Here is a 115,343-nt window from a genome sequence, read left to right on the forward strand (position 1 = left end):
GGTGGTCAACAGCAACACGTTTGACCTGTTCGGCTACGCGGCCGGAGACGAACCGACGCTGTACTTCAGCTACTACCTGGAAACCGACGACGGAGCCGCCTCGCCGGCCAATTCCGTTCGCACCACCGACGCGCTCCGCGTCTACGTGGTCACCGCGGACGGGACCGAGCATCTGGTTGCGTCCAACACCGACAAACGGACCGCGGGATCCAACGGGGATGAGTTTGACGATCCGCCAACCGTCGGCGCCTACGACGACGACATCAACGTCGACGTGCAGCAACTGTTTGACAATTCCGGATCCTGGCGTCAGGCCCGTGTGCCGTTGGCGGAGTTCGCAGGTCAGTCCAACCTGTCGCTGAAGGTTGAATTCACGACCTCCGGCACAACGGAAGCCGGCACCGACGCGCTGCGTGCGGTTGCGGCCGATGAATTGATCGATGGCGGAACGCTGCTGATCAACGGGCAAACATTCGTCATCGACTTCGCCCCGACACTGGGATTGCCCGGCGGAGCGCAGCTGGCGTCGTTGTACGCGGACCCGACCGAACGAGCGACCGTGACCGTGGATGGCCAGGTTTACGTCCTGGACGACGGCACCCGAACCATCAATGCCGGCGAGATCGCGGTCGATCTGTTGGCCGGTCAGGGAACGGCCACGACACTGAACGATCTGAACGCGACCGACATCGCGTTGGTTGTTGCCGAAACCGTACGGACGCAGCCGCCGCCGAACGACCTGATCAGCGGTTTCAACTTCTCCGATGCCGAAGACAGCGCCTCGATCTCCTCGGGCCGCAACGACCTGCTGTACGAAGCAACTCAGCTGCCCTACACCGGCGGGAACGTGACGATCTCCGGCACCGGTCGATTGGGAACCGATCCCGCGCAGGGCCCGGTCACCCAATTGGACGATGTCGATCTGTCGCGTTTGGACGTGACCGCTGGCACAACGATTTCGGTGACCGCCGACTATCCGACCGACGCGGCCAACCAGCCGGCGATCCGTATCTTCGACGCCTCCGGCTCGGCCGTGACGGGGATCGTGGCCGATCCGGTTACCGGCACCGTGAGCTACACGGCGACTTACGACGGCGCCGTTTACATCGGCTTGAGTGCTGAAACCAACCAGAACTACGATCCCCGCATCGACGGAACGGCCACATCGGGTATTGCCCGGGCTTATGAAGTCACGGTCGACGTCAACTTGCCCGTTGCGATTGTCCAATCCGGCGGAACGATTGAGTTCGGCGGTTCGACTGACCTGACCGCCAGCCCCAACGGTCTGTTCACGATCTCCGGCGTGGGTAGCGAAGGCGGCGTTCCGATTCGCGTGTCCCGAGGCATGACGGCCGAAGAGGTTGCGCTGCAAATCCAACGCGCCGTGGCGACCCGATTCGCCGACGGCAATCTCAGCCGGGTGCCCGTCAGCGGCCAAACGGTCAACCTGGGAACGTTGACCCTGACCGATCCCGGTCCTTTTGCCGACGCTTCGCAAAGCTACGGCAGCGACTTTGGCACCTCGCCGGTGGAAGGCTCGCGCGACAACGATCATGAAGGCGTCTACCTGGACGATTTCATCATCGGATTTGCTGAGCGTGGTGAACAGGTCACCGGATCACCGGTGGTCGACACGGCCTTTATTGAAGACACCCGCTACGCTTTCCCGGAACCGAATGATCCGGTCAGCGATCTGGTCACCGGTTCCTACCAGGTGGAAATCCGGGACGGGTCGGAGTACATCGCCACCGGCCAAGGCGTGCAGTTCCGAACCTTTGATACCAACACCCGGTTGTCCGAAGCACTGTCGATCGTCGCTAACAGCGCCGACGCGATTCAGGACGGCCAAATGTTCTCGATCACCGATGGTCGGTCGACGGTCGAATTTGAATTCGACCTGATCGAATCCGGTACGGGAGTCACGCCGGGCCGCGTTCGCATCCCTTACACGCTGCAGGCGATCGAGGCGGGCACCGAACAACTGGATCCGATCACCAACGATCCGATCCCGGGAACCGGTGTCGTGCGTCCCCAGACGGCAACCGAAATCGCCTTCGCCATCATTGACGCGATCAACCAGAGCGACGTCCGAGCGGTGATCGACGTGGCCGCGCTGCCCAGCAGTGGTGTCGACGCGGTCACCGATCGGGTGGTCAACCTGATCGGCGATGTGGTCGTGATCAACGACCAAAACGCATTGGCCAACGTGCTCCGCACCAACCTGCGTGGTGACCGCAACCGCGAACGTGACAGCCAGGGCGTGATTTTGATCGAGAACAGCCGATTCCTGTTCAACTCGGAATACGGTGTCGACATCTCGCACGATCTCACGACCATCGTTGACGGCGACGAAACCGCGTCGGTGATCCGTTACCCGCGCAACCTGGTCGAACTGAACACCGAAGACCTTCGCCCGGGCGTGGTCGTGCAAAGCAACGTGTTTGCCTTCAACACCGAGGGTGGGATCCAGGTCCAAGGAATCGATCCGGCCGCGAACGAAACGTTCGGGGACCCGGTTCCTTATGAACGGATCGTCAACAACACGTTCATCGGCGGGACCATCACCCCCGGTGACGAAGCTCCCTCGGGAACCTTCGAAGGCATCCTGTTCGATCAAGGCCTGCTGTCGTTCGCCGATGCCGTGTTCGCCTACGAGCCGGATGCGGGTGGTTCGCCGCCGACGTTGGTCCACCAGACCCCGAACAGTGCCCTGGGAGCACCCGATGGCGACGGCCGCGGCCCCGAACCGGCCGACGGAACGACCAGCGTTTCGTTGGGGTTGGGCGGTTCGATCACTCTGCAGTTCACCGACAACCTGTTGACCGGAAGCGGCGACTCTCGTCCCGACCTGGCAATCTTTGAAGTCGGTGCCATCGAATCGGTGCTGGTGGAAATCAGCCGCGACGGCGTCAACTACTTTGACGTCGGCATCATCGGCGGTTTGACCAACGTGATCGACATCGATGAGTACGGGTTCGGCCCGCAGGAACGGTTCTCCTTCGTGCGGCTGACCGACCTCCGTCAAGGCGATACGGTCGGGGCCTCCCTGGGTGCGGACATCGACGCGATTGGTGCACTCAGCACGGTCCCGGTCGATCAGTACGAACCCGGTGGGACGGGCATCAACATCACCGGCAGTGCCGCACCGACCGTGTTGAACAACGTCATCAGCAACTCCGAGGTGGGTGTCGGCGCGGACCCGACCAACAACGGACCGGTGCTCGGTGGCAACACGTACTATCGCAATACGGAAAACACGACGGCCGGCGTTCCGTTGGGAACGTTCGCCCAAACCATTGCCGACACCGAAGCACTGTTCGTCAGCGCTCCCGATCTGGTGTTCGCCCCGGCGGCAGGTTCCTCAATCATCGACAGTTCGATCGATTCGCTGGAAGACCGCGCCAGTTTGACGACGGTGCGGAACGCGGTCGGCATCCCGCCCAGCCCCGTGTTGGCACCCCGTTTGGACGTCAACGGCCAGTTGCGCGTCGACGACCCCAACGTTGAACCGCCGGGCGGTCTGGGCGAGTCGGTCTTCAAGGATCGTGGTGCGTCCGACCGCGGCGACCTGACGGGTCCCCGCGTGACGCTACTCACCCCGTTGGCTCCGGGCGTCGGTCTGGATGCCGGACGGGCAACCGTCACGGGCGATCCGCTGAAGGCGTTTGAAATTCAGCTGGTCGATGGCATCGCCCCGGCCGACGTCGTTCCCGGCGTCGGGATCGATGACCGTTCGGTCGACAGCGGATCGCTGATCCTGTTCAAAGACGGCGTGCCGTTGGTCGAAGGGATCGATTACCGATTTGGATACAACAACAGCACCAACGTGATCCGGTTGACCCCGATCGCCGGCGTGTGGGAAGCGGATTCCACCTACGTGATCCGCATGGTCGACCGAAGTGACGCGATCATTCGCGCCACCGACGGCGTCGCCTACACCGACGGCGACACGCTGACGGTCATCGACGGTGTGGGATCCCCAACAACCTTCGAATACGAAACCGGAATCGTGATCGAGGTCAGCACCGGTCTGACCCCGGCCAACGCCGACGGCATCACATTTGAAGTGTTCGACGGTGCGGTCACGCAACAATTCGAATTTGACCTCAACGACGCGGTCAGCCCGTTGTCGGTCCCAGTGCCGATTCCGGCCGCCGGCAATGCGATCCTGTTCGCCCAGGCACTTGCCGACGCGATCAACGCCGACACGTCGTTGAGCATGACGGCAATTGTGGAAGGCAACTTCGTGCAACTGCTGGGCGGCACGCCGCTTTCATCGGCGACCAGCCCCAGCAACTTCATCTCGATCGCAGGCCAGATCGGCACGAGAACGGGCTTCGGCATTCTGGTGCCGGCCGACGGCGCCGGAGTGTCCAACGCGATCGCCGACGGGCAAACGTTCGTCGTCCGTCGCGGCGCGCTCAACGAAGTCACCTTCGAACTGGACAACAATGGTTTGCTCACCACGGCCGGCGCGACCGCCGTGGACATTTCTCAAACCAGCACCCTGGACGGGATCGCCGACGCGATCGTCCGAGCAATCGGGGGTGCCGGTCTGGGTTTGAGTCCGACCAACGCCGGTTTCGGACGCATCTACCTGGGCGGTGACAGCAACTACTCGCTGGACCTCAGCAATTCCGGACTGCAACAGCTGGGACTGCCCGGCGAAGCTCCCACCGTGCCGATCGAAATCCCGATCGACCAGGAAGGATTGGAAGTTGTCGAATTGATCCAACAAGCGATCGAGGACCAAAACCTGATCGGCATCAGCAGCTCGATCGTCGACACCCGCGTCTTCTTGGAAGGTACCGGTGGTGTCAGCGGCGTCGGCTCGGTCGAAGCGGTCATCGTCAAGGACGAAGTCGGTAACCTGCTGCAAAGCAACCAGGTGGATGGCCGAACCGAACTGACGATCTTCATCGGCAACGGGTACGATTACGGCGACGCGCCGGCACCGTACACCAGCACGATGTCCGAAGGCGGTCCGCGTCACGCGCTGGATCCGAACCTGAGTCTGGGGCTGGAAGTGACCGCCGATTCGGACGCGGAACTGCCCAACGCCGACCAGGACGACGGCATCACGATGCCGGGCTCGTTCCAGTCGGGATTCTCGGCCACGATCGGGATCTATGTCAAAAACCTGGATGCCGGTTCGGTCAGCGACGCCCCGGTCTATCTGGACGCCTGGTTCGACTGGGACCAGGATGGCCGATTCGAAGCGTCCGAGCTGTACCGCTTCGGCACCGCGGGTACCAACCGCACGTTGATTTTCAATAACACGACGACCAACGTCCTGATCAACGTGCCGGCATCGGCACTCTCCGGTGACACGTACGCACGGTTCCGATTGAGCGAGACGGATGGGCTGCTCCCGACCGGGGACGCCGCCAGCGGCGAAGTGGAAGACTACCGGATCCTGGTGACGAACAACCCGTTCCAAAACCCCAACGGCCGGTTTGATGCCAACGCCAGTGGGGCGGTCACGCCGCTGGACGCTTTGAACATCATCAACGCGTTGGCCCGCAGCGGTGGCAATTCGATCAACCTGGAAGTGGATCCGGTCAGCACTCCGCCCTACCCGGACGTCAATGGGGACGGATTCGTTTCGCCCAGTGACGCCCTCCAGGTGATCAACGAATTGGCTCGCCAAAACTCGTTGGCCAGCGGCGAAGGTGAATTGGCCAGCAGCTTTGTTCCTGCCATGCCGGGCGTCCTGGCCAGCGGAACAACCGCCCTGGGCGATCTGCTGATCAGCGAAACGACGGCCGTCGGCAGCGACTTCCTGGAAGCACAGGAATCGCCCGTTGACTCCGGCGACCAGAATCCTGAGGATTCTGCGTCATCCGTCGGTGAACCGGAAAGCAAAACCAGCGTATTTGATTCACCGGAAACCATGGTCCTGGACGACATCGTCGACGGCCTGGCCAGCGATGCCGCCTCGGCCGGGCAGCGATCTGACGACGGGTCCGCAAACAACCCGCTGGATCAATTTTTCGCTCAGCTGTAGTGAATGCAGCTGAGAACATCGAAGGGAATCACCCGATAATCAGATTGGCCGGCAGCGTCCGAACCATCTGATTGTCGGGTTGAAGCGTCCGATGCGCGTCTTGCAATTTGATGCCGCGTATTCAGACAACGTCCGGGGCAGCGCCTTCCCAGCCGGGCGGGCAGGACACGTCGGAGCGTTGCCGGTGGTCGATCGCCGCCCGCCGGCTTCCGCGTCATCCGTTCCCTTTGATAGAGTCGATGAATCGTTCACGCCCGCAGAGCTTCCGTTGGACCGACCTTGTTCGGACAAAGATCGGTGATGCGGTGGCGCGCGTGCAACGATGTGGATCCGATCCCGCATTCCGCGGCGGGGAATTCCGGTCCTGCCGCCGTTTGCAGGTGGAAGCTCTGGAACGACGCCAACTGATGGCAGCGGATCTGCCGCTGGGTGCGACCCCGCTGGATACCGGAGAGTTTCTGCTGGGCTCCGTCACCGTCACCCCGGTGTTCTTCGAGAGCGACGGTTCGATCGACCCCAACACGCAGGATTGGACGGCGAACGAAATCGACCAGACGCTGGACAAGATCCGCGCCAGCACCGATTGGTGGGTCAATTTGCTGGCAAAAAAGACCAGTGTTCACCAGCTGGCGTTCGAAATCGATGAGACATTCGCGCGAACGCCGGTTTCCACCGGTTACGAACCGATCGACCGCAGCAGCATCACGTTTGAACGCTACGTCGGGGATTGGCTGACCGACCTCGGCTACGGCGATGCGCCCTCGATCGAACGGGCCGTTCAGCTGTTCAACGACACGCAGCGGGAAAAGTTCCAAACCGATTGGGCCTTCACGATCTTCGTGGCGGATTCTTCCGACGATGCCGACGGTTTCTTCGCGGCGGGCGGATTTACCGGAGCGTTCGCCTACCCCGGCGGATTGTTCTACGTCGTTCCCTCGGGTCGTCCCGTCTCCACGTATTCGCATGAAATGGGACACATCTTCTGGGCCCGCGACGAGTACCCCGGGGCGGGCAGCTACAACGATCAGCGCGGCTACTACAACGCCCAGAACTTGAACGCCTACGACGATGCCCCCGCGGGGCACGTGCAGGAAGACAGCATCATGCGCGGCAATTCGGTCGCCGACCGGGCTTACGCCGCCTTGGATTCTCCCGATTCGACGCTGGCCATGATTGGTTGGCGCGACAGCGATGGCGATGGCATTTTTGACGTGCTGGATGTGCCCCTTTCGATGGACGCGATCGGGTACTTCGACCCGCTGACCTCGGTCTACTCAATCCGCGGTGCCGGCTCCGTTGAGACGCTGGCAAACCAGAATTCGTCCGGCCCCCAAAGTGACATCACGCTGTCCCGAATCAAAGCGCTGGAATACCAGTTGGATGGTGGAACGTGGCAGACCGCGGCGGAGTTCGATGCGACGGCGGTCGAGTTCGATTTGGACGTCTCGATCACGGAACCCTTTGATTCGATCGGCTGGCGAGTCACCGACACCCGTACGGGAATCACCAGCGTCCCGCTGGAATCCACGCGTCAAAGCCACTTGTTTTCCGGATTGGGCGGTGGCGTCGCTTTCGTCGATCAAAATGCCAATGGTCTGCTCGATGCGGGTGAACGCTTGCTGGAGGGTTCGCAGGTCACGTTGCAGCACGCCGACGGCAGCGAACTGTTTCGTGCGCAGGCCGTCGCCGCATCGCTGGCCGATGGGGAAACGGGATCCATCGGAACGCTCAGCCTGAGCGGCGTCGGCTTGACGTTGGACGGCCGAGTGGCGGTCGGGTCGTCGACGACACGGCCGGACGTGCGTGTGTTTCAAGTCTACGACGACCAATCCTCCTCCTGGCGCGATCGAATCAGCGGAGAACGCAGGTTGCAAGTCGAATCCAGCCAGAGTACCGGCCGGGTCGCTATCGATTTCCTGGCGTTGGACACAGGCAGCTACGGGCTGGAAGACGGCAGTTACGCCCGCGTGGAAGCCTTCGATTCAGACGGGAACCGGCTTTCGCGAATCACCAGTCCACAGGTGCCCGCCGGCGAAGCTGGCCAATTGATCGTCGAAGACCCGCGTGGCCAGATCGCCAGCGTCGTCATCTACGGACACGCTGAAACCGACATCCTGGTCACCGCGGTCGCCTTCGGAACCGAGTCGACGCAGTCGGTCGACCGTAGCGGGGGTTGGGTGACCGAAGGGATTGCCGACGGGAACTACCAGGTGCGGTTGACCAGCCCGAACCTGATCTATCAGTTCACTGACAGTTTTTATGACCTGGACGTCACCAACGGCTCTGCTTCGCCGGTGCTTGCCGCGGCGAAGCGTGTCGACAGTCCGCGGCACCACGGACAGTCCCCCGGCGACGTGAACGCCGACCAGATCATCAGTCCCCAGGATGCGCTGCTGGTGATCAATGATCTGGCCCGCTTCGGATCACGGCTGCTGAGCCCGGACGAGGCGGTTGGGGATTTCGTGGACGTCAACAACGACGGGTACGTGTCCGCCATCGACGCGCTGCGCGTGATCAACCTGCTGGAACGGAATCAGGAAGGCGAAGGTGAACAGGCGACCGGCCAGAGGGCTGACGATCCGGGTGCCGGACCCGCACTCACCGAATCCCAGCTCAGCACCGGGGCGTCAGCTTCGCCCTCGCCGGACCATTCGCCCACGGATTTCCTGCCCCCTCCGCCGCCGTTTTTAGCAGATTCCCGAGCAAATTCGGTGGATCAGGTGTTTCGGGAACTTGAGCCGGAATGGGTGCGAACCGACAGCTTCACGGACCGCGAGAATCCAAAAATGTTGAACTCTGCGGGCCAGCCCCCGTATGGCGAAAGTCGAGCAGTTGGCCCGGTCGATAGCAGAGAGGAAGCGAAAGTTTTTTCGCAGCCGATCGAAATCCGATCGGCCCTGGCGGATTCGCCTCGATTCGATGAATTCCCGGTCGGAATTCACCGCACTCCACCCCTGGATGAACTGTTTTGATCGGATTCACCGGAACTTTGGTCATGGGTTTTCGTCTAAACCGCCGAGCCTCTCGGCCCAAAATCCGATCCAATCAGAACGTTGATAAAGCGGGCTGGGGAGATAAGATAGGGCCACTAAACAGCCTAGAGAGCCTATGCATCCTGGTTGCTGACCCCTCGGGCGGCGCGCATGCCGGCAGCCCGCTCTTCCAATTCGCCACTCGACACCGATCGTAGTCACGGCAATCCACGTTCTACTTCATCTCTCCGGAATTCCAGATGAAAAGCCTGCGTCAGTTGCTCCGCCGCCCGTCGCGTTCACGAAATGCCGAACGCTCCCCCGGACGACGAGCAGAGAAAAGCCAGTCGGGTGGTGCTTCGCGGAGAAGCACGGCTCGGCGATTGAGCACCCAGGCTCTGGAACAACGTCAGCTGCTGGCGGGTGACTTGGCGGTTGCCCACAACTATTGGAACAGTTTTGACGTCAACCAAGACCACCAGGTTTCCCCCAGTGACGCGCTCCGCGTCATCAATTATCTGGCGGCCAACAGTAGCGAAGGCGAGCTCGGCGACGGCGACGCGTTCGCGGGCAACAAAGTCGACGTCAACGCCGACGGGAAGGTCAGTCCCAGCGACGCTTTGGGCGTGATCAACGCCTTGGGACGCGGGGAGCAGATGACGCCGTTGGTGGAGTACTTCCTGACGGCCCGCGATCACAATGACAACCCCTTGCCCGTCAACAACGGCGTCGTCGAAGTCGGGGTGGGCCAGGAGAACTCGTTCTTCCTGGAGGTCTCTTACAACGACTTGCGGACCTTTGGCAACGACATCGGTGCCTTCACCGTGGTCACCGACCTGGGCGTCAGCCAGGGTGGCGTGCTGCGTCCGGTGCTCCGCGAAACCCAGCGGATCATCATCGGCGAGGAGATCCTGACGGCGTCCTCGGGCACCATCACGATCGGCGCCGAGGGAACGAGCACGACGTACGTGTCCGATTTCAGCAACTTTGCGGCCAGCCCCACGACCGAAATCGCCAACGCATTGGCTGAGTTTGGTTACAGCCCAAGTGATTACGAGCTGACACAATTTGATATCGGCAGCGGCGACGACCTGGGATTCCAGATCCATTACACCGGTGATGACGTTGGCAACGTCGACTTGCCCGATCCGATCGTGACCATCAATTTGGACGTGTCCGTCCCGGTAACGGTGCAGGAGTTCGCCCCCTTCGAAGCGGACGGCGTGACGCCCAACGGGGAAGCGGTGCGATTCAACATCGACACCCGCAGTCGCACGTTCAACAACAACGAAGACTTTTACGACAGTTTGAACCGGGGCGACTTTGATCTGGCATCCGGATTTGATGAACTGGGCGGCGTCGGCGGTGTTCCCGCAAGCGGCGGCGGGATCAAAGGCCTGTCCGACGACGGCACCTTCATCGAACCTTTTGACGCGTTCAGTTTTGAAGTCTTCCTGTCGCAGGAAGTGGCCAGCCTGGTCGTCGACGTCAATCCCGGGGAAAGCATTGACGCCCTGACGTTGTACGGGGAAGACAATGAGGTTCCCGAGGACCTGATCGTCGTTGATGAAGACGCTCGCGTGACGCTGTCCACCGGCGCGGTTCAAAACAACCCTCCCGTCCTGGGCACGTCGCCGCTGACGGCAACGGTCAACGAGGATGATGCCTCCAGTCAGGTCGACTTGTTGCTTGACGCAACGGACGCCGACGGAGATACGCTGTCGATCGCAGACTTCACCGTGACCGGCGGTGACGATTCAGGCATCACCGTCGACGGCAGCACGTTGACGATCGACCCCTCGGCCTACAATTCGCTCGCCCTCGGCGGCACCGAAGTGATCACGGCCACGTACAACGTGACGGACGGCATCGCCAACACGTCTCAGTCGCTGACCATCACCGTCAACGGTGCCAACGACGCGCCCACCGTCGGTGGGCCGGTCACGTTCACGACCAATGAGGATGCCGCACAAGCCAGCGTCGACCTGCTGGACGGGGCCGCGGATGTCGACGGCGACACGCTGTCGATCAGCGACTTCACCGTGACCGGCGGCGACGACTCGGGTATCACGCTCAACGGCACCACGCTGTCGGTCGATCCTTCGGCCTACGACTCGCTGGCCGATGGCGAAAGCGAGGTGATCACGGCCACCTACAACGTGACCGATGGAACGGCCAACACCGCTCAAACCGCCACGATCACGATCACGGGCGTCAACGACCCGCCGACGGTCAGTCAGCCGATCACCACCACCACCGATGAGAACTCCGGCCAGGTCATCGTCGACCTGTTGCAAGTTGCGTCGGATATCGATGGCGATGCCCTGACCGCCACGTCGATTGTCCTGCGAGCCGGCAGCGGCGACGATTCCGGCGTGACGATCGACGCAGCCAACAACCGCCTGCTGATCGACACCAACGCTTACGACGCGTTGAACACCGGCGAAAGCGTCTCACTGATTTACGACTACACGATCGAAGACGGCAACGGCGGTTCGGTATCGCAGGTGGCGACGATCAACATCGACGGCATCACCGACGAGCCCAACGAGAACCCGACCGTCACCGGCCCGATCAGTGCCACCTTCAGCGAAGACGACGCGGACGCCTCGGTGGACCTGCTTGAGGGAGCCTCCGATCCCGACCAGGGAGACACCCTGTCGGTCAATGCCTTGCAGCTTGTCAGCGGCGATGGCTCCGGAATCACCCAGGACGGCAACGAACTGGCGGTTTCGCCGGACGCCTACAACAGCTTGGCCGTCGGGGAATCGGAAGTCGTCGTTTACCAGTACTCCATCATCGACGGCCGCGGTGGAACCGTCAGCCAAATGGCGACGATCACCATCAACGGCGCCAATGATGCACCCAGCGTCGCGGGCCCATTGACGACGACGATCGGTGAAGACGATGGCAGCACCGAAGTCGACCTGCTGGGCAATGCCTCGGATCCGGACGACAGTGATTCGCTGACCGTGGAAAACCTGGCTTTGGTCTCGGGCGACGCCAGCGGATTCACCGTGGATGGAAACACCGTGACGGTCGACCCCTCGGTCTACAACGACCTTGCCGTCAGTGAATCCGAGCAGGTGATCTACAGCTACGACATCAGCGACGGCAACGGCGGAACCGTTTCGCAAACGGCGACCATCACGATCTCGGGCGCCAACGACGCCCCCACGGTCGGCAACGCGATCACGGCAACCGTCAACGAAGACGACGCCACCACGCAAGTCAACTTGCTGACCGGTGCTGCCGATCCAGATGCCAGTGACGTCCTGGCGGTGGACTCTTTGGCATTGGTGTCCGGCGACGGTTCCGGCATCACCTTGTCGGGCAATTCGCTCAGCATCGACCCGTCCCAGTACAACGCTCTGGCGGCCGGCGAGTCGGAAGTCGTGGTCTACAGCTACGACGTCATCGACGGCAACGGCGGATCGGTGTCCCAATCGGCTACCATCACGATCACCGGCAGCAATGACGCGCCCACGGTCAGCGGCGACCTGACATTCACGTACAACGAAGACCAGCCGCAACAGGTCGTCTCCTTGCTGGACGGTGCGACCGATCCGGATGGCGACACCCTGACGATCGAGAACGTCCAAATCAATGGTGACGACCGTGGCATCTCCGTTTCCGGATCGGACCTGACGATCACGCCGGACGCTTACGGCGACCTGCTTGATGCGGGTGAACAATCCGTCATCACGCTGACCTACGACGTCAGCGATGGAAACGGCGGAACCGTGTCGCAAACAGCGACCGTGACGATCGAAGGCCGCGACGAAGGTATCCCGACGGTTAGCGGCCCGATCACGGCAACCTTCAACGAAGACGACGCCGATGCCACGATCGACCTGCTGGAGGGTGCTTCCGACCCGGACAGCGATCCGCTCAGCGTGATCAATGCGACCGTGACCAGCGGCGACGCCCGTGGCGTGACCATCGATGCGGCGAACAATCGGCTGTTGATCAATCCCTCGGCTTACAACGATTTGAACACCGGCGAAACCGTCGTGGTCGTCGTGTCCTACGAGATCACCGACGTTGTCGACGGATCCGTCAGCCAAACGGCGACCATCACGTTCGTCGGTGAAGATGAACCGGCCTTCGTGCCCTCGTCCATCTCCGGCCAACTGTACATCGACGAAGTCGAGAACATTCAGGAAGTTCTCAAAGGTGCCGATCCGATCCGCAACGGTGTCAAGGATTCCGACGAAGACGGTCTGGGCGGCATCGAGGTTCGACTGTTGCAGGTCACTGGTGAAGGCGAGTCCGAGCTCGCGACCACACTGACCGACAACGACGGCAATTACGCCTTCGAGAATCTGGAACCGGGAACCTACGTGGTCGAATACGTGATTCCGGCTTCGATCCAGTACAACGGCAGCACTCGACAACAGTTCGTCATTGGACCGGAAGGCGGCGAGGATCTGTCCGGTCCGAATCTCAGCGCCGTCGGCGTGACGGGCAGCTTGCATCGAATTGATCTGTTGGCCAAAACCTACCTGGCCGCCGGGATCGCCGACACCGGCTCGGGTGATGCCCAAAGCGGTGGAGTTGCCCAGCTGAACGCCGACGGAACCCAAGCGGTCTTCATCGCCGGCGAAGGCTTTGAATCGGTGGAGTATGCGGAAATCGCTCTCAACGACGCTCGCGATGCAGCGTTGCTGACCATCATGGATGACGGCGTCGTGAAGTCGGTTCAATTGGAAGCCGGACAGTTCGTCGTCAACGGTGACGCGACAGCGGTTCGATTCTTTGGAACCGTCGATGACTTTGATTGGGTGGAGTCACCCGACTCGCAAATGACCCAGGAATTCGATGATTATCGCAACGCCATCGATCGCATCCTGGGTGACGAATCTTGATCCGTCTGATTTCGTCGTAGGGCGTGACGTGCACTGCAGCCGCCGGCGGTCTTCCGTCGGCGGTTTTTTTGCGCCGCTTCGCAACCATCCACTGGGCTGTTACGTTTCGACGCATCCCGCCCCACAACGCGTTTGATCGGCCTTCATGCACACGATTCGTCTGCGTCGCCCTTGGACACGCATCGCACATCGGTTTCCGGCCAGCGAACCGGTCATCGATCACAAGGTCGACGTCCCCGATTCCGACGGCGTCCCCCGGGCCAGTGACGTCACCTACCAACGCCGATTCAATCGACCAACCGGCTTGGCCCCTGACGACCGAGTCCTATTACGAATCGAAGCTTGGAAGGCTGCAACCATTCGGGTCATTCTGAACGATGCACCGCTATTCACCCGCGACGTGTCACACACGGCAGACTCGGTGGACGCCGGCGTGACTCTGGACATCTCGAACACCATGCAATCATCCAACAGCTTGGCAATTGAGCTGGGGGGGACAGACGTGGGGCCGCCGGCACTGATCGGCGCGGTATCACTGCAAATCGACTCACCGGCCTCACACAGTTGACCTCCTCCAGCTGACCCCCTTTCAGGTGATGATTCACGTTGGGTTTGGGGGGCGGCGCGAACCGTAACGACTGCCACCAGTCGGCCGCGGTCCGGCCGTTTTCCATGTGCCGGGAAGCGGCTTGATCCAACTTGCGCGCCAGGGCATTTGCCACTTGGGTAGTCGCGGCGGTACGATGAACCGTCGAGCCGCGTCAGGCTCGAAAGTTTGATCGCACCACGGCCGGAGATCACAGATGCGTTCGTCACGGGTTACTCCGAATCGAACCGGCAAGCACCGCGTTGGAATGATGCGCATCAGCCTTCTAATCGCGTGTTCGGTTGCCCTCGCATGCACATTCGCCATCGCGTGCACAAGCGCCTTCGCCGTGGACCGTGCAACCGCGCGGTTCAAGCGAGTATTGCTGGGTCGACACGACGTCGCCCGCGTGGCGGCCATGCGGTCGATCCCGCCGGACTTTCAAAGCCGGCTGTCCGCACTTCCGATTGTCACCGAATGTCTGGAAGACTTGGTCGATGATCCCGTGCTGCGGCGTGCCCAGGAGCGTGGGTTGACGGATCTTCCGGACGGTATCGCAGCGATGATCGACTTCGTCGGCACCATCGATCGGCCAGAGGCGACCGAATCTCTGGTCGCCCTGCTTGACTGCGGTCACCTTTCTTGGGCATTGGCCTCGACCGCCACGCTGGGCAAACATCAGCACCACGCTGCCGTCGAACCGCTGGCGTCGATGACCGATTCGGATTTCTTCCGCGACAACTATGGCTACCGGTACACGTTGGCAAGGTCTCTGAAAGACATGGAGCATCCCGGTGCCTGGGAAGCGTTGGCAAAGCTTTACGATCAGGTCGGCGGTCAATTGGCTCACCGACTTCGCCAGGAATTCAGCGACGTGACCGTCGATCAGTTCCTAGGTGACCAGCAGCGGTTTCAACAGTGGCGAGGTTTGGTGGGCCTGTCGCCGGCGAAAGAGGTTGTGCAGGCGGCAGCCCTGACGAATGCTCCAGATAACAAGGCTGCAGACAACGAGGCTCCCGACCAGGCCAATCCTTCCCGGCTGACGGGCGAAATGAAGTTGCAACCGTCGGTTGACGCCGCTTCCTACCTGAAGGAAGAAAGGCATCTGGGACGATCAAAGTACTACGGCATCGACATTTACGCCCAGCGGATGCTGTTCATCATCGATCGCAGCGGCAGCATGAACACGCAGGTCGGATCGCGTACACGGCTGCAGCGAGCCAAACGCGAATTGATCACCGCGTTGGACGGCCTGGACGAGGCCTGCGAATTTGGAATCCTGGTCTTTGATCGCAATGTGCGCGCCTGGCGGGAAGAACTGGTGCCCGCCACCGAATCAAATAAGCGAGAAGCAATCCAGTTCGTGCAGTACCTCTCCGCGGGCAGCAGCACCAACACGCATGCCGCCCTCTGCCGTGGGCTGAATTTTGACGCGCAGATGGAAGCCATTTTTCTGTTGACCGATGGCAAGCCGACCTACGGACAACTTGTCCAGCCAGCTGCGATCCTGACGGACGTGCTGCGGCGAAATGAATCTCGGCACGTCACGGTGAATACGATCGCCATCGCGGTGGAACCGCTGATGCAAGGTTTTCTGCGAAACCTGGCCGAACCGAGCGGCGGGGAGTTTCGGGTGGTGAACTGATCGCGTCTCTTGCGGTTCACTCAGGCATTCACTTGCTTTTAACTCTCAGCGGAGCACCGATTCGGGTGACGACATCAGGGATCGAACACAAATTGACGATTTTGGCCGATGCGGCCAAGTACGATGCATCTTGCGCCAGCAGCGGATCCCGTCGGGCGAACCGGGAGGGCTTGGGCAGCACCGAAGGGATGGGTATCTGTCACAGCTACACCCCCGACGGACGCTGTGTCTCTTTGTTGAAGCTGCTGCTAACCAACGTCTGCATTTACGATTGCCAGTACTGCGTCAACCGTGTCAGCAGCGACACGCCTCGGGCACGATTCACGGTCGAAGAGGTCGTGAAGCTGACGATGGATTTCTATCGACGGAATTACATCGAAGGGCTGTTTTTGAGCAGCGGAATCGTTCGTGATTCCGACTACACCATGGGGCTGCTCGTCCAGGTCGCCAAGACGCTTCGAACGCGTGAGAACTTTTGCGGTTACATCCACCTGAAAACCATCCCCGGTGCCGGCGACGACTTGATTGACGAAGCGGGTTTGTATGCCGATCGGTTGAGCGTGAACATCGAGCTGCCGACGGTGCAGGACTTGCGCAGCCTGGCACCCGAGAAGAAACGCCCGGAAATCGAAGGCGTGATGGGGTCGATCCGGATCAAACGTGACGAAATCGCCACGGACCGACGCAACGGAATGCGGGTCCCCAAGTTCGCCCCCGCCGGACAAAGCACGCAGATGATCGTCGGCGCCACCGACACCAGTGACCGTGAGATTCTGACCACCAGCTCGCAGCTTTATGGTCAGCACCACTTGCGGCGCGTCTACTACAGCGCCTACAGCCCGATCCCGCATGCCGATTCGCGACTTCCCGGGATCCGCCCGCCCTTGATCCGGGAACATCGACTCTATCAAGCCGATTGGCTGATCCGATTCTACGGTTTTGCCGCCGACGAACTGACCACGGCGGACTCGGCCAATCTGGATTTGGAAATCGACCCCAAACTGGCGTGGGCGATGCAGCACCGCGGCCAGTTCCCCGTGGACATCAATCGGGCTCCGCGCGAGTTGCTGTTGCGGGTACCGGGCATCGGTCAAAAAAGCGTGAACCGCATTCTCCAAACGCGCCGTCATCATGCGATCCGGGATCAGGACTTGAGCCGGATCGGAATCGTTCGCAAACGGGCGAGGTCCTTCATCATCACGGCGGATCGTCATCCGGGACCGTTGTCGCTTGACGCCGAATCCTTGCGTGCCAGGCTGCAACCGAAGCATCGTCAGCTGATGCTGTTCGATGCGTTACACGGCGCCACCAGCGGCGAAGTCTAGCGTCATGTTGCACCATGTCGCCGCGGAACACTTCGATGACTGGCGGTCAACCGCTCGTCACTTGGTGCAATCCGACGTGCCGCCCGATCGGATTCGCTGGGTCGATCAACGTGCGGAGCATTCCAGCGGTCAGGGAGATTTATTCCAGGCCGATCTCTCTGCCGCATTGCCACCGCCGACCAACGCCGGCGAGTTTCGGGTATCGGCGAAATTTCTGTCGGCTGCCGAAACGGTTTCTCATCATCGCGATCCCCAGCGATGGGAACTGCTTTACCAAACGCTGTGGCGAATCGTTCACGGCCAACGGCATCTGATGGAAGTCGCCAGCGATAAAGACGTTTTTCGCATCGTCCAGATGGAAAAGGCTGTCCGTCGCGACGCCCACAAGATGAAAGCGTTTGTCCGATTTCGGAGGATGGAAGACGAAAGCGGCGAGCATTACATCGCCTGGCATCGCCCCGACCACTACCCGCTACGCATCGTCGGCGATTTCTTCGCACGGCGTTTCAACGTCATGCGGTGGACTATCATGACACCGGACGAATCGGCAAGCTGGGATGGTGATTGCTTGACCTATGCAGCCGGCATGCCCCGCGAAGCAGCCCCCTCGTTTGACGAACTTGAATCTCTGTGGAAGACCTATTACGCAAACATTTTCAATCCGGCCCGAATCAAGCTGAATGCGATGCGGGCGGAAATGCCGAAAAAGCACTGGCCCACGCTGCCCGAAACGGAAATGATCACGGAAATGCTCCAACAAGCTCCGGAGCGGACGCGGCAGATGATTCAGACCACCGCTGCCGTCTCAACAGCGCAGCCCTTCGTCCCCAACACCGACGACCTGCGGGAACTGGCCGCCGCATCGCGGCAATGCCGCGGCTGTGACCTTTGCCAACAGGCAACTCAGACCGTGTTCGGTGCCGGTCCCACGGACGCTCAAACGGTGTTCGTCGGAGAGCAACCGGGCGACCAAGAAGATTTGCGTGGGACGCCATTCGTCGGCCCGGCCGGCCAAGTCCTTGATCAGGTGCTGCAGGAACTGGGGATCCGCCGAGACACAATCTACCTGACCAACGCGGTCAAGCATTTCAAGTTCACGCGATCTGCCAAACGCCGGCTGCACCAAAAGCCCTCGGCGCGACAAGTCGCAGCCTGTCGCCCGTGGCTGGAAGCGGAACTGTCGGCGATCGGTCCACAACATTTGATTTGTCTGGGCGCGACGGCCGCGCGGGTGGTGCTGGGACCGAACTTTCGCTTGACCGAGCAACGTGGAGTCGCCGTTGCGACGGAATACGCCCCTTGGACATTGGCCACATTGCACCCGTCCGCAATCTTGCGAGCTCCTGCCAAACAATCACAGGTGCTGATGGAACAGTTCCGCAGCGATCTGGCACTGTGGGCATCGCAGATCGAACCGTCCTCGTGATCACGTTCGAGGGACTTGTCAGGTCACGGGTCTCGCTGGACGGCGTTTCCTTCCAGCGTGGCGGATGGTTGGCCGAGACCCTCACCGCGCAGTTCGGCGGTGTGAAGTTTTTCGCGTTGGTGCAGGTGCCAGAATTTCAGCAACATCCACAGCGTGAAAAAGGTTCCGATAAAGACCATGGCCGCAATGAACAAGGGTCGCACGTAGTTCATTGACACGTGCGCGATCGCTTCACCACCAGCCGAAAGGGTTCGGCCGGCCAATCCAGACTTGCTAACCACGATCGGGTTGCCGTCGGCATCGAAGACCACCTCGTCCCCTCCAAGAATCCGATCGGGTTCGGCCAGGATCACGGTCGTCGTGGCGACGGTGAACAGAGTCTTGCCGGGGTTGTCGGCCGCAAAGCGTCCCATGAATGCCACGACCCGCTCGGTGTCATTCCGCAGCATCGCCAGCACACCATTCCGCTGCGTTGCCGGCAGCGCGGCCAGATCATCGGCGTGTCGGGCGACCATCACGGCTTGATCGGTCGAAAGTGAGCCGGCCAGTTCCGCGCCGTCATCGCCGAGCGCGCGAACCAGGATGCCGCCGATCCCGGGATGCGCCAGTTCGCTGCGCAGGGCTTTGACGCCATGGCGGCCAACGGTTTCGGCCAGCTCCCTGCCCGCCGAACCGGCCGACAATCGCGCCAGGGCGGCGCGGACTTGGGATTCGGGCAATTCGTCCAGGGCGGCCAGGACGGGACCGACGGCGGGCACATTGTCCAAGGCGGCAAGCGCCTCCGGACCATATTTGGCGGCCAATCGAGAAACCTGTTCGGCGGCCTCTTCCCCGCCCTGCTTGACCGCCTGCCGGCTGACGCGTTCGGCAATCTCGCGGCCGCCCCGCTTGGCCAGATACTCGCTCGCCTCCTCACTCCCCTCTTTGCCGAAATACTTGACGATCGCCTTGGCGATTGCGGTGCCAGACAGCAGAGGCGCTGGACCGGCGGAGGCTCGCGTCACCCAAGTCGAAGGGACACCCAGCATTGGCAACAGGATCACGGCGGTGAACAACAAGCTTCGCAAAGCGGTCATCGGGAACGGGTGAATCACGAACTTTCTCCCTGAACGATTTGAATGAAGAACCTGTCCCGGTAGGCTTGCGAAAGTTGATCGCACAACCGCGGCAACGCCACGCTGAGCCCCACACCGGAACCGGCTGCCGGCCTGTCCGCCGCCGGATCCGATTGACCGGCCGATGACGTTCGGGCGTTCCCACCGTCAATCAAGGTCGCGTGCAAGGCATCCAGATAACCGTGCATTTGCTCTCGGAGTTCCGCTTCGAACCTTTCGGTCATCCACCAGTCGATGACCAGTCCGACCGCCAACCCGGCACCGAATCCGACCACCGTGCCCACCGGTCCAGCAAGCGAACCACCGCCGGCACCGGTTGCCGAGGCACCGACCGTTGCGCTGGTTCCGGCCGCCGCACTCAAGGCGACCGTGGGGGCAAACCGCGACAACAACCCCGCAATGACCGAACGAGCTGCAAACGCACCGACCTCTCCCAGCACGAAGGCACCGATCATGTTCTGCACGCTGGTCGTGCCCTGGTCGGCGGCGTACTGGTTGATCTGTTGCGACAGCTTTCGAAAAAACGCTTCTTGCTGGTCCAATCGCACCGCGGGCAGGTCGGCCGTTGTCAGGGCCGCTTGAACGTCGGCAAGCGTTGCCCGTTGGTTCGCATCCACTTCGGATCGGAACTGCATCAAGACCGAAGTGATGTCTCGCACCAAGGACTGCTCGGAAAACAAGTGCGACTCGAACTTTTGTTGCACATAGCTTTCGACGCGGCCGTCCTCTTTCCACCACCCCGCCGGCATTCGTTTGAGAATGCCCAGCCGGGTGGAAATGCTGGTCATGTCCTGAACAAATGGCTCGACGCCGCGATGATACTGGTCAATCAGCCGTTCGGTCCGAATCAGGCAGCGATTGGCAGCGGCACGATTGTCCGCCTCCAACTGCTCGATCAGCGGCAACACCGAGGTTTCGAAAAACCGCGCGCGGACCACCTGCTGATTCAGTTCCAAGTCTGCGGACGAAGGCTCGATCAACGGCTGGTCCAGATCGACCGACGGCGGAGACACCACGGGATCGGGCAACGGTTGAATCAGACCGCCCAGGGTCACCAGGGCAACCACGGTCGCGATCACCAGCGGGACTCGTAAAGAACTCACCAGAATTTCCACCAAGGTTGTTTCTTGGGCGGCGACTTGGTTTGCACACCCAGGATTCCCCAATATTCGTCGTCTCCCAGGTGAATGTCGGCAACTCGCAACATCGACGCCTCTTTCAACTTTTCAATCAGCCGGGTGTTGCAGTCCGATTTGACGACTTCGATGCGTTCCTGAAACTGGGCCATCGCCGACATGATTGCTGATAGCGCCTGGCGCGGAGACGTTTCGCCGCCGAAGTCTTCAATCAAGAAAACCGATTCACCGTGCGGGCGCCCCACGACATCGGCGAATCGCCAATGATCCCCCTCTTCATCCCAGCCGTGATACTCGCCTGACATTGATTTGCCTCGTCTGAATCGACCAATAAAAACCAATGAATTACGGCATTAGCTTACACGATTCGCTGTCCGGCCATCAAAATTGATTCATCCAGGCGACGACGCAGTCGTCCATCCAGGACCGACGTCCGGCCGTGATGAAACCGGCGTGGCCACCCGTCTTGGTCAACAACAGATGCGTCGATCGCGGCCAGTCCGCGTCCCGGAAACAGCTTGCCGGGACGATCGGGTCATCTTCCGCAGCCAGGACCAGCGTCGGGATCGGGTTGCAACGCACCGATCGCCCGGCCCCGCAACGGGCGTAGTAGTCCTGGGCACCATCGAACCCGCTGTGGGGCGCCGTCAGCCGGTCGTCCAGCTGAAAAAGCGTCCTGGGTCGCCCGCTGCCGGCAAGCGATCGAAACAGTTCATGCTCGCGGACCCTGGGCGGGGCACCGTCAAATAGCGAACGGATGAAGTAGTAGTTGTAGGGGCGGCGGGAAAGTCGCTGCATATTCTCGCTGCACCGAACCAGTTCGATCGGGGGGGCGACCGTGACAATCCGTTCCAAGCGGTCGGCCCAATCGGGTTTCGAGTCACTGCCCCAGCGGCTGGCCATGAGCAACAGCTGGTTTCCCCCCAACGAAACGCCGGCGGCACTGATCGACGCCCCCGGGTTGCGTGCGGCAATGAACGCCAGAGCCGCCTGGACGTCACCGCTGCGGCCCGCGTGATTCAGTCCAGCAGCGAGCAACCGGCCGGCTCCAGCGCCGCGCATGTCCGCCCGGTACACCGTCCAACCGTCGGCCAGCAACCGGCCCGCCAGCCGGATCATGTAGGGTGAACGGTGGCATCCGCCCAGTCCATGGATCAACAACGCGCAGCGAGCACTCCGTCCCGGCCGGGCCGCCGCACCATCGACCGGAACGTTCTCATGAAGCACAATGGCGTCCCCGTCGCCAAGCGGCACGGTGTGCTCGGCGCTCGCACGCAAAGCGGTCGCGCCGTCGGCTGCGGCGGACACGCGGGTGATCGTTTGCAAATGGCCACCGGCGATCCACCGGCTGGGGACAAACTTCGGCGGCCGGAATTCTAGTTCGCTCATCAGTTCATCAACGCGGAATTCATGCAAACGATCCGTTCCTTTATCGCCATTCCGATCACCGCGGAGATCAGCGGCCAGGCGGCTCGGATGATCAAACGGCTCAAACCGCTCGATAACGCCTTCAAATGGGTGCCGCTGGACAATCTTCATCTCACGCTGAAGTTCCTGGGGGAAGTCGACAATACCGAAATTCCCGCGGTCTGCAAAACCGTCCGCAAAGTAACCTCGACGATTCCTCCCTTTGAACTCTCGTTCGCCGGCGCCGGCGGATTCCCCAACCTGCAACGGACCCGCGTCCTCTACGCGGGCGTGGAAGACCCCAGCGGCAATCTGGTCCGCCTGGTCGAAGGCTTGGAGCGGCAGCTTGCCGAATTGGGTTTCAAACCGGAACCGCGGGACTACACACCCCATTTAACATTGGGCCGGAGCCGAGGAAGATCGCACCACCCGGAACCGGAACTGGTCGCGGCCGTCGAAGGGATGGGCGATCAGGTCCTCGGCGAGATGGTGGTCGAGGAGGTGTTGTTGATGGCCAGCTTCCTGGACAAAGCGGGCCCCACCTACCAGACGATGGACACCATCGAACTGGCCGATTCGTAGCAGGACGGTTCCGCACCCGAGCGGCGACCTTGGCCAGAAATGGAAATCGGGTTTCCGCCACCGCCGCAGTCGCACGCGCGTCGAGTGTTCTGCTGGCTGACTTTTTTTTGCGCCGGTTAAATAAATCATCGCCCGTCGCGCATCCTCCTCGGTGGAAGCTCTCCTTCCCCGAAAAACATTTCCAACGGTCGTGACCGGTTTCACCGAGAACTTGCTTCAGCACGCGTTGACGTGGGCGAAGCGTGCGGTCGAGCGGGACGGCAATTGAGGCGGATGCTGCATGCCTGAATCTTCGGCAGAACGATTGATATCGCTGAACCGACAAACGATCGCGATGTTGCGGTTGGGCATTCCCCTGGAACTGGGGCTGGGTGATTCGCCGATCGAGAGGTTGCGTGAAATCAACGAGACCCTGGCATTGAATTCCGGCCGTGAACCGGAAGTTGCACCGATCCTGCAAAGCGAAAATGTTTCGCCGCAGTATCAAGCCATCGCCCAGGCATTGCTGGCCGCCCCGGATCCTACGCCCATCTTTGAATCGATCGCGCGGCCGACCGACGACGCCGCCGCGGTGTCCACACCGGTGCGGCTGGCGTTGGTCGAACCGCTGGTTGTGCTTGGCTTGGGATACCTGGGGATGTTGCTGTTGTGTTTCCACGTCGTCCCAAGCATGGAGATGCAATACCTTCAACAGTACGAAACGCCCACGGGTGTGACCCGGTGGTTGATCGCCATTCGCGATTGGATGCCGGTGTGGGCGGTGTTGTTCCCGCTGATCTATCTGGCGTTGATTCTGCTGGGCGGAAAGTGGTTGCGGAAGCTCTACGCACGCTGGGGGCCGGGCACACAATCGCGTCTGCGATGGCGACGTCGGGAAGCGCAAGCGGAGCGTCTGTCGGCCTTGGTCGATAGCGGAATCGACCGCGAAACGGCAATCGACCTGGCCCGTGGAAGTTCGGCCGATTCGGATCCGATCGGTCCGGTTGCCGAAAACATCGTCCGCAACCGATCGCCCGAGCGGGCATCCGGAGCGTTGGATCGACTGGCCAGGTTCTACCGTTTTTTGGCCGAGAACCGTTGGCCATCGCTGGTCCGCAACGTGCCCGCCGCGATCGGCCTGTTTGTCGCCAGCTTGGTGGTCCTCGCGTACGGTCTGGCCCTGTTCGTTCCCTGGATCGAGATCCTGTTCAATCTAAGTGACAGGACGGGGGTTTAAGCAATGAGCAGCGTGCACAAAACAAGCGAGCTCTGCCAACGGATTGACCAGGTTCGTTCTTCCAATCCGGAACTGGGAACGCAATTGCGGCAGATGGCAGCCGAGATGCCGGCGTCGAGGGCCGGTGGTCGCCTGACGCAGCTTGCAGGATCGTTGGAGGACCAGCAGCCGGCTGAGCAAATCGTCCGGTCTTATCCGGAACTGTGCTGGCTGTTGACGATGCCGTCCTCGGGAGCGGCGATGACCGGGCTGACCGGCATGCTGGAACAAACCGCGTTCGACGGCGCGATGCGACAAAAGAAACTCCGCAGCGTCCTGTATCCGGTCATGGTCATGATGCTGGCGATCGGGTTGCTGTTGGTGGGCTGCTACATCATCGTTCCGACCTTCGACGAGATGTTCATGGAATTCGGTTTGCGTCTTCCGCCGCACACGGAACTGGTGCTGAAGCTGTCGCGTCTGGTCGCGGCCCATCCGTGGTTGGTCGCGGCGGCCGTCCTGGCGTTGGGCGTCTGCGTGGCTGCCATCCTGTGGGGATGGGTCAACCGCACCTCACCAAAACGCCGGCGGTTTCGATCCGGGTCATTGATCGAGTCCAGCCGGTACGCGCTGGCGCGAGTCGCGATGCAATTGGCCGAGTTGATCGACGACAACGTTCCCTTGCCACGAGCGCTTCGGATCGCTTCGCAAGGCAGTACCGATCTCAACGTGAGCAACGCCCTGGCCGACCTGGCCGAACGTGCCTTGGAGGGCTCCGGAGCCTTTGATCGCTCCCGCGCGGCGGTGTTTTTACCACCGAACTTCGTGCTGGCGCTCGCCCCCGGCCAACCGACGGCCAGCGCCGGACCCAACACCACTCTGCTGCGACAGTTGGCTGCCAACTACCGAGACCTGTCGGTTCATCGTAAGGATTGGACGTCGTTCATCCTGGGGCAATTTGCGGTCCTGTTCGTGGGGCTGATGGTGCTGTTCATCATCGTCTCCCTGTTTGCACCGATGTTCAGTCTGATCACGGGGTTGTCGTAGGAAAAACCATGTTTGATCGTCTACGCACAAGACTGAATTACATCCTTCCGCGGTGGGTCGTTGGCGACACGTTGCACAGTCAACAACGTTCGTTGCTTCGCATCCTGGCGGTGTCGCACTCGGAGCGGCTGGACCCGAAACGGTTGATTGCCAACCTGGCCGTCGAACACCCCGGTCCCTACGGACGCAAGCTGATGAATCTCCAGCATTGGATTGCTGCGGGGACGCCGATCGGTTCCGCCTTGGCTCACGTCCCGGGCGCTCTGTCGGCCGAGGACACGCTGGCGATCCAATGCGGCATCGAAAACGGAACGCTTGGGGAAACGCTTTCCTTCCTGCTGGACCGGGCGGATCGCCCGGAGGCGGTCGACACCAGTCAGGTCATCCAGAAAACGGTTGCCTACACCTTCACCACTTTTTTGATCGCGCTGATCATCGTCGGCTTCTGCACGCTGTTCATCTTGCCGGTATTCAAGGAGATCTTTGAAGAGTTCGGCATGGAGCTTCCCTGGAGTTTTGCCGCGTTGATCAAGTTCACCGACACGTTTGGACTGGTCCTGGTGGCTTTGTTCGTTGTGGCCTTGCTGCTCGGAATCCTGATTCAATTCGAAGATGTTCGGCGGCTCTTTCATCATTCCCCGCTATCACGGTGGCTGCCAGGCACCGCCTCGCGACGCCGGTCGGGGCTGTTGCAATTGTTGGCGATTCCGACGCAATCCGGTCAACCGCTCGGCCCGACACTGACTGCGGCGGCGCAATTTCATCCGGACCGCAGCGTTCGTCGAGGGATGCTGGAGGTGCGGACGCAAAGCCAATCCGACACGGACATCTGGCAACAGCTGGCGCGTCGCGGCTGGATCAGTTTCAACCAGAGCGAACAGTTCAACGTGATCACCGATCCGAAACTCCGTGCCTGGGCGTTGTGCACCGTTGCCGGGCAAGAGCGTCAAGACGTGGATCAGTCGGAAAGTCTGCTCGCACAAATCTTGCAATACGCGCCCGTGTTGTTGCTGGGACTGTTCGTTGCCTGGATCGCAACCGCAATCTTTCAAGCACTCACCTCGATCATTCTCGCACTCGCCTGAGTTCTCATGTCCCCAGCACACGAATCCATTTCAAGCGAATCGCCGGCGTTCGCGCGCCGGCGCGATGATCGCCGCGGCGTTGCAATCCTGGAGTGCGTCGTAGCCGCCCTGATGGTGATGGCGATGCTTTCGATCACCGCCCCCCTGGTCATCCGCACCGGTCGCCTATGGAAACAAACCCGCAACGTCCAACTGGCCTTGGACGAATTGGGCGCCCAGCTTGATGCATTGATCGCGATGGCGCCCGACCAACGGCAAAGCGAGCTGGATCAATTGGACGTCTCTTCGGCCACCCGCAACGTGCTGGGTGACGCGACGCTCCGCGGATCAATCGTGCACGACGAAGACGGAAAGCGGTTGTCACTTTCCATCGATTGGCCTCGGATCGGCGACCCACCCCCGTTGACGCTGGTGGCATGGATCGACCCGCTGCCGCCCGAGGCGAACTCCAACGATCCCGCCGCTTCGCCGGAGGAGGATTCCGACCAATGATGCGTTTCCCAAATTCACGCCGACGCCGCGGGTTCACGCTCCGCGAACTGTCCGTCGCGATGACGGTCGGCAGCGCGGTGATGATGGTTGCCGTCGGATCACTGCACCGCGCGTTCGATTGGGCTTCGATCGCCCGCGATCGTCGACACGACGACCAAACCGTCTTTCGGCTGACACAACAATTCCGCGAAGACGTCCATCGCGCTAGCGATGCAGAGCTGACCGACCAGACGCTGAAGTTGACTCTGCCATCGGACACGTCGGTGGTCTACGAAGCCGGACCGGAGGGTTTGGTGAGGGAACAGACACGTCAAGACCAGCGGGTGCGACAGGAAGCTTATCGCTGGAAACAAACGCGACGCGTCACCCTCCGCAAGTTGGAAAACGAGAACCAGCTCGAGATGAGTATTCACTCCGTCCTGTCGCTGAAAGATCAACCGGCGCCCCTGTGGCGATTCGTGAGAGCCTCCATCGGCCTTCGCCAACAACACGAACGGGGAGACATCGGCGGATGAATCGTGCCAATCAACGACGCGGCGCGCTGATGTTTTGCGTGCTCGCCTGTTTGCTGATCGTGGGATCCCTGGTCGCTTGGATTCTTCGCGACGCGCTTCGGGCGCGACGGGAAACCAAGATCCGCGTGCAACTCCAACAAACCGAACGTCTGCTGGATGCGGGAATCCTACGAGCCGTCAAACAACAGCAGAAAGACCCAAACTACGAGGGTGAACAATGGAAACCCAAAATCGAATTCGGTGGCCGGCCGGTACCGGCCAACATCGACATCTCCGTCGCCAACGAACAATTGACCGTGGTCGCCAGCCTGGGCGCGCAACCACACCGGACTCGCAAATCTCACTCCTTTTCCTTGAGCCCTACCCCATGAAACGCCGCGCCTTCACCCTTGTCGAACTGTTGGTCGTGATCGCGATCATCGGAATTCTGGTCGGCCTGCTTTTGCCCGCGGTGCAAGCCGCCCGCGAAGCCGCCCGCCGCATGTCATGCTCCAACAATCTGGTGCAGATCGCGTTAGCGACGCACCACTATGAATTCAGCATGGAACAGTTTCCGCCGGGCGTGACCAATCCGAACGGTCCGATCCGAAACGAGATCAATGCCGGCATGCACATCGGTTGGATGACTCGAATCCTGCCTTACATTGAACAGCAACGCGCTTTCGAAATGTTTGATTTCGACAAAAGTGCTTACAGCGATGAAAACGCGCCCGTACGGGCGTTGGAGATCAGCGCGTTCAAATGCCCTTCCAACCCGATGTCCTCCGGCGGCTTTCGCGGACAGAACTCCGGGGATTCGGTCGGCACGTCAACCTATGCGGGATGTCACCACGACGTGGAAGCTCCGATCGACGCCGACAACCATGGCATGCTGTTCCTCAACAGTGCCATCCGATTCTCCGACATCAGCGACGGATCCAGCCATACCATTTTGATCGGTGAACACCTGGGCGACTTCGACCACTTGGGCTGGGTGTCCGGCACGCGGGCGACGCTGCGAAACACCGGTGAATTCATCCACCTGGATTATTCCGAGGCACAAGACCGCGAGCTGGCACCGTTGCAGGTCGGAGGCTTCGACAGCTTCCATCAAGGCGGTGCCAACTTTGCGCTGGCCGATGGGTCGATCCACTTCATCACCCACAGCATCGAACCGGAAATCTTTCAACAACTCGGTCACCGTGCCGATGACAAGCTGCTTTCGGACGATCAATTCTGATTGCTGAGACTCAACGGTTCTCAATCAGGCGCCACCACTCGGCCGGTCGCGGGCGGAAACCAGTTCACGCCAACTGCTGCAAGACGTGGTCCACCTGCCGGCGGCTGTAACCGGTCAATTTGGGATGCGTGTCGCACCAACCGCAAAGGAATCGATGAAAGTCCGCCCAGGCCCATGGATACAAAGCCCGCCACTCGGACTCCACTGCATCAACCAGGTCGCTGTCGACGCCGGCGCCGGCCAGCACCTCTCGGAGTCGTTGAAAGTAAACGTCCAGGCAGGCAGCTTCCTGCTGCTGGCATTCTCGATCGGACAAACAGCTGCCCAAGAAGTACGCGACATCCTTGATCCCGCAGCCTCCGCCGACGTACTGAAAATCGACCGCCGCCACGTGCCGGCCGGACACCGGAAAACAGAAGTTGGCGACTTTGGCATCCCCGTGGACCAACGTCTGGAAACGGCAAGCGGACAGCCGGCGGTCGATCGCCGCGGCGGCCTGCTTCAACGGACCATCGGCCATGGCGTGCCATTCCGCGTCGCGCGTCTGCAGATGCCAGTAGGTGCCCACCGGCCACAATCCCGCCGGGTCGGTTTGGAAAAACGTCCCGTGAAAATCGGCCAGCCATCGCAAACAGGCATCGCGCCGGGAATCATCCAGTCGGCTCATCCGCAGTGGGAATCCGGCCGCATCCAAGTCCTCCAACACCAGCACACGGTCTTCACCATCGGCTTCGACCGCAAAGCATTTGGGAACGCGGCACCCCGATGCGCAGCGTGAACTGACGTCGCGATACCAATGGCTCTCGACTTGGTAGGAGCGGAGCTTTCGCTGGTGGGCTGCCGGTCCCGACCAACCACGCGGGTTGGCACCGCCGCTGACCGGTGGTGCGATGTGCTTGACGATCACCGAGGCAGGTGCGGAACCGCCGGACAACTCCATCCGCAAAATCTGCCCGTAACCGCTCCACAGCGATTGAACCGGCTGCACTTTCCGCACGCTTTCGGCGCCCACGGCCTGGCAAACACGTCGGTGCAGTTCCGCAGCATCGCCCGCGTCGGCACGGCCCTTCGCCTGGCTCATGGGACGAACGTCATGGAAAACGCATTCCGAATCATCAAGTTGTTGCGTGTTTCGCGAAGCACGGGAAATTCGCTTCTTCCGGCATCAATCAACGGTATGCACAACGACGGAGTTGTGAGCCTTTTCCACGACACCGCTGCCGCTGACGAACACGATCCGGTCACCGACTTTCAGGACGCCCGTTTTCTTTCCCCAACGGCAGATCTCGGTGCGGATCTCGGCGGGGTGCCCCATTTTCTTGATCGCGATCGGCTTGATGCCCCAGAACAGATTCATTCGGCGAAGCGTTTCCTCGCAATCACTGGCTCCCAGGGTGGGAATCAGGCTTCGTGACTTGCTCTTCACCCAAGCCGTCCCGCCACTCTTGGTCGCGATCACAATCAGGCTGGCGTCGATCGCTTCGGCGATGTTGGTCGCAGCGAAAGTCACGGCGGTTGTGATCGGATGCACCCGATTGGTCACCGTTCGCTCGGTCATGTCGTGCGTCAACGACTGTTCGGTGCACTGCATGATCCGGCTCATCATCTGAACCGTCTTGACGGGAAAGTCACCGATGGCGGTTTCCCCGCTGAGCATGCACGCGTCCGCGCCGTCCAGGATTGCGTTGGCCACGTCACTGGCTTCCGCACGCGTCGGACGTGGGCTGTGGTGCATCGATTCCAACATCTGCGTCGCCACGATCACAGGCTTCACTTTTTCTTTGCACACACGGATGATCCGCTTCTGTGCCATCGGCGTCTCGGCGACATCGATTTCGACACCCAGATCCCCGCGTGCGACCATGATGCCGTCGGCCGCGTCGACGATCTGTTCCAAATTAGCCAACGCCTCAGGCTTCTCGATCTTGGCGATCACCAAAGCTTCGCAGTCGTGAGCGGTCAGGACGTTTTTCAGCGTCCGCACGTCCTCAGCCGTACGGACGAACGACAGGCTGATGAAATCGATTCCATGGTCGGCCGCCCAAATGGCATTGTCCAAGTCGTTGCGTTGCATCGCGGAGACGGACAGTTTGACACCGGGAAGATTGATTCCCTGGCGGCTTCGCAACTCTCCGGCCGCCGTTACCCGACACACTGCCCGGTCAGCCGACACCGATTCGACCTCCAATGCAACCATTCCGTCGGCCAGCATCACACGGTTCCCGACGGTCAATTCGTCGATCAACTTGCCGTAGGTACTGGTCAGCTCGTGATCGGTCTTCGGCTCGCCCCGACGAATGAACGTCAGCTGCATCCCCACGTCGCACTGCAACGGTTCATTGACCAGCTCGCCCAACCGGATTTTGGGACCCGCCAGGTCCAGCAACACCCCGACGTGAACGCCGGTCATCGCGGACGCTTCACGGATCGCGGCGAGCTTCTGTTCGTGATCGGGGATCTTGCCGTGCGCCGTGTTGATGCGGAACACGTCGGCCCCCGCTTCGATCAGCTCGGCAAGCTTCTCCGGCGTATCGCAGGCCGGACCGACGGTGGCAACGATCTTGGTGCAAGACTGGTCAAGCGACGGACGTGGCATGAAACGATCACGTGGTTGGAAAGTGGAAGCGAACGCCGCACCTGTTCAGCACCAGCGCAAACCGCATCGATCTCAGTTCACCCGACTCGCCGAAAACCGGCCTTGGGGCCAGGTCGGATATTCGACGATTCCAAGGGGGAAGTCTCGAACAGGTCCGCCCCGGACACGAGTGAATGGATGACCGTTGTAACGTGCCGACCGAGATCTGCAAAGAAACGTGGGTTCGTTCACCGATCGTTGGCGGCGGGAATCGATACGAAGTCCCTCGCTGGGAAGATTCTTGCTCCTTAACACCCACCGGATGGCGACCGGCTCACTTCGCGTGAACGGGCAAGTGATCTACAATGTCGCCCCGCTCCCCTGCCCTGCTCTGCCCTTCCCTGTCTGATCACCTCCGCTTCATCTTTTTTCCAGAACACCTTGTCCGCCGACTCTTCTCCCGCCGCCAAACCTCTCGCGATCATTTCCGGGGGATCCGCGGGCCTGGGGCTGGTGATCGCGCAAACGTTTGCAGATGCGGGATACGAATTGATCCTGCTGGGAAGATCCGCCGAACGTCTGGAAGCGGCCCAACGTCAGCTACAAGCCGCCGGGAGCGCCGAGGTGCAGTGGTTCGCCTGTGACGCAACCGACCCGCACCAGCTGCGCGATGTGGCCGCCAACGTGACGGACCGTTTCGGTCATTTAGACGTGCTGGTCAATTGCGTCGGAACCAGTGATCGCGGACGCGTCTGCGACCTGGACGCATCACGCGTCCATCAACTGATCGATCAGAACGTGATTGCCACATTGCACTGCAGCCAAGCGATGCTTCCGCTGCTGGAACGCTGCGGGGGTGTCGTCGTTAACATCGGGTCCTTGTCGGGGAAAGTCGGGGCCCGATTCCTGGGCGGTTACAACCTCGCCAAACATGCCTTGGCGGGCCTGACCCAACAAATGCGGTTGGAGTGGCGGGAAAAGGGGGTTCACGTGGGGCTGGTCAGCCCCGGCCCGATTCGCCGCGACGACGCGGGCCATCGCTACAAAGACCGTGTGGACGATTCGTTGCCAGAGCAAGCCGCGCGACCGGGCGGGGGCACCCGCGTCAAAGGCCTTCCGCCGGAACGCGTCGCGGCCGCCGTCTTGAAATGCGTCCGGCGACGACGTCCCGATTTGATCCTGCCGGGATACCTACGGCTGCTGATCACACTCGGCAATGCATCCCCCCGGGTAGGGGACTGGCTTTTACTGCGATTTACCAGCTGACAGCGCCCCTGACGGGTAACGCCCATCAGTGAGTGCGAGCACTCGGCGACCAGCGCCGGACAGAACCGCGGATGCCACACTCTCACGTCCGCGACAGCCGAAAACCGGCACTTCCGAGCGACGAAACAGCCCACCAGAGGGGACCCATTCATTGACTTGTCGGCATAGTGCACTAAGTTAACGGTGTTGGTTGCCGCCCCGCCGACCGGTCCCAACGGTCCCGCGGGTTCGACTGGCCCAAGCATGTGACGCCGGAAATCCGGAGATCCTGGAAACGGACTCCCGACGGCCGTCTTTTTTGGGATAGACTTTGCGGCACCCTCCTGCCCGCGGACACCTTTCCCCTGTCCGCACGCAGCCCACCCCACCACCCGCCCAGATCGCCGCGCCGCTTTCGCCGCAACTCGCTTGAGAGCGGATGCGCTGCGACGGTCTCCCACCCAGCACGAGCTGCCGCATGAATCTTTCACGGCAAAATCTCCGACACGCCTCCACCCGTCCGCGCGCGTCTGCCTGGTTTGCGACTTGCTTCGTCGCCCTGGCGTTTTGCGTCCTGACCGCGACGCCGACTCGAGCCGACGAAACCGCGGCGTCGGAGGCTTCTGGCGAAACCGCCCCCCAGGCGACTCCCGCGCAGACTTCTACCGAGCCGACGACTGCTGAAAGCAGTGCGAAATCGTCAGCGAATATGGAATCTGCGGTCCCCGATGCCGTTGACGCGAATCCCGCCACCGTCCGCTTCTCCTTTAACGGCGTCCCGTGGCGGGAGGTGATCAATTGGATCGCCGAGGAGGCCTCGCTGGCATTGCATGTCGACGCGGTACCGCCAGGCAGTTTCACTTACACGGATCCGAGCCCCTTCACGTTTGATGAAGCGATCGATCGGATCAACCTGTTCTTGTTGCCGGAAGGCTACTCGCTGGTCCGCAGCGGCAACTTGCTTTCGGTCATCAACCTGAGCGATCCGCGCAGTCTACAGCAACTTGATGCGTTGGCTGAGTTGGTGCGTCCGGAAGAACTGGCGGATCGAAACGCGCAGGACGTTGTCAAATGCCTGTTTCCGCTGGGAGCGTTGAAGGCCCAAGAAGCGGTCGATGAACTGTCCGCCATCAATTTGATGGTGACGCCCGCGGTATTTGAAAAGACCAATCAGTTGATGGTCACGGACACCGTCGCCAAGCTGCGGAACGTCAAAGCGGTCCTGGAGTCATTTGAACCCTCGGCGCTCGACAACGGCACCGTGGTCAAGAGTTTCACACTGGAACACGTCAGCGCCGAAGACGTGCTGGTCGTCGCCCGTCCGCACCTGGGTCTGGCAACCGGCGAGATGATCGGGATCGATGTCAGCCTTTCGTCGGACTTGCAGGGCAAGCACATTTTCGTCACCGGGATCGAAGACAAAGTCAAATTGATCGAACGACTGGTCGAGTCGATCGATGTTCCCGAGCCGTCACTGGCCGACACCCAGGGCGATGCCAAGTTCCAAGCCCACAAGATCGCCGGCGGCAATGTCGAATTGGCTTACGACGTTCTGCAGACGCTGCTAGCCGGCCAGGACGTGCGGCTTTCCAAGAACCAGACCGCCGGAACGGTCGTCGCCCTCGCTCCGCCGAAGGTGCAAGAAGAGATCGCCGCGACGGTTGCTCAGTTGGCGGCCGACGAAGCTCAATTCGAAGTGATTTCGCTGGGGTCGGTCGACCCGTTTGTCGCGATCGGGTTGATCGAAGAGATGCTGGATCTGACGGCGCCGCTGGACGACGACGACGACGACCGCGAAGCGCGACAGGCGCCGAAGATCGATGCCGATCCGGCGAATCGGCGGTTGTTTGTCCGTGGGACCCCCGAACAGGTCGAACAGATTCGCCAAATCGTCGAGGGTTTGGACGACAAGGAGCAGGCGGTTGCCAGCGACGCGAACATTCGTCTGCTGTCGATGCGAGGCAAGCGAGCTTTGGAATCGCTGGCTTTGGCGGCCAGGTTCTGGCGCAAACCCAATCCCTTGGTGCTCTTCAAATCGGACTCGGCGGCACTGAAGCCCAACACCGAACGCGTCGTGCACGAAGGTTCCGATGCGGGCCAGCCCAGCGAGGACGATTTGCTGGACGCTTTCAACGGAAACGTGCCGGACCACTTTGTCTCCTTGCACGGCCGCGGCCAGCTGCTGGAGACGCCTTCTCCGGACCCGAGTGAACCGGCGATCGAATGCCAGTTGACCTCGCGGGGCCTTCTGGTTCAGTGCGACGACCCGCGGGTGCTGGACCAGTTCGAAGACCATCTGGCCATGCTGACCGGCGGCATCGGAAGCCCCGCGGTTTCCGAACCGATCACGTTTTACTTGAAGTACACCGAACCGGCCGAGGCCCTGCGGATGCTGGCCGAACTGCTCGACGGCGGCGACGTGATCAGCGAATCGACCGGCGGCTCGTTGATCAATTCCGTGGTTTCTTCCCCGACAAGTTCCTACCTGGGTCCGATCCTGACCAACCGTGACGGAACCTTAAGCCTGATCGCGGGCACGGCCACGATTGTCGCCGATCCGCGGCTGAATCGGCTGATCGCCCAAGGGACCACCGAAGACATCGATCGCATCGAAGAGTACCTGCGAATCATCGAAAAGGACAACAGCATTACGTCGGTGGAAACCCACGGTCGCTCCCACGTGATTGAATTGGTTCACACGCGTGCTTCTGAGGTCGAAGCCGCGTTGCGAAAGGCGTTTGCCGGCCGCGTGGCCGAAGCAGCTTCATCGACGGCAGGCGGTGGCCCCCGCGGTGGCGGCGACCGAGACCGTGAGCGCGATCGTGACCGAGACGATGACCGGTCCCGAGACAATGACCGCCGCGACGACCGCCAGCCGCCCGCCCGTGGTGGCGCCGCGAAGGGACAGGACGACGAACCGAAGATGACGCTGGCCGTGCACGAACCCAGCAATTCGCTGATCGTGACCGCTCCGGACCAGCTGTTTGAAGAGGTCGAACGGTTGGCCAAGGTGATCGATGGCCGTGGAGAACAGGTCGTCCGCGTGCTGACCCCCAGCAACAGCAACGTGATCGAAGAGGTCTTGCAGCAGGTGATGCTGGGACAATCAGCCAGCCCCAGCCGATCCTCGCGTGACCGTGACCGCGATCGCGATCGACGCTAAATCCGAATGGCTCGCCAAATGATGAACGCTTGCATGCAATTGATCCTGCGATCCAGGGTCCAGCTGTTGGTCTTTGCCTTGGCCGCCGCCGTTCCGCTGACCGCGACCGCCCAATCGGGTTTGCGACAGTCGCTGGAACTACTGGACCGCGACGGGGACGGCTATCTGGAACCCGACGAAATCACGCCGCTGTCGCGTCCCTACCTGGAACGGATCGCCCGCGCCCGCCGGATCTCCTTGGACCGCCGCACCCGCATCGACGAGTGGCAGCAGGCCGCGAGAATTTACTACGCGATGCAAAACGGCACCGATGATGACAACGTTCGCGTCAGCGAGGAACGGTCCGTGGAACCGTTCGGGCTCAGCGATGACGACATCATGGTCCCGGAGTTTGGACTGCCGGACGTCAAGTATCCGTACACCAAAGACGACCTGGAGGATGCGGAGCGGGCCATTGAACGTTACGACCGCAACCGCGACGGATACCTCAGCCGCCGGGAAGCCGACCGGGGACGCTGGCGATACACCGACCCCTTCCTGATGGACTTCAACAAGGACGACCAGTTAAGCCGGCTGGAACTGGCACAGCGGTACGCACGGCGGCGGTTGGTCCGCGATGACGCCGGCGAGCTGATTCAGCGTGCCCGCCGGGTTGGGAACGGCATTCGTCCTTCGGTCGACGAAGATGACGACGACGACCGTCGTCGCCGAAGCCGCTGGTCACGCAGCGGGGGCAGCAAATATTGGTTGACCGCTGGCGTCTTGGATCGATTTGACGCCAACCGCAACGGCCAGCTGGAAAGCGACGAAGTCGTGGACTTAGGCATGCCCGCGGGCCAAATCGACATCGATCGCGACGGCGTCCTCTCCCGCGACGAATTGTTCGCGTACCTGTCTGATCTGCAGGACCAGACCGGCGACCTGACCGAAGGCCTGCCCGGCTGGTACTACGAGCTGGATGGCGATCGCGATGGACAAGTTTCGTTGATGGAATTCGCGGCCGAGCCGACCGACGCGCGTGTGAATGAATTCACTCGCATGGACACGAACCAAGACGGGCTGCTTTCACCGATCGAGGTCTTGTCGACCAAGGGCATGACTGGTGGTCGGTATGCCAATACCAACGCCGAGATCTTGCCTCCGCGGAAGACGATCGTTTCTGAGATCAACGTGGAAGATGATTTCATCATCGCGGACATGGACGTGCAGCTTTCCATCACCCACACCTACACGTCCTACCTGGACGGATACTTGACCGGTCCGGACGGCCAGCGGATTGAGCTGTTCACCGCGGTGGGGTCCAACGACGACCATTTCAACGAAACGGTGTTCGATGACCAGGCCCGCGAGCCGATCAACAAGGCTCGGCCTCCATTCGAAGGTACTTTCATTCCGGAAGGAACGGTGAAGCGTCAGCCCGGCCTGTCCACCTTCAACGGCAAGAGCATCAAGGGAGTGTGGCAACTGACGATCCGATGCTCGCGCAGCGACCGCTTTGGCATGCTGCACGAATGGGCGTTGATCGCACGACCGGATGAAGAAAGCTTGCTTGACGAGCGTCAAGAAGAGGTACCGGACACCGCTGACGAATCTACCGCCGAACTGACCAGTGCCGCCGCGGACTTCTCGTCGGGCGTGCCCGGATGGAACGACCAGATGGAAGCGGGACAGCTGAAGGCCTCGATGCCGGGCGACTGGTCGTCGGAGGTCAAAGCCGAACTCGCCAATCGGTTGCGGCGGCCGACGCCGCAGCAATGGGCGCAAATGAGCGAGACCGAGCGACAGGCAAAACTGGAAGCCAGAAAGCAAGCGATCGACCGGTACAAAAAGATGCTCGGGGGCGAGTAAACTGGGCGGGCTTCCCCGCCTCCGCCCTCTTGCCGATTCGGTCCCATGTCACTTCGAGTTCTTCCGGCATCCGTGTCGCTGCCGCTGATGCTGTTCGCAGCGTGTGCTCTCACGTTCTGCCAACCCGCCGCCGCCGCGGATAAGCCCAACTTCGTCGTCATCTTCTGTGACGACCTCGGCTGGGGCGATCTCACCTGTTACGGCCATCCCACGATCGCGACCCCGAATCTGGACCAGATGGCGGCGCAGGGGATGCGGCTGACGCAATTCTACGTCGCCTCCAGCGTGTGCACCCCCAGTCGATCGGCACTGGTCACCGGCCGTTATCCGGTGCGAACCGGAATGTACGGAAATCGTCGGGTGCTGTTTCCCGATTCGGTCGGCGGCCTGCAAGCCGACGAACTGACCATCGCCGAAGTGTTGAAGGACGCCGGATACGCGACTGGCATGGTCGGCAAATGGCACCTGGGGCACCTGCCGCAATATCTGCCGACCGAGCACGGTTTCGACAGCTACTACGGCATCCCCTACAGCAACGACATGGACAAGGTCGCCTCCCAAGCCAAGACCGGCCGACAGGTTTTCATTGATCCGGACTACCGACATTTCAATGTTCCGCTCCTGGCCGGCAGCGGTTCGGACGTCCGGCAGATCGAGCGGCCGGTCAATCAGAACACCATCACGCGGCGATACACCGAACGTGCGACCGAATACATTCGCAACAATGCCGCCCAACCGTTCTTTCTGTACCTGGCGCATTCCCTGCCGCACGTGCCGCTGTTTCGGGACGAGCCCTTCGTCGATCACTCGCTTGCCGGACTCTACGGCGATGTGATCGAGGAAATTGATTGGAGCGTCGGTCAGGTGCTGGAGACCCTGCGAAACGAGGGCATCGACCGGCAGACGTTGGTGGTCTTCACCAGCGACAACGGTCCCTGGCTGACGTTCGGCGATCAGGGCGGTTCGGCCGGACCGCTCCGCAACGGGAAAGGCACGACGTTCGAAGGGGGCCAGCGGGTGCCCGGCATCTTCTGGATGCCCGGCACGATTCCGGCGGGCAAGACCCAGCGCGGACTGGCCAGCACCTTGGACCTGTTGCCGACCTTCGCATCAATGGCGGGAACCGACATCGATGAAGACGTCGTCCTGGACGGGTTCGACCTGACGGCGATGCTGACCTCTGACGCCCCCTCGCCGCGCGAAACGTTTTTCTATTACCGCGACAGCCGGCTGATGGCCGTCCGACACGGACGCTACAAAGCGCACCTGATCACTCAGGACAGCTACACCCCGGCGGCGCGGACCCCCACCAAACATGATCCGCCGCTGTTGTACGATCTGGAGACCGACATCGGCGAAAAGCGTGATGTCGCCCAGCAGCATCCCGACGTGCTCAAGCAGATCGCGGAAATCATCCGCCAACACGAAAAGAATTTGGTCGTCGCGCCCAGCCAGTGCGACCGTAAACCCTAAACTGGGCATTGAGATTCTTTCTTGACCGTCTTAGGCTCTCCGCCAACTTGGCGGTTTGACCGCTTGTTCCAACCGGCGGCGGCTTCAAACTAGTCGCCCGTGTGATCGTCCCCCACCCTCCCTTGTCTGAGCGACTCCATGACCGCCTTTCCCGACATCCCGACTATTCAGTACGAAGGTCCCCAAAGCGACAACCCCTTGGCGTTCCGGTGGTACAACCCGGAGGAGGTCGTCGAGGGAAAGACGATGAAGGAACATTTTCGTTTCTCGATCGTGTACTGGCATACGTTTCGGGGAACCGGCAGCGATCCGTTCGGGCCCGGGACCGCAATTCGCCCCTGGGACGACGGTTCGGAATCCGTTGAAAACGCGCAGAACCGCGCCCGGGTGGCTTTCGAATTGTTCGAAAAACTCCAGGCACCTTATTACGCGTTCCACGACCGCGATGTCGCTCCCGAAGGAAGTTCGCTGAAGGAAACCAATGCGAACCTGGACGCGGTGGCCGACGTGCTGCTGGAAGAGCAGCAACGCAGCGGAGTCGGCTTGCTGTGGGGCACCGCCAACATGTTTTCCAATCCCCGCTTCATGCACGGCGCCGCGACCAGTTGCAATGCGGACGTGTTCGCCTACGCCGCCGCGCAAGTGAAGAAAGCGATGGAGGTCACGCACCGCCTGGGTGGGGAGAATTATGTGTTCTGGGGCGGACGGGAAGGCTATCAGAACCTGTACAACACCGACATGAAACGGGAATTGGATCACCTGGCGAAGTTCTTTCACATGGCCGTGGACTACGCCAAGGAAATCGGTTTCGACGGCCAGTTCCTGATCGAACCGAAACCGAAAGAGCCCACCAAGCACCAGTACGACAGCGACGCTGCGGCCTGTCTGAATTTCCTGCGGGCCTACGACTTGATGGATCACTTCAAGTTGAACCTGGAAACCAACCACGCCACGTTGGCCGGGCACACCATGATGCACGAACTGGACTACGCCGGTTCACAGGGTGCCCTGGGTAGCATTGACGCCAACACCGGCGACCTGCTGCTGGGCTGGGACACCGACCAGTTTGCCACCGATTATTACCTGACCACTCAGATGATGTACTACATCCTCAAGCACGGTGGACTGGGAACCGGGGGCGTGAACTTCGACGCCAAGCTGCGACGGGAATCGTTCGAGCCGATCGATCTGTTCTACGCGCACATCGGATCCATGGACGCCTACGCCAAGGGGCTGAAGATCGCAGCGGCCCTCCGTGCCGACAATGCCCTGGAGAATTTCATCTCCCAACGCTACAGCACCTGGGACAGCGGAATCGGTGCCAAAATCGAGTCCGGCGGAGTCGGTTTCGCGGATCTGGAAAGCTACATGCTGGAAAAGGGTGAGGTGGACGCCAACCAAAGCGGTCGGCAAGAACTGCTCGAAAGCGTCGTCAACCGCTACATCGATCGCGTGTAGAGCGTTCGTCAGGCACAGTCTGACCTACGGGACGCCGGTGTAGCTACCATCGCCAGACGGTGGCGAGCTGGTATCTTCCACGCTCTGGCGAGCGTGGCTACGCCAAACAACCCGGCCCTGCAGTCGTCAGGCACAGCCTGACCTACGTGACGCCGGTGTAGCTACCGTCGCCAGACGGTGGCGAGCTGTTATCTTCCACGCTCTGGCGAGCGTGGCTACGCCAAACCCAACCCTGCCCGTGCGGTCGTCAGGCACAGCCTGACCTACGGGACGCCGGTGTAGCTACCGTCGCCAGACGGTGGCGAGCTGTTATCTTCCACGCTCTGGCGAGCGTGGCTTCGCCAAACCAACCCTGCCGTGCGGTCGTCAGGCACAGCCTGACCTAAGCGAGCTGACGCCGGTGTAGCTACCGTCGCCAGACGGTGGCGAACTGGTATCTTCCACGCTCTGGCGAGCGTGGCTACGCCAAACCAACCCTGCCGTGCGGTCGTCAGGCACAGCCTGACCTACGTGACGCCGATGTAGCTACCGTCGCCAGACGGTGGCGAGCTGTTATCTTCCACGCTCTGGCGAGCGTGGCTACAGGTTCTTCGAACGGCTCAGTTCTCAACCTGGTGACGCGCCCAAGCCGCAGCTCCTTGGACTCCGGCGTCGTCGCCCAACTTGGCCGCAACGACTTCGAAACAGTCCTTGTAGACGCTCATCACACTTTTCCGAGCCGTCTTTGCGACCGTGCCCACGATCAAATCCTCCATGGCCTCGACCAATCCGCCGCCCAGGACGATCTTATCGGGGCAGAGCAGGTGGATGATGTTGACGACCGCGATCCCGATCGATTCGGCAGCTTCTTCCACCAATCGAATGATCACCTTGTCGCCCGCGGCGACGGAATCGGCCAATGCACCGCTGCGGATGTTGGCCAAATCGGTTCCCCCTTCTTTCAACAGTTGTGGGGCGTCGCCACGAAAGGCGGCTTTGGCGGCTTCGGCCGCAATCGACAGGCGACTGGCTTCCGCTTCCAGGGTTCCGGGCAGGTCGTAGCCGCTGCTACGTGTACTGCTGCTGATCCGCGTGTGCCCGATCTCCATGCAGCTGATGCCTTTCCCCTGCAGGATCGAACCTTCGTAGACGCAAGCCCCGCCGATCCCCGTTCCGGGAAAGATCCCGACGGCACAGCGGGAACCCTTGGCAACGCCAAACTGGTACTCGCCGTACAGGCCGGCGTCGACATCGTTGAGCACGACGGCCGGACAATTGAATTTCTTTTTGAGGAAGTCGCCGATGTCGACGTCGTCCCAGCCCAAATTGGGTGTCGTCAAGATCCGCCCTTTATCCAGATCGATCGGCCCCGGACACCCGATCCCGATCCCCTTGATGTTGTGATCCCCCAGGTCGTTTTCGTCGATCAAACGTTCGATCGTCGATCCAATCCTGGCGATCCCCTGATCGCTACCCTCGCGGCCACGCGTCTTGCGGCGACGACGTCCCAGCAGTTTCCAGTCTTGATCGTAGGCGGCGCTCAACATCTTGGTGCCGCCAAGATCAAAACCGATCCAGATGTCTTTCGTTTTCTCAGCCATTTTCTCTCCAGCGCGCCAACGTCAAGTCGAACGACGGTCCACTGCCGACGGTAGTTCCGCAACCGCGGGCCGAATCACCGTCGTCTTGGGCGTCGATTCGCGGCTCCGCAGAGGATACCCCAAAACGGGCGACATCGGCCTGGCGCCGAGCCGGAAAATGACCGACCGCGAACCGAATGCCCGGGGATTCGTTTATCATCGACATTGTTCGGGCGTCGAACAGCCCGCACCCCCGCCAAGGATCGTTCGGCGGGCCGCAAATGAGTCCCCGGGAGCGGATGGTCTGCCCGGTCACACCGACGATCTGCCTTGTCTCCCCAAAGCCCTCTCCCTTCCGCACAAATCCACTTCGCCGGGTCCCTTTCCGAAGCGGGCCGGCCCGACCACATCGGCCTTGGTCGAATGGTTGCCTGCGAGAATCTTTGCGGAAAAGTTTTTCTGATTCCTGAAATAAATCGGCTGCGGCGCGCAATGTTCTTTGCGACAGCGGATCCATGAGCGAATTTTCGGCCGAGCAAAGTTTTCCGGCGGACGGACCTGAAGGGAACGACGGGTCGACGCCCGATGAAACATCCCCAGTCGTTTCCGATGGCGGTCAGGCCTGGCGGCAATTGTTCCAACGGGTCGAGCCGGCACTGCGTCGCTTTTTGGCTGGCAAATTGCCTCAAACCGCTGACGTGGACGACTGCGTGCAACGGGTGTTTGTGGCCATGCTGCAAAACGAAACTCACGTCCCGGTTGTCGCCCGACGGGCTTGGTTGTTCCGCGTCGCGGCCAACGAAGCGGCGTACTGGTGGCGACAAAAAGCGTCGACCGACCGCGTGACAGAAAAACATGCTGCCTACCTCCAAAGCCGTCCACCGAACCAGAATCCTGATCCCCTCGAGAATCGAGAGACCGTCGAACAGATCCAGCGTTCCCTGCAGAAGTTGCCACAAGCGTCACGAGAAATCGTGCTGATGCGGCTTCGTGACGAAATGACTTTCCAGGCGATCGCTGACCAGTTGAACGTTCCGCTGGGAACCGTGCTGACACGGATGCGCCGCGCGATGCAGCGGCTTCGAGACGAATTGCAGGAAGAGCCGTAACCAAATCCATTCGATGAATTTCAAACCCGATCAACCGCACGACCGTTCCTCCGAGCCCGCGGGCCAGATTCGCCAGCGGTGCCTGGCCTACCTGTTGGGCGAAATGGACGAGCCCCAACGGGCGCAATTCGAGTCGCAGTTGGATGCCCCGGACGTGGCGGAAGTGCTGGTGCAGGAAAGCCAGTTGCTGCTGGACGTCGTCGACGCCTGCGACCAGTTCCCCCGGGGGACCCAATCGGTCGCCGCCTCCGCCCTGCCCTGCTCTGCCCCTGCCAAGCAGCCCGGTTCTGTCACCAAAGCGACAACCTCGGCATCCCGTGAATCCGACTCGCTTGACTCTCGGACTTGGCGACGGGCGATCATGGTCGCGTTTGCCCTGGCGGCCACCGTCTTGTTCGCCGTCGTCACCGCGCCCTTCACACAGCAGTCCGATACGATGTCCAGCGCGGTGCAGTCGCAGGACGAGCGATCCGAACAATTTCAGCTGCGGTTGGCACGCGTCTGGGTCGATCCCGCGGTCGACTGGGAATCAGAATCTGACACGGCGGTCTCGGACTCGCTCACCGCGGTCGAGGAGATACCGGTCCGCGAAACCGAATCACCGACCGATCAGGATGAGTCGCTTGACTGGATGGTCACTGCGGTGCGAGCCGTTTCGTTGGAGGGCCAACCCAATGACGGCTGAATCAAAACTCATTTCGTGGCGACCCTGGTGGGGCGTGATCGGGCTGATCCTGTTTTGCGGTTCGGCCGCGGGATTTGATGTCCAGGGAAACGATGCGGCGGTGCGTCTGACTTCCAACGGCGGCACGGCTGCCTCCGACGAGGCCGGCAAGAACCGACCGCAATTGGATCGCGAGCTGGAGAAGAATGTCCTGCAAATGGTCGACAGCCACCTTCCCGAATTGAAGGTGCTGCTGGATCGCTTGCGAAGCAAAGATCCAGGGCAGTACGAGGCCGCGATCCGCAACCTTGCAAATTCATCTCGTCGGCTGCAGGCGGCAAAGAAGCGTGGCGAGGAAGCATTTGAGCTGGAAGTCGAGGTCGTCAAAGCACGGTCAGCGGTCAACCTGCTCGTTGCGAAATTGAAGCTGCGGGATCGCGCCGCCGATCGCAAAGCCCTTCGCGAAGCCACCGAACACCTGGAACGAGCCGAGCTGGCCCGTTCGCGCTACGAGTATTCCGTGTGGCAACAACGCCTGGAAAAAATGCGTCAACAGGTCAACACGGTCCAGGAGCGACTGCAGACGAAAGAACGGCGCTTCGACGAAAACTTGCAGCAGTCCTACGAAAACTACCTTCGCAAGGCCGGTCGGAAACAGCTCCGTTGACGACCGCCCTGCCCTGCCCTTCCAATTCCCTCCCTCAGCGAATCCGTTTGGTCTCATGAAGAAACTCTCCTTTCTGATTGGCGTCTTGCTGGCCGTCGCGGTCCCGGCCCCGTTGGGATTGGTGACCACAGCCCACGCCGAACCGATCTCGCCAAAACGTTCCAAAGACGCCGCCGCGTCGGAATCGCCGGTGCCTTCCCAATCGATTGCGACCCGGTTCGGTGACCAGGATGTTCAAGAGGTTCCTGACTTTCAAAAACACGTGATGCCGCTGCTGGGTCGTCTGGGTTGCAACGGGCGTTCTTGCCACGGCTCCTTTCAGGGACGCGGCGATTTTCGTCTTTCGCTGTTCGGATACGATTTCTCCGGCGATCACGAGGCTTTGCTCGCTGAAGACACCGGGCGCGTCGACCCCGATGACGTCGATGAAAGTTTGATCCTGGCCAAACCCACCGACGAGGACATGCATGAAGGCGGAAAACGGTTCGATCGGCACGGCTGGGAATATCGTGTGCTCCGAAATTGGATCGCGGCCGGCGCAAAGTTCCAATCCGGATCGGTGCAGACGTTGGAATCGCTGGAGATTCAGCCCGCTGAAATCCGCGTCGACCAACCCGACCAGAACATCGAACTGAAGGCCATTGCCCATTGGGAAGACGGTTCGGCCGAAGACGTGACACCGCTGTGCCGCTTCAGCACCAATGACGAATCGATCGCGGCGATCAACGAACAAGGTGTCGTCACGTCCGGTGAAACCGGGGACACCCACGTCGTCGTCTACTACGACAATGCCGTCGTTCCCGTGCTCGTGATTCGCCCGTTGGAAGAGATTCAAATCGCGGCCGACCAATCGGTCGCCGACCGCCAGGGGGCAACCGCCATCGATCGGCTGATCGAAGCGAAGCTGAACAAATTGGGAATCATCCCGTCAGCTCGTTGCACCGATGCGGAGTTTATCCGCCGCGTTTCGTTGGACATCACCGGGATCCTTCCCTCCGGAGAAGAGGTGCGCGAGTTCCTGGCGGACGAATCACCGACCAAACGCACCGAACTGGTCGATCGTCTGCTCGAATCGCCCGCCTACGCCGCCTGGTGGGCCACGCGCATGAGCGACTGGACCGGCAACAATGCCGAACAGATGAACAACGTTTTGCCCGTCCGCAACGTCAGCACACGGCTTTGGTTTGAATGGCTGCGGACCCGACTGGAGGCCAACGTCCCCTACGACCAGATCATCGAGGGCATTGTCACCGCGGAAACCCGACAGGAAGGCGAAAGCTATCTGGAATACTGCGAAGAGATGACGAAGGCGTGCGCCGGTGAGCCGGAGCGCTTTGCCAAGCGTGATGGCATGCCACTGTTCTGGGCCCGTCGGAATTTTCAAAAGCCCGAGGAACGAGCCATTGGGTTTGCCTACACGTTCCTGGGAGTCCGCATCGAATGCGCACAGTGCCACAAGCACCCCTTCGATCAGTGGTCCAAAAACGACTTCGATGAATTCGCCAAACTCTTCACGCCGATCCGCGCTGGCAATGCCAACCAGATCGCACCGGAGTCGCGCAAAACACGCGACGAGTTGGTGGAGAAATTGACCGGTGGCAAGGAACTCAAGGGCGGCGACCTGCGTCGAGCGGTTGCCAAAGCGGCCCGAGATGGGGAGGTCGTTCCGTTTGGCGAACTGGTCGTCAACGTGCGCGGCATCAGCCCGCAAGAACGCCAACGGCGGGCGAAGGCCAAGAAGGCCGGTCGGACGCTTCCACCGGCACGTGTCCCCGGAGGAAAGATCCTGGGACTGGAAGAGGAAATCGAGCTGTCCGAAGACCCCCGTCCGGCGCTGATGCAATGGCTGCGTGACGAGTCGAATCCTTACTTTGCCAAAGCGATCGTCAATCGGGTCTGGAGCAACTACTTCGGGGTCGGCATCGTCGATCCGACCGACGACATGAACCTGGCCAATCCGCCCAGCAATGCGGCCCTGCTGGATCACCTGGCAAACGAATTCATCCGACACGACTTTGACCTGAAATGGTTGCACCGCGAAATCGTCGCCAGTGACGCCTACCAGCGGAGCGCCCAAACCAACGCCAGCAACTTGGCGGACCGGACCAATTTTTCGCACCACCTGCCACGCCGAATGCCGGCCGAAGTCGTCTTTGACATGGTCGCGTTGGCCACCGGGTCGACGAGCAAGGCGGAAAAGATGCGAGACGACTTGGACAAGATGGCGATCGCCGAAGCCAATCCCCGGTTGCGAAATCAGTCGACCTTTGCCCTGGACGTTTTCGGACAGTCGATTCGCGAAACCAACTGTGATTGCGATCGCAGCGACGCTCCCAGCTTGCTGCAATCGATCTACCTGCGGAACGATGAAGAGATGTATCGACGGATTGCCGATCGCGACGGCTGGGTTGCCGAGATCTGCGCCGAAATGGGCTTGTCAGCGCCCCAGTTTGGTGCGGATCCACGACAGACTCCCCAGCAACGCGCCGCCGACGCCCTCCGACGCCAGGTGATCAGCCGCGTCAAACAGTTCAACCGATTGCCGGAAGACCGTCAGTCCAAAATGCGACCGCAGTTGGAAGCACAGTACAAGAAGCTGGCCCGTCGCATGAAGTCGGATTACCAGGTGCCTCCGTTGAAGAAGCTGATCGCCAACCCGGATTCGTGGAGCGAGTTGAGCCCGGTGGGGCTGCGGACCGGCGAAGGCGACCAGGACGGCGTCGCGACGTCCCTTTCGGACGTTGTCCAGGAAGCTTACCTGCGGACGCTCAGTCGTTTCCCCGACGAAGAAGAATCCGAAGTCGCCGTGCAGTACATCCGGCAGTCGGAAAACCCGACCAGCGGTCTGGAGGGCCTGATGTGGGCCTTGGTCAACACCAAGGAATTCATCATCAGCCACTGAGCCCGGTCCACGGCAAACTCTCCCCGCGTGGCGATCCCGTCGGTCATCGAGACCGAGGGATGCCAACGGGGAACCAGTCGGCTTCCCATCCAACTTTCAGATTTTTCCAACCACCCAATCTTTCCGAACACACAACCGGCGCCTCCCGCCAATTGTTTCACCCCTCAGGATCCCACCGATGAAATTACACCAAACTTGCGACGGCGTTCGAAGACGCGACCTGCTGAAAGTCGGCAGTCTGTCCCTGGGCGGATTGACGTTGGCCGGCTACGAGCGGTTGGCGGCAGCCGGTCAAGTCTCGCCGGGAAACGCGCAGCGTGCCATTTTCATTGAACTTCCCGGTGGTCCGTCGCACATCGACACGTTCGATCCCAAGCCCGATGCTCCGGATACCCATCGCGGGTCCTTCAACCCGATTGCCACCAATGTGCCCGGCATCCAGATTTGCGAGCACCTGCCAAAGCTCGCCTCGTGCATGGACAAATTTGTGATCCTGCGCGGCGTCAGCCACACGCTGGCGGCGCACCGGTTGGGCCAGGAGTACGTCAACACGGGAAGCAAGCCGATCCCGGCGCTGGAATACCCCAGCTACGCGGCCGTGGTTTCCAAGGAGCGACCGGCCGATCAAGACATCCCCGATGCTGTCGCGGTTCCCAAGGCAAATCAAGGCCCCGGATTTTTGGGCATTCGGTACTCACCGCTGGAAACCAACGGACAACCCAGCTTCGGAAAACCCTTCAACGTTCGGGGCATTTCGCTTCCGGGCGGCATCGGCATCGATGAAGTTCAGCGTCGGCAATCCCTGTTGAAGAAACTCGATCGCCGCTTCACCAGCCTGGAACAGAACGACCAACTGCTGGACGGACTGGACCGATTCGGTGACCAGGCCTATTCGATGATCACTTCCTCGCGTGCCCGCAACGCCTTCGACATCAGCCAGGAACCGGAAAGCTTTGCCCGCCAGTTCGGCGAAGACTCCTTCGGCCAGAGCTGTCTGCTGGCGCTGCGCCTGGTGGAGTCAGGCGTGCGGTTTGTGTCGTTGCAGCTTGGCGGCTGGGACACGCACACGGACAACTTCACGAAGCTGAAGACCAACAACCTGCCCAAGCTGGATTTCGGCCTGAGCGGTCTGTTGACCGGTTTGGAGCAACGCGGACTGCTGGAATCAACCGCCGTGTTCGTCACCGGCGAATTCGGACGCACCCCCAAGATCAACTCGCGGTCGGCTGAGGGCGGACGCGACCACTACCCACGATGCATGTTCATGCTGATGGCTGGTGGCAACGTGCGTGGCGGTCAGGTCATCGGGGAAAGCGACGACACGGCTTCGGGGCCGCGCCACGAGGGTATTTCCCCGGACAACGTCGCGGCGAGTTTCTACCACAACCTGGGAATCGACCCGAACACCGAGTACGACAGCTCCACCGGTCGTCCGATCACGTTGGTCCGAGACGGATCCGTGATCGATCAGCTGTTCAGCTGATCCTCGCCCGCCATGGACGCCCCCGGCGCGAATTTTATGCGGCTGCCATCAACCGACGGTGTCTCTACCGTCGCCAGCCGGTGGCTGTGGGGCGTTGCATCGCAATCTGGCCCGCATCGATGACGCTCGCTCTGGCGGGCGTCGATGTTTCCCACGCCAACAAGCGTGTTCGCGGCAATTTCTGTTCGCTGCGATTTCTGGTTGTTGGGCTTTCTGGTTCGCTGGGCATTAAGCGTCGTCGCTGCGAAGCGATCGAATCGCAATGCCCACGACCTTATCTGCCCCGACGCTCTGATTCGTCCGGCCAAACTTCTCCCAGCAGCGCAAAGGAGAAGGGCCATGGTGAAGCCCTCCCTGCCTCACCATGGCCCATCAGTGCTGGAACGATGGCACCGATCGTTCCACCCTCCCAATCCATGGTACAAGAGTTATCGGCAGGCTCCGGTCGCCACCTGTAGCGGTTTCGTCACGTCGCACGATTTTTTTCTTCGGCCGGACTGAAGCGGTTTGCTAGCATCCGCGGCGCAGTTGATCAGCGATCCCGGCGGCGGCGGCGGAGCGCGCACGAAAAACCGGCACCCTGACTCCGCGCGGGCGGATTCAAGGTGCCGGTGAGATCCCCTCGTATCGATCGTTGGGCAAGCTTTGTCTGACAACGAGTAGCGACGCTCGCCAGAGCGTGGCTTTCCCCCGCGATCGCGACGGCAGCCACTCGGTTTGCGAGTTTTCAGACAGTGGCTAAGTGGACAGCGCCACTTTGGGTGAGCCGGGTGGCGCTAGCCGCGGGTTTTCTCGCCTCGACCGGCGGCTAGCGCCTTGCCGCTCATTGCACTGCAAATCACGGTGTTTTTGATTGAAAGTGGCGCTGTCCAGCTAATCGGATCCAGACGAATCGGCCTGGAGGTTTGGCCGGTCCGTGCTCACTTCGTCCGGATCCCCGCAACTGGGCAACGAGGCCTTTGCACCGACGTCAACTCACCGGGTGACGCATCACTGTGCGTCGCACGAATCGCAGCTGCCACCGCCGACCCATTCGACGGGCGCCGGTCCGCAGTTGCCACCGCATTGTCCGCTGCCGCATTGTCCGCTGCCGCAGTGGCCGCTTCCACAGTGACCGTTTCCGCAGTGGCCACCCAGATTCAACTGCGCGTGGCATCGGTTGCGGTATCCGTCCCAGACGTGGGTGTTGCAGGCGTTGGAACGCCAGTACTGGTAGAACGTTGACGTCGGCAGTTGCGGCGTGACGTAGGGAGTGCAAGCGGTCTCGGTCAGCAGGTGACCGCAGTGGCCCCCATGACATCCGTGCCCGCAATGGCCTTCGCACGAATTTCCGCAACCGCAATCACCGACAGCCCCCACGGCCGGATCAACCGTCGTGTAGGGAACGCCCTGATCTTGCAAGGGTTGGGGGATAGCGGGCGCGTCCATCACTTCGCCCTCGGCGACCGGCTCGGGAACCGGCAGCGGCATCGGGGTGTCGGCCGCGGTGAATTGCAGCGAATCCGATGCGGTCGGTTCGACGATCGGAGCCGGCTGTCCGAACTGAACGTCGGCCAACAGAGACTTGAAGTCGTCGGCGGCGTGAGCCGATTGGCCGAATGCCAAGGTGCTTCCGAGGATCGCCAACGCGACGCAGCGATTGAGGAGAGTGCGTTTACGCATGATTAACATCCATGTGCTTGATGGAAGGGAGAGGACCGGCATGCCAGACCCCATCATTCCGACGGGCCTCCATGCCGCAGCAGTTCTATCACTTGAAGCATTCCCGCGCCGCACCGCAGACGCAAACGGATCTCGCAAAAACTTTTGCGATCACGGCATGGATCGACCGCTCGACCGAAAACCACGGCAACCCTTTCTCAATCGTTCTTTAGGCCGCAGCGTGACGACCTTCTCTGACCGGAACAATCGGACGGTTGATTCCGAGCCGTTTGACGATGTGGAAGCCGATCCAGGACGCGTCGGAGCGCGGACCGAGCGATCTCACTCACGACGCCCAATCATCTCTCCGGATCATTTGTCGCCGGAAACCACTTCCAGCAGCGCCTGCCGAACCTGTTCCTGGCGGTCATAATCTTCCAACTTCGCCCCATTCTCCTCGCTGACATAAAAGACATCAGCGACCTGATCCAGGTGGGTGTCGATCTTGGCAAAGTGCAACACGACATGCAGCTGGCTGAATGCCCGTGCGATGTGGTACAGCAATCCCGTCCGGTCATACGCGAATAAGGACAGGATGGTGTAGCGGTCCAACGTTTCGTTGTCGAAGTCGACCTTGGTGGGCAGGATATTGACCTGCGGAGATTCGCGATTTCGCTCCAGCGACCAGGTACTCCGCTGCGGCGGCAGGGGCGCTTCGGGCGTATCCAGCAGGTGCTTGATGCGATCGCACACCTTCTCAATCCGTCGCAGCGGCGGCTCATCGGGATAATCGGGATCGGACACCCAGAATTCATCCCAGACGATGTCCCCCAGGGTGTCGATTTCCGCCCGCAGAATCCCCAAACCACAGGACAGGAAGGCCCCGGTGACGCGGGCGAAGACCCCGATCCGGTTTTCACCTTGATCATGCACCACGGTGTACCGCATGGCCGAGGCGACCGGATCGTATTGACTGATGCACAACGACTTCTCACCGTCGTCAATGGACCGACCGACTTCGATCAACTGCGCCGCCAGATCCTCCGAGTTGACACGGCGCAACATGGAGGCCGGCGCGTTGGCCAACAATTTGCGGCTCATCGCTTGCTCGGGTTCATCGACCAGATAGGTTTTGACTTGCGCCCGGTAGTCGCGAACGACTGAGTCGTCGTAGCTTTCCAAATCGCCCGTTTCGAAATACCGCCGCGTGCGCAGGTACAGGTCTTCGACCAATTTCATCTTCCAGTCGGTCACGACGCCGGGACCGACCGCCGCAAGATCCGCTACCGAGTGCACGATCAACAACTCCAGCCGCCGAATCGAACCGACTTCCTTGGCAAAGGACAGCACGATTTGAGGGTCGCTTAGATCATGCCGGAAGGCGACGGTGTTGACAGCCAGGTGTTTTAGAATCAGCCATTCCAAGATTTCGATGCTGCCCGGATCCAGCTCCAAGAGCTCGCCGGTTTCTCGCGCGATCCGTGCCCCGACGACCGAATGGTCTTCGTCGTATCCCTTCCCGATGTCATGGATCAGCAACGCCAAATGCAACAGCGTCTTGTCTTTCAACCGACGATAACGCCGCCCCATCGCGGATTGCTCATCGGCAAAATCCGTCGCGACTTCGACGGCACGGATACAGTGCGCGTCCACGGTGTACTTGTGATAGGCGTTGAACTGCAACAGCCCCCTGGCGCGCCGGAAAGCCGGAATCAGCTGTTCGATGATCCGCAATTCGTGCAACCGACGCAACAGCGGAGCGAGCCTTCCGCCGCGACTCATCAGCGACAGGAACGCGCCGATCGATTCGGCGTCGGGACGCGTCGGCGGACGCGTCTGCATGGCCTCGCGAATGGTTTGCCAGGTGTGATGGCCGATGCGTCGGCGATGGTGATTGGCCATGCTCATGAACCGCAGCACCTGAGCCAGATCGGTCGCAAAGCTTTCCAGATAGGCGCCCTCGACCCAAATGTGCGAAGGGCCCATTCGCACTCCCTGGGCAATCCGTTTGGAAAGCAGACGTTCAACGGCCTGACTGATGATCGGACGACTTCGGTTGTCGTCGGCAAAGAACGTCGACGCGTAGCGGACTTCCCGCGCCACGTCGAAGTATTCCTGCATGAAAGTTTCCACCGGCAACATCCCGTCGCCGCCTTCGTATCCCCACGCGTCCGCGATGGCCATTTGCGTGGGACGGTCCAGCACATCCTGGGCGCGTCCTTCGCGAAAGTGCAACTCGTTGCGGAGTCGGATCAAGAAGTCATACGCGCGGCGGATCAAACGGTAGTCGTTGTCGGTCAACGCGCCGAATTTCAGCAGGCGTTCCAAATCCACCTCGCCGTAACGGGCGAACCCGATCCAACGGATCATCTGAATGTCACGCAGGCCGCCGCGTGACTTTTTGACGTTGGGACGCAGCAGGTAGTTCGTGTCGCCCCATTTCTCGCGTTCCTGACGACGGGCCTCGATCAAGTCGCGGATCAGGCGGGACCTGCGCCGCCGGGCGCCCCGCCGCAACGATTCGAAGAAGCTTCGGAAAATGTTGAAGCTGCCGGCGACGAAGCGAGATTCGGTCAACGAGGTGAAGATGACCGGATCTCGCCAGGACAGCGAACAGGCTTCGGCGGGCGTCCGCATGGCGAAACCGACATCCAAGCCGATGTCCACCAGATCTCGCGTCAGTGATTTGGCGATGCGTTCGGCATCGGCGGTCGACCGGGCGCGGGTAATCAGCATCATGTCCGCGTCCGAATACGGTGCCAGATCGCGACGGCCAAACCCGCCGTGGGCAACCAGGGCGATCCCGCGTGGCGTTTCTCCGCCGAAGTGATCCAGGCAAGCGTGGTTCCACGCTTCCAGCACCAGATCGTCGTACAGATCGCAGATTCGCGCCGAAACCTGCACGCCGCGAGAACCGGCATCGTGCTGGATGCGACAGCGTTCACGACCTTCCTGCAATCGCTCGCGGCATCTCAGAACGATTTCGGAAAGTGAAGGGGCCGCCATGTCAGAGCGTCCAGCTACAAATCACCTCTGGTGGGAGGCTGGGCAGTTTTGATCCGGCACGCCGTTCGACCGTGGAAGGCGACGGAGCGGGATTTGAAAAGCGCCGGGCGTCGCGGCGCCGCGCCCGCACGCGGAAACTCGTTGGCGGCTTTGGTAGGAAACGTTCGGCGTCGGACCGGGGTCTCCGCCGCAACCCCGACTCGCCCCAGACCCGACCCGCCGCATGCGGGCGGGAGGCACAACCGTCGCGGCGGTCCGTCAAGATTCGAGGACACCGTGACGAACGAGGACCCTCTAAACTAAAGCGCCTCTTCGCCGCGTTCGCCGGTGCGGATCCGAATCGAATCTTCCAAGTTGGTGACGAAAATCTTCCCGTCACCGATCTGCCCGGTTTGAGCGGTTTGCAGAATGGTGTCGATGACCGTCTGCAGATTCTCGTCGGTGCAAATCACCTCAATCTTCACCTTCGGAACGAAATCGATCGCGTACTCGGTTCCTCGATAGATCTCGGTATGGCCTTTCTGGCGTCCGAAGCCGCGAACTTCGCTGACCGTCATCCCATGGATTCCCTGCTCAGTCAGCGCATTTTTGACATCTTCCAATTTGAAGTGCCGAACGATGCCTTCAACTTTTTTCACGTCATTGCCTCGAAGGATGCGACTCGAATTTCAGTCCGTTGATGATGGTGTCAATGCCGCCGGCCCGAATCCGGAAGGCTCGCGGAGGCCGTATTGTACACGGACCTCATTCAAGCGTTCCAGCGGGTGTCCGGACGCGATCGGCGGTTGGCCGCGGGGTCATTCCGGACGCTGCCAGGGGACGTCCGGCAGCCCGGCCTGGGAATTCACTTCACGACTGAGCACGAAAAGGTAGTCGCTGAGCCGATTGAGATACACGATGACGGCGTCGGAGATCTCCACGCCGTCCCGGTCGGCCAGCGTCACCACCCGTCGCTCGGCGCGACGGCAAATCGCCCGTGCCAAATGCAGAATCGACGAGGCGTGCGTCCCGCCGGGCAGGATGAACTGTTTGAGCGGCTCCAGCCCCTGTTCATGATCATCGATCCACTTCTCCAGGCGAGCCACGTGGCGGGTTTGGATGATCCGCAGCTCGTGGGCGTCCGGATCGGGCGTGGCCAGTTCCGCCCCGATCGAAAACAATTCACGCTGAATCTGCTCGATTTGGCCATCCAGTGCTGGATCGACGCCCGCGGCGGCGCCGACCGAGCGGACGCAGCCCAACGCGGCATTCAATTCATCGACGGTCCCGTACGCTTCGATGCGGGCATCATCCTTGGAAACTCGGGGGCCCCCGAAAAGTCCCGTGCTTCCGGCATCCCCGGTCCGGGTGTAAATCTTCATCGTCCGCTACCATGTCAATTGAAGGATGTGACCGACCTCCAAGTGTTTTTAGAACGATTCGCACACGCGACAAGTCCGCCCAATGAATAATTCCCTGCCGCATGACTGGCCCGCCCTGGATGAGGGGCCGACCGCAAAGCGTGCCGCCGGCATTCTGATCATGACGCGTCGCCGGCCCAATCAATTTCTGCTGATGCGCCACGTCGACCGCTGGGACCTGCCCAAAGGTCACAGCGAACCCGGCGAATCGGTGGTCGAAACGGCCCTCCGGGAAACCGAAGAAGAAACCGGTATTTCGGGCCAGGATATCGAGATCGATCCCGACTTCTGTTTTCAGCTGGTTTATCCCGTGCGATACAAGAAACGCGACAATCAGCCGTTTCGAAAACAGGTCGTCTATCTGCTGGGCAAAATCGATGACCCCGTCACGCCGGACCTGACCGAGCATTTGTCGTTTCAATGGTTCGACTGGTCCCCGCCCCACCAGATTCAGGAACAGACGATCGATCCCCTTTTGGACGCGGTCCGGCGGCATCTCGAATCGTCCTGACCCTGGAGCCGGGTCAATGGATGGATGTGTCGCCCACCGGCCGTCAGGTGAATTGGCATTCACCTCAGTCTTGGTAGCGCGCGCCCATTAAACGAATCCGATACTCCGGAAGGCGGCGAAAAACGTCCATCCAACTCGCCTGGACATCGGCATCTCCCTCGCAAATCGTCAGACAGAGACGATCAACCGGGTTCCGCCTTGCCGTCAAGGCATCCAGAACCACCCAGCGACCATCGACGAAGGCAGTGACCCAAGGGCGAAGTTTCATCATCAGCGGGCCGGATCCGGAGGACGGATCTCGCTGGATCGGCAAAGCGACCCCGAAGGCGATGCGAGCAGGCACTTCATTCTTGCGCAGCAGAGACGCCAACACGACGGCATGGTCCAGCTCGCCGCCCCGGCCGGACTGCAGGACCGCCGAAGCGGGGCGTGCCGGCTGCTGCGCTGCGATCGAAAGCGAGTTCTTGACATACTGGGCAATCTCGGCGACTCGAACTTCGCTGGGAAGAGAGCTGAACCGGGCCGCCGCCGATTGCACCTTGGGATGTTCCAGATCGATCAGCGCGGTTGCCGCTCGATCGGCCGGTAACGGTTCGGCCTGATACTCGCTGAACCCTGCCGGTGGGGCGTCGTCGGCAACCAAGATTTGCAGCCCGCCCGGGGCTTCACGCAGCGACTGCAGTGGAGCCGTCGGCAATTGCATCCCGGCCATCGACGCCGATGGGTTCGGTCGCGGTTCTTGTCTGGATTCATCCGATGCTTCCTTTGAATCGTCCGAGGCCGGAAGCAAAAACGCCAGTTGTTTGGGCCGGCGGTTGAATTCCAAATCTCCCGAAACGACCAAATGAACGTCCTGGACGCCGTGATCGCCAAACAGTGCTTCCGCGGTCGCCCGATCGACCTGCAGAGACTCCAGCCGGAGGGCCGGGCGAAGCGTTCGGACCAGGCTTCCTTGGGAATCGACCCAGGCGATCCATTGGTCCACCACGGTTCCCTCCGCATCGATCGTTTGCACATCGAATTCGTCGTGAACTTGAAAGGTTCCGTCCAACATCGGAATCGAAGCCTGGCCCCGCGAGGTCAGAACGACCGATCCAAGCTGTCTCGAAGTCGGCAGCACGACTTGAAACCGCAGACTCTGGTTCTTGGAGAGCTGGTTCCGGCGAAGTGCTTGTTCGACCGCAAATTCGCCACGAGGATTCGCGGACGATTCCAGCGTGGCAGGTTGCGGAGCATCCTCTCCGGTCACTTTCAGCTGCACCGATGATCCGCGCACGGTCCCGGAGACGACGGTCCGCAGCGGTCCTGTCTGGGTTTCGGTCTCGAATCGTTTCAGAGCGCCCGCGGCGGTTTCCACGCTGACCGACCGAACCAGTCGATTGAATTGGACGCGACCGGTCCTCATCAACAGCCGCTGCGTTCTTTCAAAGCGAACCTCTTGCGGGTCGTCCGCGCCATCCCCGCTGAGCTTCGTCACGGGGACCGTCGCGGCTGACACGTGTGAGAGACCAACGACCTGCTCCCCAATGCGGTGCACGTACCAGGCTTCCCAATCGCCTCCGAAAGGCTGGGGACTGGCCGACGGTGCCGATTCGAAATTGGCGTCCAGCCGCGGAGCGTCCTCCGCCGATTCGGCTTGCCGTCGACCGGCAATTGGCGGTCGCGGCGGCAGCAGCCCGTCGCAACCGGCCACCAACAGAACCAACAGCACAGGCCAAGACCGACGCGGGGTCAGAAAGGCAAGCAGGTCGGGCACGTGATCACAAAGGGGATGGGAGGCTGAAGCGAGAAGGCCACAGGAGTATATCGCGACATGTTGCGATTCGGTCATCGCGTTGATTTTGCACAACGTCGCTCACTCACCCGAAGGAGTCCATTTGTAGGGGTTTTGGCGATCGGTGGGGCTGAAGCGAACGTGCTCGAAAGATTTCGATCGGGCCGGATTTCCGGCTTAACGAATCGATGCGCCCTCGCATTCACGTGACCTAGCGTTGGCTGTAGATCGATGCGGTCAACCGCGTCGTTTCTGATCGAGACATTCATGCTAGTTCCCCCGCGATATAGATCGGACCGCCTGACATGGGCTTTTTGAAACGCATCCTTCGCAGCAATACGGCCGAAGAATCCGGATCGACATTCACCCCCGGAAGCTTTGAAGCGTTGACCGAAGAAGAGCTGCAGACCCACATGGGGATTGATTGTTACGGCGCTTTCGAGCTGACCGGAGCGATCCGCCCCTCCTACGACTTGCAGGTGGTCCCACGGCAGGGTTTCCGATTTGACGAATACGTCGACGATTCCTCGCAGACGCGGACCCCGGTGATCATGGCGGCCACCACCCGTCATCGGATCATGGATCTGTTTTTGGATCTGATCGACCGGCTGGGACCGGTCGTCGATGTGGTGCTGGAAACCAGCCATCACTTCTCTGGTCACCACCAGGACCTGTATCGGGAACACATCGATGTGCCGGTACTGAAGAGTATCCTGTTGGACCACGAAGACCTGCTGCTCAACGACGGCTGCACCGGTATCGCGGTGATCAATCCGTCCCGACGCCAGGAAGTCCAATTGGATGAACACAAACTGTTGATCATGTACGGGCGTCCGCTGGAACAGTTTGAACGGACCCTGATCGCCTCGGACGTGTATCCCGACGAAGGGATCCGCTTCATCACCGAAGCCGAACACGTTCACAGCAGTAGCGAAGCCTTCTTCGATCGTTTCAACAAACTCAAGCACCGCTTGGGAATGGACAGCGAAGACCTGAGCGGCTGCTGCTGATCTCCCCGCTGAAACGTCGCTGGCACGACAGCGATGGGCGTCGTGGACGCGCAACGCGATGTCGCATACCATCGCGGGACGGTTCCCGAATCATTCCGCCCGCCGATTGTTCGCCATGATCTTGGTCCTCAGTGCCAGCCTGAATCCCGGCAGCCGAAGTCGTATTCTTGCCAACGCGTGCTTCGAAAAGTTGCAATCGCTGGGACGCGAACCGGAATGGTTCGATCTGGCGCAAACACCGCTGCCGTTCTGCGACGGCGCGCAAGCTTACGGCGACCCCAATGTGATCGAGCTGGGGAATTTGATCCACCAAGCCGAGGCGATCTTCGTGGCTTCGCCCGTGTACAACTACGACGTCAATGCCGCCATCAAGAATGCGGTCGAATTGACCGGCAAAAAGTGGACCGGAAAGGTCGTGGCGTTGATGTTGGCCGCCGGCGGTTCGGGAAGCTACATGAGCGCGATGGGCTTGGCCAACAGCCTGATGCTGGACTTTCGCTGCTACATTGTGCCCCGATTTGTCTACGCGACCGGCGAATCTTTCGAAGGCAGCCAACTGGCTGACGAAAACATCCAGTCGCGTGTGGACCTGCTGGTGGACGAATCCTTGCGGCTGGCCGACGCGCTGCGCGACTGACTCGGGCATTGCTCGCCGCGACGCATTCGGGGTCAACCGGCGACGCCGCGATACAGACCCTCAGCCGCGATGTAGGCTTCGACCGCGCGAGGGACCAGATGCCGAATGCTTCTGCCCTGCCCTACCCGGTGACGGATGTCGCTGCTGGAGATTTCGATCAACGGCATCTTGATCACGTGCGATCGGAACCGATCGACGCGACTCGGCGGCACCAAGCCTTCGATCACCGCAAAATCGACGGCTTCCTCGCCCCCACGTTGAACGACGGCCAACGTGACCTTCGACAACAGACGGGCCGGTTGGTGCCAGCGGGGCATGGATGCCAAGGAGTCGCTGCCGATGATTAAAAACCAGTCCCCGCCCGAAACCTCGTCTTTCAATTGCTGCACCGTGTCGACGGTGTAGCTGACACCGCGACGTCGAATCTCGGAATCGTCAACGACGTGCCCCTGCCGGCCGGCGATTGCCAAACGCAACATCTGCAGCCGATCCTGATCGGAAGCGACCGGTCCGACCGGCTTCAGCGGCTGCGTTGCCGACGGGACCCACCGCAACTGGTCAAGCTTCAATTGTTCGGTCGCGGCTTCGCCGATCCACAGGTGTCCCAGATGCACGGGATCGAACGACCCGCCAAAGATTCCGATTCTCATCGCCTGTCTCCATGGATGCTGGATCCCGGGCCGAGCAGGCCGCGTGACCAGTGGTGTCACCAGGACGACGATCGTAGGGCTGAATTCGATTCTGTCGACCCGCCACCACGCGGCGTCCCGAGACGCGACATAGGACTTGGCAGACAGCAAGCGGCTGGGTCGCCCCCCTGTTGATGGACGCAAGTTGCAACGATGGACATCCAAGAATCTGGAAGAATCCCTTATGCTGACCGGTGAAGACTCTTATCCGATGATCCCGCTCGCCCCCGCCATCATGCCGTCCGCCTTGCCACCTGAGGAACCCGAGATTTCCGGCAGCCTTTCGGCGCCGGGCTTCCTGGAGTCGCCTTCAAGTGCTTCCGACGGGTCGGACAACGAGGGCGCAACACAGAAACAGTTATTCGACACGGATCCGCCGCCGTGGGAAATCGCAGCCGAAGAAGATGTCGCGGTCGCCAAAGTCGTGCTCAGTGACGCGCCTTACGGCCCCTACGATTATCGGATTCCGGACCCGATGCGGGGTCTGCTGCGGCCGGGCATGCGGGTCCACGTTCCGCTGGCTCGCCGAAAGCGTCCCACGCTGGGATGGTGCATTGAAACCAGCATCGGAAATTCCAGCGGTCGGGCACTCAGCGAGATCGCGGAGGTGCTGGACGACGAACCGCTGTGTGATCCGCCGCTTGTTCGTCTGGTGATGTGGATGAGCCACTACTACCAGTCTCCGGCCGGTCAGGTCTTTGACGCCCTGATTCCGTCCAGCGTCCGCGCCAACGCCGGAACCCGTGAAAGGACTTACCTGACGCCCGCCCCGGCGACCGAAGATGAATCGGTCGTGGACCGGTTGCCGCCCAAGCAACAAAAAGCACTGCGATTGCTGATTGCCTCCGGGCGACCGATGACCGCCGCGCAGTTGATGGTCCACGCCGAATGCACCGCCGCGCCCATCAGTGCGCTGCGAAAAAAAGGACTGGTCCAAGAAGAGTCCCGCCGCGAAATGACCGCCGGCATGCCGACCCGTTGGCAAAGCGGTGACGGCGAGACCGCCCAATCCCACCCGCCGACGGCAGATCAGGCCGAGGCGCTGCGCAGAATCATGGCGGCGCTGGATTCCCAGCAGGCAAAGACGCTGCTGCTTCACGGCGTGACCGGCAGCGGCAAGACCGAAGTTTACATCCGAGCCATTGAACACGTCGTCCGATTCGGGCGCGCCGCGATCGTCCTGGTGCCGGAAATCAGCCTGACGCCGCAGACCCGAGGCCGGTTTGAACGCCGCTTTGATTCGGTCGCCGTGCTGCACAGCCAGATGACTCCAGCCGAACGACACTACCAGTGGCAGCGGATACGGCGCGGTGAAGTCCAGGTGGTGGTCGGCCCGAGGAGCGCCGTGTTTGCCCCGCTTCCGCGCCTGGGACTGATCATCCTGGACGAGGAGCACGACGGATCGTTCAAGCAGGATACGCAGCCCCGCTACCACGCCCGCAAAGTGGCCTTTGCCAGGGCGCAGTCCCTGCAGATTCCGCTGGTTTTGGGCAGCGCCACACCATCGTTGGAATCCTGGTACGCGACCCGCTCCGGGCTCGCCGAATTGATCTCGATGCCCCACCGGGTCGGCCAGCGTCCGATGCCCCACGTGCAACTGGTGGACCTCCGACTGAAGGAGGAGCGGACGCGAGGCGGGGCGATCAGCCGACAGCTGCACTTGGCCGTCAACGAAACGTTGCGAGAAAAAGGACAGGTCATTCTGTTGCTGAACCGTCGCGGATTTGCCACGACGATCCAATGTCCCTCCTGCGGTCACGTCGTCGCTTGCCCCGACTGCGAAATGCCGCTGACCCACCACCGGGACGGCGGCAAAGCGGTTTGTCACTACTGCGACTACACGATCGCCACGCCGCCGTGGTGTCCCGAATGTCGGTTCGACGGAATCCGCTACGGAGGCCTGGGGACGCAGAAGTTGGAGATCGAGGTCAAGGCCCGGTTTCCGAACGCCCGCGTGGCGCGGATGGACAGTGATACGATGCGACGTCCCGGTTCACACCAAAAAGTCCTGTCAGCATTTCGCAGCGGCGAGGTGGACCTGTTGCTGGGGACCCAGATGATCGCCAAGGGGCTGGACTTTCCCAACGTGTTGCTGGTCGGCGTGATCAACGCCGACAGTGCCCTGCACTTCCCCGATTTTCGTGCCGGCGAACGAACCTTCCAATTGGTCACCCAAGTGGCCGGTCGAACGGGTCGTGGAGACCGTGGAGGGCGAGTGATCGTGCAAACCTTTTCGCCCGAGCACATGGCAATCCAAGCCGCCTCCCGTCACGACTACGAACAATTCGCCGAAGCCGAATTGGCCAACCGTCAGAAGTTCAACTACCCGCCGCTGGGGTCGGTCGCGCGGATCATCCTCCGCGGCACGGCAGAGAACGTCACCGAAGCGATCGCGGAATCCATGCTCTCCCGTTTGGAAGCCGCGCGGGAACGACTGGGAGCCGAAGTCCGAATCCTGGGGCCCGCACCGCCGCCGATTCCAAAGCTCCGCGGCAAATACCGATTCCACCTGCTGCTTCAGTCCCTGGACCCGATTCAACTGGGCGCGACGATCCGCAAAGCGACCGAAACGTTCAAGATACCGGACAAAGATGACGTGCAATACGTCGTCGACATCGACCCGATGGACATGCTTTGACCCCCCGGCCACGGCAGACACGCCGGCCACGGCGGACACCCGCTGCCACTCGGTCACGCAAACCTCACTCGCGCAACATTCTCGCATACGTGTGAGGCCAGCATCCCAAGGGGACGGATCAGCGAGCCTTCTTCTTCCGCTCGGCGATGCGTTTCATCTTCTTGATTTCATTCTCGGCGACGACCCAACCGCGACAGTTGCGGGCCCCGCAGCGACAACGCGGAATCCACCACTGCGCTTCCCATTGATAGTCGAAACACACCTCGGTTCCGGCTTCAATGTTGCAAGTTGCGATCAACCCGTTGGTAACGTCGGTGATCTGCAGCAAGTCACAATTGGGGCTGCAAGAGTGATTGACGAACGCGCCCGGAATGGAAGGCTCCAGGTACCAATCGTCGTCCAAGTGCATCGCGTAGGTGGAACCGTCGTAAGACTTCGCCGAGATCAATTGGCCGGTGATCTCAAACAACAGTTCGCCTGGAAAAAACTGACGGGCCGCAAACACGCCACAGCCGACCTTGCCGCCGCGGTCGAGGACGTACACGTCACGATCCTCGTAGCGTCGGTATCCGTAATCCAAGTCGATGGCGGACTGCAGCTTCCTGCGCCGTTTCTTTGAAAGTTCCATCTTCACCCAATCACAACATGAAACCAATGGCCGCGAAGCATGACGGCGGCCCGTGGACCTGTTCCGCCTTCGTACCCACGAGCGTGCCTACCGTGCACCGCACAAGTCCTGCAACCGATGCACAAGCCATGCATAAGCATCGGCATGCGCACGTTGCAACGCGCGACGGAGATTGATACCAAATCCCGTGTACCAACGGAAGCATCCCCGATCGACCTTTTCTTGCGCGGTCGCTCGTCGGCATCATCCACTCCGGTACGCAAACGCAACGGCAAAGAATCAGGCCGAAAACGCTGACGGAATTCCGACGGACCACTTTCCAAAACCGCTACAATCTGACGCGTCGCTGCTTAACTGGACAGCGCCACTTTCAATCAAAAAGCACCTTGATTTGCGGTGCAATCAGCGGCGAGGCGCTAGCCGCCGGTTGAGGCGAGAAAATCCGCGGCTAGCGCCTCGCGGCTCACGCAAAGTGGCGCTGTCCGGTTAATCATCGCCGTCCCAACTCAAGCGACCGACTGCCTTTCAACGACTTCCGAGCCTTCGCGGATGACAGATTCTGAATTCGAGTTTACGCAGTCGGATACTTTCGGCACGACCGACATTGGTAAGAGGCGATCGATCAATCAAGATCAATTCCTGATCGCCGAGTTGAGCAAGTCAATGTTGGTGTCGGCATCCAGCTTGCCGGATATCAATGCCGGACGATTTTTCGGAGGGATGCAGGGACAAGTGCTGTTGGTCGCCGACGGCATGGGAGGACACGCGGCCGGGGAGAAAGCGAGCAGTTTGGCGCTGCAGCATTTGGTCGGTCGGTTGCTCAATAGCGTGCACTGGTTTTTCCAATCCGACACCGACTCCGAAGCGGACTTCATCAACGCCTTGCAGAACCTGCTACGCGACGCCCACGGCCGGATCCTGGCGGAATCACAGGAACACCTTGAGAACGCCGGCATGGGAACCACCCTGACGATGGCTTACATCCATTGGCCGACGATGTACGTCGTTCACGTCGGCGACAGCCGCTGCTATCTGATCCGCGGGGGCGTCGCCAAGCAGGTGACGACCGACCACACCTTGGCCCGCCAAATGGTCGAGGCCGGCGGGATGAAACCCGAAGAAGAAGCGACCAGCCGCTGGAGCAACGTGCTCTGGAACGTGCTGGGTGGACACAGCGAACGCGAGTTGCTGGCCGAAGTCCATCGCGTGGACCTGCAGCATGGGGATTCGGTGGTGCTTTGCAGCGATGGGCTGTACCGGTACCTTGACGAAGTCGCGTTGGCCGAGATGGTGGACGGCGAACCGGACGCATCCGTGCTGTGTCGGCAGCTGGTCCACCACGCCAACGAAAGCGGCGGCGAAGACAACATCACCGTCGTGGTCAGCCACCCCAAGGCCAGCCGTCCGCGTCCCAAGCCGGAGCATCCGATCCAGTCGGACCCGGCCTGTTCGGAAACGTACCTCGGTCCGCTGGAAGGACTGGACGGGTTGGGGTCGGACACCGAACCGGCATAGCCGTCCACACCACCAAGCTGTGATCTCGCCAAGCTGTGATCTCGCCAAGCAGTGCACGTGACTCGGTGGGTCAGCGCGACTTCAACCGAACGTATCGTCCAGTCCCGAGCAGCCCCGATCCGAGTTTTCGTTGGAGCGTGATTCGCCCACTTCGCCGGCCGAATGGTTTGGCCCGTTTTGCGGGATGGCCGCGGCCGTGCTGTACACCTTGGCCAACATCGCACTGCGAGATTGCGTCGCGATCGATGCCTATCTGGTTTCAGCCGTCAAAGCGACTCCCACCGTGCTGGTGCTGGGACCGCTGCTGGGCTGGATGTCCTTCCGCGGCAGCACCCTGCACATCAACCGCCGCCGAATGCCGACATTCATCGCGGCGTCGTTCGGAGCCCAGTTCTTCGGCAATGCCGCCTTTCAAAAAGCGCTCGGACACATCGGACTTGCCGCGTCGGTTCCAATCACGTTGGGCGTGTTGATTGTCGGCGGTGCGCTGCTGGGAGCCATGTTGCTAGGGGAACCGGTCGGCCGACAGAAAGTCATCGCGATGGTCCTGTTGATCGTGGCGGTCGTGGTGCTATCCGTCCCCCATTGCGGCCCGGAAGCTTTGGAGCGTTCGGCGTCAAACGACAACGGCGTCGAGAATGACGGGATCGGACACACCTTGGAAACCGACCGGCAAGTCAGCGCTGCCTCGGTGGACACCCGGGAACCCGTTTCCGCCGCGGTCCGGGTCATCGTCGGCTCGCTGTGGGCAGCGACGTCGGGAATCGCGTACGCCCTGTTCGGCGTGATGTTACGTCAGACATTGCAAACCGGCATGCGTGCGAGCACCACCATGTTCATCAGCGGGCTGGTCGGAGTCACCAGCCTGTGGTCCTACAGCTTCCTGGTCCTGGGATCCTCGACCATTTCAGCAACCCCGTCGCGTCAGTGGCTGGTGATGGCGTCAGCCGGCGTGTTCAATTTTCTGGCATTCGTCGCTCTCACCGCCGCCCTGCGACGCTTGCCGGTGGTTGCCGTCAACCTGATCAATGCCTCGCAAGTCGCGCTGGCGGCGATCGCCGGCGTGGTCCTGTTCTCCGAACCGGTAACGGTTCAGCTGCTGTTGGGGATCACCTTGACCTTCGTCGGCCTGGTGATCCTGACGCGCCGCACCCGGGCCTCGGTCGTGATCACCGACTGACCCGAGGGTTCCGAGGCTCTTCCCAACGACCCCTTGTCAGTCGGCGGGCACCGCGAAGCCCAGTGCCGCGTCACCGTCGAGCCCCCCCGCGGAGGCTGCGGGATAGCGGCGGCTGACAGTGGTTGCGGCAACCGGCGGCGCATTCGACGATTCTTACGGAATAATCGCCCCATCTTTCGACACCGCTGCCGCCCCCGGTGGTTTAATGGCTATCAATCCTGTCCGCGGCCCTGAGCGCAGGCCGGCCTCCGGAATGAATGCATGTCGGAAGATTCGCAGGGGTTGAACCTGCAATCGCCCACCATCGCTCGCACCGTGGATTTCCTCCCCAAGAATGAGAAAAGCGAACATGAAACTGAATGTCGTTTGTCTGGCCCTGGCAATGACCATTTGCACCGTTGCCAACGCCCAAGAGCCGGCTGCGAAGAAGAAGGGAAAACAGGCGGGGCGCAACACGCCAGCCGCTTTGGTAACGCGGCAACTGAAGGACGTTGAGCTGACCGAGCAGCAAAAGTCGAAAATCCAGTCGATGGCCAAGGAAGCGATGGCCGAAATGAAGTCCATTCGGGAAGACGCTGGCTTGACCCCGAAACTGATGAAACAGCGTACCGAAGCTGCAAAAGCACTGAAGGACAGCGAGAAAAAGGGCGATGAGTTAGTCAAAGCGATCAATGAGAAGGCGGGCCTGAATGAGGCTCAAGCAGCCGCGTTTCAAAAACTGAACGCGGTGCGTCAAAAGCTGCTCAAAGACTCGGTGGCCCTGCTCACTGACGACCAGAAATCAAAACTCCCGAAACGTCTGGTGGGCAAAGGCCCCAACGGCGGCAAGGGAAAAGGCAAGAAGAAGAAAGACGCGGCCTGATCGCGTCCTCGGTGTCGATTCCCACTCCGCAACGGCAGCGATCCAGGTTGCCCGGACGGTGACGTCCCGACGCTTCGCCAACGCCACTCTGCTGCCGACCCGAAACGGGCGTGCGGCCGAGACAAGGCAACTTCTTAACGACCGGCGTTCCCGTTTTCGGATGGGAACGCCGATCTCTTTTCGGGCGCGAATTCGTAAAGTTGTGCGGGTTATGCGGCGTCACGCCAGAGTGGCAAAGACCGGTGTCGCATTGTGCCGATCACCACTCATGGCGTACGGAGCCAATCCAACCTCCAGACCACCTCGATGACCCGGCGTGGTACGCCGGTCAACTCTTGCCCCCTCCTCAGCGGCGGAAGGAACTGCCTTACAATGCGATGCTCTATTACTTATCGACATTTGCTGATCGCCATCGCATTGATGTCGATCACCACCACTTCGGTTCAAGCCGGCTGGCATGATTTCTGGCATAAAGTCGGCGTCGGCTACCATCGAAACAACGCCTGGCCCGATCCGTTCAACGAAATGGACGCGATGGCCGTCATCACCCCGTTCGAAACGATGAAAGTCAACGGCTGGCGGCTGCACAACACCATCGGCGCCGAGCAATTCCGCAACAGCGATGGTGCGTTGTTGACCGCCGGTCAGGAGCGTCTGCGTTGGATCGCAACGCAGGCTCCGCCGAATCGTCGCCAAGTGTTCGTGCTCCGCGGTCGTACCCCGGACCAAACCGACGCCCGAATCGCCTCGGTCAAGGAAGCTTTGGATCGGTTCAACATCCGAGGCCCGGCTCCGGAAATCGCGATCATCGACCGCGAACCCCCGACAGCGCCGGGCAACTGGGCGACGCAAATCAACCGGACCTGGTTGCAACAGCTGCCCTCACCGAAACTGCCGGGCACCAGCGCGGCCGGAACCGCGTCGGCGACGCGATAACGGCTTCCGAGACCCCGACTGCTCGGGGGTCTGGTGCGGCAGTCCGCGAAATCATATCTTCATGAAAGCGGTTTTCCTTCGGGGAAACCGCTTTTTTTTGTCGAATCGGGCCACCCCGCGTGACCGAATTGAAGTCCGCCAGCCAAACGGTCGATTCCTACAATCGATGCGACTGGACTGACCGTCGTATCCACGGCTCCGCCCAAAACGTTGACTCGATTGTCACGGGAGAACCTCAGACGTGACTGTCCAAGCAAAACCGACCCGCACTCAGGCAAGAAACCGACTTGCGTCCGCCCTCGCCATGACGCTGCTGGTTGGCTCGGTTGGCGTGACCACCGGGTGCTCCAGTTCGGCGGGGTCTCGTGTCGCCTCGTTGAATCCGTTCGCAAAGTCGGACTCGATGCCTTCGTTCGGCCCCGAACCGACCAGCTGGATGGACGGCCCCAAGAATGTCGGGACCTCACTGGCCAGCGGCACCAAAAACGCCGTCACCAAATCTCGCGACACCGTTGCGGGCTGGTTCGGCAAAGACACTCCGTCGGCGCCGGACGCCGTCCCCGGTGACGAAACCGACCCGGTGAGTCTGGCGCACAAAGCCGAAGTCTCCCCCGAAGTGTTCGTGGCCAACGGACGGTTGTGGGAGTCGACGGGCAACTTTGAAAAGGCGATGGAAAGCTACGCCAAGGCACTCGAGAAGCGCCCCAACGATCCGGCGGCCCTGTCCAACATCGCCCGACTTCACTTTCGCCAAAACAACCACGCCAAAGCGGCCGAGTACTTTGGCAAAGCGATCGAGCAAAAACCCAATGACGCGGGGCTGTACAACGACTTGGGCCTGACGCTCAGCAAATTGGGCAACCATTCCGCCGCGGTGGGTGCGCTCAGCCAGGCATTGCGTCTGACGCCGAATTCTTCACGCTACGCCAACAACCTGGCCAGCGTGAAGTTTGAGTCCGGTGATCAGACCGGCGCGTTGGAAGTTCTGGCAAAGAACAACAAGCCGGCCGTCGCCCACTTCAACATGGCGTACCTGCATTACAAACACGGCCAAAAGACGGACGCGACACGGCACCTGAACCAGGCCCTGTCCTACAACGGCCAGGCGGAAACCGACGCGGCAACCAAGCGTGCCGTGGAACGCTCGCGAGAGCTGCTCGCTCAGATCGATACCGCGGCCGGCATCGAACCCGGTACCGCAATCGCTCAAGCCGCCAAGGCTTCACAGAAAGGTGCGGCACCGACCAATGCCGCGACGACCAATCAGTTCGCCGCCGATGCGGCCGCCGGCAACACCAATCCGGCGTCGGCGCCGCAGAATGTGACCGCCAGCGGCTTCACTCCGGGGGCGAATGTCCCGGGATTTGACAGTCTGGTCCAACCGGCCTCGGCCGACGACGGCGACGCCACATTTGGCAACGCATCGTTCAAGAAGCCAAGTGCTTCGAGCGGTACGAATCCGGCCGCAGCCACGCCGGAAACGGCCACCGAACCGGCGGCTGACGCTTCCGCACCCCCGAAGGATGCGTTTTCGCTTCCGCCTAATTTCCAGATGCCCTGATTGGCAACTGTCCTGATTGCCAACTGTCCCGAGCAATCGGGCAACGGGCCAGAAGCCCGGCCAGGCGGACCGTACCGCCGTCGCACTGCGAGGGTGACGGTCCATCACGCCGCCGGGCACGAGGACAGAAAAAATCGATTTGTGTGATCGATCTCTGCTTGGGAACGTATTGGATAAGGTTGTGGCAAACACGCGTTTGTCGCGCCTTTCCGGACGCAGCGGCTTTTCCAAGGAGACACCCATGAAACCCATTCTGTACGGTCTTGCGCTAGCATTTCTGGCCAGCGAGATCTCCCAGCAGCACGTTCACGGCCAATCGGCCGTCGATTTTCGTGAAGCGGTTCGCACCGGGGAGGCTTCCCTGGTGACCGTGACCGCCTCTCCGATTCCCGCCAACGCCCGAGCTCCCCAGGCCCGAGCTCCCCAGGCCCAACCTCCGCAGGATCGTCAGCCTGAAGCCGCCCCGGAAGACGACCAACCGGGTCGACCGCGGATCGAACTTTTTGAGCTCAATGACGGCCAACTGATGGACCGTCCGGAGTTGGAAGCGGTCCCGCCAAGAGAGATCTCCAGCACCGCATTCGCCGTGGACAATGACGTCGTCGTCGCTTACCTGGGCGGGCCGGCCGACACCGTCTCGGTCACCAACACACGCGGGGAATCCACCACGGGCACCGTCCTGGCCCAGGATTTCGTCACGGGTTTGGCGGCGATCCGCGTCAAGGACGGGTTCCTTCCAGGGCTGGTCGTCGGCACGGCAGAAACCGAACCCGGCATGCCCGTCGTGTCTCTGTCCGTGGAAGACCAACACGTGCGGGCGGATTCGGGAATGGTCGCGACCCGACCGATTGCCAGCGGTTCCGGCATCGGCTTTACGCCCGAGATCGACTTTGGAAGCCGACCACTGGCGGTGGGCGCGCCGGTTCTGGACTCGTCCGGAATCGTCGTCGGCGTGCTGGTTCCGGGTCGCCAGTCGCAAACGGTTTTCGTCCGCGCCCGCGACGTGATGCGGTTGGTCGAAACCGCGCGGTCCGAGAACCCACAGGATCTGCGGCGCGGTCTGATCGGAATCCAATTCGAGGGGGGCGGCACCCTGGTGATGGAAATCAGTGAAGACTCCGCTGCGTCAAAGGCCGGGCTGAAATCGGGAGACCTGGTGCAGAAGGTCAACGATACCGAAGTCACTTCGGCAGCCGAAGTCGTTGCGGCCGTCGCCGAAGCACGTGCCGGCGACACCCTCCGACTGACTCTGAATCGGGGAGGCGAAACGCTGGAGGTGCCGGTCGAACTTCAGGAACATCCCCAGCAACACCTCGCCTCAACAGGATCTGGTCGCGACTTGCTTGGCCCCGGTGGAGCGTTGCCATGGCCGGGAGCCCAGGGGGCGCCGCTGGGGCCGAACCGTCGCTGGGGTGATGGCGGCCCAATGGACCGTCAACAAATAGAAGAGCTGTTTCGGCAGTTCCCCCTGCCGCTTGGTCCCGGTCTGGACGCTCCGGGACAAGCACCCGATGTCGAGGAAACGTTGAAACAGCTGCAACGACAATTGGAACGGCTGAACAAAAAGCTCGATGACGAACCGTGATGCCGCGTGACCTGCCAGTTCCTTCTCCGGCGACCACTCAGGTTGCGACCAGGACGCGACGCAGATCGATCGGGCAAATACCCGATCGAGACAGTTCCTTTTCCGATCGCGGCTGCAAAGCCTGGTGCGTGAATTGGACTTGAAAGTCGCGTCGACTGGAACTGCGCAGACCGCAAGCAAAACTCACCTCCGCCCGTTCCTCCGGTTTCAGCTGATCGATCAGCAGCGTCAGGATTGGCAACGGGTCACAGCGACCGCAGATCATCACCTTCTGGTCATCGCGAAGCATGGAGGATGCTTCGCGGGCGACCCAATTGACGGCGTGCGCTGGCAGCATCGCGGGTGTCGAATCGATGAAATCGCTGCGAGGCGCCGGCAGCGGAAGCAGCTTTCCCGGCAAGGTCACTTCTGGCAGTGATTCCTCTTTTCCGATCGGCAGAATCAGACTGCCCAGTGTCAATGCGGTTCGCGCAATCGCGATCGCATCGTACTGGTAGGATTCCATTTGCTCGCGTGAAAAAATCAACGCGCTGGTCACCACGGATAATCCACCGCGGCCGCTGTATTCAGGTCCCCCGTGAACCGTCCGTGCCACGGCGAAGTGGTCATTGACCAATGGAAAAAAAGAAAGTGCCCAGGCATCTTGTGGCGATTGCCCCTCGGCGACTTCCAACGAATCGTGTGAGGGAGCCCATTTGCAGAAGGATCCTGCCAGGTTGGAATCGATCGTCGACGACTTGCCGATGATCTGATAGCCCTTCATCCGGCTGCGTTTGACGGAACCGTAGGTGATTTGACCGACATCCATCGCGCATCAGCTGTTTTGAATGGCCCAATGCAGCGGTTCGATCACGCCGCGCGGCTGGATATGGAACGGCACACGTGCGAGTGCTCCGACGTCATTGGAAAGCATCGCCGAAGCTCCGACCACGCTGGCACTGAACACGGCGTGCCGCGGGAAATTGTTCTGGCAGTAATCCATGAACCGCGGCATGTTGTTGGCCATGAAGCGATTCGGATCGGCGGCCGCCTCGGCGCAGGTGTCCGACTTGGTAAAGACCACAGCAATCGCCGGTGTCAGATCGCGCGACTTGGTGATTTCCCCCAGCTGCTGTTGCTGGCGAATGTACGATCCCAATTTCATGGCGAACAGATCTTCGCGTGCTCCGTTGTCGCGAACTTCAATTGAATCGCACAACAGCAGAAACGCTGCCGAGCGTTCAATGATGTGACTGACCGCGGGATAAGTCCCCGGTTGCTCCAACTCCATCGCGATTGCCTCGCCGGCGAAATCGGGAGCGACGAAATCGACCTGTTTGGCGCGTCGGCCGGAGGAGTCCGTGACGACGCAGTGCAGCCACTTCCAAAGGTCCGATTCGTTGGGGGTTTTCTTGGGGAAGCGACGCTCCTCAAGTGCCGAAACCACCTGCTCCTGGAGACCGATGGAAAAGGCTCCGTTGGGAACCCCCTTCAGGTTCCGGGCGCCGCCGCACAGCATGTCCAGCAATAGTCCCAGGAAGACCGTTTTCCCCGCGTTGCTGGGGCCGACGACTGAAATGAAGTGCGGGTTGGCTCCCCGATTGGCAACCGATCGCGTGATTTCAGCCGGGGTGTGACATTCGTGGCAATAACTGTCTGAATCCGTCATGGACGCGTCGCAACAAATGCAATGCAACGCTTCCGGCCGGTCGACCGCGGACTTGTAGGTTTCTGTAGCAGCCATGGTGTTTTCGAGGAAACTCAGGAAAGGGGTTGGTCGGGTGAGGTTCCATCGACCGCCTCGGTCATCTCGGTCTCGCCTGGAACAGCAAGCTGGTCGGCTGAGAGGCAACATCGGAAACCGATGTTGGACTTTCGGGCCGAGAGTGTTTGCGCACTACGGCTTTGGCAAGTCGCGTGAGAATGGAAATAGGTATCGAACGCCCCTCCGCGGATTTCGGCCATCGGATCGTTGGTCAACACACAGATTTCATCCGTTGCGGCCAACAGGTATTGCGTATTCATCCACTCCCAAACATTGCCGATCAGTTGCCGAACGCCGTTGGGCGTATTGCCGCTTAGAAACTCGTGGATCGAAGTCGTCTGGTGAGTTCCGGAAGCCCAGGTGTTGGCGTGACGCGGATCGAAGGAGCTGCCCCAGGGATACCGGGATTCCGTTCGAGTGTCACTGCTGGTCCTGCCCCACGTCCCCGCCCGCTGCCACTCGGCGCTGGTCGGCAAACGTTTTCCGACCCACTGGGCGTACGCGTTTGCCTCGTACCAGGAGATTCCCACGACGGGATGGGCGGCGGATCCTTTGGGCGGCATTCCGTTGACCCAATTGGCCGGACCGGGCTGCATGGTCTGATCGACAAACTGCAGCACCGATTCCAGGATGTGTTCGGGCCACAGGTTGACATCATCGTACCCGCCGGCCTCGATAAAACTCAGATAATCGGCGTTGGTGACGCACCAGCGGTCCAGGTAGACGGATTCGACATCGCATTCCCCGATTGTCTGCGGAACCAGGACCAGGTCGTCCTCAACCGTGGTCGCATACTCGCCGCGCAACAAGACGGTGCCCCCGGGCACATAGGCCATGTCGTGGTCGATTGCTTTCCACGCAAACCGCAACGAGTCCTCATCGAACTTGGTGCCGTCTCGGGGCGCCACAATCTTTGCATACTGCCGTGCCCGAATCATCATGCGGATGTCCGGTGGGGCTTCGGGGTAGTCCAACGTCGGCGGGCTGATCGACGACGTCTCCGACTTCGTTCCGGTCAGCCCGGCGCGAAACGCGGCGAAGGGTCGGCTGAAGAAATTGGCGAATGGCACAAGAGTCTCCACGAAAAACGTTACTTGTTTCGGCTTGATCGGATGGCACGCTGCATCCGCCGGAAACGCTCGATGCGTTCTCGCGTGATCGCTTCCATCCTTTCGGGATCGGTGCAGTTCTGCCCCGTCGCCGAAGTCGATCCGGCATCGCCGGAACACTGGACGGGGCGTTGTCTGGTAAAGGTGTCGGCGACGTTGACCTGGGTCGCGGTGACTCGATTGGGCAGCGGCGTTTGCGACGCGACCGGTGCCGTGGCTCCGTTGGGCGGAGGCACGGGAGACCGGGCTGCCGGATCAGCCTGAAAGTCTTTCTGGTCGGTCGTTACCGCCGGCGAATCGGGCGTGCTGGCAGCGGGAGCCGTTGGCTCCTTGGTTTCCGCCGCTGGTGGCGACACCCCGTTGGCGGGCTCGGACTGGGAGGTCTCGGTCTGCGCCGGGATGGTGGGGGAAACGACCGCCGAAGCGCCGGCCGCGGCCGCTTTGTTTCCCTGAATGGTCCTGCGACGTTCTGATTCAACCGACAGCCAGGCTTCGGTCAGCAATTTGGATTGGTCCTCCAGGGTCGCCTCCTTGGCTTGAGTCCGCTTGGACCATTCGGACTGCTGCCGATCCAATCGTGCGATCGCTCCGGCCAGCAGCCGTTCCCGCTCGATCAGCTGGGACGAGCGTTGCAGCAGGTCGCGGATGCGTCCGATCCATCCACGAGTGAACTGTTCCACGTCACCGATGATTTCCCGCATCGATTCGCCCTGCCCCAGACCGGAATCCGGGGGATGCGGACGCGAAGCCGGCGCGTCGCGATGTGGATCGCGATTGTCGCTCGGGCCGAACGCCATTTGCGCCCCATCGGTCGGGTGCGAACCCGTCGTCGATGAGATTGGGAAATCGGTTGGATCGGTCATTTGAAATCGGAGGTGGACGATTCATGTTCGCGGACGATGAGTGCCCCGACGGCACGCCCGCTAAATTCGTTGGGTCTCAATACTCTTCGTCGACACGCTTCCACAGACTGGAAATACGACCGAGCAGCGAATCTTCCTTCCGCTCGCGTTCAATTTTCTCCTCTTCGTGGATCTCGCGGAGGTGTTCCCGCAACGTTTGAAGCTTGTGGGCGAACTCGCGATCCGGTTGAGCTTTGGGTCCGCAGGCCGCGCCGACGTCCTGCAGTTGCTTGGACAGCTGGAAACGAAGCCGCGACACATCCGCTTTTTCTTTGGCGAGCGCCGCACGCTCCTGCTGGAGCGACTCGGGTTCTTCGGCGTCAACGCGTTCCAGCTGACGTTTCAGACCACTGATCTGCTTGCGAGCCTTCTCCAGTGCTTCCCGCAACTCGGCGTTTTGCTGTTGCAGTTTTGTCAGCGGTTCGTCGGAAGACTCCTCACCGATCGCTGCCTTGCCGTACCGTTTTGCGGCGGCGTGCAGTTGTCGCTGAATGCGATCACGATCCTCGGTGATCTCTTCCAGCTGGCTCCGCAACGTATCCTGTTCGGCTTGCCACTCCGACTCGCGTTCTGCCATCCGCTGTTCGATTTCTCCGACCCAGGTTTCCAGGCAATGCCGCTCTTCCTGCTCGGACTGATTTTGGATTTCGGCGGTTTGCAGCAACTCCTGAAGCATCGCGACGCGATCGTCATGCTCGGCCAGTTCCGCCAACAGACCGTCGACGCGCTGGACCAACTCGCCTCCGCCAAACTCTTCGTCGACGGCGTCTCCCTGCGCTCCGGGTGCGGCCACTTCGGCTGCGGGCGATTCGCCCATCGCGGCCAACTCGGCAAGCTGCTCGTCGCGTTCGGCAAGCTGGATGCGAAGGTCTTCGATTTCGCTTTTGAGCAATTCCAGAATCTCGGGGTCGACCTGTTGATCGTCCATCAGCGACGGATCCCAGTCGTCATCGTCGGAAACGTTTGAGCCTCCGTTGTCGGTCACATCCTCGGCTTCCACGGCGTCGGTCGCGAGGAGTGCCGCCAACGATTCTTCCAGATCATCGTCGTCGACGTCGTCGAAATCGGCATCGAAGTCGTTGCCGACATCCGCGACGTCATCCGAGGAGGCTTCGAGCCGATCTTCCTTTTCGCGGGATGCCTGGGAAATCGTTTCGGCCAAACGTTCGGTCGGTGTTTGATGAAATCCCGCAGGTTCCGAACGAATCTGGGATCGCGAATCACCGTCCACCCCCAGGTGTTCCATCCCAATGGACTCTTCCTGCTCGGACGATTCTTCCGGACGGCCGGACCGCTTGCCGCGATGGCCGCGGGCGGCGTTCCCGGAATCCAGATCACTGGTCACGGTCCCTTTGCTTTCCAGGAACAAGGTGACCGAACCGAGCTCGATCCGATCCCCGACCTTCAGGATTGTTTTGTCTTCGATGGCGTGGCCATTCACTTTGGTCCCGATATCCGACGCCCAATCCTGGATCGACGGAACATGGCGGTCGACATCCAGCAGGCAATGGATTTCCTGGACATCGTCACCTTTCAATTGGATGCCACAGGAATCACCGCGTCCAAGGAACACGCTGCGACCGTTCTCCAGTGGATACTCGATCGGCGAAGCGCTCTGACGTGGCAGGCTCAGAACGTAGCGGTGGGCCACCGCGTTGGCGGATTGACTCATGAATGGGTCTCCGTGGCAGCTTGGTCGGTGATGGAGTCGTCCAGCACAGGCGCAACTCCGGCTCCGTTTTCGTCATCGTCCTCAGCCGGTTCGGTCGCTTCGGGGGCGACGGGGATTTCGTCCAGAACCTGCATCGTTTCGATCAACGTGTCACACCCGTAGGGCGACTGCAGCAATCGATCGGGCACAAATCCCAACAGCTTGTGCCAGGGCACATTGGCGTCTTCGACGACTTTTGCGGGCGCCAGGACCAGCTTGCGACAATCGCCAAAGGCTTCTTTCGCCGACAGGTAAGCCTCCCGAATCGCTTCACAGCTCTGCGGCGTATCGACGGCAAAGAAAACCGCGTCGGGGCCCATTCTTTTGACCAGCAATTGCAACGTCAGAGCATCTCGAACCACCTTGCCGACAAACTTGCCGGCGTTTTGCTTCAAGCCGTTGCGAAGTTGCGCCGCTGCGACCGTATTGGTCTCGTAGGCGATGAACTTTCCTTCGCTCTCATCACGCTGAATTTCCAAGATGTCCGCGGAGGTGAATCCGGACAGAACACGACGCAGCTCTTCTCGCTCCCATCCGAGCCGCTTCTGCAACTCATCGATGGACCGAGGCTCGCCCAGCAGGTTCATGATTTTCATGTGCTTGGCTGACAAGCCGGCACGGTCCAGGTTCTGTCCACGAATCGCCCGTCGGACATAGCGCAACGACGGTTCATCGTCGGGCAGTTCGCTCAGGTCGCGATGCATCGCATGCTCGACCATCAGACTCATCAGACTGACTTCCAGTGGCAGATCGCGTTGCAGCGAGGGGAACTTGGCGGTCGCGCGGAACTGATAGCCTTTCAATTTGCGTTCCATGGCCAATCCGATCAGCATCGCGGCTTGGAATCGCAACAGTTTGGCGGTCAAGCGGGGATCGAGCACGCGTTTGTCCATCAGCTGGACAAAGCCTTCGAATTCAGCGGTCCCCCGTCCGGCGATCGTCAGCCGCAAAACTTCAGCCAGGCTTTGCAACGACTCGGGCAGCCGCTTCACGATCAGCTGCGTCTCCTCGGTTGCCAATCCGGTGGCGCTGATCCCTTGCACGCGCCCCCGATCGAGATAAATCCACAATCGCAGTCGCTCCGCTTCGACTTCCAGCACCCCTTGCTTGTGCCCATTGTTCAAAAAGTCGATCACCTCCCGCAGGCAAAACACGTCAAAGCGTCCCGCCAGGTCTGGCTCAACCGTTTCGCCGATCGTCTCGGGAACGGCGGATCCCTTGCTTTGTGATTCGACGATCATCGCCGCCGTTTCGATCGCATTTTCGACGGTCGTCCGCAATAGGTCTTCGGTGTACGGCTTGGGCAGCATGTCAACGACATTGTCCAGGTCGGCGTACTCCACGTAGGCCTTCTTTCGCAACGTCGAACTGACGACCACCGGAATCGACTGCAGAGTCGAGGAAGCGGCCAGCTGGCGGCAAACTTCGAATCCGGTCGTCCCAGGCAACTGGTGATCGAGCAAGATCAAGTCCGGTCGAATCTCTTCGGCCAATTGCAACCCATCCTCGGCGGTGGGAGCCAATGTCACGGCGTAGCCGGCGGGGCTGAGGTGCGAATCGACCAATTTTCGAATCGTCGCACTGTCATCAATGACAAGGACTTTTTTCTCGGCCATGGGAACGGATTCCTCGGGAACTGCTTGGGGAAAGTCTGTGAAAGGTTCAACGGTGACGCGCGCGACGGCGATTCAGCGGTCGCGGGCAGCCATCAATGTTTGGATTGCTTCGGATCGGTGGACTGAGCCCACGGCAAATTGCAGGCGACCTCGTCGAATCGTTCCTGCGTGAGTGGCTTTTGGACGTATTCCAAAGCACCCCGCTCGCGCGATTGTTTGCCAGCGGTCTCATTGCTGCGGCTGCTAATCATCACGACAGGAATTGACTCGAATCTCGGTTCGTTCTTGATCATCTCGAGCAGCTCCAAGCCACTCATCCGCGGCATGTCGATGTCGCTGAAAACGGTTGCAATGTTCTCTTTGGAAAGAAGCTCCATGGCGGCCTGGCCGTCGTCGGCCTGGTAAATGGTGACCGGATACTTCTCCAGGGAACGAACCACGCGCATCCGAGCGCTTTTGGAATCGTCCACTACCAGAACCTTAGGTTGCTCTTTGGGAGCGGATTGGCCGTTTGCGGAAGTCTGCTCGACGACCTGCTCGATATTCTCCGCCGCAGCCGCAAGTTCTCGCGGATCAAGCAATAACACGACTTCTCCCATGCCCGACAACGTTGCACCGATGCACAGTGGGTGTGCCTTCAACATCGGGGGCATCGGACGCAACACCACCTCTTCGGGGCCCAGCACGCGGTCCACCAGCAGGGCAAATTCCCCGGCCCCCTCGCTGTCGGACGCCGCGCCGGACGCCAACTCGATCATGGTCGGCTGGATCGGGTCGTGCTCGTTGTGACCGTCATTCGGATTCAGGGCCAACAGCTGATTGAGGTCGACCGGCGATCGCGACAGATCGCACTCGCCGGTTCGTCGCACCGATTGCGCCGGCAAGGCGAACAACTGCCCGCCGCAGCGGAACACCATGGCATGTTGGATCATCGACGGTAGCGGCAGGGACAACCGAATCATCGATCCCTGGCCGGTCTCCGATTCGACTTCCACCCATCCGCGCATCCGCTCCAACGTGGATGCGACGACGTCCATCCCGACTCCGCGGCCGGAAATCTGATTGGCGGTCTCGCGCGTCGAGAATCCGGGATGAAAGATCAACCTGGCAAGTTCCGCACGGCTGATCGATTTGTCGCCTTCGATCAGACCACGCTCAATGCCTCGCCGACGGATCGCGTCGTAATCCAAACCGCGTCCATCGTCGTGAACTTCAATGACCAACAGGTCGGGCCCCGAGTGGGCGTGCAATGTCACCACGCCCGCGTCGGGTTTCCCCGCGGCGGTTCGTTCCTCGGGCGTTTCGATCCCGTGACTGACTGAATTACGAACGATGTGCAACAACGGCTCGAAGATCCGCTCCTGCAGGGAACGTTCGATGCCAGTGTTTTCGCCCAACAATTCCACGCGAACCTGCTTGTGCTCCGTTCGCGACGCGTCGCTGATCGCCCGGTGCAATCGTCGGAACAAGCCCGAGACGGGAGTTCGCCGCAGCTGCACCAGTTCCAATCGAAAGTTGCGAATGAACTGGGAAACCGCTTGATTGCCATCGGCTACCGGTTGGTAGCAATCTCGCAAACGCTGAGCCGATTCAAGAACGTCGTTGGCGACTTCGTTCAGGTGAGAAAACGAAACGCCCTCCTCGACCAGCCGTTGATGACGCAAATTCTCGTTCGCCAGCAACGCTTCACCTTCGTGGCTGAGCATCCGAATTCGGGTCACGCTGTGAATCAGCTCGTCGTGAATCCCCTTCAGTTCGGAGATTTCCGTATCGCGTTGGTTGCGCAACATCACCAATTCGCTGAGCATGTCCAGCAAGCGATTGAGCTTCGACGATTTCACGCGAACGGTTTCATCGTCTCCGTGCATCTCGGTGATCGAAACGGCTGCCTGTTTGCGCGGCCGCGAGGCGTACATCGACACCGTGGTCGTGTCATCTCCGGACCGGACAGCTGACGATGGCGATCCGTCAGCACCTGAAGGTTGATCGCCACCGGAGAGCGGTGACGCCGATTCGGGGTCCTCGCCCAGAACCCGCGCCCGAATCAAGTCGACGTGCGGCAACAGCAGTTCCGCGGTGATTTCGCCGCCACACTCATTCGCTTGCCGAATTAGCTCTTCGACGTCATGAATGTAGTCGGCCAAGTGCGACATCCCGACGCTGGCCGAGGCGCCTTTGATCGTGTGCAATTCACGAAGGATCCTCTGCACCGGTCCGTCGTCACTCGGGTTTGATTCCAAGTCCAACAACGCCTGTTCCATCGATTCCAAGCCGCGGGTGGAATCGTCCAGAAAAGCCTCACGGATTTCCGCATCCAGTTCCACCTGGTCGACAGGTGGGGCACTCAGCCCGGCACCGCCGCTGGGACCGTGGTCCGAGTCGGAAACAGCATGCTGCGAGGGCGAACCTCCCGATTCATCCGCAACCGCCGATTGCAGCCCATTGAGCATCGCGGCAATTTCTTCCTGCGACGGCGCGATCACGTCGGTTTCATCTTTGCCGTGGTCTGGACCGGACGACGCGTCGTGCAGATCGTTGTGATCAGAATCGAAGTCGTCGCGGTATTCTTGGGAATCCATCCGGAGATCGATTTCTTCTCGCAGGATCTCAAGATGCTCGTAGTCGATTCCGTCGGAATCGTCGCTGGATACCGACTGACGCACGGTTTCGCAGCTTTCAATCACGAATTGCACCAGTTCCGACACGTCGGGTTGGTCATCGCGAAAGTCCGACAGCGACATCTCGACCGAATCGGCCAATTTGCTCAACATGTCGATCGTTTCCTGAAGACTCTCATCGCTGTCGGCGATGCCCGAATGCGACCATTCGGAAAGCAAATCGATCGCGCCGGAGAACTGACCCATCCGGGCCCGCGTCTCTTGCGGGATGCTGTCGGGCCGATCGCCGTCGCTGTTGGCGCCGGTGTTTGGATCGTGTCCGGGCTCCGCGGCAAGCGGATCGCTGGAATTGGAATCAGCGTTCATCAATGTTCCTCCCCGGCCGCGACCGGCTCAGCCTGCTTTGTGATTTCATGGTTCACATCGGCGGGGACCAGGTTGGCCAGATCCAACAGTCGTTGCCGCTCAGCGGGATCCGCATCCAGGTTCGGATTGGTGCACCCGCGCAGGCGGTGGATGGTGGAATCGAGATTGATGGCGGTTTTGGCCAACGACTTGATCGCCCAGGTGGCGTGGCCGGCCCGTTTGCGATCGTCCTGGTTGGCGCCGGCGATGGATTCGATGCCTCCGGCAAGGCCCTGCACGATCGTCTGCTGCTGGCTGCCGTGTTGGTACAGCTCGCTGACGGCCGACAGACCGGCGGCCGTGATCCGTGACAGCTCCGTCAAGGATTCGCGGATGGATTCCACGACGGCAATGTCGGAGTCGACTTCGTTTTGTTCGCGCATCAGCACCGAAAGCGAGTCGTTTGTCTGCATTTCCAACGACTCGGCGAGCACGCCGATTTCTTTGGCCGAATGAGCGGTTTGCTCGGCCAGCTTGCGGACTTCGTCAGCGACCACGGCAAACCCGCGGCCGTGCTCGCCGGCGCGAATGGATTCGATCGATGCGTTCAAAGCCAGCATCTCAGTCCGAGCCGCGATATCGGTGATCGTCGCCACGATGTTGGTGATCTGACGCGTGGGATCGCCCAGCGAGCGAAGTTTCTTCTTGCTTGCCTCGCTGCAGGTTCGGATTCGGTGGACCGCTTGCACCAATGAATCGGTTTGCGAGATCGCGGTTTCCACCGTTTTCTCTGCGGCTCCAATCTGACTCTGCAAAGCTTCGCAGCGCCCGCTGACCCGATCGATTCCTTCATTCAGGCTTTGCAGCAACGTGATGGTTCGCGTGGTGACGTCGGATTGTTTTGCATTGCCCAACTCGCCGGCAAACCGGCCGATTTCGACGACATCCTTTTCGACTTGGCCCATCAGTTCGTTCAAGGAGCGTCCCAATCCACCGAGGACGCTCTTGAGTTCGGAGAAATCGATGGCGTCGTTGCCGCCGCGTCGCGTCAATCGGCTGAGCATCGCTTGCAGTTCGCGGGCGTTTTGCCGGCTCGTGGCTTCAACGTCGTCGTATCGCTTTGCGGTTTGCATGACGGTCGTCCCGAGCGAATCGAGTTCTTGGATTCCGCATGAAACGATCAGTTGCTGACGTTCCACCAGCATTTTTTGCAATTGCTCGACGCCATCCTTCAGACGCATCGACAACAACCAGGAAGCGACAGCTGCGGCCAGCGCAGCGGCGCCCAGGGCGACGGCCCATTGAAGCCCGTTGGTGAAAGCAGAGGCGGCCATGGCTGCAGCGATGGCCACCACCGCAACCAAACCGTGGCTTGCCAAAAAGGTGACGTTGGATTTCATTTCGCGTGCGACTCCGACGCTGACGTGGTTTCTGTGAGATTGGATGTGAAAAGGCTTTCGGTCCTGGCCCAGTGGCCTTCCAGAATCTGTTGAGCCATCCGCTGCAACCCATTGGCGTCCAAGACGCTGATGACTTTGCCGCGATGGGTCGCCGTCCCGAGCAAGACCGAATCGCTGTTTTCGTTTCGCTGGCCCGCGTCGACGTGCGTTTCCAAGGCGTCGATCGCGACGACTCGGTCGATGGCGATTGACCAACATCCGAATTGGCTCGCGACGACCAACAACTGCCCCGTGGATGGATCGGTCAAGCGGGCCTGATCGCCGACGATGGGGGCCAGAGCGATGACGGGAAGGAATTCGCTGCGGACATTCCCAATGCCCGCCAGGGCACGATGACTTAACGGAACGCGCACCACCGGCGGCATGATCGTCACTTCCCGAACGGCGGTCGCCGGCAGAGAGAACAACGAATCGCCACACTGAAAGACACAGTGTTTGTCACTTAACGTGGCAATTCGAGATTGACTGGTCAGTGTGCTTTGCATCAGTGTCTAAGGGTCGAAAAGGGACAAAGAAGGAATCGAGTCAAATCGATGGGACTATCCGTGCCAGCCGTCGGAAGGGTCGGCGAGACCGGAGTTCTGGATTGGGTTGGGGTCCATGGAATGGACGGACAGGCGTGACAACCGTTGCTTGATCTCGGCAGCAAATTGGTTCAATTCCGCTTCCCATTCATCCAGCATCTCGGCGTTTAACCCGAGTTCTTCGTCGACTTGCGATTCTGTTGGTTCGGTCATCAGGTCGTTGCTACAGAATGGAACCTTGTTTCGATTTCAATGGACGTCAGCGTGATGGAGCCCGCTGGAGACTCGACGCGGTTAGCCCGAAAGGAAACAGGGTTGGTTGGTGTGCTTGCGTGTTTGCGGATCCAGGAGCGTCCGCACCGTTTGCAGCAGCAGACGAGGATCGGCAGGCTTGGATAGATAAGCTCCAAACCGATCGCCGAGTGACGCGAGATGCGGTCCGTCGGAACTGGTCAAGAAGATCACCGGGGTACGCGGGTCCCAACGACGTTGCGTCAGCAAGTGGTGACAGACGGCGTAGCCGTTCAACTCCGGCATGTTGATGTCCAAAACGATCAGCCGCGGCTTGGTGACCAGGGCACGACGGACGGCCTCTCGCCCATCCTCAGCCGACACCACCTGGTAACCCGCGGAAACCAGCACCCGTTCGGTGACGCGCAGCACTGCCCGGCTGTCATCGGCCACCAAAATGGTCGGGCCAGACCGATGACTTCGCGTGCCAGCGGGCAAGCGGCAATCTGCCGACGAATTCGCTAGGGGCATGGATGGACTCCGGCGAACCAACGCGGCGACCCGAGTTGGCGCGAATGTGAAACGGATGTTCGTTCGGTAATGCGGCCGTCTCCCTAACGGAGACCCGTCACTTTGCGTGCACGGCCTCACGGCCGGCTTGCCTTTTCGCGAAACCGGCATCATCGGTTTCACATGGGGTGCGCAGCGACGTTGCCAAAGCTCCACATCGCTCCCCCCGGCGTGGATCATTTCCACCGGAATCCGTCAGCGGCTGCTGAAGAATTCCTTGGTGAAACGTGGGTCACTGGGACGAAGAGTCAAGCGAATCCGCAAAACTTGACAACCAATCAGAGCGTCGCCAGGCCCGCAATCAGACGTTGCACCATTTCATCGCTGTGTGACGCAGACAACGAAACCCTCAGCCGAGCCTGGCCGTCAGGAACCGTTGGCGGGCGGATTGCGGGCACGTACAGCCCCGACCGCCGCAGGCGGGCCGACAGTTCCACCGCACGACCGTCTTGACCGACCGGAATCGGCAAAATCGGTACCACCGCCTCGACGGGGTCGCACTCCAGTCCCAGCGACATCCGCACCCGCTCGGCCAACGTTCGCACACGCTGCCGTCGCTCCGGCTCACGTTCGATGCGATCGAAGGCCTCAATCGCCGACTCGACCGCGGGCAGGGCCAGTGACGTGCTGTAGATCAGCGGCCGGCAATGATTGAGCAGATAATCGATCACCACCCCGGGTCCGGCGACGAATCCGCCCTGGCTGCCAAGCGCTTTGCTGAGAGTGCCGATGCGAACGGCCACGCGATCCTTGACTCCCAGCCACTCACAGGCACCGCTGCCACGGTCGCCCAGGACGCCGGTCGCATGGGCCTCATCGACGATCAGGTTGGCGTCAAATTGGTCGCCGATGTCAGCCAATTCAGCCAGCGGTGCGAGATGGCCGTCCATGCTGAACACCGTGTTGGTCACAATCCAGGCCCGACCGTACTGGCCGCGACAGCGAGCCAAAACCTCCGCCAGCGAGTTCATGTCGCGGTGTGGATAGACGATGCAGTCGGCCCGCGATAATCGGCATCCGTCGATCAGGGATGCGTGATTCAGCTGATCACTCAGGATCAAATCGCCGCTTCGGCCCAGTGCGGCGATCGTCCCCGAACAAGCGGCATAACCGCTCGGAAAGACAACCGCGGCCTCGGTTTCCTCCAAGGCGGCAATGCGATCCGCCAAACATTGGTGTCGCCGCGTCCAGCCGCAAACCAGTGCACTGGCAGTCGCCCCGGCCGACATCCGATCGGGCGAGGATTCTCCCACCACCGCCGCCAGGCCCAGATAATCATTGGAACCAAAATTGACCAGTTCGCTTCCATCTTCCAAAACCAACCGCACGCCCCGCGAGTCGGTGGGCGTCAACTTCCGCAGACGTCCGCAGCGGCGCAAGTCGCTCAGTGATTCGGACAGATCATCCCACATGGGATCGATTCCCAACGTGCGGCCGGAGACACCGATCGGTAGACGGACGGATCAATTGTCCTTGCCCTTCGCCACCATTTTGCCCCAACTATCTCGCAGCGGAACGACACGGTTGAACACCAGTTGTTCGCCGGAATCGCGATCGACAACGTAGTAGCCCAAGCGTTCAAACTGGAACCGGTCGCCCGGCTTCGACTCGGCCAACTCGGGTTCCGCGAAAGCCTCGGTAACGGTCAACGAATCGGGATTCAGGTGATCCAAAAAGGTCTGACCCTCGCCGGCCACTTCCGGGTTCTCGACGGCGAACAAACGGTCGTAATTGCGGACCTCGACTTTGACCGCCTGCTCCGCACTCACCCAGTGGATGGTGCCTTTCACTTTTCGTCCCGATTCGTCTTGCCCGCTTTTTGTTTCCGGGTCGTAGGTGCACAGGATTTCCGTGACGTTCCCGGAAGCGTCTTTGACAACATCGTGACAATCGATGATGTAGCCCGAGCGGAGCCGCACCGCGCCGCCTTTCTTCAATCGGAAGAATTTCCGCGGCGCCTCTTCGCGGAAATCGTCGCTTCCGATCAGCAGTGATCCGCTGAACGGCACCATTCGCGTGCCGGCCGATTCATCCTCGGGATTGTTGGTCGCCTCCACCATTTCGACCTTTCCCTCAGGCCAATTGGTGATGGTCAGCTTGATCGGATCGAACACGACCATTCGTCGTGGGGCGACTCGATTGAGGTGTTCGCGGACGGAGTTCTCCAACCGAATGACGTCGATCGTGCTGTTGAACTTTGCCACGCCCACATCGGTCGCAAAGTTGCGAATCGACTCCGGCGTGTAACCCCGCCGACGCAATCCACTGATGGTCGGCATGCGAGGGTCGTCCCAACCATTGACGTGCTTTTCCTTGACCAACTGCAAGAGTTTTCGTTTGCTCATCACCGTGTAGGTCATGTTCAAACGCGCGAATTCGATTTGACGCGGATGATGGATCCCCAAGGTCCGACAGTACCAATCGTACAGCGGCCGGTGGTTTTCGAATTCCAACGTGCAGATCGAGAACGTGATTCCTTCGATCGAATCGCTTTGGCCGTGTGCCCAGTCGTACATCGGATAGATGCACCATTGATCACCCGTGCGATGATGGTGGGCGTGCATGATGCGGTACATCACGGGATCCCGAAGATTCAAATTCGGCGACGCCATGTCGATCTTTGCGCGCAGCGTCCTCGCACCGGTCGGAAACTCGCCGGCCTTCATCTTTCGCAACAGCTCCAGATTCTCCTCGGGCGTCCGATCCCGGTAGGGGCTGTTGGTCCCCGGCTGCGTCAGGGTCCCGCGGTACTCGCGCGTTTTCTCCGCATCCAGGTCACAGACGTAGGCGTGCCCATCCTGAACCAATTGTTCGGCCCACTGATACAGCTGTTCGAAATAGTCGCTGGCGTAGTGCAGATTGTCCCACTGAAAACCCAGCCAGCGGACATCCTCTTGGATGGATTCGACGTACTCCGTTTCCTCCTTGGACGGATTGGTGTCATCGAAACGAAGGTTGCAGGTCCCGTCGTAGCTTTTCGCCAAGCCGAAATTCAGGCAGATGCTTTTGGCGTGCCCGATGTGCAAGTAACCGTTGGGTTCAGGAGGAAACCGTGTGAACACGCCCGCAGCTTTTCCGGCCGCCAGATCGGCATCGATCGCTTGTTCGATGAAGTTCTTCGTCGCACGCGGGGCTCCTGGCTCGGGATGGGAATCGCGATGGTTGTCGGACATCAGGTTGCCTTGGCGGCTGAATTCTTGGAGAGGGTTACTTGGCGGCCCGACCACGGGACGCATGTTGCACGCGAATGGCCGGAGTGACGACGGAGTCAAATTCGCGTGGCCTGCGAACGGAGCGCAAGCCGGCGAGCTCGGCCACCGTGACCCGGTTGACGCGTGGTATCGGTTGACGCGGGGTGCCGGGAGTTCGTGAAAACGCGGATCAAACTACAAACGCGCCGGAAAATCAACGCCAGCATGACCGGCTGGCGCCCGACCAAGGTTCGCACTGGCCGGTTCCGCACTGGCCGGTGCCGTGCCGGCCAGTTCCGCGCCGCCCGTTGGGGCCGCGAAGCGGTGCCGCCGAAAGCGGGGACCGAATCAGGCTCCGGGGGCGTTCGCTTCGACGCTGCGCACGAAGTTGATTAGGTTCCAAATGTCGTCCTTGTCGTATTCGCCTTCCACAAACGTGGAGGCCGGCATGGGCGATCCTTCGATGCCCTGCGAAATCCGCCGATACAGGTCCTCTGAAGACTCACCGCCTCGGAAGATGCCGTCGGCGAAATTGCGCGGCTTCGCATTCTTCGGCGGCAAGGCCCCGCGGGCCATCAAGGGAATCAGCGCCTCGGTATTCTCTGGTTTCAAACCGGCTCGTTCGGTCCAGTCTTTGGTCCAGTCGTCATAGTCGTTGGTCTGCCCATCGCCGTGCCCTTTCTCCCCGTGGCATTTGCTGCAGGAGGCCACCTTGCCAAGAAACACCTCCTTGCCGCGTGCCACCGATTTGGCGAGCGCTTCGGCCTGCTCGCCCTGGCTCTTGGCGATGAAATCGTCGTGCGACTCCGTCACGGGGATGTCGTTCGGCGGTTCAGGCACTTCCACCACTTCGTCTTCCGCTTCCAGCCACTGGTCGGCGATATCGGCGGTCAAATCTTCGGCAATCTCCATCGACTCGTCGAACAGCTCCAATTTGTCGGCCAAGGCCTCACCCGGGGTATCTTCCGGTTCGCCGGCTTCTTCCCAAGCGGCAATCTGTTGCTCCACTTCCTCGCGACCGCCACCGGCCAAGGATTCACCAAATTCGCGGTTGATGACGCGGTCACCTCCGGCCAGATCCAACTCGAACACCGCGTCATCGATCAACGTGCGTTCGACCTCACCGCGGATCGACAGGTAAATCACGTAGTCAACCAACGCCTGGATTTGCTCCTCCAGCTTTGCCGCTTCTTCGTCGGACATCTCGGCCGGCGCTGCCACGTCAGCCGACTTGTCGGGAAGTTCGCCGGTCCCGATCGACTGCTTTGCCAGTTCGCTGTAGGGCACCATCGTCGTCCCGGCGATCCCGTGGCGGATCGTGCGGGCCAAATCTTCTCGCACCGGCTTGGCGCCACGCTCGGTCGATTTGAACTTGAAGATTCCGGCGCGATAGTCGCGGGGGTAAGGATCCAGCAAGGCCGAATTAACGCCTCGGCCGTTGCCGGTCACCCCGTGGCAACTGGCACAATGCTGCCGGTACAGCCCGCTGTCCGGCCCCGGAGGTCCGGCAGCCTGCTGCAGACGCTCCATCGAAATCAGGCCGGCAAAGTCTTCGTCCTGAAACAGTTCGGGCAGTTTCGGATTGTCCGGCGTCCCAAACATCTGTCCGACGATCCAGCTGGCGTCGCGTGCCGCCTGGTTCATCGGGATGCCTTCCTTCATCTGGTACTTCATCGCGTGCACCAGGTTGGGCTCAAACGTTTCAACTTGCTCGCCGCCCTGGCGACTGCATCCGGCGAGCAACACCATCGCGGTGGCGAAGTAACAAAGTCGATTCATGGTCGATCAGAGGGTAAGAACCGGTGGAAGTTGGACAGTGTCATTCTAACGGATCCCGGCAAACGTCCAGGAGCCCGTTGGCGGGAAGTCGCCCCCGGGATGGCCGCCGCGCCGCTTTGCCGCAGCAGGGATGGAAAGCCCGTGGCCGGTCCGTGGGCCGGATGGGTGTGCCAGCGGCGCAAGCCCAGGACGGCCGCAGACGGATCTCCGCCCGCCGCCCCTAGGAGCGGGAAGCCCGCTCGATGGCCGCAGCGATCCGCTCGGCCACCTTGTCTTTGCCGACAATTGCCAGGGTATCGAACATGCCGAAACCGGCCGCCCGACCGGTCACGGCCACTCGCAGCGCGTGAATGATCTGACCGATTTTGATGCCGGCTGATTCACAATAATTCTTCAACAGTGCCTCCGCGGAAGCCGCATCAAAGGCCGACGCCTGCAGCACCACGTCGCGGAAATCCGACAGCAAGCCGACGGCATCATCCGGCTTGACCACCCGCTTCTCAAACGCCTTCGGGTCGTAATCGATGGCGTCGGTGAAGCAGTACTCAAAGTCGATGATGTCGCCGGCGACTTTCAATCGGTCCCCGGCCGCCTCGACGACCGCCCCCAATGTCGGATCGTCGGCCGAAGACACAAGTTTGGCCCGCACGGCGAACGGCGCAACGGCGGCCAAGCGTTGCTGCACCGGCAAGGCCGCGAAGTAGTCGGCCTGGAAGGCCAGCAACTTTTGCGGGTCGAATGATGCCGGGGACTTGGTAACGCGGTCCAGGGAGAACAATTCGGTCATCTCCGCCACGCTGAATTTTTCCCGCTCACCGTCCAACGACCAGCCGAGCAGCAACAGGTAATTCAGCAGCGCCTCGGGACAGAACCCGATCTCGCGATAGAAATCCACGATGACGGGATTGAAGGTGTCCGCATTGGTGGGCAGGTCACAACGGTCGGCGATCCGCTGGCCGTGTTCCAACAGATCGGCAAACCCTTTGTTCTTCAAATACTTGGAAAGCTTCCGCTTGCTCAGCTTTGCCGTGCCACCGGGCTCGGCGACGTACGGTAGGTGCGCGTACTGGGGCCGATCGTATCCGAGCGATTCCAGGATGAAGATTTGCCGCGGCGTGTTCGGCAGGTGTTCCTCGGCGCGCACCACATGCGTGATCCCAAATTCATGGTCATCGATGACGCTGGCCAAGTGATACAGAGGACTGCCGTCGGTTCGAGCGATCACGTGATCCTGTTCGGTTTCCCACGCGACTCGCACCGTTCCCCGCACCAGATCCTCGATCACGCACTCACCGCTCCGCGGCATCTTCAAACGAATGGTCGCCTGCCGCCCTTCGGACTCATAGGCCTTGGCTTGCTGATCGTCGGCCGCCATCCAACGTCGGTCGTAGAAAAAACGCTCGCCGCGCTTCTCGGCGGCTTCTCGTTCCTCCTTCAATTCCTCTGGCCGGGCGTAATCACGGTAGGCGTGCCCGCTGTCCAACAACTTGGCAACCGCAGCTTTGTGCGATTCCACCCGCTGTGATTGATAGTAGGGGCCATGCGGTCCACCGACTTCGGGGCCTTCGTCCCAGTCGATCCCCAGCCATTTGAAGCCATCCAGAATCGGCTGAATCGCTTCCTGGACGTTGCGTTGTGCGTCGGTATCGTCGATCCGTAGCACAAATTGACCGCCGGTTTGCTTTGCCAACAGCCAATTGAAGAGCGCGGTGCGGACGCCGCCAATGTGAAGGTAGCCGGTCGGGCTGGGTGCAAAACGGGTTCGAATCATGGATGGTCGGATTCAGGCGTTGATGGAGGAAACGTCCCACGATATCAGCGCCGACCGGTTTGACGAAGTCCGCTGCGTTGCGTTCCGGCTGTCGGGACCACTGGCAAAATCGACTTGCCCGGGCAGAAAAGCGGTCGAATGGCGACCGGTCGCTCGGCGGAGGCCGTCTGCACAGAGGCCGTCTGCACGACGACCGCCGCGGTCTCATGCCGCCTGGCCGCTGCGTTTCAGTCGTTTCCGCATCCGTCGCCGTTCCGACTTGCTCATCGAACTCCAATCGATCTGATCAGGATCCAACAGGGAATCGTCTTCGAAGTCATCGTCGTCTCCTCCCCGCGAACTGGCATCGCTGCCGGCGGCGGGTCGCTCCGGTGGCGAATGCCGTTTCCCCGTCTGATCGGAATTCCCAGCGTTACGTTTGGGTTTAGAAGGAGACTTCGAAACGTCCGACTTGGACCGACGAGACAACAACCGGCTGAACAAGCCCTTCTTTGCTGCCGAGTCCGGTTGGCCGGAAGCGTTGGCTTCGTCGGACTGCGAAGACGCCGCTTGCCCAGGCGTCGAACCGGAACCGTCCTGTCCGGAATCGTCCGCTGGCGAGGCCTGCGGACGCAAGCGGAGCGAAAATCGGCGTTTCTTCTCGGCCTTCGCAGCGGGCTGTTCGCGTTTCGGCTTGGCGGCCCCCTCGGACTTTGCAGTGCCGCCATCGGCCGCGTCAGGTTTTGCACGACGCAACCCGAACCAGCGACGGCGGCCACGTTTGGGCTTCTCGCCCGAGTCGGTCTTCCCACGCGTGTCCTTCCCCGGTTCGTCCTGCCCCGGCCCGGCAGCCTCCCGACTTGGGGATGATTCGGTCGACCGTCGTTGCAGACGATCACGCAACGGGGTTCGCCGCGACGGCCCCGTGGATGGTTCGGCGGTCCGTGAATCGTTCTCTTGCGAATCCGAGTCGGCTGCGGCGGCCTCTCGGTCCGGGCGCTCCGACCTTCGCCCGAACGGCAGGGACCACCAGCGGCGTCGCTTGCCAGACTTGTCGGCGGAGTCCTCGGTTTTGCCGCCCCTCGATTTCGAACGTGTTTCAGCGGTGTCGCTCGATTCGTCGTCTGGATCTGTCCAGTCCGCCTCGTCGGCAGCCTCCTCGTCCGATTCCGACTCGGCACCGACCACGCGGAACGTGGCATCGCGATCGCGAATCCCGTCGATCCAAAGTGACAGACGCTCGCGCAGCGGAGGTGCGTCGGCGATGTTGCGAACCTGTCGATACAAGGAACGCAAGTAGGCAATCGTGGCCACCAGCAGACACGTCAATCCCAGCATCGGTGCCGACAAGACCAAAGTGGCTTTCAATACAGAATCCACGGCGATCAGGTTCCACGAAGCGGCTTCGGCAAAGCCCAGCAGTCCCGCCGAGGCGAGCATCGGGATCAGGGCGGTTCGGCAGCGGTAGACCTCGGCGACCAACCGCATCGTCAGGATGATCCCGCCGACGTCGACCAGCAGCCGTAACCAGTTCTCGCCGGACAGCACCGCGCGATCGCCGAACACCCAATCCAGAAAGCCACCCGTCCAGGCGATCAGTCCGACCACCGAATTGATGCTTGCCAAGAGCAGTACGACCAGCGTCAAACGCCACAAACGATAGTGACCGCGGTAGTCATCGCTGCGGTGCCGACGGAGCTGATAGATCAGCAACGCCACCCCGGCGGACGCCAACAGCACCATCGCCAGCCACCAGGTCGCAAAGCTGTCGGGACGATCGATCCGCAAGGGGCGAGCCACCGATGGGCGAAACGCCAGGGCGGGCCAGGTCACCGCCAGGTGATGTCCCAGGCTGAGTAGGGCTCCGATCCCCAACAGGGACGCGGCCACGGCGATCATGCCCGCCGACGAAACGGGAACCAGGGAGAACCAACGACCTCGCAGGGGCTGATGCACTCGTGAACCGAACGGCCTGGCCGGCTGACGCGCCTCGCGCAGTTTTTCGATCTCACGTCGAAGCGCCGGTGTCGACGCGGGAGGAGGGGCCGCCTGCGATTGATACAGCACGCGACGCCGACGGTCTGAACTGCGACGTACCTGCGGCATGTTTAGCGGGGAAAACTCGGGGACCGAACGGTTCGCTAGCAACTTTCAATCGGCCCTCGCCGCGGCACTCCGCGGAACCCAGGCCCTCCGCGGCGACCGTACGAAATCCTTCCCCGCCGGGTCAACCGAAACCGGCGGCGGCGTGGCTCGCGGGCATCGGGCCTTGGCCGACCCACCCGCGGCCCCGCCGGAATGAACTCGCCGGAGTGGACTCGCCAAGCGAACCCTTTCAGCGCCCCAAAGTGTCCCTGTCACAACCGCGACGTTTCCGGCAATCGTCGAAAGCGATGAAGCTTCTGCGAAAGTCGGCTGAGCGGAGACTTTTCGGGCCCAATTGCTACCCCATGACAACCGCCGAAAGGTTTAGAATGCCGTGGCCCACGAGGTCATCAATCCGGAAGACGCCCCGTCCGAAACACCCTGCTAACGATCACGTTAGCCGCCAAGTGCAAGGATCCCGCAGAGATGAGTCAGAGTCTGCTCGACAGCCACGTGCTGATCTTGAACCGGTTTTACATGGCTATCCGAGTCGTCGATGTGCGCCGAACTTTGACGCTGCTCTATCGTCAATGCGCGGAAGTGATTGCCCACGAAGCGGGCCAATTCATCAGCTACGACTTTGACAGCTGGTGCGAGATGAGCCAGTTGAATGCGATGGAAAAGCAACCGGGTGACGACTTCATCCAAGCGGTGGGCTTCGAATTGCAAGTGCCTCGCATCGCAAGGCTGACCCGCTTTGATCGGATGCCGCTGCAGACGGTGCGATTCAACCGCAAGAACCTGTTCGCCCGTGACGCCCACACCTGCCAGTACTGCGGGAAGGACTATCCGACGCACAAGCTGAGTCTGGACCACGTCGTCCCGCGCAGCCAGGGCGGGCCGACGACCTGGGAGAATATTGTCGCGTGTTGCCTTCGCTGTAACAGCCGCAAAGGCGGCCGAACGCCGAAGCAAGCCGGGATGAAGTTGATCACTGTTCCGGCCAAGCCGCGGTTCAATCCGCTGGTGACCCATTCAGTGGACGATCCACGCTACGAATGCTGGAAGACATTTCTGCCCGCAGCGGGCTGAGAGCAGGAGAGTACCCTGTCGCCAGCGGTGGGAAACGGACCGCAACCAAAAAAGCCTTGCCGGACATTGGACCGGCAAGGCTTTTTCGATGTCTGAAGACAGTGGCGCGCGGCGGAGCCGCGAGCGACGACGCCCGCCAGCGGGAATCAATCGTCCGCCAAGGGCTCTTTCTTTTCCGTGATGACTTCACACTCTTCCGACTTGGTGGCGTTCAGCTCCAAGTAGCTCTTCCACTCTTCGGGCAAGTTGTCTTCATGAAAGATCGCCTCGACCGGGCACTCGGGCACACACGCCTCGCAGTCGATGCACTCTTCGGGGTGGATGTAGACCATCTGCTCTCCCTCGTAGAAACATTCGACGGGGCAGACGACAACACAGTCGGTGTATTTGCAGCCCGAGCAGGGTTCGGCGACAACGTGAGTCATTATTCAAAAACCTTTCATGACAGGAACTTCTGCAGACGTAGCAATTAAACCAGTATATCGGCCGAACAAGCAAGCGGCTGCACCCCAAGGGGGCCGTAAGATCGAATTCCTGGCGGCGTCGGGCCCCTCGCCGCGGCTTCGCCGAAGTCCTTTGGTGCGGTGGCAAGCGGGGGTTTTTCGCGTTCCCTCTCTGGGCACCGGCGATGCGATTCGTCATCCTGCCACCGCCCCAGGCCGGCGTTTTGCCGGCCGCCGCCCCCTCTTTTACCGGCGCCGCCCCCGTGTCCGACAATCTCGCGTCCGACGATTCCGTGTCCGAATCGAATCTCCCACAACTCCGTCTCAAGCCGGGCCGTCAGTTTCCGTTTCTCTCGCGGCACCCCTGGGTCCACGCCCACGCGCTGGTCACCGACGGGGCGGAGTTGCAGATTGGCCAAGCCGTCGACCTGGTCGACATGGACGGAAACTTCCTGGCGCGGGGATTGGTCAATCCGAACAGCCGATTGCGCGTCCGCCTGTATAGCTACGACAGCCGGACCGAAATCGGGGAAGCCCTGTGGAAAGAGCGGATCGATGCCGCGATCGCCCGCCGACGACTGACGGGCACCTTTGATCCCCAAGGCGCCGAACGCCTCGTTTTCAGCGAATCGGACCTGATCAGCGGACTGATCGTGGACCGCTACGCCGACTCGCTGGGCGTGCAATTCACCGCCGGTGCCCTGATGAATTGGCGGCAAGCGATTCTGGAACACCTGCGGCATTCCTGCGACGCCCGTCAAATTGTCGTGCGCGTCGACGAAAAGACCGCCAAGTACGAGGGCGTTGAACCGGAGTCGGGGACCTTGGAGATCGACACCGCCCCGGACAGTGAACCGGTTGCTTATCGTCAAAACGACCTGGATCTAACGGTCGACTTGGTTGGCGGCCAGAAGACCGGCGGTTACCTGGACCAGCGTGCCAATCACGCCGCCGCTGCGGGTTATCTGGTTGGACGACGCGTCTTGGATGTGTGCTGCTACACGGGAGGTTTCGGGTTGGTCGCCGCGAAGCGTGGTGCCAGCGAGATCGTGGGAATCGATTCGAGTGCGCCGGCGATCGCTGCCGCACAGGCATCGGCCCAGCGAAACGGCTTGTCCGACCGAATGCGATTTGAGCAGGGCGATTGTTTCGATCTGCTCAAACGAATGAAGGGGGAGGGTCAGACCTTTGACGCCGTCGTCTTGGATCCGCCCCGCTTCGCCGGCTCGCGTCATCAGGTCGATCAGGCGCTTCGGGCTTACCGCCGACTGAACCGCTCCGCCGTCGAGCTCCTCCCCGTCGGGGGGATCCTGGTAACGTGCAGCTGCAGCGGACGCGTCTCGCGAAGCGACTTCCTGAACATGTTGGTGGAGGTTGGACGGCGTTGCGAACGCGACATCATTGTGTTGGAAAACCGAGGCCCCTCTCCAGACCACCCCCTTGCGGTCGGGTGCCCCGAAAGTGATTACTTGAAGTGCGTGATTGCCCAGGTCATGTGATGACCATGGGGTATATTGCATCAGCGGCGTATACTACGAACACCTGACGAACGGAAGCGAGGCCTAGGTGCGGCAACTGCAGCGCGTTGCGTTGTGCCCGCCTACCGACCGGCACGCCCGGAAGAATCCGGCAGACGACACGTATCGGAGCAGATATAGTAATGCCTCACGATTTCTCTTCTGTTCGACCTTCTCAAAAGCGGAGTCTGCCCATGTCGGGCGTGACGTTGAAAGTTCTTCACGGGGCGGACCGTGGCAAGGTCTTTGCGAACCTCACTCCACCGTTCACCGTCGGCCGCGAAGAAATCAATGACATTCAGCTGAACGACGAAAGGGTCAGCCGTTGCCATTTCAAAATCCAACGTGACAACGATCGCTTGGTGCTGACCGATCTCGACAGCACCAACGGAACCAAAGTGAACGGAGTCGAGTACCCGCTGAAGATTCTCCGCAGCGGTGACCTGATTTCGGTCGGCCGAAGTCTGATGCTGGTCGGATCAGAAGAAGAGATTGCCGCGCGGCTCAAGGCGCTCAACCCTGACAACCCGACGATGGCTCGCGAGATGTCCTCCTCGGAAAGCTCCGTCGCGGTCGAATTGAGCCAAGAGAAGTCGCCGTTCCAAATGGAGATGGCCAGCGGCCGGGAAGTCCCGCAAATCCCAGACAACTTGAGCCCCGGTCAGAAAGCGCAGTTGTGCGAGATCTTGGATTACCTGCAACACCGGCTGTGCAAGCTGGTTGAAACCGCGACGATCGAAGATGCCAGCCAGACGGTGACATTGAAACTGTCCGCGTGGCAACGGCTGCTGGGTGTTCAAACGCGGCTGAGTCAAATGCATCGCCAGATTGCGGATCCCGATTGGGACGGTAACGTCGAAGACTGAGCCCTCGCGATTCCCCGCGCTCGTGCGTTTTCCGAAACGCGTCGTCTGCAGCGTGACCCGTCGCCTCGCGGCGAGTGCGACATTGATTCTCAGCATTTCTCTCATTTCGCTTCAGCTTGATCTTGTTCAGGCCCGCGGATGAAATTGCTGGTGCACCCGTTTCAATCGTGAGTGTTCCACGTGGGTGTAGATCTGGGTCGTTTGGATACTGGCGTGACCAAGCATCTCCTGCACCTGCCGCAGATCCGCTCCACCGGCCAACAGGTGCGTGGCAAAACTGTGCCGCAGCGAGTGGGGGCTGATCTGATGGTCGACGCCCGCGCGGCGCGCGTACTGCTTGACCAACCGCCACAACTGGATGCGGTCCAATGACCGTCCGCTGCGGGAAAGGAACAACGCTTCGGGCCGATTCGGGTTCTTTGCGGCCAGGATCCCGCGAAGTTCGTCGACGTAGCGTTCAATCGCTTCGATCGCGCGGCCGCCGATGGGAACCATCCGCTGCTTGCCGCCCTTCCCGGTGCACTTGAGGAACTTCTGTTCCAACGAAAGATCGGCCAGCCGAAGCGAACAAACTTCGCTGGCGCGACACCCGGTCGCGTACAAGACCTCCAGGAGAGCAACGTCCCGCTGCCAAAACGCGTCCGTCTTGCGCGGGGCGGCCAGAAAGTCCTCGACCTGACGTCGAGAGAGTACGCCGGGGACGCGCTGCCAAAGTTTCTGCGCCGACAGCAATTCGGCCGGGTTTTCTGTGACCAGGCCTTCCAGTTGCAGGTACTTGAAAAACGTGCGGACGGCAACGACGCTCCGCGAAACCGAGGCGGGGGCCAATTGCTGCTCGTTCAGAAACCCCATGAATTCGGTCAGGTCACCGACCCGGACCGCATCCAGCCGGCGGCGTCCCAGCCAATCCAGAAAACGCTGAAGATCCCGCCCGTAGGCGGCCAGAGTGTTGGCCGCCAAGTGGCATTCGCCCCGCAGGTAGTCCAAAAAGTCGTTTCGGATCGAATCGACCGACTGCGTCGACTTTTCGGGCGGCCCCGCCTGTTGCATCAGTTGCAGTTTCGTACGACGCTTTGCCAACGTTTGCTCGATTCGGTCTGCTAAAGGTGGGGTGGTCAACGCCAAGTGCGACTTAGAATCTTTCGGCGTTTGACCGTCAGTCAGTTTCCCGTCTTCCTCAGCTTTGATTGCCTCAATGAATATTTTGGTCGTTGGTGGTGCCGGTTACATCGGTTCTCATACCGTGCGAATGTTGCTTGATGCCGGCCACCAGGTGGTCGTCTATGACAACCTGTCACGGGGACACCGTGCCGCGGTGCCGGAGGGTCTGTTGGTCGAGGGAGAATTGGCCGACCGCGAGAAGTTGGTGAGCGTCTTTCGCGAAAAGAAGATCGACGCGGTGATGCATTTTGCTGCCTTCGCCCTGGTCAACGAATCCGTCAACGACCCCTCACTGTATTACCGAAACAATGTGGTCGCCGCCGTCGAATTGCTCGATGCAATGCGGGAAGCCGGCGTGGATCGAATCGTGTTCAGCAGCACCACTGCAACTTACGGCGAACCGGACACGATCCCGATCGCGGAAACCACGCCACAGCAGCCGATCAATCCCTACGGATTCACCAAGTTGGTTTTTGAGCAGGCCTTGGCGGACTATTCGGCCGCCTACGGCATCGGCTACGCCGCACTCCGCTACTTCAACGCAGCCGGTGCCCACCCGGACGGATCGATCGGCGAGGATCACGACCCGGAATCGCATTTGATCCCGATCGTGTTGCAGGTCGCCCTGGGCCAACGCGAGTTCATCACGATCTACGGAGACGACTACCCGACGCCCGACGGAACCTGCATCCGCGATTACGTTCACGTTCAAGACCTGGCTTCGGCCCACCTGGCGGCCCTGGAGCGATTGGAACCGGGCAAGGGGCTTTGCGTGAACCTGGGAACCGGACGCGGGACCAGCGTGCGGGAAATCGTCAGAGCCTGCCGCGAGGTCAGCGGGCACCCGATCCCCGAAGTCATTGGGGAACGTCGGGCCGGTGACCCACCCGAACTGGTCGCCGATGCCAGCCTGGCCGAAAAGCTGCTCGGTTGGAAAACGCGTTACAACGATGTGAACGAAATCGTCGCGACCGCCTGGAAGTGGCATCAATCCCACCCGAACGGTTATTCAGACGCTTGAATTAGAATAATTTGGGCTCACCGCCCTGCTGCCAGGCGTTCCACAGCCAGTGCACCACCCCGGCGATTCTCCGCGGAGTGGTTTCGGCATTGCCGGAGCCGTCTCCGGCAACGCCGAATCATCGATGGCCCGACTACTCCTGCCGGTACTCCTGCCAGCTCGCCCAGACTTTTCGTCATGAATCTGCTCCGCATTACCCTGTTGCTGATCGGCTTCGGCGTCATCTCGCCGATCAATGCCCGTGCCGCCGAATTGGACCGTCGTCAACGAACGGTGCTTTCGACTATCAACTCCAGCATCGGGAAAGCGGCGCAGTCCTACTTCCAGGGCGACTATCAGGCATCGGGCCAGGAACTGCGCAAGGCGATGACGCGCATCCAGATGGGCATCAAGGCCAACGGGCCTGAGTTCTACGACGCCCTTCCGCCGCTGATGCAGAAACTTTCCCTGGTCCACATGAAGCTGGAACTGGAGGGTGTCGCGCTGCCGCCGTTGCGTTATCCCGAGCGGCCCGCCGGCGATTCGGCGATGACGGAATCCGCCCCCGGGGACAACACCCCCACGACCAATGGCGAATCCCTGGTCAGTTTCACCCAAGACGTCGCCCCGATCCTGACAAGCAAGTGCGGACGGTGTCACGTCCAGGGCAGCCGCGGAGGATTCAATGCGGCCAGCTACGCGGCCTTGATGAAAGGGCCCCCGGAAGGCGTCGTCGTCTTCGCCGGGGATGCCACCGGCAGCCGGCTGGTCGAAACGATTGAAAGCGGGGACATGCCACGTGGCGGCGGCACGGTGTCGCCGACAGAACTGCAAACGCTGAAAAGCTGGATCGTCCAGGGCGCGAAGTTCGACGGCCAGGATCCTTCGGCCCCGATCACCGCCGGCGCCCCGGCGACGAATGCTTCGCCAACCCCCGCCCCCATGATCACCCAATCCCGCGGCGACGAAACGGTCAGCTTTGTTTCCGACGTGGCTCCGCTGCTGGTCGAAAACTGCAGCGGCTGCCACATCGACGCCATGCAGGTCCGTGGCGGATTGCAGATGGACACCTTCACGCGGCTGATGCGCGGCGGCGACAGCGGAGCAATCGTCACCCCGGGACGCGGCGAGGCCAGTTTGCTGGTCAAGAAACTGCGCGGCACCGCTGCCGACGGAGAACGGATGCCTGCCGGTGGACGGCCCGCTCTCAGCGAAGACGAAATCAAATTGATCTCCACCTGGATCGACGAGGGAGCCAGCATCGACGGCGACGCAACGCGGCCGTTGACGGTGCTCAGCCGACTTGCCTGGGCGGAAAAAGCGTCCACCGAAGAACTCTCGACCAAACGAGCCGAATTGGCTGAATCTCATCTGCAACTCGCTAACACTCAAGGCCAACCGAGCGCGACGACGACCGACCATTTTCGCGTCACGGGCACCGGGTCCGAAGCCACCTTGGAACTGGTGGGTCGGTTGGCCGAGGAACAGTTGCAGTTCGCGACTTCGGTTGCTCGAGAACGGCCCAACGATCAACCGCAGGATTACTTCCGTGGCCGGGCGACCATCGTCGTGCTGCCACGCCGCTACGACTACAGCGAGTTCGCCAAGATGGTCGAACAACGCAGCCTTCCCTCCGACTGGACCTCGCACTGGCAGTTCGACGGCATTGACGCCTACGTCGCGATGGTCGCAACCGAGCAGGACGATCCGGAAACGCTGCGGTCACGGTTGCTGGCCCCGGTCGTCAGCCTGGCAGTGGCAACCCACGGCACCGACGTTCCCCGTTGGTTTGCCGAAGGCATCGGCGAAGCCATCGCGATGCAGCAAAACGCCAAGAGCCCGGCGGAGCAGGACCAAATGCGGACCCTGTTGCTGGAGGCGGCGTCGACAGTAAAAGATGCCAAGGCATTCCTTGACAACCGGCTGACTCCCGCCCAAGCGGACTCTTTCGGCGCCGGCGTCGCCATGTCCATGCTCAGCCGGAACCGTCGCAAAGCATTGGAATCTTGCCTGCGTGCCCTGGCCGACGGAAAACCTTTTGAGGCCGCCTTCGCCGAAGGCTTCGGGATGCCGCCGGAGGCGTACATCAACCAGTTCCTGCAGTACACCCGCTAGGCGGACGGCGCCACTTTGAATCAAAAACACCGTGATTTGCGGTGCAATGAGCGGCAAGGCGCCAGCCGCCGTTTGAGGCGCAGCTAACGCCACGCGGCTCACCCAAACTGGCGCTGTCCCGCCAGGCACTTCTTTGAAAACGAGTAGCTACGCTCGCCAGAGCGTGGCGTACCGGCGTCTGGCGACGGCAGCAACGGGATCACCGCAGCTTGCCCCTCGCTGCCCCCATTTTCGATGCACGCCATGTGCCCGGCTCCGACGCGGCGAATCATTTGGGCGCGAACCCGACGTCTCGACAATGGTCCGTATTCATTTTGGCGAGATGGCGATCGGAACGACCGACATCGGCGTAGAAAGTGGTGCACCCGCTTGAAACTTGGGCCCGGAGCGCCAAACTCTCCCCAGCCACCCCCTCCCATCCTTTTCCTATCCTTTCAACCGGAATCATCCATGATCGTGGTGATGGAGCAAAATGCGACCGAAGACCAGGTGAAATCGATCGCGTCTCGAATTGAAGCAATGGGCCTGAAAGCGACCGTGATCGTCGGCACCGAACGGACCGTGATTGCGGCGATCGGCGAGAAGCGTGGCACGTTCAAGGATTCGATCGAAAGCTGTCCGGGGGTCTCCGAGGTCACGCCAATTTCGGCGCCCTACAAGATGGCCAGCCGCGAGGTGCGGCCTGAGCCCAGCCTGATCCGGGTTCGCGATTTCGCCGCCGGAGCGGGACAGGTCGGGTATGTCGCGGGCCCCTGCAGCGTCGAAAGCGAAGAACAGTTGATGAGTTCCGCGCGGGCGGTCAAGGCGGCCGGCGCAACGGGGTTGCGGGGCGGAGCGTTCAAGCCACGCACCAGTCCGTACAGCTTCCAGGGGATGAAGGAAGACGGCCTGAAACTGTTGTCGGCGGCCCGGGACGAAACGGGGCTGGCGGTTTTCACCGAGGTGATGGCCACCGAGGACGTCGATCTGGTCGCCCGCTACGCCGACGTTTTGCAGGTCGGAGCCCGCAACATGCAAAACTACCGGCTGCTCGAAGCGGTCGGAAAAAGCGGCAAGCCGGTGCTGCTGAAACGTGGCGCGTCGGCGACGATGGACGAGTTCTTGCTGGCGGCCGAATACATCCTGAACGAAGGCAACGACCAGGTGATGCTGTGTGAACGTGGCATTCGCACGTTCGAGTCACACACGCGTTTCACCCTGCCGCTGGCCAGCGTCCCCTACCTGCATCGCCGGACGCACCTGCCGGTGATCATCGACCCCTCCCACGGCACCGGCCACACCTACATGGTTCACGATCTGGCCGTCGCCGCCGTTGCCGCCGGAGCCGACGGGTTGATCATCGAAGTCCACCCCGACCCCAGCAACGCGATGAGCGATGGGTACCAGTCGCAGACATTCGAGGCGTTTGCCGAAACGATGAAACGTTGCCGGAAAGTCCAAGCCGCGCTTGCCGAGGAGTGAACCGATGACGCTGACGCCAGAAGAAGCCGCGGCGCAGGGGGCGTCGATCCGGGCGGCCGGCGATCGGACCTTGCAACAGTACCACAACTGGATGCAGACCAATGCAGCGTCGCACTTGATGCGAACGGCCCGCGAGGTCGGCATCACCGAACGCTTGCGAGAACGGCAACACACCCTGGACGAGCTGTGCCAGTCGCTTTCATTGGACCCTGACACGACCGCCCTGCTGCTGGACGCCTTGGTGGCGATCGGCTACGTCGAACAGTACCGAGAAGATTTCACGCTCGCCCGCGCCGGCCATCTGCTGTGTCAGTACGACGACGACCTGGGCGACCAGAAGTGGAACACGCTGGCACAGCGGCTCCGCAAGGTGTCCGGTGCCTCTGAGGATGATGAAGACGGCGCTATCGATGTTGAAGCGTATCGAGACCACCTGGCCGCAACCCAGTGGATCCATTCTTCGGCCGCGGTCCAAGCCGCGGAAATCCTGAACATTGGCGGCCAGGACGCCCCCGCCGGTCTGCGGATCCTGGACCTCGGCTGTGGTTCGGGTGTGTGGAGCTGCGCGATGGCGCACCAGGACGCCGAATCCACGGTGGTCGCGATCGATCAGGCGGGCCCCCTGCAAGCAGCCCGCACCACCGCCGATTCGATCGGGCTGGGCGACCGCTTCCAAACCATCGAAAGTGATCCGCGGTTGGCCACGCTGACCGAACAGGCGTTTGACCTGGTGATCATCGCACAGCAGCTGTCCGTGTGGGGCGACGAACAGGCGCTGGCCCTCCTTCGCAAAGCCGCCGGGGCGGTCAAGCCGGGTGGACGACTGGTGGCCCCCGACCTGTACGCAGGCCCCAGCCGGGCGGGACTGGATGAGGCCGCCGGCGCCCTGACCATTCACCTGCAGACCCCTGGCGGACGGGTCCGCGATCTTCGAGAAGCCCAGCAAATGTTCCAGCAGGCAGGCTTGCAATCCATCCAGTTCACTTTCCTGGCGGCCAGCCAGGAAGGACTGGGAATGGTCGTGGCCGAAAGATAGTCCGACTTTTTCGCAATCGTGGATTGACGAACCGCAGCCGCGATTTCTACCATGCTGGGCCAAAATAAACTCGTCAACACCTCCAGACAGACGTTCAACGAACAGCCATGGCTGTACCAAAGCGAAAACACAGCAACAGTCGATCCGGCAAACGACGTAGCCACGATCGCGTCAAGAAACGCCAGATCGGGTATTGCCCGCAGTGCAGCAGCTCCGTGCCGACCCACACGATTTGCCCTAAGTGCGGGCATTACATGGGACGCACCGTTGTCGAACCTCGCGACGAGTAATCGTTTCTCGATTCCTCTGTCCAACCTCTGCCGTGCATCCGCCGCGTGAGAGCCGCGTTCCCCGGGATTGCCCCGTGGAACCGGCGGTGACTACGCGGCGTTTTTATTTGGAGCGTTGCTGCCCCCATGGACGTTAACTCCGTCGGAATCCTGTTTCCTGGCCAAGGTGCCCAAGCCGTCGGGATGGGACGGTGGCTATGCGAGACCTATCCGCTAGCGGCCGATCGATTTGCCCAAGCCGCGGACATTTTGGGTTACGACCTCCGCGAGTTGTGCGAGAAGGGCCCCGAAGAAAAACTGAACGCGACCGAGTTCAGCCAACCGGCGTTGTTCACCGTCGGGATAGCCGCGGCGGAAGTCCTGGCGGCCGAATTCCCTGAACGCTTGCAGAATGTCACCGCGGCGGCGGGCCTGAGCCTGGGCGAGTACACCGCGGTCTGTTTCGCGGGTGGGCTTGATTTCCAGGACGCCCTGCGGCTGGTTCAGAAGCGTGGCCAGGCGATGCAAGCCGCCGCCGATGCGGTCCAAAGCGGCATGGCCAGTGTCTTGGGATTGGACCTGGAAACCTTGGATAAGTTGTGCGGCCAGGCCCGGAACGACGACGTGCTCCGCCCGGCCAACCTGCTGTGCCCGGGCAACATCGCCGTGTCCGGTCACCTCACCGCCATCGATCGGCTGGAGAAAGCCGCTTTGGAAGCCGGTGCGATCAAGGTGGTTCGGCTGAACGTAGCCGGGGCTTTTCACACATCACTGATGCAGCCCGCGGTCGAAACGCTGACGGCGGCCCTGAAAGAAATGCCACTCCGCCAGACACGAATTCCTGTCTACAGCAACGTTGACAGTGCCCCCCATCAATCGGCCGACGAAATCCGTGACCTGCTAAGCAAGCAAGTCACCCAACCGGTTCTCTGGGAAGCGTCCGTCCGCCGGATGATGCAAGACGGCGTGGAAGGTTTCCTGGAGGTCGGCACCGGGCGGGTGTTGCGAGGAACCCTGAAACGCATCGAACGAAAATTCCCCAGCGACGGTTTCGGCGACGAATAAGCGGCTCGTCCGCCCGAAACGTGTCCCGCACCGAACCTGATCCCCTTTTTTCCCAAGCGAATCTCATGGAATTGTCACTCAAAGCAGATCTGTCCGGCCAGGTTGCGATCGTCACCGGCGCGTCGCAGGGACTGGGCAAAGCCGTGGCGATCGGACTGGCGATCAATGGCGCCACGGTTGCTTGTCTGGCGCGCAACGAAGAGAAACTTGCGGCAACCGTTTCGGAGATCGAAGCGGCGGGCGGCAAAGCCAAAGCCGTGGCCTGCGACGTGACCGACCGTCAAGCAGCCGACGCCGCCATCAAATCGGTGGCGGAAGATTTGGGCCGCCTGGATATCCTGGTCAACAACGCCGGAATCACCCGCGACAAGCTGATGCGGGGAATGAGTGACGAGGAATGGGACAGCGTGATCGCGACCAACCTGACCAGTTGCTTTGTCTGCTGCCGCGCCGCGGCCGGGATCATGCGAAAAAAGAAGTACGGCCGAATCATCAACATGGCCAGCATCTCGGGTCTGATCGGCAACCCCGGCCAGGCCAACTACTCGGCCAGCAAGGCGGGCATGATCGGGATGACGCGAACGATGAGCAAGGAGCTGGTCAGCCGCGGCGTGACGGTCAACGCGGTAGCGCCGGGATTCATCGCCAGCGACATGACCGACGCGATCCCCGCCGGAATTCTGGACGAGGTCAAGAAAGCGATCCCCGCCAAACGCGTGGGTGAACCCGAAGAGGTGGCGGCCGCCGTGCTGTTTCTGGCGTCCAAAGAAGCCGGGTACATCTCCGGCCAGGTCCTGGTGGTCGACGGCGGCATGACCGGCTAAGTTGCCCCGCTTGCCGGCAGGCCTCAGAGAGTCGATTGCGGGATATTGACGCCTTTTGCTTCTTTCCCCTATCTTTTCGACGAATCGACGACGCGTCTCCGGGCTCTTGCTGGTGCGGGAATCGTTCGCGACCGGCGGATCCGGTCGGCGGAGGCTCTCCCGCAACCCAATTTGATTAGAAACCCTTGGCGTCTCGTTCCTCCCGATCACGAGGGGCGTTTCGTTCCCTTGAACATCCCTTTGCAGAACAAACATTTGGAGATTGCTTATGGCTACCGTCGAAGAACGCGTGGTCGATATCGTTGCTGAACAACTGGGTGTCGAAAAAGACAAAATCAGCCGCGAGACTTCTTTCGTAAACGACCTCGGTGCCGACTCGCTCGACACGGTGGAATTGGTCATGGAGCTCGAGGAGGAATTCAACATCAGCATTCCCGACGAAGCGGCCGAGAAGATTCAAAAAGTGGGTGAAGCGGTCGACTTCATCGAGAACGCCAAAGGCGACGACGCCTAGCATTGCCGATCGTTCGGTCAAGCCTGCACCGACGATGACGCTTTGCCGCCCGAGAACGGTTTGGCGCCGCAGGTCCGTCGACCGCGCGCCAGCTTTTGAGGGCGGTATTTTCTTGAATGCACCGCCAAGGTTATGCGATGGTCGAAGGTTCCTCTGAGCAAAGCCATTCCCCCCAGAAAGTTCTCAAGGGTGATCGCCGTGTCGTGATCACCGGCATCGGCGCCGTGACCCCCTTGGCATTGAACGTGCCCCAAACCTGGGAACGGATGATTGCCGGAGAGAGCGGCATCCATCCGATCACGACGCTGGACGCTTCCACCTACAAGGTTCATTTTGCCGGCGACATCCCCGGCTTTGACCTGGAGGGAATCGTCGACGCGCGCGAAGCGAAACGGTTGGACCGTTTCACGCAATTCGCCGTTCATGCCGGGCAGCAGGCAATTGAGGACGCTGCGATCAACTTCGATACCGTGGACCGTTCTCGCTGTGGCGTGATCCTGGGTTCGGGCATTGGCGGATTGATGGAGATCGAGAACCAGATCGAGCGGATGCTGACCAAGGGGCCCGATCGAGTCAGCCCCTTCACCGTTCCCAAGATGATGGTCAATGCCGCCGGCGGGAACCTCTCGATCTCTTTCGGATTGAAAGGTCCCAACTATGCCGTCGCGACGGCTTGCGCCAGCGCAACCAATGCGATGGGAGACGCCCTCCGCAGCATTCGCTTGAACGAAACGGATGTGGTCGTCACCGGCGGAAGTGAGGCGGCCATCACTCGGATGGGTCTGGCCGCATTCCAAAACATGAAGGCCCTTTCGACCCGCAACGACGATCCTTCCCGCGCCAGCCGGCCGTTTGATGCCGGACGTGACGGATTCGTTCTGGGCGAAGGCGCCGGCGTTCTGGTTTTCGAAGAACTTGAACACGCCAAAGCACGGGGCGCGCGGATCTACGGAGAAGTCCTCGGCTACGGCACGACCAGCGATGCCGGCCACATCACGGCGCCCGACCCGGGTGGCACCGGCGCGGCGGCAGCCATGGCCGCGGCCCTCCGCGATGCCGAAGTCGAACCCGGCGATGTCGATTACATCAACGCCCACGGCACCAGCACTCCGCTCGGTGACAAAGCCGAAACGACGGCCATCAAACGGGTCTTTGGCGACGCCGCTTATCAAACCAGCGTCAGCAGCACCAAGTCGTCCCTGGGACACTCGCTGGGCGCCAGCGGCGGCATCGAAGCGGTGATTCTGTGCAAGGCCATCCAAGCGGCGATGATTCCGCCGACGATCAACTACACCGATCCCGATCCGGCCTGCGACTTGGACTACACACCCAACGAAGCCAAGGCCAAAGACATTCGCGTTGCGATGAGCAACAGCTTCGGCTTCGGCGGACACAATGCCTGCATCGTGTTCGGCAAATTCGATCATTGATCTCTCCCCGCCGACCTGCTTGCGGCGACACAAGACCAGTCAAGCCGGCGCGCGCGGAGCAATCCTCGGCGGGCCGAACATCGTTCGGCGGACACGATTTGTCGGACAGGATTCGGCGGGACTGGTAAGCTGAGACCTATGTCGAATCGCTCCTCCGACCGCCGCACCACCGTCCCCGCCCGCGCCCCGTCACTTGACCGCGAAGAATACGTCGAACAGGCGCACCTCTTTGAACTGCTGCACGAGCGTGCCGGCGGCGAGTTTCCGATCCAGGATCTGCTCCTGCAACTCCGCCATGAAGTGCTGGCGACCACGAAGCTTCCGATGGCGATGGAGTACCTGCTGACCGAAGTCAAACATTCCGGATTGATCGGTCCGGCGATGCGGCGGTTGGCTCACTACTTCACACCGTTCCAAACTTACCTGGTCGAACAGAGCGAACTGGACACCGGCCGCTTCATGATGAACACCGCGTTCCGTGTGATGGAGGCGGAAGCCCGGTACCGGATCGAGAATGCCACCCCCGCCGGTCTGTTCTTTTTCCAGTTCGAAGTGCTGTGTCGCAATCGGCTCAGCTACGACCGCGGGTTGACTGCCATCAGCGGCGATCCGATGTACGAAGCCGATTGGGCCAAATGGATTCTGATGCTGCGGGCCCAAATCGGTCTGGTCGATTTCGCCGACCTGGTGTTCCTGGCCAGCGAGGATTACCGAGACAAAGTCCAAGCGGCCGGGGAAAGTCTGGAGGGCCGCGGGCCCTTCTTGTTTGGCGTGAAGGAGGGGCGGATCGCGTTTGCCAATCGCCAGAAAGATCCGCTGTATCTGTTTAGCGCTTTGCAGCGACACCTCGGTTACCCGGAAGTTCCCAAGCCGGATCCACCGGACGAAACGCTGGACCTGATTCCCCAAATGGCCCGCCGGCTGGAACGTCTGGAGGCCAGGATTCAACTGATGGAGGAGGAGCGTCGGGCGACGCTTGACATCACCAAGTTCTACGAGCAGAACAAGCACCGCCTGAAGTTTCCCGAATGATTCAACCGACGCGGCCCCCGGTTCACTCCCGAGTCAGGAACCAGCCTTCCGGCGGATCAGGCAGATCGAAGGCTTCGTGGTAGTCCCGCTGGGTGCGTTCGATCCAGATCAGCGTTTCCTTGTGCAGCGCTGACGGCTTCATCCGCACCGCCTTTCGCGCCAGTCGCTTCGCGGTGGAGAAGTCCTGACGTGCCGCCGCGGCGACCGCCAAGTTGTGAACCGCGACCGATGAAAAGGGGTATCGCTGCTGGACTTCCTGCCAGGCTTCCTCGGCGGCCTGCCATCTCCCCGCCATCGCCAGTGCGTTTCCGCGGCGAATCGCCTTGGTGCCAGGCAACAGGTAAGGAATCTCCAACTGGACGCGTCCCCGACGCACCGAGGGAGTGATCAGCGGCAGGGTCTGCCGAACCACGGCCGCTTGCAACGCTTGCTCAGGATCCGACAACAGACCCAAGTCCGGATATCGCTCCAGAGCCGCCTGCAAATCGACCACGACCGGTCGTCCCGCTTCCGCCATGGCGTTCGCGGTGGCTGCGGTGGAGACCGGCGTCAGTCGCCAGGAGATGGAGATCCTTTGGCCGGCTTCCGGAATCTGACGCGGCCGCCGATCTGGGAGCACTTCGCCCCGCAGAATGAAGTCGATGTTTTGCCGCCGCGCCGCTTCGGCCAGCGCCAGATCGCTGGTGTCGTTCTGGTCATAGGAAACCAGTGCGATCGTTTGCTCCGGGGAGGATTGCAACGCCGACAGCACCTCCGGCCCGGACAGCAATTGGGTTTGCTGCCCAACGCCGGTGGGAGCGGACTGGACCAGTTGCTCGTGGATCGGATCGGTGACCGCTTTGGGACCGACCAGTTCCGGAACCAAAACAGATTTCCCGACGGTGGATTGCAGTTCGGCGGGTGACCACACATGGATCGGGACTCCCATCCGGCAACCACCCAACACCGTCAGACTCAGCGCCGTGAAACTCAGGGCGACGTTCCGCAGCAAGCGACGTTCGATCCGGTGGGGACAGGGTTGGCGACTCATAACCGTTCGCATACGCCATTCATCCCGACCGGGTCAAGACAAACGACGCCGACCTGTTCCGAGTTCAGGGTCGCGCCGCGGGCCGACGGGGCGTGTACTGGCAACAGTCGGCCGGACAGACGTCGTGCCATGGACCAAGATCGCCGACGAAATCCTTCGTCGATCGCTGCCCCAACCGTTCCTGAACCAACTTCCGAATCATTGCAACGAACGAAGCGTTCGTTCCGGGTGTCGCCGCTCGACTCATCGCGATGCCGCGTTCGCGACAGAGCTTCGCGGCCTCGTCATCCAAATCGTAAATCACCTCCATGTGATCACTCACAAACCCGATCGGAACGATGACCAACTGTTGAAGCTTATTGGCGTCATCCATGGCAGCGATTGTGTCGCACACGTCCGGTTCCAGCCAAGGTTGTTGCGGAGGTCCGCTGCGGCTCTGGTAGACCAAATCCCAGTTCGAGACACCGACGGAATCGGCCACCAGCCGACTGGCTTCGCGCAACTGTTTGACGTAGTCGCAGTGATCGGCCATCGACATCGGGATGCTGTGCGCCGTGAACAGCACCGTGACGGTCTCCGCCGACGCATCCAATTGATCGATCGCGGAACGAACATGGCCGGACATGGTGTCAATGAAGTCCGGGTGGTTGAACCCCATCCTTAACTTTTCAACCACCGGAGCCCCACTCCCGACTTCTTCTTGGGCCGCGGCGATGTTCTCGCGGTATTGTCGGCATCCGCTATAGCAACTGAACATGCTGGTAAAGAATGCCAGGGACCGGCGGCAACCGTCCGCTTTCATTTGCTGCAGCGTCTCGGTCAACAACGGGTGCCAGTTGCGATTCCCCCAGTAGATCGGCAGCTCAATCTGATTGGCCTGAAAGTCCAATCGCAGAGCTTCCAGCAATTCGCGGTTCTGCTGATTGATCGGACTGACGCCGCCGAACTGCTGGTAGTGCTCGGCGACCTCCAGCATCCGTTCGCGGGGAACATTTTTTCCGCGAAGCACGTTCTCCAGAAAGGGCATCACGTCGTCGGGTCCTTCGGGACCGCCAAAGGAAACCAGCAAGAAGGAATCGTAAGAGAGTTCCGAATCGGTCATGGACGCGGGGGGTGATTGGTGGAGTGGAGATGAAGGCGAGTGTGGGTTGGATAGTTTCCGCGATGGTCAAATCGGACGGAAGCGGGTTGTTGCAAAACACTGGTTGGTTCGCTGCCTGCCGCCGCGACCACGACAGGATCGATCACTCTATCGGCTCCGCGTTGTCATCAGGGAATCAATCAGGGCTTCCAGCTTCTCGGGTCCACCACGAATCGATGCAAAGCGGTGTTCTTTCTTGGAATCCGGCATCCATTGCGTGTGCCCATCGGAATCCACCACAACGCGTCCGGGCTCGCTAAGCTTCCAATACTGCGAATCGGCGCCGCGGACCGCCAGCAACACGGCCGCCTGATCATGTGCCGGCTTGCCGTGATCGATCGCTCGCCCCTCCCGATACGGACGCAGTTCAAAAGCGCGACGAACCGGATGGTTCGATTCCACCGTTTTCAAAGTCGCCCCGCACTGCAAGGCGGCGCCGACTTCAAATCCCTGCCACAGGATTTCTCCGGGCCAACCATGGGCAACGGCGACGGCGGCCGGCGGATCCAAAAGAATGTTGGTTTCCGGTTTGGGCGACCGAGGAAAATGGCCCCCCATGATCACCGTGCGACTGACTTTTTGGCTGATCAGCTCGCGGCCCGTCAGCGAGCTGCTTTCATCGGCGTGTGATTCCAACAAGTCTTCCAGGTTGCTGAGCGCCCCCACGCTGCAGATCACGACCGATCCGTCCTCGGCCGCTGCCAGCGTCTGCCGATAGACCTGCAACGCATCGGGCAGCTGCTCATCGATCGGACTATCGTGCGGGAACTCGTCATACAACGCGCGGGTGTAGCTGCTTGGCCGGTTCCAGGAGACCTTCGCGCCGTCTTTATCGGTCCCGATAGGCAAATCTGCCCGGCCATAGAAGGTGTTGATGACGTCACAGACTCCGCCGGAGACACCCGCGGGACACTTGCGATTAGTGACGACCGCCAAGATTTCGGCTTCACCGGCATCTGCCAGCGCGTGCAGCACCGCCAGGGCCCCCGCGTCATCACAATCACTTGCCATGTCGGTGTCAAAGATCACCTTGACCGGCGCATCCGCCTGGGCCTTCGCCTGCCCGGCAACCGCGACACAACCGATCAGAACCAAAGCCGTCAACCAACGCATCGACATCACCTTCATCACCGAACGAAATCCTGTTTCCCCACAAGTGTAGTCGACTCAGGAATCCGGCTCAGCGTCGGGCGGCAACAGACAGCGACAGATTTGCCGACCGCGGTGATCATGTTTCGCGGGCATCGGAATTGATGGCCGCCCTGCGGCCACAGCTAGTCAGTCCGGACCGATCAATGGTACGGTAACGCACTCGACTTGTTTCCCGTAGCCAAAGGTCTCGTGATGCTGTGCCTTGCCAGTTCCATCGACGCGGCGCCGATCGAACCCGCTTCGCCGGCGGTGATGTTACTGTTCGCGGCGTTGATGGTGGTGACGTACGTGGGAGTGGCGATTGAACGATTCCACAAGACGGTGGCCGCACTTTGCGGCGCCGCGGTTCTGGTCGCGCTCAGCTTGCTACTCGGTCTGTTTCCCTACGGCCGCGTGTACGAATTCCTGAAAGAAGACCTCAACATCTTTGGCGTCATCATCGGGACCGGGATCCTGGTGGACGTGGTCGGTCGCAGCGGTCTTTTCCATTTCCTCTCGATGTGGGTGGTCCGCCTGACCGGCGGATCGGCATCTAAACTTTTCCTGACGTTGTGCGTGGTGACGTTTCTGTTCGTCGCCGTCCTGACCATCGTGCCGGCGATGCTGATTCTTTCTTCGCTGGTGCTGGTGATTTGCCGATCGCTGGGATACAAGCCGACTCCCTTCCTGTTGACGGTGGCGATCTGCGCAAACAGCGGCGCGATTGCCACATTCGCCAGCGGACTTCCGAACATCATGATCGGAACCGCCGCCGGAATCCCTTACTCCCAATTCCTGCAAGTCAGCTTGCCCTGCGCGGTGATCAGCCTGCTGGTGGCCGTTGCCGCGTTGCGTTTCTTTTTTCGCAACGACTTGCCCTGGAAACAGACCGCCGAGCAACAGGCGGCATTGAAGGCTCAGATCGAAACGTTTGATCCGTGGGCAATGGTCGAAGACAACCGCGTGTTGATGCGCAGCGGTGCGATCCTCATGCTGACGGTGATCGGTTTCGTGTTCGCGCAGCAGATGGGTGTCGGGATGGACTTCATCGCGATGACCGGGGCGACGGCTGCCCTGCTGTTTGCCGGCAAAGGCGTCGAGGATGCGATCGCCAAAGTGAACTGGACCGTGATCCTGTTCTTCATGGGACTGTTCATCATCATCGGATGCGTCAAGCAAAGCGGAGCGTTGGCTTGGGTAGCCGAACAGGTCGTGGAGCTTTCGGGCAATGAACTGACTCTGCTGATCCCGTTGTTGGGGACCTTCTCCGCGGTCGCCAGCAGCATCGTCGACAACATCCCGGTCGCCGCGACGTTGATTCCGATCGTCAACGACATTGCCGGAAGCGATGCGGTCCCGATCGAACCGTTGTGGTGGAGCCTGATTATTTGTTGCAACCTGGGCGGCAACGGGACCCCGATCGGTTCGATCTCCTGCGTGATTGCCATCTACGCATTGAAGAAGGAAGTCGGCGTGCACGTCGGCTGGGGAACGTTCCTAAAAATCGGAGGAACAATCATGATCGTGCAAGTGGCCGGCGCGATTCTCTACGTGCTCGCTTACTACGAAGCCGGTTGGATGCCAAACCTGCCGTGAGACGCCGGCATTGGTAGGGCACTGGGCTTCGGTAAGCGCTGGTTTTTCGCAAGCACTGGTCTTCGACCGGAACCCCTCAAACGGCACCGGACCCGTTGACCGAATCAGTTGTTGCTGAACCCGTAACCGACGGCAATCTCGCGGCCCAGCGGGTTGCTTGAAAAGACTTCGTGGCACTGCGGACACAAGTCGAAAGATTCCGGCCCGTCGCCATCACGACCGTCGAAGTTCAAATCCAATTCTTCGTCAATCCCTTCCAGATCGGCATTCAGTTCCCGCTGCAGTTGATCATGCAACTCAGCCAATTGATCCAGTTCGTCGCTCGTTTGCGTCGCCGGTGTTTCCACGGTCACGGCACGAACCTCAATCTCAACGACGTACCTCGTTTCCGTCTCCGGATCGATGGTGCGTTTGCAACGATCACAGGTGTAGTGAATCATAGCGATTGTGACTCGCAAAGCGTTCGAAGAAAGCGGTTGCTCGAAAACGAGCCTTCCTAAGAAAAGAAAAGCAGCAAGACTCGCGCTTGGCCGCTAGTGACATCGTAATGGCGCCGCGGTGCCATCCGCAAGTTTTTTGTCATCCGGTTCAGTCGCCGTCGTTCGGCTGCGAATCAGCCGCCGAGGGATCCGATGACTTCTCCAGGGCCTGACCGGAATCCACTTTGGGAATCTGACCACGCCCCAAGCGGACTTCGACGAGCATGCCAGGCAAAAAGTCGTTCGGCAGATCATCGAGCTTTCGATCATCCAGAACTTTCACCTGATAACCCAAGCTCTCAGCCTTCGAAAGTAAACGCGTGATGGCAGGTTTATGACCGTATGCTAACAAACATCGACCACCGGGATTGAGATGCTTCGGCAATCCGGCCAAAAGAGAATCCATAAGGGCAAATCCAGGATCGTAAAACGCATGGTCGGCCGGTTGATCGACCGTCCCATCTTCCCAGGGTGGGTTGCTGACAATCAGATCGAATCGCTCGTCGTCGCGGATCACCGAAAACGCGCCCGGTTGCTCGGGCCGGACCAGACGCACTTCAAAGTCCGTGTCCAGATCCAGCATCGCCGCGTTGTACTTGGCGTTGGCAACGGCGGCCGGGTTGATGTCCGTCGCGACCACTTTCGTGGCACCGCCGGCCAGACAAGCCAGCGACACCAATCCCATCCCCGTACCAATTTCCATGACGGTTCGGCCATCGGCGATGTGATCGCCGGTGACCATTTTTCGCAACGAAGCCGTATCGTCGGGTTCCCAGAACACACTTTTGAATTGCAGCAGCTCCTGATCGCTCAGTTCAGGAATCTGAATCGTCTGATACACCTCGTAGGAGTAATCCAGATCGGAACGACTGGCGGAGTAACAGCCGGGAAGAACCAGCAGCAACCACACCCACAGCCAACCGAAGCGCCGCGGCCTTACCCACTTGCTTCGAGACACAACCGCTGACGTGGCGAAAGAACCGCGATTGAAATGCAACGCAGCAGGCGAAGACGTGTTGGGCGTGTTCGGAAGTGTGCTCGACATCACAGGTTCTCCCATTCCAGTGCCGCATCGATGGCGTCCTGGTACTCGCGATCGGTCATTTCCAAGATGTCGCGCATCTCGGTCATCAATCGCGTCTGATGTTGCCCCATCGTTCCCTCAGCGGTTGCCGCCAGAAACATCGCCTGCAGCGCCGTCCGTCTTTGAGCAGTGTTCCAACGGCGAGACACGGTCAGCACATAGTTCTTTGCTCGAATCCGATTCTGTTGCGCAATCGAACACATCTCACCAAGTTCTTCCCGATCGATTCTGCGCCCGAACAGGTGACCGGAGATCGATTGCAAGGCATCGATTTCGCGTTCACTGATTGTCCCGTCGGCAAGGACCACAAGCAAGGTCGCGCGAAACGCTTCGTCGTGAAACTGCTCCAGCTGAACCTGCTCATGCTGCTGTTGGTTCATCTCCAGAACGGAAACGTCCCATTTGTCGCGGCAGCCGCGACAGTCGACAAACATTTCGGCGGCGCCAACCGGCACCACCGGAATGAAATACAGCGTCAAAAAAGGACGCCGCGACCGCAGGCGGTAGTCCTGCATTTCGCCGCAGGTGGGACAATAGAACTGCCCCGTGTCGCGTGTCCGCGTCAGGTTCATGGTGCCGATCAGAATCATCTTTCGATTTCACGCCCTGGTTCTTGTCCGATTTTGTCGATTTCAACACCCGTAACGCCGATACCGAGTATGTAGGCACATCCAGTTTCCTTGCGCGACCGAGCCATTGTGATGCGGATCGACACTCAGCGTTTTGGCACCATAACCCTCGATCAAGATCAACTGTTCCTGTTCCCGGGCGGTTTGGTCGGGATGGAAACCCTGCGTGCCTGGGCACTGTTGCCGGATCCGGATAACGCCAGTGTCGCCTGGCTGCAAAGTGCCTCACGCGGCGACCGCGCCCTGCCGTTGATCAGTCCACGGGCATTCTTTGAAGGATACCGCGTCCAGGTGTCCCAGCGTGAACTTGCCGCACTGCACCTCAAACCGGGTGCCGAGTTATATGTGCTGACGACCATCGCCGGACACTCGGGGCAACTGACCACGAATCTGCGGTCGCCCATCGTGCTGAACCTGAACCGGCGACTGGGGTGCCAGGTGATCACGGAAAA

At 60.8% G+C, this 115,343-nt stretch carries 88 protein-coding genes and 1 riboswitch (2 of these 89 only partly in view); of the genes, 50 read left to right on the plus strand and 38 right to left on the minus strand.

The genetic code is table 11. The annotated features are described in order from the left end of the window. The 7 genes from FYK55_RS09570 to FYK55_RS09600 all read left to right on the plus strand — a co-directional run. A protein-coding gene (locus FYK55_RS09570) for a GEVED domain-containing protein (RefSeq protein WP_150076166.1) crosses the window boundary here: on the plus strand, positions 1-6,007 show its final stretch. It extends 9,986 nt beyond the left edge of the window; the window shows 6,007 of its 15,993 coding nt (coding positions 9,987-15,993); the start codon falls outside the window, past its left edge; the stop codon is at positions 6,005-6,007. Between the two features lie 239 nt (positions 6,008-6,246). After that, positions 6,247-8,979 (plus strand): dockerin type I domain-containing protein, encoded by a 2,733-nt coding sequence (locus FYK55_RS09575; protein WP_161604397.1) that lies wholly within the window; start codon positions 6,247-6,249, stop codon positions 8,977-8,979. A 383-nt stretch (positions 8,980-9,362) separates the two neighbouring features. Beyond that, entirely contained in the window at positions 9,363-13,847 is a 4,485-nt protein-coding gene (locus FYK55_RS09580) for a cadherin-like domain-containing protein (RefSeq protein ID WP_161604398.1), read from the plus strand. A gap of 145 nt (positions 13,848-13,992) precedes the next feature. Next, complete coding sequence (locus FYK55_RS09585; protein WP_150076169.1) at positions 13,993-14,415, plus strand: hypothetical protein; 423 nt, start codon at positions 13,993-13,995, stop codon at positions 14,413-14,415. A gap of 367 nt (positions 14,416-14,782) precedes the next feature. Then, complete coding sequence (locus FYK55_RS09590; protein ID WP_161604399.1) at positions 14,783-16,078, plus strand: VWA domain-containing protein; 1,296 nt, start codon at positions 14,783-14,785, stop codon at positions 16,076-16,078. A gap of 92 nt (positions 16,079-16,170) precedes the next feature. Beyond that, positions 16,171-17,403: a putative DNA modification/repair radical SAM protein gene (locus tag FYK55_RS09595; protein WP_235908555.1), complete on the plus strand. Its 1,233-nt coding sequence runs from the start codon at positions 16,171-16,173 to the stop codon at positions 17,401-17,403. A 4-nt stretch (positions 17,404-17,407) separates the two neighbouring features. Next, the gene (locus FYK55_RS09600; protein WP_150076171.1) at positions 17,408-18,829 is read left to right on the plus strand and encodes a UdgX family uracil-DNA binding protein; all 1,422 of its coding nucleotides are present in this window, start codon (positions 17,408-17,410) and stop codon (positions 18,827-18,829) included. Between the two features lie 23 nt (positions 18,830-18,852). Here FYK55_RS09600 and FYK55_RS09605 read toward each other — a convergent pair whose 3' ends face one another. From FYK55_RS09605 to FYK55_RS09620, 4 genes are all read right to left on the minus strand, one after another. After that, a complete protein-coding gene (locus FYK55_RS09605; RefSeq protein ID WP_150076172.1) occupies positions 18,853-19,923 on the minus strand; it encodes a hypothetical protein in 1,071 nt (356 codons plus the stop codon). After that, positions 19,920-21,047 (minus strand): hypothetical protein, encoded by a 1,128-nt coding sequence (locus FYK55_RS09610; protein WP_150076173.1) that lies wholly within the window; start codon positions 21,045-21,047, stop codon positions 19,920-19,922. The genes FYK55_RS09605 and FYK55_RS09610 overlap by 4 nt, the downstream gene beginning before the upstream one ends. Further along, positions 21,044-21,385: a hypothetical protein gene (locus tag FYK55_RS09615; protein WP_150076174.1), complete on the minus strand. Its 342-nt coding sequence runs from the start codon at positions 21,383-21,385 to the stop codon at positions 21,044-21,046. Before FYK55_RS09615 ends, FYK55_RS09610 begins: the two co-directional genes overlap by 4 nt. A gap of 76 nt (positions 21,386-21,461) precedes the next feature. Continuing rightward, positions 21,462-22,469 carry a YheT family hydrolase gene (locus tag FYK55_RS09620; protein WP_150076175.1) on the minus strand — a complete coding sequence of 336 codons (1,008 nt, stop codon included), beginning with the start codon at positions 22,467-22,469 and terminating at the stop codon, positions 21,462-21,464. 21 nt (positions 22,470-22,490) lie between these two features. Here FYK55_RS09620 and thpR point away from each other — a divergent pair, with 21 nt between their 5' ends. The 8 genes from thpR (at position 22,491) to FYK55_RS09660 (ending at position 28,622) form a co-directional block, all read left to right on the plus strand. Then, positions 22,491-23,069 (plus strand): RNA 2',3'-cyclic phosphodiesterase, encoded by a 579-nt coding sequence (gene thpR, locus FYK55_RS09625; RefSeq protein WP_150076176.1) that lies wholly within the window; start codon positions 22,491-22,493, stop codon positions 23,067-23,069. A gap of 280 nt (positions 23,070-23,349) precedes the next feature. After that, positions 23,350-24,285, plus strand: coding sequence for a hypothetical protein (locus FYK55_RS09630; RefSeq protein ID WP_150076177.1), 936 nt, complete (start codon positions 23,350-23,352; stop codon positions 24,283-24,285). Between the two features lie 12 nt (positions 24,286-24,297). After that, positions 24,298-25,311: a type II secretion system F family protein gene (locus FYK55_RS09635; protein ID WP_161604400.1), complete on the plus strand. Its 1,014-nt coding sequence runs from the start codon at positions 24,298-24,300 to the stop codon at positions 25,309-25,311. Between the two features lie 8 nt (positions 25,312-25,319). After that, a complete protein-coding gene (locus FYK55_RS09640) occupies positions 25,320-26,396 on the plus strand; it encodes a type II secretion system F family protein (protein WP_150076179.1) in 1,077 nt (358 codons plus the stop codon). Positions 26,397-26,402: 6 nt separating this feature from the next. Then, the gene (locus FYK55_RS09645) at positions 26,403-26,888 is read left to right on the plus strand and encodes a hypothetical protein (protein WP_150076180.1); all 486 of its coding nucleotides are present in this window, start codon (positions 26,403-26,405) and stop codon (positions 26,886-26,888) included. Further along, positions 26,885-27,403 carry a prepilin-type N-terminal cleavage/methylation domain-containing protein gene (locus tag FYK55_RS09650; RefSeq protein WP_161604401.1) on the plus strand — a complete coding sequence of 173 codons (519 nt, stop codon included), beginning with the start codon at positions 26,885-26,887 and terminating at the stop codon, positions 27,401-27,403. The genes FYK55_RS09645 and FYK55_RS09650 overlap by 4 nt, the downstream gene beginning before the upstream one ends. Next, positions 27,400-27,774 carry a hypothetical protein gene (locus FYK55_RS09655; RefSeq protein ID WP_150076182.1) on the plus strand — a complete coding sequence of 125 codons (375 nt, stop codon included), beginning with the start codon at positions 27,400-27,402 and terminating at the stop codon, positions 27,772-27,774. Before FYK55_RS09650 ends, FYK55_RS09655 begins: the two co-directional genes overlap by 4 nt. After that, complete coding sequence (locus tag FYK55_RS09660; protein WP_150076183.1) at positions 27,771-28,622, plus strand: DUF1559 family PulG-like putative transporter; 852 nt, start codon at positions 27,771-27,773, stop codon at positions 28,620-28,622. The genes FYK55_RS09655 and FYK55_RS09660 overlap by 4 nt, the downstream gene beginning before the upstream one ends. A gap of 64 nt (positions 28,623-28,686) precedes the next feature. Here FYK55_RS09660 and FYK55_RS09665 read toward each other — a convergent pair whose 3' ends face one another. After that, positions 28,687-29,703 (minus strand): phosphotransferase, encoded by a 1,017-nt coding sequence (locus FYK55_RS09665; protein WP_150076184.1) that lies wholly within the window; start codon positions 29,701-29,703, stop codon positions 28,687-28,689. An 84-nt stretch (positions 29,704-29,787) separates the two neighbouring features. Then, on the minus strand, positions 29,788-31,218 hold the full coding sequence (gene pyk, locus FYK55_RS09670) for a pyruvate kinase (protein WP_150076185.1): 1,431 nt from the start codon (positions 31,216-31,218) through the stop codon (positions 29,788-29,790). A gap of 420 nt (positions 31,219-31,638) precedes the next feature. On the opposite strand from pyk, the gene FYK55_RS09675 reads away from it, so the two are divergent. The 5 genes from FYK55_RS09675 to xylA all read left to right on the plus strand — a co-directional run bounded on the left by FYK55_RS09675 (position 31,639) and on the right by xylA (position 40,384). After that, the gene (locus FYK55_RS09675; protein WP_161604402.1) at positions 31,639-32,463 is read left to right on the plus strand and encodes an SDR family NAD(P)-dependent oxidoreductase; all 825 of its coding nucleotides are present in this window, start codon (positions 31,639-31,641) and stop codon (positions 32,461-32,463) included. 457 nt (positions 32,464-32,920) lie between these two features. Then, a complete protein-coding gene (locus tag FYK55_RS09680; RefSeq protein WP_235908556.1) occupies positions 32,921-35,605 on the plus strand; it encodes a secretin N-terminal domain-containing protein in 2,685 nt (894 codons plus the stop codon). A 33-nt stretch (positions 35,606-35,638) separates the two neighbouring features. Continuing rightward, on the plus strand, positions 35,639-37,453 hold the full coding sequence (locus tag FYK55_RS09685; RefSeq protein ID WP_150076187.1) for a proprotein convertase P-domain-containing protein: 1,815 nt from the start codon (positions 35,639-35,641) through the stop codon (positions 37,451-37,453). Positions 37,454-37,498: 45 nt separating this feature from the next. Then, positions 37,499-38,926 (plus strand): sulfatase family protein, encoded by a 1,428-nt coding sequence (locus FYK55_RS09690; RefSeq protein ID WP_150076188.1) that lies wholly within the window; start codon positions 37,499-37,501, stop codon positions 38,924-38,926. Between the two features lie 138 nt (positions 38,927-39,064). Further along, positions 39,065-40,384: a xylose isomerase gene (gene xylA / locus FYK55_RS09695; protein WP_150076189.1), complete on the plus strand. Its 1,320-nt coding sequence runs from the start codon at positions 39,065-39,067 to the stop codon at positions 40,382-40,384. Positions 40,385-40,983: 599 nt separating this feature from the next. Here xylA and FYK55_RS09700 read toward each other — a convergent pair. After that, positions 40,984-41,964: an ROK family protein gene (locus tag FYK55_RS09700; RefSeq protein ID WP_150076190.1), complete on the minus strand. Its 981-nt coding sequence runs from the start codon at positions 41,962-41,964 to the stop codon at positions 40,984-40,986. A 494-nt stretch (positions 41,965-42,458) separates the two neighbouring features. On the opposite strand from FYK55_RS09700, the gene FYK55_RS09705 reads away from it, so the two are divergent. From FYK55_RS09705 to FYK55_RS09725, 5 genes are all read left to right on the plus strand, one after another. Continuing rightward, positions 42,459-43,052: an RNA polymerase sigma factor gene (locus FYK55_RS09705; protein WP_150076191.1), complete on the plus strand. Its 594-nt coding sequence runs from the start codon at positions 42,459-42,461 to the stop codon at positions 43,050-43,052. Positions 43,053-43,065: 13 nt separating this feature from the next. Beyond that, the gene (locus tag FYK55_RS09710) at positions 43,066-43,737 is read left to right on the plus strand and encodes a hypothetical protein (RefSeq protein ID WP_150076192.1); all 672 of its coding nucleotides are present in this window, start codon (positions 43,066-43,068) and stop codon (positions 43,735-43,737) included. Continuing rightward, complete coding sequence (locus tag FYK55_RS09715; RefSeq protein WP_150076193.1) at positions 43,727-44,383, plus strand: hypothetical protein; 657 nt, start codon at positions 43,727-43,729, stop codon at positions 44,381-44,383. The genes FYK55_RS09710 and FYK55_RS09715 overlap by 11 nt, the downstream gene beginning before the upstream one ends. A gap of 55 nt (positions 44,384-44,438) precedes the next feature. Beyond that, a complete protein-coding gene (locus tag FYK55_RS09720; protein ID WP_235908557.1) occupies positions 44,439-47,285 on the plus strand; it encodes a DUF1549 and DUF1553 domain-containing protein in 2,847 nt (948 codons plus the stop codon). 178 nt (positions 47,286-47,463) lie between these two features. Continuing rightward, complete coding sequence (locus FYK55_RS09725) at positions 47,464-48,768, plus strand: DUF1501 domain-containing protein (protein WP_150076194.1); 1,305 nt, start codon at positions 47,464-47,466, stop codon at positions 48,766-48,768. Positions 48,769-49,758: 990 nt separating this feature from the next. On the opposite strand, the gene FYK55_RS09730 is transcribed toward FYK55_RS09725, so the two are convergent. The 4 genes from FYK55_RS09730 to FYK55_RS09745 form a co-directional block, all read right to left on the minus strand. Further along, the gene (locus FYK55_RS09730; RefSeq protein WP_150076195.1) at positions 49,759-50,430 is read right to left on the minus strand and encodes a hypothetical protein; all 672 of its coding nucleotides are present in this window, start codon (positions 50,428-50,430) and stop codon (positions 49,759-49,761) included. Positions 50,431-50,781: 351 nt separating this feature from the next. Continuing rightward, positions 50,782-53,415, minus strand: a complete 2,634-nt coding sequence (glnD, locus tag FYK55_RS09735; RefSeq protein WP_150076196.1) for a [protein-PII] uridylyltransferase — start codon at positions 53,413-53,415, stop codon at positions 50,782-50,784. A gap of 299 nt (positions 53,416-53,714) precedes the next feature. Beyond that, positions 53,715-54,053 (minus strand): P-II family nitrogen regulator, encoded by a 339-nt coding sequence (locus FYK55_RS09740; protein ID WP_150076197.1) that lies wholly within the window; start codon positions 54,051-54,053, stop codon positions 53,715-53,717. A 159-nt stretch (positions 54,054-54,212) separates the two neighbouring features. After that, a complete protein-coding gene (locus tag FYK55_RS09745) occupies positions 54,213-54,776 on the minus strand; it encodes a cob(I)yrinic acid a,c-diamide adenosyltransferase (RefSeq protein ID WP_150076198.1) in 564 nt (187 codons plus the stop codon). 82 nt (positions 54,777-54,858) lie between these two features. Here FYK55_RS09745 and FYK55_RS09750 point away from each other — a divergent pair, with 82 nt between their 5' ends. Further along, positions 54,859-55,326, plus strand: a complete 468-nt coding sequence (locus FYK55_RS09750) for a bis(5'-nucleosyl)-tetraphosphatase (RefSeq protein ID WP_150076199.1) — start codon at positions 54,859-54,861, stop codon at positions 55,324-55,326. A gap of 64 nt (positions 55,327-55,390) precedes the next feature. On the opposite strand, the gene FYK55_RS09755 is transcribed toward FYK55_RS09750, so the two are convergent. Beyond that, on the minus strand, positions 55,391-57,082 hold the full coding sequence (locus FYK55_RS09755) for a transglutaminase-like domain-containing protein (RefSeq protein ID WP_161604403.1): 1,692 nt from the start codon (positions 57,080-57,082) through the stop codon (positions 55,391-55,393). A 323-nt stretch (positions 57,083-57,405) separates the two neighbouring features. On the opposite strand from FYK55_RS09755, the gene FYK55_RS09760 reads away from it, so the two are divergent. Together FYK55_RS09760 and FYK55_RS09765 are read left to right on the plus strand one after the other, a co-directional pair. Further along, positions 57,406-58,110 carry a hypothetical protein gene (locus FYK55_RS09760; protein ID WP_150076201.1) on the plus strand — a complete coding sequence of 235 codons (705 nt, stop codon included), beginning with the start codon at positions 57,406-57,408 and terminating at the stop codon, positions 58,108-58,110. A gap of 115 nt (positions 58,111-58,225) precedes the next feature. Then, positions 58,226-58,747 carry an NADPH-dependent FMN reductase gene (locus tag FYK55_RS09765; protein WP_150076310.1) on the plus strand — a complete coding sequence of 174 codons (522 nt, stop codon included), beginning with the start codon at positions 58,226-58,228 and terminating at the stop codon, positions 58,745-58,747. Between the two features lie 32 nt (positions 58,748-58,779). Here FYK55_RS09765 and nadD read toward each other — a convergent pair whose 3' ends face one another. Then, the gene (gene nadD, locus FYK55_RS09770; RefSeq protein ID WP_150076202.1) at positions 58,780-59,397 is read right to left on the minus strand and encodes a nicotinate (nicotinamide) nucleotide adenylyltransferase; all 618 of its coding nucleotides are present in this window, start codon (positions 59,395-59,397) and stop codon (positions 58,780-58,782) included. A 274-nt stretch (positions 59,398-59,671) separates the two neighbouring features. Here nadD and priA point away from each other — a divergent pair, with 274 nt between their 5' ends. Then, a complete protein-coding gene (gene priA, locus FYK55_RS09775) occupies positions 59,672-62,074 on the plus strand; it encodes a replication restart helicase PriA (RefSeq protein WP_150076311.1) in 2,403 nt (800 codons plus the stop codon). 118 nt (positions 62,075-62,192) lie between these two features. On the opposite strand, the gene FYK55_RS09780 is transcribed toward priA, so the two are convergent. After that, positions 62,193-62,702 (minus strand): SET domain-containing protein, encoded by a 510-nt coding sequence (locus FYK55_RS09780; protein WP_150076203.1) that lies wholly within the window; start codon positions 62,700-62,702, stop codon positions 62,193-62,195. A 549-nt stretch (positions 62,703-63,251) separates the two neighbouring features. Between FYK55_RS09780 and FYK55_RS09785 the strand changes: the two genes are divergently transcribed. The 6 genes from FYK55_RS09785 (at position 63,252) to FYK55_RS09810 (ending at position 70,341) form a co-directional block, all read left to right on the plus strand. After that, a complete protein-coding gene (locus FYK55_RS09785; RefSeq protein ID WP_150076204.1) occupies positions 63,252-64,217 on the plus strand; it encodes a PP2C family protein-serine/threonine phosphatase in 966 nt (321 codons plus the stop codon). A gap of 130 nt (positions 64,218-64,347) precedes the next feature. Then, positions 64,348-65,397 (plus strand): DMT family transporter, encoded by a 1,050-nt coding sequence (locus FYK55_RS09790; protein ID WP_150076205.1) that lies wholly within the window; start codon positions 64,348-64,350, stop codon positions 65,395-65,397. A 349-nt stretch (positions 65,398-65,746) separates the two neighbouring features. After that, positions 65,747-66,259, plus strand: a complete 513-nt coding sequence (locus tag FYK55_RS09795; RefSeq protein WP_150076206.1) for a hypothetical protein — start codon at positions 65,747-65,749, stop codon at positions 66,257-66,259. A gap of 372 nt (positions 66,260-66,631) precedes the next feature. Next, positions 66,632-67,195 (plus strand): hypothetical protein, encoded by a 564-nt coding sequence (locus FYK55_RS09800; protein ID WP_150076207.1) that lies wholly within the window; start codon positions 66,632-66,634, stop codon positions 67,193-67,195. A gap of 241 nt (positions 67,196-67,436) precedes the next feature. Then, positions 67,437-68,756 (plus strand): tetratricopeptide repeat protein, encoded by a 1,320-nt coding sequence (locus FYK55_RS09805; RefSeq protein ID WP_235908559.1) that lies wholly within the window; start codon positions 67,437-67,439, stop codon positions 68,754-68,756. Positions 68,757-68,997: 241 nt separating this feature from the next. Next, entirely contained in the window at positions 68,998-70,341 is a 1,344-nt protein-coding gene (locus tag FYK55_RS09810; RefSeq protein ID WP_150076208.1) for a S1C family serine protease, read from the plus strand. Positions 70,342-70,378: 37 nt separating this feature from the next. Here FYK55_RS09810 and FYK55_RS09815 read toward each other — a convergent pair whose 3' ends face one another. The 16 genes from FYK55_RS09815 to FYK55_RS28965 all read right to left on the minus strand — a co-directional run bounded on the left by FYK55_RS09815 (position 70,379) and on the right by FYK55_RS28965 (position 92,039). Further along, the gene (locus tag FYK55_RS09815) at positions 70,379-71,149 is read right to left on the minus strand and encodes a GAP1-N2 domain-containing protein (RefSeq protein ID WP_150076209.1); all 771 of its coding nucleotides are present in this window, start codon (positions 71,147-71,149) and stop codon (positions 70,379-70,381) included. 6 nt (positions 71,150-71,155) lie between these two features. Then, positions 71,156-72,064 carry a TRAFAC clade GTPase domain-containing protein gene (locus FYK55_RS09820; RefSeq protein ID WP_150076210.1) on the minus strand — a complete coding sequence of 303 codons (909 nt, stop codon included), beginning with the start codon at positions 72,062-72,064 and terminating at the stop codon, positions 71,156-71,158. A 17-nt stretch (positions 72,065-72,081) separates the two neighbouring features. Next, positions 72,082-73,155 (minus strand): formylglycine-generating enzyme family protein, encoded by a 1,074-nt coding sequence (locus tag FYK55_RS09825; RefSeq protein WP_150076211.1) that lies wholly within the window; start codon positions 73,153-73,155, stop codon positions 72,082-72,084. Between the two features lie 20 nt (positions 73,156-73,175). Beyond that, on the minus strand, positions 73,176-74,057 hold the full coding sequence (locus tag FYK55_RS09830) for a hypothetical protein (protein ID WP_150076212.1): 882 nt from the start codon (positions 74,055-74,057) through the stop codon (positions 73,176-73,178). Between the two features lie 76 nt (positions 74,058-74,133). After that, positions 74,134-75,768 (minus strand): FHA domain-containing protein, encoded by a 1,635-nt coding sequence (locus FYK55_RS09835; protein ID WP_150076213.1) that lies wholly within the window; start codon positions 75,766-75,768, stop codon positions 74,134-74,136. After that, complete coding sequence (locus FYK55_RS09840; protein WP_150076214.1) at positions 75,765-77,423, minus strand: response regulator; 1,659 nt, start codon at positions 77,421-77,423, stop codon at positions 75,765-75,767. Before FYK55_RS09840 ends, FYK55_RS09835 begins: the two co-directional genes overlap by 4 nt. A 92-nt stretch (positions 77,424-77,515) precedes the next feature. Further along, positions 77,516-80,407, minus strand: coding sequence for a hybrid sensor histidine kinase/response regulator (locus tag FYK55_RS09845; protein WP_150076215.1), 2,892 nt, complete (start codon positions 80,405-80,407; stop codon positions 77,516-77,518). After that, the gene (locus FYK55_RS09850) at positions 80,407-81,786 is read right to left on the minus strand and encodes a methyl-accepting chemotaxis protein (RefSeq protein WP_150076216.1); all 1,380 of its coding nucleotides are present in this window, start codon (positions 81,784-81,786) and stop codon (positions 80,407-80,409) included. Before FYK55_RS09850 ends, FYK55_RS09845 begins: the two co-directional genes overlap by 1 nt. After that, positions 81,783-82,331, minus strand: a complete 549-nt coding sequence (locus tag FYK55_RS09855; protein WP_150076217.1) for a chemotaxis protein CheW — start codon at positions 82,329-82,331, stop codon at positions 81,783-81,785. Before FYK55_RS09855 ends, FYK55_RS09850 begins: the two co-directional genes overlap by 4 nt. 54 nt (positions 82,332-82,385) lie before the next feature. Beyond that, positions 82,386-82,583: a hypothetical protein gene (locus FYK55_RS09860; RefSeq protein WP_150076218.1), complete on the minus strand. Its 198-nt coding sequence runs from the start codon at positions 82,581-82,583 to the stop codon at positions 82,386-82,388. Positions 82,584-82,664: 81 nt separating this feature from the next. Then, positions 82,665-83,054: a response regulator gene (locus tag FYK55_RS09865; RefSeq protein WP_161604404.1), complete on the minus strand. Its 390-nt coding sequence runs from the start codon at positions 83,052-83,054 to the stop codon at positions 82,665-82,667. Positions 83,055-83,194: 140 nt separating this feature from the next. Continuing rightward, positions 83,195-83,274, minus strand: a riboswitch (cyclic di-GMP riboswitch). Positions 83,275-83,449: 175 nt separating this feature from the next. Next, positions 83,450-84,583 carry an aminotransferase class I/II-fold pyridoxal phosphate-dependent enzyme gene (locus FYK55_RS09870; protein ID WP_201743665.1) on the minus strand — a complete coding sequence of 378 codons (1,134 nt, stop codon included), beginning with the start codon at positions 84,581-84,583 and terminating at the stop codon, positions 83,450-83,452. A gap of 51 nt (positions 84,584-84,634) precedes the next feature. Next, a complete protein-coding gene (locus FYK55_RS09875; protein ID WP_150076221.1) occupies positions 84,635-86,344 on the minus strand; it encodes a glutamine--tRNA ligase/YqeY domain fusion protein in 1,710 nt (569 codons plus the stop codon). 366 nt (positions 86,345-86,710) lie between these two features. After that, a complete protein-coding gene (locus FYK55_RS09880) occupies positions 86,711-88,141 on the minus strand; it encodes a c-type cytochrome (protein ID WP_235908560.1) in 1,431 nt (476 codons plus the stop codon). 220 nt (positions 88,142-88,361) lie between these two features. Continuing rightward, positions 88,362-89,912 (minus strand): glutamate--tRNA ligase, encoded by a 1,551-nt coding sequence (gene gltX, locus FYK55_RS09885; RefSeq protein ID WP_150076222.1) that lies wholly within the window; start codon positions 89,910-89,912, stop codon positions 88,362-88,364. A gap of 204 nt (positions 89,913-90,116) precedes the next feature. Then, on the minus strand, positions 90,117-92,039 hold the full coding sequence (locus FYK55_RS28965) for a hypothetical protein (protein ID WP_161604405.1): 1,923 nt from the start codon (positions 92,037-92,039) through the stop codon (positions 90,117-90,119). 423 nt (positions 92,040-92,462) lie between these two features. Here FYK55_RS28965 and FYK55_RS09895 point away from each other — a divergent pair, with 423 nt between their 5' ends. After that, on the plus strand, positions 92,463-93,068 hold the full coding sequence (locus FYK55_RS09895) for an HNH endonuclease (protein ID WP_150076223.1): 606 nt from the start codon (positions 92,463-92,465) through the stop codon (positions 93,066-93,068). 146 nt (positions 93,069-93,214) lie between these two features. Here the strand turns inward: FYK55_RS09895 and FYK55_RS09900 are convergent, their stop codons facing one another. Continuing rightward, a complete protein-coding gene (locus tag FYK55_RS09900) occupies positions 93,215-93,493 on the minus strand; it encodes a ferredoxin family protein (RefSeq protein ID WP_150076224.1) in 279 nt (92 codons plus the stop codon). 203 nt (positions 93,494-93,696) lie between these two features. Here FYK55_RS09900 and FYK55_RS09905 point away from each other — a divergent pair, with 203 nt between their 5' ends. Both FYK55_RS09905 and FYK55_RS09910 read left to right on the plus strand, forming a co-directional pair. Further along, the gene (locus FYK55_RS09905) at positions 93,697-95,010 is read left to right on the plus strand and encodes a class I SAM-dependent rRNA methyltransferase (protein WP_150076225.1); all 1,314 of its coding nucleotides are present in this window, start codon (positions 93,697-93,699) and stop codon (positions 95,008-95,010) included. 212 nt (positions 95,011-95,222) lie between these two features. Next, a complete protein-coding gene (locus FYK55_RS09910) occupies positions 95,223-95,894 on the plus strand; it encodes an FHA domain-containing protein (RefSeq protein WP_150076226.1) in 672 nt (223 codons plus the stop codon). A 126-nt stretch (positions 95,895-96,020) separates the two neighbouring features. Here the strand turns inward: FYK55_RS09910 and xerD are convergent, their stop codons facing one another. Further along, positions 96,021-96,974, minus strand: coding sequence for a site-specific tyrosine recombinase XerD (gene xerD, locus FYK55_RS09915; RefSeq protein WP_150076227.1), 954 nt, complete (start codon positions 96,972-96,974; stop codon positions 96,021-96,023). 115 nt (positions 96,975-97,089) lie between these two features. On the opposite strand from xerD, the gene galE reads away from it, so the two are divergent. The 10 genes from galE to FYK55_RS09965 all read left to right on the plus strand — a co-directional run bounded on the left by galE (position 97,090) and on the right by FYK55_RS09965 (position 107,801). After that, entirely contained in the window at positions 97,090-98,076 is a 987-nt protein-coding gene (gene galE, locus FYK55_RS09920) for a UDP-glucose 4-epimerase GalE (protein WP_150076228.1), read from the plus strand. Positions 98,077-98,253: 177 nt separating this feature from the next. Then, positions 98,254-100,170, plus strand: a complete 1,917-nt coding sequence (locus FYK55_RS09925) for a c-type cytochrome domain-containing protein (protein WP_150076229.1) — start codon at positions 98,254-98,256, stop codon at positions 100,168-100,170. A gap of 450 nt (positions 100,171-100,620) precedes the next feature. Then, on the plus strand, positions 100,621-101,631 hold the full coding sequence (gene aroF, locus FYK55_RS09930; RefSeq protein ID WP_150076230.1) for a 3-deoxy-7-phosphoheptulonate synthase: 1,011 nt from the start codon (positions 100,621-100,623) through the stop codon (positions 101,629-101,631). A gap of 4 nt (positions 101,632-101,635) precedes the next feature. Continuing rightward, positions 101,636-102,667, plus strand: a complete 1,032-nt coding sequence (locus FYK55_RS09935; protein WP_150076231.1) for a class I SAM-dependent methyltransferase — start codon at positions 101,636-101,638, stop codon at positions 102,665-102,667. Positions 102,668-102,774: 107 nt separating this feature from the next. Further along, positions 102,775-102,957, plus strand: coding sequence for a 50S ribosomal protein L32 (gene rpmF, locus FYK55_RS09940; protein ID WP_150076232.1), 183 nt, complete (start codon positions 102,775-102,777; stop codon positions 102,955-102,957). 126 nt (positions 102,958-103,083) lie between these two features. Further along, complete coding sequence (fabD, locus tag FYK55_RS09945) at positions 103,084-104,001, plus strand: ACP S-malonyltransferase (RefSeq protein ID WP_150076233.1); 918 nt, start codon at positions 103,084-103,086, stop codon at positions 103,999-104,001. 65 nt (positions 104,002-104,066) lie between these two features. Further along, positions 104,067-104,825 (plus strand): 3-oxoacyl-[acyl-carrier-protein] reductase, encoded by a 759-nt coding sequence (gene fabG, locus FYK55_RS09950; protein WP_150076234.1) that lies wholly within the window; start codon positions 104,067-104,069, stop codon positions 104,823-104,825. 268 nt (positions 104,826-105,093) lie between these two features. After that, positions 105,094-105,339, plus strand: a complete 246-nt coding sequence (locus tag FYK55_RS09955; RefSeq protein WP_150076235.1) for an acyl carrier protein — start codon at positions 105,094-105,096, stop codon at positions 105,337-105,339. A 137-nt stretch (positions 105,340-105,476) separates the two neighbouring features. Beyond that, positions 105,477-106,769 carry a beta-ketoacyl-ACP synthase II gene (gene fabF / locus FYK55_RS09960; protein WP_150076236.1) on the plus strand — a complete coding sequence of 431 codons (1,293 nt, stop codon included), beginning with the start codon at positions 105,477-105,479 and terminating at the stop codon, positions 106,767-106,769. A 138-nt stretch (positions 106,770-106,907) separates the two neighbouring features. Next, positions 106,908-107,801 carry a hypothetical protein gene (locus tag FYK55_RS09965; RefSeq protein WP_235908561.1) on the plus strand — a complete coding sequence of 298 codons (894 nt, stop codon included), beginning with the start codon at positions 106,908-106,910 and terminating at the stop codon, positions 107,799-107,801. A 22-nt stretch (positions 107,802-107,823) separates the two neighbouring features. Here FYK55_RS09965 and FYK55_RS09970 read toward each other — a convergent pair whose 3' ends face one another. The 3 genes from FYK55_RS09970 to FYK55_RS09980 all read right to left on the minus strand — a co-directional run bounded on the left by FYK55_RS09970 (position 107,824) and on the right by FYK55_RS09980 (position 111,100). Further along, the gene (locus FYK55_RS09970; protein WP_150076237.1) at positions 107,824-108,831 is read right to left on the minus strand and encodes a tetratricopeptide repeat protein; all 1,008 of its coding nucleotides are present in this window, start codon (positions 108,829-108,831) and stop codon (positions 107,824-107,826) included. 64 nt (positions 108,832-108,895) lie between these two features. Next, the gene (locus FYK55_RS09975) at positions 108,896-109,933 is read right to left on the minus strand and encodes a ferrochelatase (RefSeq protein ID WP_150076238.1); all 1,038 of its coding nucleotides are present in this window, start codon (positions 109,931-109,933) and stop codon (positions 108,896-108,898) included. A 147-nt stretch (positions 109,934-110,080) separates the two neighbouring features. Beyond that, on the minus strand, positions 110,081-111,100 hold the full coding sequence (locus FYK55_RS09980) for a nucleoside hydrolase (protein ID WP_150076315.1): 1,020 nt from the start codon (positions 111,098-111,100) through the stop codon (positions 110,081-110,083). A gap of 216 nt (positions 111,101-111,316) precedes the next feature. Between FYK55_RS09980 and FYK55_RS09985 the strand changes: the two genes are divergently transcribed. Continuing rightward, complete coding sequence (locus FYK55_RS09985; protein WP_150076239.1) at positions 111,317-112,699, plus strand: ArsB/NhaD family transporter; 1,383 nt, start codon at positions 111,317-111,319, stop codon at positions 112,697-112,699. Positions 112,700-112,803: 104 nt separating this feature from the next. Here FYK55_RS09985 and FYK55_RS09990 read toward each other — a convergent pair whose 3' ends face one another. The 3 genes from FYK55_RS09990 to FYK55_RS10000 all read right to left on the minus strand — a co-directional run bounded on the left by FYK55_RS09990 (position 112,804) and on the right by FYK55_RS10000 (position 114,852). After that, a complete protein-coding gene (locus FYK55_RS09990; RefSeq protein ID WP_150076240.1) occupies positions 112,804-113,139 on the minus strand; it encodes a hypothetical protein in 336 nt (111 codons plus the stop codon). Positions 113,140-113,287: 148 nt separating this feature from the next. Further along, positions 113,288-114,223 (minus strand): 50S ribosomal protein L11 methyltransferase, encoded by a 936-nt coding sequence (locus FYK55_RS09995; protein WP_161604406.1) that lies wholly within the window; start codon positions 114,221-114,223, stop codon positions 113,288-113,290. Next, positions 114,223-114,852: a TerB family tellurite resistance protein gene (locus FYK55_RS10000; protein ID WP_150076242.1), complete on the minus strand. Its 630-nt coding sequence runs from the start codon at positions 114,850-114,852 to the stop codon at positions 114,223-114,225. The genes FYK55_RS09995 and FYK55_RS10000 overlap by 1 nt, the downstream gene beginning before the upstream one ends. Before the next feature lie 111 nt (positions 114,853-114,963). On the opposite strand from FYK55_RS10000, the gene fliW reads away from it, so the two are divergent. Next, positions 114,964-115,343: the 5' portion of a flagellar assembly protein FliW gene (gene fliW / locus FYK55_RS10005; RefSeq protein WP_150076243.1), read on the plus strand. 115 nt of this gene lie beyond the right edge of the window; 380 of the gene's 495 nt are visible here — the first part of the coding sequence; it begins with the start codon at positions 114,964-114,966; the stop codon falls past the right edge of the window.

Source organism: Roseiconus nitratireducens (assembly GCF_008629675.1).
GTDB lineage: Bacteria > Planctomycetota > Planctomycetia > Pirellulales > Pirellulaceae > Stieleria > Stieleria nitratireducens.

Bases quoted from the DNA above. Each gene is read 5' to 3' on its own strand.
- FYK55_RS09680 (WP_235908556.1), top strand. From the start codon at position 32,921: ATGAATCTTTCACGGCAAAATCTCCGACACGCCTCCACCCGTCCGCGC.
- FYK55_RS09620 (WP_150076175.1), bottom strand. From the start codon at position 22,469: ATGAGCGAACTAGAATTCCGGCCGCCGAAGTTTGTCCCCAGCCGGTGG.
- FYK55_RS09830 (WP_150076212.1), bottom strand. From the start codon at position 74,057: ATGACCGATCCAACCGATTTCCCAATCTCATCGACGACGGGTTCGCAC.
- FYK55_RS09850 (WP_150076216.1), bottom strand. From the start codon at position 81,786: ATGAAATCCAACGTCACCTTTTTGGCAAGCCACGGTTTGGTTGCGGTG.
- priA (WP_150076311.1), top strand. From the start codon at position 59,672: ATGCCGTCCGCCTTGCCACCTGAGGAACCCGAGATTTCCGGCAGCCTT.
- rpmF (WP_150076232.1), top strand. From the start codon at position 102,775: ATGGCTGTACCAAAGCGAAAACACAGCAACAGTCGATCCGGCAAACGA.
- FYK55_RS09765 (WP_150076310.1), top strand. From the start codon at position 58,226: ATGATCTTGGTCCTCAGTGCCAGCCTGAATCCCGGCAGCCGAAGTCGT.
- FYK55_RS09995 (WP_161604406.1), bottom strand. From the start codon at position 114,223: ATGTCGAGCACACTTCCGAACACGCCCAACACGTCTTCGCCTGCTGCG.
- FYK55_RS09810 (WP_150076208.1), top strand. From the start codon at position 68,998: ATGAAACCCATTCTGTACGGTCTTGCGCTAGCATTTCTGGCCAGCGAG.
- FYK55_RS09935 (WP_150076231.1), top strand. From the start codon at position 101,636: ATGACGCTGACGCCAGAAGAAGCCGCGGCGCAGGGGGCGTCGATCCGG.
- FYK55_RS09990 (WP_150076240.1), bottom strand. From the start codon at position 113,139: ATGATTCACTACACCTGTGATCGTTGCAAACGCACCATCGATCCGGAG.
- FYK55_RS09780 (WP_150076203.1), bottom strand. From the start codon at position 62,702: ATGGAACTTTCAAAGAAACGGCGCAGGAAGCTGCAGTCCGCCATCGAC.
- FYK55_RS09985 (WP_150076239.1), top strand. From the start codon at position 111,317: ATGCTGTGCCTTGCCAGTTCCATCGACGCGGCGCCGATCGAACCCGCT.
- FYK55_RS09575 (WP_161604397.1), top strand. From the start codon at position 6,247: ATGAATCGTTCACGCCCGCAGAGCTTCCGTTGGACCGACCTTGTTCGG.
- FYK55_RS09645 (WP_150076180.1), top strand. From the start codon at position 26,403: ATGTCCCCAGCACACGAATCCATTTCAAGCGAATCGCCGGCGTTCGCG.
- thpR (WP_150076176.1), top strand. From the start codon at position 22,491: ATGCAAACGATCCGTTCCTTTATCGCCATTCCGATCACCGCGGAGATC.
- FYK55_RS09855 (WP_150076217.1), bottom strand. From the start codon at position 82,331: ATGCAAAGCACACTGACCAGTCAATCTCGAATTGCCACGTTAAGTGAC.
- FYK55_RS09900 (WP_150076224.1), bottom strand. From the start codon at position 93,493: ATGACTCACGTTGTCGCCGAACCCTGCTCGGGCTGCAAATACACCGAC.
- glnD (WP_150076196.1), bottom strand. From the start codon at position 53,415: ATGGCGGCCCCTTCACTTTCCGAAATCGTTCTGAGATGCCGCGAGCGA.
- FYK55_RS09585 (WP_150076169.1), top strand. From the start codon at position 13,993: ATGCACACGATTCGTCTGCGTCGCCCTTGGACACGCATCGCACATCGG.
- FYK55_RS09970 (WP_150076237.1), bottom strand. From the start codon at position 108,831: ATGAGTCGCCAACCCTGTCCCCACCGGATCGAACGTCGCTTGCTGCGG.
- FYK55_RS09910 (WP_150076226.1), top strand. From the start codon at position 95,223: ATGTCGGGCGTGACGTTGAAAGTTCTTCACGGGGCGGACCGTGGCAAG.
- FYK55_RS09760 (WP_150076201.1), top strand. From the start codon at position 57,406: ATGGGCTTTTTGAAACGCATCCTTCGCAGCAATACGGCCGAAGAATCC.
- FYK55_RS09665 (WP_150076184.1), bottom strand. From the start codon at position 29,703: ATGAGCCAGGCGAAGGGCCGTGCCGACGCGGGCGATGCTGCGGAACTG.
- FYK55_RS09860 (WP_150076218.1), bottom strand. From the start codon at position 82,583: ATGACCGAACCAACAGAATCGCAAGTCGACGAAGAACTCGGGTTAAAC.
- FYK55_RS09875 (WP_150076221.1), bottom strand. From the start codon at position 86,344: ATGTCCGACAACCATCGCGATTCCCATCCCGAGCCAGGAGCCCCGCGT.
- FYK55_RS09820 (WP_150076210.1), bottom strand. From the start codon at position 72,064: ATGGCTGCTACAGAAACCTACAAGTCCGCGGTCGACCGGCCGGAAGCG.
- fabG (WP_150076234.1), top strand. From the start codon at position 104,067: ATGGAATTGTCACTCAAAGCAGATCTGTCCGGCCAGGTTGCGATCGTC.
- FYK55_RS09750 (WP_150076199.1), top strand. From the start codon at position 54,859: ATGAATAATTCCCTGCCGCATGACTGGCCCGCCCTGGATGAGGGGCCG.
- FYK55_RS10000 (WP_150076242.1), bottom strand. From the start codon at position 114,852: ATGATTCTGATCGGCACCATGAACCTGACGCGGACACGCGACACGGGG.
- FYK55_RS09725 (WP_150076194.1), top strand. From the start codon at position 47,464: ATGAAATTACACCAAACTTGCGACGGCGTTCGAAGACGCGACCTGCTG.
- FYK55_RS09685 (WP_150076187.1), top strand. From the start codon at position 35,639: ATGCAATTGATCCTGCGATCCAGGGTCCAGCTGTTGGTCTTTGCCTTG.
- FYK55_RS09975 (WP_150076238.1), bottom strand. From the start codon at position 109,933: ATGACCGATTCGGAACTCTCTTACGATTCCTTCTTGCTGGTTTCCTTT.
- FYK55_RS09710 (WP_150076192.1), top strand. From the start codon at position 43,066: ATGAATTTCAAACCCGATCAACCGCACGACCGTTCCTCCGAGCCCGCG.
- FYK55_RS09925 (WP_150076229.1), top strand. From the start codon at position 98,254: ATGAATCTGCTCCGCATTACCCTGTTGCTGATCGGCTTCGGCGTCATC.
- FYK55_RS09895 (WP_150076223.1), top strand. From the start codon at position 92,463: ATGAGTCAGAGTCTGCTCGACAGCCACGTGCTGATCTTGAACCGGTTT.
- FYK55_RS09660 (WP_150076183.1), top strand. From the start codon at position 27,771: ATGAAACGCCGCGCCTTCACCCTTGTCGAACTGTTGGTCGTGATCGCG.
- pyk (WP_150076185.1), bottom strand. From the start codon at position 31,218: ATGCCACGTCCGTCGCTTGACCAGTCTTGCACCAAGATCGTTGCCACC.
- galE (WP_150076228.1), top strand. From the start codon at position 97,090: ATGAATATTTTGGTCGTTGGTGGTGCCGGTTACATCGGTTCTCATACC.
- FYK55_RS09715 (WP_150076193.1), top strand. From the start codon at position 43,727: ATGACGGCTGAATCAAAACTCATTTCGTGGCGACCCTGGTGGGGCGTG.
- FYK55_RS09880 (WP_235908560.1), bottom strand. From the start codon at position 88,141: ATGAATCGACTTTGTTACTTCGCCACCGCGATGGTGTTGCTCGCCGGA.
- FYK55_RS09720 (WP_235908557.1), top strand. From the start codon at position 44,439: ATGAAGAAACTCTCCTTTCTGATTGGCGTCTTGCTGGCCGTCGCGGTC.
- FYK55_RS09630 (WP_150076177.1), top strand. From the start codon at position 23,350: ATGCCTGAATCTTCGGCAGAACGATTGATATCGCTGAACCGACAAACG.
- FYK55_RS09800 (WP_150076207.1), top strand. From the start codon at position 66,632: ATGCGATGCTCTATTACTTATCGACATTTGCTGATCGCCATCGCATTG.
- aroF (WP_150076230.1), top strand. From the start codon at position 100,621: ATGATCGTGGTGATGGAGCAAAATGCGACCGAAGACCAGGTGAAATCG.
- FYK55_RS09700 (WP_150076190.1), bottom strand. From the start codon at position 41,964: ATGGCTGAGAAAACGAAAGACATCTGGATCGGTTTTGATCTTGGCGGC.
- xylA (WP_150076189.1), top strand. From the start codon at position 39,065: ATGACCGCCTTTCCCGACATCCCGACTATTCAGTACGAAGGTCCCCAA.
- FYK55_RS09845 (WP_150076215.1), bottom strand. From the start codon at position 80,407: ATGAACGCTGATTCCAATTCCAGCGATCCGCTTGCCGCGGAGCCCGGA.
- FYK55_RS09870 (WP_201743665.1), bottom strand. From the start codon at position 84,583: ATGTGGGATGATCTGTCCGAATCACTGAGCGACTTGCGCCGCTGCGGA.
- FYK55_RS09965 (WP_235908561.1), top strand. From the start codon at position 106,908: ATGTCGAATCGCTCCTCCGACCGCCGCACCACCGTCCCCGCCCGCGCC.
- gltX (WP_150076222.1), bottom strand. From the start codon at position 89,912: ATGATTCGAACCCGTTTTGCACCCAGCCCGACCGGCTACCTTCACATT.
- FYK55_RS09840 (WP_150076214.1), bottom strand. From the start codon at position 77,423: ATGGCCGAGAAAAAAGTCCTTGTCATTGATGACAGTGCGACGATTCGA.
- FYK55_RS09615 (WP_150076174.1), bottom strand. From the start codon at position 21,385: ATGTCAGGCGAGTATCACGGCTGGGATGAAGAGGGGGATCATTGGCGA.
- FYK55_RS09745 (WP_150076198.1), bottom strand. From the start codon at position 54,776: ATGAAGATTTACACCCGGACCGGGGATGCCGGAAGCACGGGACTTTTC.
- nadD (WP_150076202.1), bottom strand. From the start codon at position 59,397: ATGAGAATCGGAATCTTTGGCGGGTCGTTCGATCCCGTGCATCTGGGA.
- FYK55_RS09705 (WP_150076191.1), top strand. From the start codon at position 42,459: ATGAGCGAATTTTCGGCCGAGCAAAGTTTTCCGGCGGACGGACCTGAA.
- FYK55_RS09600 (WP_150076171.1), top strand. From the start codon at position 17,408: ATGTTGCACCATGTCGCCGCGGAACACTTCGATGACTGGCGGTCAACC.
- FYK55_RS09690 (WP_150076188.1), top strand. From the start codon at position 37,499: ATGTCACTTCGAGTTCTTCCGGCATCCGTGTCGCTGCCGCTGATGCTG.
- FYK55_RS09835 (WP_150076213.1), bottom strand. From the start codon at position 75,768: ATGAGTCAATCCGCCAACGCGGTGGCCCACCGCTACGTTCTGAGCCTG.
- FYK55_RS09905 (WP_150076225.1), top strand. From the start codon at position 93,697: ATGCGATTCGTCATCCTGCCACCGCCCCAGGCCGGCGTTTTGCCGGCC.
- FYK55_RS09785 (WP_150076204.1), top strand. From the start codon at position 63,252: ATGACAGATTCTGAATTCGAGTTTACGCAGTCGGATACTTTCGGCACG.
- FYK55_RS09815 (WP_150076209.1), bottom strand. From the start codon at position 71,149: ATGGATGTCGGTCAAATCACCTACGGTTCCGTCAAACGCAGCCGGATG.
- FYK55_RS09955 (WP_150076235.1), top strand. From the start codon at position 105,094: ATGGCTACCGTCGAAGAACGCGTGGTCGATATCGTTGCTGAACAACTG.
- FYK55_RS09650 (WP_161604401.1), top strand. From the start codon at position 26,885: ATGATGCGTTTCCCAAATTCACGCCGACGCCGCGGGTTCACGCTCCGC.
- FYK55_RS09730 (WP_150076195.1), bottom strand. From the start codon at position 50,430: ATGCGTAAACGCACTCTCCTCAATCGCTGCGTCGCGTTGGCGATCCTC.
- fabF (WP_150076236.1), top strand. From the start codon at position 105,477: ATGGTCGAAGGTTCCTCTGAGCAAAGCCATTCCCCCCAGAAAGTTCTC.
- FYK55_RS09640 (WP_150076179.1), top strand. From the start codon at position 25,320: ATGTTTGATCGTCTACGCACAAGACTGAATTACATCCTTCCGCGGTGG.
- FYK55_RS09655 (WP_150076182.1), top strand. From the start codon at position 27,400: ATGAATCGTGCCAATCAACGACGCGGCGCGCTGATGTTTTGCGTGCTC.
- FYK55_RS09795 (WP_150076206.1), top strand. From the start codon at position 65,747: ATGAAACTGAATGTCGTTTGTCTGGCCCTGGCAATGACCATTTGCACC.
- fabD (WP_150076233.1), top strand. From the start codon at position 103,084: ATGGACGTTAACTCCGTCGGAATCCTGTTTCCTGGCCAAGGTGCCCAA.
- FYK55_RS09980 (WP_150076315.1), bottom strand. From the start codon at position 111,100: ATGAAGGTGATGTCGATGCGTTGGTTGACGGCTTTGGTTCTGATCGGT.